Here is an 87,359-nt window from a genome sequence, read left to right as displayed (position 1 = left end):
CCGACTCACCCGTCGTCTTCAGCACATGCGAAATACCCTGCGGCTTCAGATCCCAGCCAGACACCCACAAACCCCCGAAACCCGGAACAATCCACACCACGGTCCCGCCGACTGCTCGGCCGGCGGACCACCGACGGCCGGCCACCCGGCCGGCCCCGCGGAATTCTGCACACCGGACGGTGACCGAACGCCGGGCCCGGCCTCTGAGCCGGCCGGCCGCCGCCCGGTCACCGATCCGTCGTCGATGGAAACCTCAGCCGATGTTGTCGACCGCGGCCTTCGCCCTCGCCAGCGTCGACTGCGCGGTCGCGTCGTTCTTCTCCAGCGTCGTCTTCACCAGCTGGATGATGTTCCGCACCTCCTGCGACGCACGGTTCCACCGCTGCTCCTTGCCGTGGTACTCGTCCGCCACACCATCCGCCGTGAAGTCGGCCATCGCCGCCTTCACCTGACGGTCACGCTCACCGATCACCTGCTCCAGCCGGCCGATCACCGACTGCAGCGTCCCCTGCACATCCGCCGACGCCGTCGTGTCGTACGACCGACGATCCTTGCCAGCACCCGCCATCACACACCACTCCCCGTCAAAGAACCCGAACGGCTATCGAACAACAGACATCTGGACCGCAGCAGCGGCCGGTGGGCCGGCTCAGCGGAACCGCGCGGCGTCGAAGTTCGCCGCGCTCATCTGCTGCCGCGCGTTCTCGCCCTGCTCCTGGTCACCGGAGGAGAACGCCGACTCCATGCCCGACTGGCCACCCAGGATCGCCGCCAGCGACGAATTCAGCTCCCGCGTGATCCCGTCCGCGTGCGCCTTGAACTGATCGAACGCCTGCCGACCCGCACCGTTGAACTTCCCCTCCAACGGCTGTGCGGCCTGCACCAGCTGACGGATCAACGCCCCCAGATCGTCGCTCGACCCCCGCGAATCCCTCATCAGCGTCGACAGCGTCTGCGCACCCATGTCGAACTTCACGCCGAACTCTCCTCCCCCTTCACATCATGTGGACCGTGGGCCGCACGCTTGCGCGGCCACGGCATGGCTGGAACATTGCTATCAGGACCGAAGCCACTGTGGGTGATCGGGGCCACGATGTCCACAGGTGCATCACAAATGGCCCCCACCTGCCACTCTCACCGCTCTGTGTGCCGGGCCGTCACCTCGATGCCGTCGCCGTGCTGTCACGGCAGATCAGCAGCAGGGCCCGGTCGTCGTTGACGTCCTTGGCCACGGCCTCGATGAGATGCCAGGCGGCGCCCTGGAAGCCGCCGGCGACGTACCGGTCGGCCTCGCCGGTGAGGCGGTCGATGCCCTCGGCGATGTCCCGGTCGGCCGTCTCGACCAGGCCGTCGGTGAAGAGCATCAGCACGTCGCCGGGGCGCAGCGAGCCCTTGACGGGGTCGAACTGCGCCCCGTCGTACACGCCGAGGAGAGGGCCTTCGGCGGCCTTCTCCTCCCAGCGGCCGGTGCCGGCGCTGAGCTGGAGCCCCGGCGGATGGCCCGCGGAGTACAGCTCGTAGTCGCCGGAGTCCAGGTCGAGGACGAGGTGGATGGAGGTGGCAAAGCCTTCCTGCCAGTCCTGGCGGAGCAGATAGCCGTTGGCCGCGGGCAGGAAGGCGTGCGGGGGCAGACTGCCCAGCAGTCCGCCGAAGGCGCCGGACAGCAGCAGGGCGCGTGAGCCGGCGTCCATGCCCTTGCCGGAGACGTCGGTGAGGACGACCTCCAGGGTGCGGCCGCCGTTGGTGCGGGCCGCGACGACGAAGTCGCCGGAGAAGGACTGGCCTCCTGCGGGGCGCAGCGCCATCTCGTGGTGCCAGCCGGCCGGCAGCACGGGCAGCTTGCTCTGCACGCGGATGCGTTCGCGCAGGTCGAACAGCATCGTGCCGCCGCGCCGCCAGGGCACGCCGACCCGGCTGCGGAACTGGGCGATCAGCAGTCCGATGAACCCGCAGGCGGCGACGGCCAGGACCACGCCGGGTGTCACCCGGGAGGGACCCTCGGTGTACGGGCCGAGCCGGACCGACTCCACGATCAGCGCGGCGGCGGCGGCCGCGTACAGGCCGAGGAGGCTCGCGGGACGCAGCAGCAGGCCGCCCACGACGATGGGCAGCACCAGCGTCACCGGCGAGAACCACACGGAGTCGACGAGGGTCAGGGCCGCGAGCAGCGGGATGGTCAGCAGCAGTCCGCCGAAGGCGATCCAGTCCGAGCCGTCGCCGCGGAAGTAGTCGACGGCGGCCCGGCGCAGGCTGACGCGGGCCCGGTGCCATCGCATCTTGACCCGGGCCGGGAACGTCTCGGCCGCCGTGCGCGGCCCTCGTCCTGCTGCCATCAGTTCGGGACCCTATCCAGCAAAGCCGCCGCTTGGCACAGGAGGTCCGACTTATCCCCCGTCCGAGGCTGGACTTCACATGAATCCGGACGACGACGCATCGAGCGGCGGCCGGGATATCTCATACCTCGTGCCGTATCGTCCCGTTGCGGGCGATCCGTCGTCCGCGGGGCGGTCGCGTGCGGTGACAGGTGCGGTGCCGCTCGGCGGGGGTTCACATCCGGCGCGTATGCGGCAATTCCGGGCGGCCGGTGCGGAGCCGGGTCCGGTGACGTGATCCGGCGGCGCGATGTGCTTCGGCGCGCGCCTGCCCGCGTGCGGCGTCGGCGGAGCAGCCGGCGGCGGAGCCGGGCACGGGCACGGCGGCGGGAGCGGGGTCAGTGCTGCTGGCAGGCGGGACACCAGAAGAGGTTGCGGGCGGCCAGGCCGGCCGTGCGGATCTCGGTGCCGCAGACGTGGCAGGGCTGCTGGGCCCGGCGGTAGACGTACACCTCGCCGCCGTGGTCGTCGACGCGGGGCGGGCGGCCCATCGCCTCGGGGGTGTGTTCGGGGCGGACGGTGTCGATACGGTTGGCGCGGACGCCCTCGCGCATGAGCGTCACGAGGTCGGCCCAGATCGCGTCCCATTCAGCGGGGGTGATGTCCTTGCCGGCGCGGTAGGGGTCGATGCCGTGCCGGAAGAGGACCTCGGCGCGGTAGACGTTGCCGACGCCCGCGATGACCTTCTGGTCCATCAGCAGGGCCGCGATGGAGGTGCGGCTGCGGCGGATGCGCGCCCAGGCGGCGGCCGGGTCGGCGTCGGCGCGGAGCGGGTCGGGGCCGAGACGGTCGTGTATCGCCTGCTTCTCGGTGTCGGTGATCAGAGCGCAGGTGGTGGGGCCGCGCAGGTCGACGTAGGCGGTGGGGCAGGCCAGGCGGAGGCGGACGGTGTCGGCGGGCGGCGGCGCGGGGGCGTCACCGAAGGTGACCTTGCCGAACAGGCCGAGGTGGATGTGGACCCAGTCGCTGTCCCTGAAGTGCAGGAACAGATGCTTGCCGTGGGCGTCGGTACCGGTCAGCACTGCCCCGGTGAGCAGATCGGCCGCGTCGGAGAACTTGCCCTGGGGGCTGGTGACGGTCACGGGCCGGCCGGCGAAGCGGGCCGCGTAGTCCTGGGCCAGGCGGTGGATCGTGTGCCCTTCCGGCACGGTGCGGTGTCCTTTCCTGCCGTTCCTGCCGTCCGGGGCCGGCTCCCCGTTGCCCGCCGTGCGGGGCTGGAGTTCCCCGTTGCGTGCCGTCCGGGGCCCGAGTTCCCCGTTGCCGGTGAAAGGGGCGCCCCGGCGGGCGCCCCGCTCACACTGTCGTGACCTACTGCTGCGGGTGGTGCGCCGGGATCGGCGGGAGCTCGCCCGTCGTCTCGTAGCGCGAGAGCATGTCGATGCGGCGGATGTGGCGCTCGTCACCGGAGAACGGCGTGTTGAGGAAGACCTCGACGAACGTGGTGGCCTCCTCGACCGAGTGCATGCGCGCACCGATCGCGACGACGTTGGCGTTGTTGTGCTGGCGGCCGAGGGCCGCTGTCTCCTCGCTCCAGGCGAGGGCGGCGCGGACGCCCTTGACCTTGTTGGCCGCGATCTGTTCGCCGTTGCCGGAGCCGCCGATCACGATGCCGAGGGAGTCGGGGTCGCCGGCCGTGCGCTCGGCCGCGCGCAGACAGAAGGGCGGGTAGTCGTCCTGGGCGTCGTAGATGTGCGGCCCGCAGTCGACGGGCTCGTGCCCCGCCGCCTTCAGCCACTCGACGAGGTGGTTCTTGAGTTCGAAGCCCGCATGGTCGGAGCCGAGATACACGCGCATGGTCCGAGTGTGGCACGGCCCAATCACCGAGGACATGCCGGGTGCGGCTGCCGAAGAGTGGGCCCACATATCACATGACGCAAGCGATTGTGATGGAAACAACGAACCTCAAGAGAACCTCATGTAACGATTACGTTTCGAAGGTTCACGAATCCGGTGGCCTCAGATTCACTGGACCAGCTCGTGCAGCGCGCTCGTACGGGTTACCGCTCACCCGGCGTAAAGGAAACTGTCCATGACCTCGCAGCCGACCCTGCCGAAGGCTGGAAGCGGCCAGGCGATCCCCGCCTCACCCCACAGATCCGGGCTCCAGGCCGGACTCAAGAACCGTCATCTGTCAATGATCGCGATCGGTGGTGTCATCGGCGCCGGTCTGTTCGTCGGCTCCAGCACCGGCATCGCCACCGCCGGACCCGGCATCCTGATCTCCTACGCACTCGTCGGTGCCCTCGTCGTGCTCGTGATGCGCATGCTCGGCGAGATGTCCGCGGCGAACCCGACCTCCGGCTCCTTCTCCGCGCACGCCGACCGTGCGCTGGGCAGCTGGGCGGGCTTCACCATCGGCTGGCTGTACTGGTTTTTCTGGGTCGTCGTGCTGGCCGTGGAGTCCACCGCGGGCGCGGCGATCCTGGCCGACTGGGTCCCGGCCGTCCCCCAGTGGGGCTGGGCCCTCATCGTCATGGTGGTGCTGACCGCCACCAACCTGGTCTCCGTCGGCTCCTACGGTGAGTTCGAGTTCTGGTTCGCCGGGATCAAGGTCGTCGCGATCGCCGCGTTCATCGTCATCGGTCTGCTGGCCGTCCTGGGCATCCTGCCCGGCGTCCACGCCGAGCAGGCGTCCTTCTCCAACCTGACCAGCCACGGCGGCTTCCTGCCGCACGGCCCCGGATCCATCCTCACCGGTGTGCTGCTCGTCGTGTTCTCCTTCATGGGCAGCGAGATCGCCACCCTGGCCGCGGGCGAGTCCGAGGACCCGCAGCGCGCGGTCACCAAGTCGACCAACAGCATCATCTGGCGGATCGCCGTCTTCTACCTCGGCTCGATCTTCGTCGTGGTCTCCCTGATCCCCTGGGACGACAAGACGATCGCCGACAAGGGCTCGTACGTCGCGGCGCTGGACTCCCTGGGCATCCCCCACGCCGGCCAGATCATGGACCTCATCGTGCTGGTCTCGGTGCTGTCCTGTCTCAACTCCGGCCTGTACACCGCCTCCCGCATGGCCTTCTCGCTCGGTGAGCGCGGGGACGCCCCGCGGGCGTTCGCCCGCACCACCGCACGGGGTGTGCCGAGGACCGCGATCCTCGTCTCGGTCGCCTTCGGCTTCCTCGCTGTGTTCTTCAACTACGAGTTCCCGGACACCGTCTTCCTCTTCCTCGTCAACTCCTCCGGCGCCGTCGCCCTGTTCGTGTGGCTGGTGATCTGCTTGTCGCAGCTGCGGATGCGGCGCATCATCCAGCGCGAGGCCCCGGAGAAGCTGATCGTGAAGATGTGGCTGTACCCCTATCTGACGTGGGCGGCCGCCGCTCTGATCCTGGGCGTCTTCGGATACATGCTGACCGACACCGAGCACGACGGCCGCGAAACCGTGCTGCTGTCGCTGCTGGTCGCGGCGATCGTGCTGGTGATCGCCGTGGTCAAGCAGAGACTGACCGGCCGCCGTCCTCCGGTGGCCGCGGCAGCCGACCGGGAGCAGGTTGCGGCCGGCGACTGACCCGGTCCCGCCCTGACGCAGAACGAAGGAGGGAGCCCCGCGGGGCTCCCTCCTCGTGCGTGTGCGGGGCCTTCTCGTGCGTGTGCGGTGACCGCGTCCGGTCGTGCCCCGCCGCACCGCGCGCAGACGGCATCCGCCGGCATGCATACGGAAGGCTCACCGGGTTCTCAGCGGTACCCGGCGAGCCTTCCGTGCGGCGACCGGGGCGTCAGCGCTTGCCGGCCAGCTTCCAGGCGGTGGGCAGCAGCCCCATCGCCAGGACGGCCTTGAGGGCGTCGCCGATCAGGTACGGGACGAGGCCGGCCGCGATCGCGGCGGAGGCGGACATGCCGGCGGACACGGCCAGATAGGGCACGCCGACGGCGTAGATGACCGCCTCGCCGAGGACCATCGCGCCGGCCATGCGCAGCGGGGAGCGGTCGGCGCCGCGCCGGGCCAGGGCACCCACGACGGCGGAGGCGAGCAGCATACCGAGGACGTAACCGAAGGTGACCAGGCCCGGCCCCGAGGCGCCGCCCGCGAACCACGGCACACCGGCCAGACCGGCGAGCGCGTACAGCGCCAGCGACAGCATGCCGCGGCGGGCACCGAGCGTGGTGCCGACGAGCAGGGCGGCGAACGTCTGCCCGGTCACCGGCACCGGGGAGTGGGGCACCGGCACCGCGATCTGGGCCGCCAGGCCGGTGAGCACGGCGCCGCCGGCCACGAGGGCGGCATCGCGCACACGGGACGCGGGCAGAAGATCGGCGAGGACGGCGCCGGAACGGGCGCCGGCAGCAGCGGTGCTCATGGGGACTCCCCGGGGGTGAAGTGGACATGTGGGAACACCGTGACGCTATACCGGCACATCACCGCCCCTCACCGTCAGCGCTCGACAAAGGGCCGGACACACCCTGGTGGGCTCCGCACAAAGCCCGCGGCCTACACCCGGCACGGCGTGAGAACGGTCACCGAAGCCGTGTGGACGCCGCCACAGACCGGGGGCCGGGCATCCACTGCGGCGGGGGCCGGACGTCCGCTGCGGCCGGTGCCTGCAGTGGCCGGTGCCTGCGGCGGCCGGGAAACACTGCCCGTTCGGCACCTGTGACTGCCCTCGGGTCCCTGGCGCCCGTGCCGCCCGTCGCGTCACGCTGAGCAGCGCGCACCGCGGGGTCCGCTCCCGCCGAACGACACCGTGCCCGGACCGCCGGGCCGCCCGACGAGTGACGAGGTACGGAGACACTGTGCACGACCGGGAGAGGGTCAAGCCGACGACGGCGGCAAGCAGGAGCGTCCCGGCCCATACTCCCTCGGTCACCGCGCCGGCCCCTCAACAGCGGTCCGCGCCGGCACAGGCCCTCCTCGCGCTGCAGCGCACGGCGGGCAACAGCGCCGTCGTCCAGACGCTCCGTCAGGCCGGGAACGATCAGGAGCAGCATCGGCACGGCCCCGGCTGCGGCCACCAGGCCCCCGGGCAGCCGCACATCCAGCGGTCCGCCGTGCACGAGGTGCTGCGCGGCAGCGGCAGGCCGCTCGGCGGGGACGTCCGCGCCGACATGGAGGCCCGGCTCGGCGCCGACTTCTCCGACGTCCGCATCCACGACGACGCCGCCGCCAAGGCCTCGGCCGCCGAGCTGGGTGCGCGCGCCTACACCTCGGGCAACCACATCGTGATCGGTGAGGGCGGCGCCGACCGCCACACCCTCGCGCACGAGCTGACCCATGTGATCCAGCAGCGTCAGGGTCCGGTGGCGGGCACCGACAACGGCGCCGGCCTGAAGGTCTCCGACCCGTCGGACCGCTTCGAGCGGGAGGCCGAGGCGAACGCGACGCTCGCCCTGTCCCGGCCCGCGCCGGCGACGGCCGGCCACGATCACGAAGACGGCCGGTGAACGGACCGCGCCGCCACCGGGGCACAGGTGCAGGGTCCGGAAGCGCAGGACGAGCCGTGGCTCACCGTCTCCAGGGGCGTGGTCACGCCTCCCCGTACTTCCAGGCCACCGAGGCGTCCGAGCAACCGACGTGGAACCAGGACACGTTCATGTGCGAGGGCGGCTCGCACACTCCCTGACGGACGCTTCTCCGGCCCGCGTCGATCCGCTCGGCCGCTCGCGTCACACGCCTTTCATGAACGGCGTCACACGAAGTTCATGTTCTCACAAAATTCCGCTTGTTGACATCGGCTGTCCGCAGCCGGGAGCATGATTGCCATGAGCCCGTTCACGAGCTGTCGCACTCTGTGTCGCTGACCCGTTGACGCGCCCCGGAGCACTTTTCCTCCGGCTGTCCGGTGCGTCCTGGCGCGCATTTCGTTTCCCGGCCTCCTTTCCCGGGTTACCTTTTCCGGTCTCCTTTCCCGGGTTTCCGCTCTCCGGCCGATTTTCCTTCCGGCCGTGCTTCTTCCGGGTGAGCGCCCGTCGCCTGTGCACGCCTCGGCGGCGGGTTCTTTCCGGTCCGCACGGCCGCGTTCGCCGACGCGTTGTTTTCTTCCCTTCCCGAGACTTCCGCGGAGTTCCCCCATGTCCTCAGCGTCTCCACCCGGCCTCGACCGGCGGGTGTTCCTGACCGCCCTGCTCGGCACCGCCGCCGCGACGGCCGGGCTGAGCGGCTGCGCCGGCTCCCGTGCCTCCGCCTCGTCCGCCGACCTGTCCGCGCCGCTGGCGGACAAGGTCCCGCCCGGAACCAGTCTGAACATCGCCAGCTATCAGGACGTGCAGCAGCTGCAATTCCGTCTGGCCGGATTTTCCAAGCTGCCGTTCACCGTCTCGCACTGGCTGAACATAGGCGCGGGCCCCGATGTCATCAACGCCTTCCGTGCCACGTCCCTGGATGTGGCGGACAATGCCGGGATCCCCCCGATCCAGGCGCACTACCAGGGCTTCGACGCGAAGATCGTGGCGATCGACATCACCCGTAAACCGAATTACCTATTCGCCACCAGGCCCGGCAGCGACATCCACACGGTCGAGGATTTCAAGGGCAAACGGCTCGCCTTCTCGCAGGGGCAGGCCCAGGGCGTTGTCCTGCTGCGCGCTCTGAAAAAGGCGGGCCTGGCCTACCGGGAGGTGAAGCTCATTCCGCTGACCAGCAATCAGTTCCTCACCGCGCTGCAGTCCGGCCAGGTGGACGTCGCCCCGCTCGCCAACGAGCAGGCGCCGGCGTATCTGCGGCAGTACGGATCCAAGGGCGCCCGCATCATCCGTACCGACGTCGTGGATCTGCTCAAGCTGCTGTGGGCGCCGGTCTCCGTGCTCGCCGACCGGGCCAAGGCCGCCGCGATCGCCGCGTACATCCCCTACTGGGCCAAGGGTCTGGTGTGGCAGTGGGAGCACCCGGACGTGTGGAACCGGGAGTTCTACGTCACAAAGCAGAACCTGACCCTCGCCCAGGCCGAGGCGGTCACCGCGCTCGCCAACAAGCCGCTGTTCCCGCCCAGCTGGGACGAGGCGATCCGGTGGGAGCAGGAGACCGCGGACCTGCTCGCCGAGGGCGGGTTCGTGAAGCGGTTCACGGTCGACTCGCTGTTCGACCGGCGTTTCGAGCCCCTGGCCGCCGACGCCGTGCCGGCGCAGTACCGGAGGTGACGGCCGTGACCACCACCGCACCCTCGACCTCCGCGTCCCGTACAGCGGACGGCACCGCGGCGAGCACCGGCACCGGGGCCCGCCCGGGCCGGAAACGGAGCCGCCGCACACTCACGCCCGGCCGCCGTGTGCCCGCGGGCCGGCTGATCGGACCCGCCGTCGTCCTGGCGCTGTGGGCGGCCGGTTCCGCCGCCGGGCAGCTCGACCCGGGCGCGATCCCGGCGCCCTGGACGGTGGCGCGGACGGCCGTACGGCTGTGGACCGAGGGCACCCTGCCCTCCGACATCGCGACCTCGCTGCGGCGCGCCGCCCTCGGCTTCGCCATCGGTCTGACCGCCGGGGTGGTGCTGGCGCTGGCCTCCGGGCTCAGCCGGATCGGCGAGGCCCTGATCGACGGGACGGTGCAGCTCAACCGGGCCGTCCCGACCCTCGGTCTGATCCCGCTGTTCATCCTGTGGCTGGGCATCGGCGAGACCTTCAAGATCGCGATCATCGCGATCGTCGTCTACATCCCGGTCTATCTGAACACCCATGCCGCGCTGTCCGGCATCGACACCCGGTTCGTCGAACTGGCCGAGGTGCAGGGCCTGTCCCGGCCGCAGTTCATCCGCCAGGTGGTGATCCCCGGCGCGCTGCCCGGCTTCTTCGTCGGACTGCGGCTCGCCGTGACCGGGTCCTGGCTGGGCCTGGTGGTGCTGGAGCAGATCAACGCCACCAGCGGCCTCGGTTACCTGATGTTCCAGGCCCAGAACTACGGCCAGACCGACATCATCCTGGTCGGTTTGCTGATCTACGGCGTGTTCGGCCTGGTCTCCGACAGCGTGGTCCGCCTGATCGAACGGAGGGTGCTGTCGTGGCGCCGCACACTGAGCGTCTGACCCGGCCCGCCGTCCGGCTGCGCGGCCTGACCCGCTCCTTCGCGGGCCGCACGGTCCTCGACGGCATCGACCTGGACCTGCCGGCCGGCCAGTTCACGGCCCTGCTCGGGCACAGCGGTTCCGGCAAGAGCACCTTGCTGCGGGCCGTCGCCGGACTCGACCACGGTGTCGAGGGCAGCGGCGAGATCAGCGCCCCTGAGCGGGTGTCCGTGGTCTTCCAGGACTCCCGGCTGCTGCCCTGGCGGCGGGTGCTGCCCAACGTTCTGCTGGGCACGGACGGCAAGGACGCCGCCGAGCGCGGCCGGGCCGCCCTGGCCGAGGTGGGCCTGGCGGGCCGGGAACGGGCCTGGCCGAGCGAGCTGTCCGGCGGCGAGGCCCAGCGTGCCGCGCTGGCCCGCTCGCTGGTGCGCGAGCCGGAACTGCTGCTGGCCGACGAGCCGTTCGGCGCGCTGGACGCGCTGACCAAGATCCGTATGCATGGCCTGCTGCGCGACCTGTGGCAGCGGCACCGGCCGTCGGTGCTGCTGGTCACCCACGACGTGGACGAGGCCCTGGTGCTCGCCGACCGGATCCTCGTCCTGGACTCCGGCCGTATCGGCCTGGACCTCGCCCTGGACCGTCCCCATCCGCGCTCGCCGCGCGATCCGGTGCTGGGCGCCTGCCGGGAACGGCTGCTGGCCGCCCTCGGCGTCACCGAGGAAGCCGCCTGACCCGCCGCCGCACACCGCGCCCGGCGCCCCGATCCGGTCCGGGCCGGTCCGCTCCGGTCCGCCTTATCGGCCCCCGCGATCCCGCCCCTGCTTCCGGTCCCTGCGATCCCCGTCCCGTCCCCGATCCCCGTCCCGTCTCCGATTCCCGTCCCGTCCGATCCGGTTCCCGTCCCGAAAACTCGTATGAAAGGACCCGTCCATGTCCCTGAAGATCACCAAGGTCACCGCCCGCATCGGCGCCCGGGTGTCCGGCGTCGACCTCACCCGTCCCCTCAGCGATGAGCAGGTCGCCGAGATCCGCGAGGCCCTGAACGTCCACAAGGCGCTGGTGTTCGACGCCACCGGCCTGGACGACGCCGGCCAGGAGGCGTTCCTGAGCCGGTTCGGGGAGCTGACCACCGCCCACCCGACCGTCCCGGCGGTCGAGGGCGCCCCGAACGTGCTGCCCGTGGACAGCGAGCGGGGCCGCTCCAACCACTGGCACACCGACGTCACCTTCGTGGTGAACCCGCCGCAGGTCACCAGCCTGCGCAGCATCACGATCCCGCCGTACGGCGGCGAGACCCTGATCGCGAACGCGGCGGCCGCCTACCGGGACCTGCCCGAGCCGCTGCGCCGCCTCGCGGACACCTTGTGGGCGGAGCACACCAACGACTACGACTACGCCGTGCCGGACGAGGCGATCGACGAGGCGGAGGCCGCCCGCCGGGCCCAGTTCACCTCCATCCGCTACCGCACCGCCCATCCGGTGGTCCGCGTCCACCCCCTCACCGGGGAGCGCGGGCTGTTCATCGGCGGGTTCGCGCAGCGGATCGTCGGGCTGTCGGCCGGCGAGTCCCGCAAGATCCTGGAGCTGCTCCAGGCGTATGTGACCCGGCCGGAGAACGTGCTGCGCCACCGCTGGTCGGAGAACGAGCTGGTGCTGTTCGACAACCGGATCACCCAGCACTACGCCATCGACAACTACGACGACCTGCCCCGCCGACTGCACCGGGTGACCGTCGCCGGCGAGGTGCCGGTGGGTGCGGACGGCAAGCAGAGCTGGGCGATCGAGGGCGATGCCTCCCACTACACGGCTGTCGCCCCGGTTCCCGTCGGCGCGTAAGCTGCTGTTCACCCTGTGTGCGGCTGATGTCCGGATCGTGGGCAGCCGTCTCATCCGGCCGGGCCGGCTGTCCACACTGGGACCTTTGCCCCTGTTCCCGTCCTGGACACGCCGCCCCATGCCACGCAGTACCACCGCCGTCGAGACGCCCGCGCAGCGGGCGGACGACGCCTCCCTGTCGCACGGTCTCAAGCAGCGCCACCTGTCGATGATCGCCCTCGGGGGCGTCATCGGGGCCGGTCTGTTCGTCGGTTCCGGCGCCGGCATCGCCGCCGCCGGGCCGTCGATCATCGTCGCCTACTCCCTGTCCGGCATCCTCGTGATGCTGGTGATGCGGATGCTGGGCGAGCTGTCCGCCGCCTACCCGTCCTCCGGCTCGTTCTCCACGCACGCCGAGCGGGCGCTCGGCCCGTGGGCCGGGTTCACGGTGGGCTGGGCCTTCTGGGTGCTGCTGTGCACGGCGGTGGGCCTGGAGGGCATCGGCGCCGCGACCATCGTCACCGGCTGGCTGCCGGGCACCCCGCAGTGGGTGTGGGTGGCGCTGTTCATGGTGCTCTTCTGCGGCACGAACCTCGCCGCTGTGAAGAACTTCGGCGAGTTCGAGTTCTGGTTCGCCACCCTGAAGGTGGCCGCGATCGTCCTGTTCCTGGTGCTGGGCGTGCTGGCGATCGCGGGCGTGCTGCCGGGCACCGACTCGCCGGGCGCCTCGCATCTGAGCGACTTCCTGCCGCACGGCGGGCACGGCCTGATCGTGGGTCTGCTCGCCTCCGTGTTCGCCTACGGCGGCCTGGAGACGGTGACGATCGCGGCGGCCGAGTCGGAGGACCCGGTGCGCGGCGTGGCGGGCGCGGTGCGCACCGCGATGTGGCGCATCGCCCTGTTCTACATCGGCTCCATGGCCGTCGTGGTCACCCTGGTGCCGTGGGACGACCCGGAGGTCGTCGACAAGGGCCCGTACGTGGCCACGCTGGACCACCTCGGCATCCCCGCCGCCGGGCAGCTGATGAACGTGGTGGTGCTGGTGGCGCTGCTGAGCGCGATGAACGCCAACATCTACGGCTCCTCGCGCATCGCCTACTCGCTGGTGCGGCGCGGCCAGGGCCCCAAGGCGCTGGCGCGAGTCACCGGCGGGGTGCCGCGCGCCGCGGTGCTGACCTCCTCGGCCTTCGGTTTCATCTGTGTGCTGCTGAGCTACTGGCGGCCCGACGACGTCTTCCCGTGGCTGCTGAACATGATCGGCGCGGTGGTGCTGGTCGTGTGGATCTTCATCGCCCTCTCGCAGCTCATGCTGCGCACCCGGCTGGAGCGTGAGGAGCCGCAGAAGCTGGTCGTGCGGATGTGGCTGTTCCCGTGGCTGACCTGTCTGGCCATGGCCGGCATGGTGGCGATCTTCCTGCTGATGGCCCAGGAGCCCGACACCCGGGTGCAGCTGTACTCGACGGGCGCGATGACGCTGGTCCTGGCGGCGGCCGGCTACGTCTGGCAGCGGAGCCGGGCCCGCACCCGCACCTGACCTGCCCGCTCCCGCACCGCAAGGCCCCCACGACGACTCCTTGAATCCAAGGACCGTGGGGGCCTTCGTCTTGCCCTCCCCCGGCAGGATGCTGATAACTTGTAGTTGCAACCTCATTGCAATAAGACCGAGGGGACTCCATGCCCGTCTACACGCTGCCGGACCTGCCCTACGACTACGCGGCGCTCGCCCCGGTGATCAGCCCCGAGATCATCGAGCTGCACCACGACAAGCACCACGCGGCGTACGTGAAGGGCGCCAACGACACGCTGGAACAGCTGGCCGAGGCGCGGGAGAAGGAGCAGTGGGGCTCGGTCAACGGCCTGGAGAAGAACCTGGCCTTCCACCTCTCCGGTCACATCCTGCACAGCATCTACTGGCACAACATGACCGGCCCGAAGGAGGGCGGCGGTGAGCCGCTGGAGGCCGACGGCGTGGGCGAGCTGGCGGAGGCGATCAAGGAGTCCTTCGGGTCCTTCGCCCGTTTCAAGGCGCAGCTGTCCAAGGCGGCGGCCACCACACAGGGCTCGGGCTGGGGCGTGCTGGCGTACGAGCCGCTGAGCGGCCGGCTGATCGTCGAGCAGGTCTACGACCACCAGGGCAACGTCGGCCAGGCATCCACCCCGATCCTGGTCTTCGACGCCTGGGAGCACGCCTTCTACCTGCAGTACCGCAACCAGAAGGCCGACTTCGTCGAGGCCATGTGGCAGGTGGTGAACTGGCAGGACGTGGCCCGGCGGTACGCCGCCGCGAAGTCCCGCACGGACGTGCTGCTGCTCGCGCCCTGAGGGCGCGCCCGGGACCGCCCTGCCTCGTGATCGTCTTCTCACCTCTTCGCGGCGGCGGGCGGAAGAGCCCCCGTGGGGATGCGTCCCACGGGGGCTCTCCTCGTCGGCCGGGGCGGGCACGGCCCACCGCGCGGGACCTCTCCCGCGGGCACGGCGGCCCGTGGCAAGACGCGCGGCCGCCACCGTGCTCCCCGCCGGTGCGGGGGTCAATCCTCGAAGACGGGGCCCTGGGTGCGGGTCCGCTTGATCTCGTAGAAGCCGGGGATCGAGGCGACCGCGATGGTGCCGTCCCACAGCTTGGCGGCCTGTTCGCCCTTCGGGGCGGGGGTGACGACCGGGCCGAAGAAGGCGATCTGCTCGCCGTCGGGGCCGGGCAGCGCGATCACCGGGGTGCCCACCTCCTGGCCGACCTTGTCGATGCCCTCCTTGTGGGAGGCGCGCAGCTCGGCCTCGAACTCGAAGCCGTCCTGGTCGGCGTACTCCACCAGCTCGGTGGGCAGGCCGACCTCCTCCAGGGCGGCGATCATGGCCTCGCGCGTCGGGCCCTCGCCCCGGTTGTGGAAGCGGGTGCCGAGCGCGGTGTAGAGCGGGCCGAGGACGTCCTGGCCGTGCTTCTGCCAGGCCGCGGTCACCACCCGGACCGGGCCCCAGGCCTTGGTGGTCATCATCTCCCGGTACTCCTCGGGCAGCTGGTCCAGCTTGTCCTCGTTGAGCACCGCCAGGCTCATGATGTGCCAGCGCACCTCGATGTCCCGCAGCTTCTCCACCTCCAGCACCCACCGGGAGGTCATCCATGCCCAGGGGCACAGCGGGTCGAACCAGAAGTCGACGGGGGTCTTGCCGGAGGCGGTCGTGGCGGAGGCGGTCTCGGACATGGCTCTCCTCGGAATGCGGTCTTTGATGACCGCAACACCGAGGACGGACGTGGTCATTCCCTGCTGCCGTCCCCTCAGGAGCACATGGCAGGATCGATGCCGTCCGCATCCTGATCACTCGACGAGGGAGTTGCGCCTGTGCCCGGTGAGAATCTGTCCCGCGAGGAGGCCCGGGAGCGGGCCGCGCTGCTGTCCGTCGACGGGTACGAGGTGTCCCTCGACGTGCGGTCGGCCGTCGGCGAGCCGCAAGGCGAGGAGCCGCGCACCTTCCGCTCCGTCACCACGATCCGCTTCCGCTGCAACGAGCCGGGTGCCTCCAGCTTCGCGGACCTGATCGCGCCGAGCGTCACGGCCGTCTCCCTGAACGGCAAGGACCTCGACCCCAGCGAGGTCTTCGACGGCTCCCGGATCCTGCTGGAGGACCTGGCCGCCGACAACGAGCTGATCGTGGACGCCCAGTGCGCCTACTCGCGCACCGGCGAGGGCCTGCACCGCTTCGTCGACCCGGAGGACGGCGAGGTCTACCTGTACACCCAGTACGAGCCGGCCGACGCCCGCCGGGTCTTCGCGACCTTCGAGCAGCCCGACCTGAAGGCGCCCTTCCGCTTCGAGGTGACGGCGCCGGAGGGCTGGACGGTGTGGAGCAACGGCGCCGGCGAACGGCACGACGGGGTATGGCGGTTCGCGGAGACCAAGCCCATCTCGACGTACATCACGTGCGTGGTCGCCGGCCCGTACCACTACGTGACCGACACCTACGAGCGGCAGCTGGCGGACGGCTCACGGCTGCGGATCCCGCTCGGCGCGATGTGCCGCAAGAGCCTGGCCAAGCACTTCGACGCCGACGACGTCTTCCTGGTCACCAAGCAGGGCCTGGACTTCTTCCATGACCACTTCGACTACCCGTACCCGTTCGGCAAGTACGACCAGGCGTTCGTGCCCGAGTACAACCTCGGCGCGATGGAGAACCCGGGCCTGGTGACCTTCCGGGAGGAGTACATCTTCCGCGGCAAGGTGACGCAGGCCTCCTACGAGGCGCGGGCCAACGTCGTCCTGCACGAGATGGCGCACATGTGGTTCGGCGACCTGGTCACCATGGAGTGGTGGGACGACCTGTGGCTCAAGGAGTCCTTCGCGGACTTCATGGGCGCGTTCGCGCTGGTCGGCGCCACCCGCTTCACCGACGGCTGGATCACCTTCGCCAACCGGCGCAAGGCCTGGGCGTACCGGGCCGACCAGTGGCCCTCCACCCACCCGATCACCGCGGACATCCGCGATCTGCAGGACGCCAAGCTCAACTTCGACGGCATCACCTACGCCAAGGGCGCCAGCGTGCTCAAGCAGCTGGTGGCCTACGTCGGCCAGGACGCCTTCCTGGAGGGCGCCCGCCGCTACTTCAAGCGGCACGCCTACGGCAACACCCGCCTGGGCGACCTGCTGGCGGTCCTGGAGGAGACCAGCGGCCGGGACATGGCCGCGTGGGCGCGGTCCTGGCTGCAGACGGCCGGCCTCAACGCGCTGACCCCGCAGGTGGTGCTGGACGCCGACGGGCGGATCCAGGAGCTGGCCGTGCTGCAGGAGGCGGCCGAGTCGCACCCCGAGCTGCGTCCGCACCGGGTGGCGGTGGGCCTGTACCGGCGCTCCGCAGCCGGGGCGCTGGAGCGGTACGCGCGCACCGAGGTGGACGTTGCCGGCGCCCGGACCGTGGTGGCGGAGCTGGCCGGGCAGGACGCACCGGACCTGGTCCTGGTCAACGACGACGACCTGACCTACTGCAAGATCCGTTTCGACGCCACCTCGCTGGCCACGCTCCGCACGGACCTGGGTGCCCTGACCGACCCGCTGGCCCGTGCCCTGTGCTGGTCGGCGCTGTGGAACCTGACGCGGGACGCGCTGCTGCCGGCGCGGGACTTCCTCGACCTGGTGCTGCGCTTCGCGGGCCGGGAGACCGAGATCGGCGTACTGCAGATGCTGCACGCGTGGGCCGAGTCCGCGCTGGTGCACTATGTGGCGCCCGAGCGGCGGGAGACGGCCGGGCAGGCGCTGGCCGAGGGTGCGCTGGCCGAGCTGAGGAACGCCGAGCCGGGCAGCGAGCACCAGCTGGCCTGGGCACGCTTCTTCGCCTCCGTGGCCTCGGCGCCGGCCGACCTCGAGCTGCTGAAGGGCCTGCTGGACGGCACGGAGCAGATCGACGGGCTGGACGTCGACCAGGAGCTGCGCTGGGCGTTCCTGGAGCCGCTGGCCGCGCACGGCGTGGCGGACGAGACGGTGCTCGCCCAGGAGCTGGCCCGGGACGACACCGCCTCCGGCAAGCGCCACCAGGTGCGCTGCCTGGCCGCGCGGCCCTCCGCCGAGGTCAAGGCGCAGGCCTGGCACGACGTGGTGGAGTCCGACGCGCTGTCCAACGCACTGGTGGAGGCCACGATCGCGGGCTTCGCCCGGCCCTCGCAGCGCGAGCTGCTGGCGCCGTACGCCGAGAAGTACTTCGCGGTGATCGAACGGGTGTGGTCCGAGCGGTCCATCCAGATCGCCATGGACATCGTCCAGGGCCTGTTCCCGGCGCTGCAGGCCTCGCCCGGGACGCTCGCGGCGACCGACGCCTGGCTCGGCGCGCACGAGAGCGCCCCGCCGGCGCTGCGCCGGCTGGTCCTGGAGGCCCGCGACGACCTGGCGCGGGCGCTGCGCGGCCAGGAGTGCGACGCACGCACGTGAGCCGTCCGGGGTGACCGCCGGTGCCCGCACCCGATCCGGTCGTCCGGCCGCGGACCCGGTGTCGCGCAACCGTGACACGCAGGCCGTAACCCCTGGTCCGTCCCGCGCGGACCAGGGGTTTTCGCGGTCGCACGGGTGTCCGGACGGACGGCGTTGTCCGGATCGTGCAACCCTCCTGTCACAGCGGTGACGGCGCGGCGCGGGCCCGGGCAACGTGGCGGGCATGAACCAGGACACCCCGCTCTCCTCCCGCCGGCCGGCCCGCCCGGCCGAGGCGGCGCCCCGCCGGGTGATGACCACCGCCCCGCTGCGCGCCCTGGGTGTGCCCGCCGCCGAGACGGCCGAGCGCTGCCGCCCCGGCGGGCCCTGGCACCGGCTGCTGCCCGGGGTCCCTCTCCTGCGCCCCGGCCCGCCGGCCGGCCCCGACCGGCTGTGGGCGGCGCTGCTGTACGCCACGCGCGGCGCCTGGCCGGATCCAGGGCCCGGGGTGCCGGCCAAGACCGCCGCCCGGGAGCCGCGCCGCCCGGCCCGCTGCACGGCGATGATCACCGGGCCGGCCGCGCTCGCACTGCACGGCTTCGCCGCCGTGCCGCCGCTGCCGGCGCTGGAGACGATCGACGTGCTGGTGGGGCGGCTGCGCCCGCCGCGTTCGGCGCGTTGGGCCCGGATCCTGCGCACGGCCGGCCTGCCGGAGCCGGTGACGGTCATGGGCGTGCCGGTGGCGCCGGTGCCGCGTGCCGTGGCCGACGCGGTCGGGCGGCTGACGGAGGCGGCCGCGGTGCGGCGGCTGCTGACCGAGGCGGTGCGCGGCGGGCACTGCGAGCCGGCCGCGCTGGTGCGGGAGCTGTCCGCGGCCCGGCTGCTGGACCGGCCGCACATGATGGGCGCGGTGGAGGCGCTGCTGGCCGAGGGCCGGGCGTCGGCCGAGGACCGGCTGTACCGGATGGTCCGCGTGCACGGGCTGCCGGAGCCGGTGTGGAACGTGGAGCTGCGGCTGCCGGGCGGCCCGTCACTGGGCGGTGCGGACGCCTACTGGCCCGAGCAGGCGGTCGCGGTGGAGCTGGATGCGCGGGCCGGCCGCCCGGGCGAGGCCGGCGCCGCCGGGGCGCGGCGCGCGCGCCGGCGCGAGCACCTGGAGCGCCTGGGCGTCACGGTCGTCCACCTGTCGCCGCGGGCGCTGCGGGACGCCCCGGAGCAGCAGGCGGCGGTGGTCCGCACGGCCCTGAGGGCGGCCGCCGGCCGCGAGCCCGCGGCGCGTCCGGTGGTGCTGCCGCGGTGAGGGCCCGTCCGGCCCTCAGGAGCGGTGCGGCACGCCGCCGGAGTCGGGCGGCGCACCCGGCGGGGTGAGCATCCGGCCCGCCGCCGGACGTTCCCGCCACAGCCGCAGCGCGACGTCGACCAGGGGGACCCGTTGCAGGCGGGGCACGGCCGGCAGCGGATGCCAGGCGGCCCGGTCGGTGGAGCCGCCCGTCTCGTGGCGCAGCTCGCCTCCGGTGACCTGTGCCTCGTAGACGATGCGGAGGCTGTGGTGGTCGGCCGGGCTGCGCAGCCGGCGCTGCCGGGTGTGCCGGCGGGAGTCGACGCCGAGCAGGGCGACCGGTTCGGCGGTGTAGCCGGTCTCCTCCTCGACCTCGCGGACCACGGTGTCGTGGGGGTCCTCGCCGTGCTCCATGCCGCCGCCGGGAAGGGTCCAGTACCGGGTGCCGTCGGGGGCGACCCAGCGGGCCAGCAGTATCGATCCGTCCTGCACGCACACGGCGTACGCCGCCACCCGCAGCTCCTGTCGCATGGCAGGACGCTACGGCATCCCGGCCCCGTGAGGCAGGGGGTCGGCCGGGAACCTGTGCCCGCGTGCACCGGCGGACGCGCCGCCCGCGCAGAGGCGTACGTCACACCGTCGTGTGCGCCGGTGCGCGGCGGGCAGGCGCCCGGGCCGTACAGCTTGCGGCGCGACGCCGTCACCGGGTTGAGCATCTGCGCCGCGCAAGGGCGTGCGCCGCAGGACCGCGGGCCCGGGACCGTGTCTCGCACACCGGGCCCGAAGGGCAAAGAATTGGACAGACCGGCCGGGCCGCACCGCATGATGGCTGATGGGCCGCATGATGGGCGGGTCCTGGTCATGCAACGACAGACACGCAAGGGAGTCACCGTGAGGGTCGGAATCGTCGGAGCCACCGGTCAGGTCGGCACGGTCATGCGCAGGATCCTCACGGAGCGCGAGTTCCCCGTCACCGAGCTGCGGCTGTTCGCCTCGGCCCGGTCGGCGGGCCGGGTCCTGGACGGCGTGACCGTGGAGGACGCCGCCCAGGCCGACTACACGGGCCTGGACATCGTGCTGTTCTCGGCGGGCGGCGCCACCTCGAAGGCGCTGGCCGAGAAGGTCGCCTCGCAGGGTGCCGTGGTGATCGACAATTCCTCCGCCTGGCGCCGCGACCCGGACGTGCCGCTGGTGGTGGCCGAGGTGAACCCGCACGCCCTCGCCAACCGCCCCAAGGGCATCATCGCCAACCCGAACTGCACCACGATGGCCGCGATGCCGGTCCTCAAGCCGCTGCACGAGGAGGCCGGGCTTCAGGCGCTGGTCGTCGCCACCTACCAGGCGGTGTCCGGCTCCGGCCTGGCAGGCGTGACCGAGCTGCACGGACAGACGCAGAAGGTCGTCGCGGAGGCCGACAAGCTGACCCACGACGGCGCGGCGGTGGACTTCCCCGACCCGGGTGTCTACAAGCGTCCGATCGCCTTCAACGTGCTGCCCTTCGCCGGCAACCTCGTCGACGACGGTCTGAACGAGACCGACGAGGAGCAGAAGCTGCGGCACGAGTCCCGCAAGATCCTGGAGATCCCGGACCTGAAGGTGTCCGGCACCTGCGTGCGCGTGCCCGTCTTCAGCGGTCACTCCGTGCAGCTCAACGCCCGTTTCGCACGGCCGATCAGCGTGGAGCGCGCCACCGAGCTGCTGGCCGAGGCCCCCGGCGTGGTCCTGTCGGACATCCCCACCCCGCTGCAGGCCGCCGGCCAGGACCCCTGCTACGTGGGCCGCATCCGCCGCGACGAGACGGTGGACAACGGCCTGGCGCTGTTCGTCTCCGCGGACAACCTCCGCAAGGGCGCGGCCCTGAACGCGGTCCAGCTGGCGGAGCTGGTGGCGGCGGAGCTGAACGCGTAAGCCCCCGCGTCCCGGAGGTCTGCCAGGCCCGTACGCCCTTCGAGCGGGCGGTCGCCGCACACCGGTGACCGCCCGCTCGTGGTGTCCGCGACGTGGAAGGATGACCGCATCCGTACACAGGAGGAGATGAACGCGTGCCTGGCACAAACCTGACGCGCGAGGAGGCGCGGCAGCGGGCGAAGCTGCTCACCGTCGACTCGTACGAGATCGAACTCGACCTCTCCGGGGCGCAGGAGGGAGGCACCTACCGGTCCGTGACCACGGTGCGCTTCGACGTGGCGGAGAACGGTGCCGAGTCCTTCGCCGACCTGGTCGCGCCGGCCGTCCACGAGGTGGTCCTCAACGGCGACACGCTGGATCCCGCCGAGGTCTTCCAGGACTCCCGGATCGCGCTGCCCGGCCTGCTCGAGGGCCGCAACGTGCTGCGGGTCGTCGCCGACTGCGCGTACACCAACACCGGTGAGGGCCTGCACCGCTTCGTCGATCCCGTCGACGACCAGGCGTACCTGTACACGCAGTTCGAGGTCCCGGACGCGCGGCGGGTCTTCGCCTGCTTCGAGCAGCCGGATCTGAAGGCCACCTTCCAGTTCACCGTGAAGGCGCCCGAGGGCTGGACCGTGGTGTCCAACTCGCCCTCCCCTCAGCCGAAGGACAACGTCTGGGTCTTCGAGCCGACGCCGCGCATCTCGACGTACATCACCGCGCTGATCGCCGGGCCGTACCACAGCGTGCACAGCGTGTACGAGAAGGACGGGCAGTCCGTGCCGCTCGGCATCTACTGCCGGCCGTCGCTGGCCGAGCACCTCGACGCCGATGCGATCTTCGAGGTGACCCGGCAGGGCTTCGACTGGTTCCAGGAGAAGTTCGACTACGCCTACCCGTTCACGAAGTACGACCAGCTGTTCGTGCCCGAGTTCAACGCGGGAGCGATGGAGAACGCGGGCGCGGTCACCATCCGCGACCAGTACGTCTTCCGGTCCAAGGTGACCGACGCGGCGTACGAGGCGCGGGCGGAGACGATCCTGCACGAGCTGGCCCACATGTGGTTCGGCGACCTGGTCACCATGGAGTGGTGGAACGACCTGTGGCTGAACGAGTCGTTCGCCACCTACACCTCCATCGCCTGCCAGGCGCACGCCCCCGGCTCGCGCTGGCCGCACGCGTGGACCACGTTCGCCAACTCCATGAAGACCTGGGCGTACCGGCAGGACCAGCTGCCGTCCACGCACCCGATCATGGCGGAGATCCGCGACCTGGACGACGTGCTCGTCAACTTCGACGGCATCACCTACGCCAAGGGCGCCAGCGTGCTCAAGCAGCTGGTGGCCTACGTCGGAATGGACGAGTTCTTCCGCGGCGTGCAGACGTACTTCAAGCGCCACGCCTACGGCAACACCCGCCTGAGCGACCTGCTGGGCGCCCTGGAGGAGACCTCCGGCCGCGACCTGAAGAACTGGTCGAAGAAGTGGCTGGAGACGGCCGGGATCAACGTCCTGCGCCCGCGGATCGAGACCGACGGCGAGGGCGTCATCACCTCCTTCGCCGTCCGCCAGGAGGCACCCGCCCTCCCGGCGGGCGCCAAGGGCGAGCCGGTGCTGCGCCCGCACCGCATCGCGATCGGCCTGTACGACCTGGACGGCGGCTCCGGCAAGCTGGTGCGCACCGACCGCATCGAGCTGGACGTCGACGGCGAGCTGACCCCCGTGCCGCAGCTGGCCGGCCGGCGCCGGCCCGCGGTGATCCTGCTCAACGACGACGACCTGTCCTACGCCAAGGTCCGCCTGGACGAGGAGTCGCTGCGGTTCGTCACCGAGCACCTGGGCGACTTCGCCTCCTCTCTGCCGCGCGCGCTGTGCTGGGCCTCGGCCTGGGACATGACCCGGGACGCCGAGCTGGCCGCCCGCGACTATCTGTCGCTGGTGCTGTCCGGCATCGGCAAGGAGTCCGACATCGGCGTGGTGCAGTCGCTGCAGCGGCAGGTGAAGCTGGCCCTCGACCAGTACGCCGACCCGGCCGCCCGGGACGCGCTGCTCGCCCGCTGGACCGACGCCACGCTGGCGCACCTGCGTGCCGCTCAGCCGGGCAGCGACCACCAGCTGGCCTGGGCGCGCGCCTTCGCGGCGACCGCCCGCACGCCGGAGCAGCTGGACCTGCTGGTGGCCCTGCTTCAGGGCACGGAGAGGATCGAGGGCCTGGTCGTCGACACCGAGCTGCGCTGGGCGTTCGTGCAGCGGCTCGCGGCCACCGGCCGGTTCGACGAGGCGGAGATCGCGGCCGAGTACGAGCGGGACAGGACCGCGGCCGGCGAGCGGCACGCGGCCACCGCCCGCGCCGCCCGTCCCACCGAGGAGGCGAAGGCCGAGGCCTGGGCGTCGGTCATCGACTCCGACAAGCTGCCCAACGCCGTCCAGGAGGCGGTCATCGCGGGCTTCGTCCAGACCGACCAGCGGGAGCTGCTGGCGCCGTACACCGACCGGTACTTCGAGGTGGTCAAGGGCATCTGGGAATCCCGCTCCCACGAGATGGCCCAGCAGATCGCGGTCGGGCTGTACCCGGCGGTGCAGGTCTCCGAGGAGACGCTGCGCACAACCGACGCGTGGCTTCAGTCCGCGGAGCCGAACGCGGCGCTGCGCCGGCTGGTCTCGGAGTCGCGGGCCGGTGTCGAGCGTGCGCTGAAGGCCCAGGCGGCGGACGCGGCGGCAGCCGGCCGCTGACCCGCGGTGCGGCCGTGCCGGCCCTCGCGTCGGCGCAGCCGCCCGGCGGCGGCACCGCCGCGGGCACGGGGGGAGAGCGCCGCGGCCCGGTCACCGGCCGGGCCGTGCCCGCCCCACCGCACGGGACGCGGCACCCGGCGAGCCGGGGCACCCGCGCATGCAACACGCCGAGGGCGCCGGCCCCGTCTCCCGTACGGCACACGCGTGTGCATCCGTACGGCGGCGGGGCCGGCACCCTCGGCGGACGTGTCGGTGGCGCGCCCTGTGTGTGCCGACGCCGGTCAGGCCTTGGCCTCGGCCTTGGTCTTCACGTTCCGGCTGGTGTCCTGCTTCTTGATGTCCGGCTTGGTCAGCAGCATGACCAGGCCCGCGATCACCACGAACAGCAGGATCGGCAGGCCGACGAAGTAGCCCAGCGTCTCGATGACGCTCAGGCCCGGGCCGGGGTCGTCACCGTCGTCGCGGTTCAGCGCGAGCGCGGGAGACGACATGAGCAGCATCATCAGCGTCGTACCGGCGGCCAGAGCGCCGGCGCGCAGGGCGTTCTTCTTGTCCACGGTGCAAACGTAGCGAACGCCTGAACGCCTTGCGCGTCCGGGGTGCTGTATGCGCCGAGGGGCGCGCGCCGGAGCGTGCCGTGGGCGAGCAGGCTCCGGCGCGCGTCCGCCGCGTGCTCAGGCCGTCTCCGCCCGTTTGAGCCCGCCCTGCTCGGCCCCGCCGCCGTCCCGCACCCCGGAGCGCAGCACGTCGGCCAGCGCGCGCACGCGGGGCGAGGCGGCGAGGTCCTCCAGGGTCACGGGACGGCCTTGGGCATCGGCCATGGGAAGCCGCCAGTTCGGGTACTGGTCCCAGGTGCCGGGCAGGTTCTGCGGTCGGCGGTCCCCGACGGCGTCCGGCAGCCAGAGGCCCACCATGCGGGCGGGGGTACGCGCCAGGAAGCGGTGCACCGCCTGGATCGCCTCCTCCTCCGGCACGGCGCACTGCTCCGTGCCGGGCCCATGCAGCAGGCCCAGCGCTGCGAGCAGGGCCAGCCACTCGGCGGTGTCCGCGGCGGCCTCGGCGCGTTCCTGCTCCAGCGGCCGGGTGAGCAGCCCGAGGCGGTGGCGCAGGGTGACGTGCTCGCCGGTGAGGCGGGCCGCGGTGGGCGGCAGGTCGTGGTTGGTGGCGGTGGCCAGGCAGCCGGCGCGCCAGCGTTCCGGGGGCAGGGGACGGCCGTCGCCGTCCCAGTCCCGCTCGAACCACAGCACCGAGGTGCCGAGCACCCCGCGCTCGCGCAGCGCCTCGCGCACCCCCGGCTCGACCGTGCCCAGGTCCTCGCCGATCACCACGGCCCCGGCGCGGGAGGCCTCCAGCACCAGCAGCGCGAGCATGGCGTCGGCGTCGTAGCGGACGTAGGTGCCCTCGGTGGGCGGGCGGCCCCGCGGGATCCACCACAGCCGGAAGAGTCCCATGACGTGGTCGATGCGCAGTGCGCCGGCGGAACGGAGCAGGGCGCGCAGCAGCCGGCGGAAGGGGGCGTAGCCGGAGGCGGCCAGACGGTCGGGGCGCCAGGGCGGCAGGTCCCAGTCCTGGCCGCGGGCGTTGAACGCGTCCGGCGGGGCGCCCACCGACATCCCGGCCGCGTAGTACTCCTGCTGCGCCCAGGCGTCGGCGCCCTGCGGGTGCACGCCGACCGCGAGGTCGTGCACGATCCCGATGTCCATGCCGGCCTCGCCCGCCGCGCGCCGGGCCTCGGCCAGCTGGAGGTCGGTGAGCCAGGCCAGCCGGCGGTGGAAGCCGACCCGGTCCCTCAGCTCGTGGCGGGCGCGGGCGGTCTCGGCCGAGCGGGGGTCGCGCAGCCCGGCCGGCCAGGTGCGCCAGTCGGAGCCGTGCACCTCCGCAAGCGCGCACCAGGTGGCGTGGTCCTCCAGCTCCTGGCCCTGCTCGGCGAGGAACGCCTCGTACGCGGCACGCCGTCCCGGTTCGAGCCGCACCTGGTGGACCATCTCCAGCGCCTGCCGCTTCAGCCGCCACACCGCGTCCCGGTCGATGAGCGCGCCCCGCTCCAGCACCGCCGCGCGCAGGGCGGCGGCCTCGGCGAGCAGCGACCGCATCCGCTCGTGGCCGGCCACCGAGGCGTACCCGGGGACGTTCTCCACCCGCAGGTGCACGGGGTCGGGGAAGCGGCGCGAGGAGGGCCGGTAGGGCGAGGGGTCCGTGGGAGAGCCGGGCACGGCCGCGTGCAGCGGGTTGACCTGCACGAACCCGGCTCCGAGCGTGCGTCCGGCCCAGCCGGCCAGCTCGGCGAGGTCACCGAGGTCGCCCATGCCCCAGGAGCGCCGGGAGAGCAGGGAGTACAGCTGGACCAGCAGGCCGTGGCTGCGGCCCGTGGGCACCGGCAGCCGGGGCGGGGCGACGATCAGGTGGGCGCGGCCGGCGCGTCCGCCGGGGGCGGTGGCGGTCAGCCGGTGCACGCCCGGCGGCAGATCGTCCGCGATGGTGCGTTCCTCGCCCTGCTCGGTGTCGACGCGGAGCCGGGTGCCGGGCGGCAGCGCGGTCAGGGCGGCGGGCGGGTCCTCGCCCAGGAAGCGGACGACGGTGGGCGGCAGCAGCCGTTCGGCGCGTTGCCGTTCCCCGGCGGCGAGCGCGGCACGGGCGGCCTCCTCGCTGCTCGCGTCGACGCCGAGGGCGGCCAGGGCGGCGACGACCGCGTCGGCGGAGACGGTGGCCGTGCGGCCCGGGGCGGGACTGTAGGACGTGGCGACGCCGTGCAGGGCGGCGAGCCGGGCCAGCGTGCGTCCGGGGGTCGCGCCGGGCGGTTCGACCGGCTGCGGCGCCATCTACGGCTCCGCGCGCCCGGTGGCCGTGGCGGACCGCTCGGCGTCGCACTGGGCCGGCAGCGGACCGCACCCGTCGGCCCGTGTGGCGGCCTCGCTGGTCAGAGGCGCGGTCTCGGCGAGCGGCGGCTCGCTGGTGAGCGGTGCGGCGTCGGGCAGCGGGGGTTCGCTGGTCAGCGGCGCCTCCGCGCAGGCGCTCTCCGACCCGCACAGGGGGGACTCGGGGCCGGCGAACGCCTCGGGTGCGGACAGGGCCGAGAGCAGAAGCTGAGCCGATGCGGCCACGGGGGCCTCCTTGTCGAGTACGGCTACGGGATACCGCAGCCCTACCCCGTCGACGCGACGGCAGACGTCCCTGAGCGGCCGACGTGCCTCACGTCACCTCGTTGGACGGCACGGATGCGGGACGGCGGGGGCGTCGGCGCCCGGCCACCGGGTGGCACAGGGCCTTGGTGCCCGCGGGCCGCGTGACCACCCGGTGACCGGCCCACCAGCCCGGGAGGCGGCGTCTTGCGCCGACAGCCCGCCCACCGGCTCGGCCAGGCGCGGGTGCGCGGGGTCCCGGGCCGCCTCCCGCCGCAGCTCGGCCACGCGGGCACGCGCCATGTGCTCCCGGTCGGCGTACCGTCCGGCGAGCATCTGGCCGCCGCCCGCCCTGCCGCCGCGTGAGGGCGGGCGGGTGCGATCCCCGGGGGCGCGGGCACCCGGGGTACGCCCCCCGGGACGCAGAAAGGCCCGGACTCAGGCCGGCAGGCCGTCGATCCGGGCCAGGACGTCGTCCGCGCCGTACGGCTGCAGGTAGGGCAGCCAGCGTGGGTCCCGGTGCCCGGTGCCGATGATGCGCCAGGCCAGGCCGGTGGGCGGGGCCGGCTTGTGGCGCAGGCGCCAGCCCAGCTCCACGAGGTGGCGGTCGGCCTTGACGTGGTTGCAGCGCCGGCATGAGGCGACCACGTTGTCCCAGGCGTGCTTGCCACCGCGTGAGCGCGGGATGACGTGATCGACGCTGGTGGCGACGCCGCCGCAGTACATGCAGCGGCCTCCGTCGCGGGCGAACAGGGCCCGCCGGGTCAGGGGAACGGGTCCCCGGTAGGGGACGCGGACGAAGCGCTTGAGCCGGACCACGCTGGGTGCGGGGACGGTGAGGGTTGCGCTGTGCAGATGGGCGCCGGACTCCTCGAGGCAGACTGCCTTGTTCTCGAGCACGAGGACGAGCGCGCGGCGGAGCGGTACGACGCCGAGAGGCTCGTACGACGCGTTGAGGACCAGGACATGCGGCACGGATGCCTCCTTGTACGCCGGCGGCGCGTGGCTCGCGCCGGGACGACCTGGAGTCAGTGTCCCCTCATGGCTGGTGACCGCGCCACCATGTCCCGGTAACGGGCTGGGAGTGTTTTCCACCACATGCTCTTTCTCCCCCCGCAGTGCGCTCCGCTCACACAGGCTGCTCAGATACGGGCCGGCACCCGGTCCGTGCCGGACATCCGCGGACGTTCACGGCGTTCCGCGCCACGTGCCCCGTTAGTGTGGTGGCTCTGCCCGTCCGGTGACCTCTTCGTGATCCGACCGATACTGACCCGCTCGCGCCGGAGGGTGGACGCACCTGGAGGTACCTGTCGTGTCCGTGCCCGTCGTCCTGCTGGCCGCCGGCCCGTCCCCGTCGCCGACCGACGCGCAGTCGCCGGACGTGCCGGTCCCCTCGTTCCAGGACGCCCAGCAGAGCGCGAACAACGCGGCGAACTGGGTGGAGCAGAACTGGTCCACCTGGCTGGCGACCGGCCTGCGGGTGGTCCTCATCGTGGTCGTCGCGCTGGTGCTGCGCATGGTGGTCCGGCGGGCGATCACCAAGCTGATAGACCGCATGAACCGCAGGAGCGCGCAGCAGCCGGGCGGCAGCGGGCTGGGCGGGCTGCTGGTCAACGCCGAGCGGCGGCGGCAGCGCTCGGCGGCGATCGGTTCGGTGCTGCGTTCGGTGACCGGCTTCCTGATCATGGGCACGGCGGCGCTGATGGTGCTGTCGGCGTTCCAGATCAATCTGGCTCCGCTGCTGGCCAGCGCCGGTGTGGCGGGCGTGGCGGTCGGTTTCGGCGCCCGCAATCTGGTCACGGACTTCCTCTCCGGTGTTTTCATGATCCTGGAGGACCAGTACGGCGTCGGCGACACCATCGACGCGGGTGTGGCCACCGGTGAGGTGATCGAGGTCGGTCTGCGGGTGACCAAGCTGCGCGGCGCGGACGGGGAGATCTGGTACGTCCGCAACGGCGAGGTCAAGCGGATCGGCAACCTCTCCCAGGGGTGGTCGACGGCGAACGTCGACGTGACCCTCAAGGCGAGCGAGGACCTGGACGAGGTCAAGTCCGTCCTGACCGAGGTCGCGGGGACGATGGGCAAGGAGGAGCCCTGGGCCGAGCTGCTGTGGGGCCCGGTCGAGGTGCTGGGCCTGGACAGCGTGGAGATCGACTCGATGGTGGTGCGGGTGTCCGCGAAGACCATGCCGGGCAAGTCCGCAGCCGTGGAGCGCGAGCTGCGCTGGCGGATCAAGCGGGCCCTGGACGCGGCCGACATCCGCATCGTCGGCGGTGCGACGGCCCCCGCCGGGGACGCCCCGGCCGCGGAACCGGCGGCGGTCGCGGCTCCGCCGGCGCACGAGGACCCGTCCCCCGCCGAGACCCGCCCGGCGGCCACGATCCCGCAGCAGCAGCCCGGGAAGTAGGGCGGGCAGCGCGCAGGTCCGGCCCGGGGCGGGTGACGGCCGCCGGGCCTGCGGCATGCGGCCTTGACGCTCGTGTCGCGCCGGGCCTAGCGTCCGGACAGGAAAGTTTGCTGACAATGCGGGCTTTCAGGGGGCGAGGCGCATGGCAGGACCGACCGGCACCCCGGACTCCCCGGGCGCTTCGGCCACTCCGGTCACCCCGGGCACCCCGAGCGTCCTGCGCGCCATGAACGACCGGGCCGCCCTGGAGCTGCTGCTGGAGCACGGGCCGCTGTCCCGGACCCGGCTCGGCACGCTGACCGGTCTGTCCAAGCCCACCGCCGCCCAGCTGCTGGCCCGGCTGGAGGCCGCCGGGCTCGTCGTCGCCACCGGCACCAGCACGGGGCGCCCGGGCCCGAGCGCACGGCTGTACGCGGTGAATCCCGCCGCCGCCTACGCGTCGGGCCTCGACGTCACCCCGCAGCGCATCCGGGCCGCGGTCGCCGACCTCACCGGCCGCACCGTCGGCGCGTACGAGCTGCCAACCCCGGGCCGCCGCCCGGCCCGGCCCGTCGTGCACCTGGTCACCGAAGCGCTCGACGGCGCGCTCAAGGCCGCCGGCCTGGCCCGCGACGACGTCCGCCGCCTGGTCGTCGGCACCCCGGGCGCCTTCGACCCGCGCACCGGCCGGCTGCGCTACGCCGCCCACCTGCCCGGCTGGCACTCCCCCACGCTCCTTGAGGAGCTGGCCGCCGCCCTGCCGATGCCTGTGGAGCACGAGAACGACGTCAACCTGGTCGCCGTCGCCGAGCAGCGCCTCGGCGCGGCCCGCGGCCACCGGGACTTCGTGCTGCTGTGGAACCAGGAGGGGCTGGGCGCCGCCCTGGTGTTCGGCGGCCGGCTGCACCGCGGCTGGACCGGCGGCGCGGGCGAGGTCGGGTTCCTGCCGGTGCCCGGCGCCCCGCTGGTGCGCCAGGTCACCCAGGCCAACAGCGGCGGCTTCCAGGAGCTGGCCGGTTCCCAGGCGCTGCCGGCGCTGGCCCGGCGGCTGGGCGTCGAGGACGTGCCGACGGGCCAGTACGCCGAGGTGGCCGCCGCGCTCGTGGCCCGCGCCGCCGATCACGCCGGCGGACCCCACCGTGCCTTCCTGGCGGCGTACGCCACCCGGCTGGCCACCGGTCTGGCCTCCCTCGTGTCCGTCCTCGACCCCGAGCTGGTGGTGCTCGCCGGCGCCTGTCTCACCGCGGGCGGCGAGGTGCTGCGCGGCCTGGTGCAGGACGAGCTGGAGGAGCTGGCGGCCTCCCGGCCGCAGCTGGTGGTCGGCGAGGTGCTGGAGTCGCCCGTGCTGCGCGGGGCGCTGGAGAGCGCGCTCGCGGCCACCCGGGACGAGGTCTTCGACACCTCCCGCTGACGGGTCCCCTGGGCGGCCCGAAGCGCGCCCGGCACGCGCCCGGCACGCGCGGCGCGGGGGATCACGCAGGGGAGCCGAGGGGTAGAGCGCCTACCGGGGTCCGCGGGAGAAGGAGAGCCGAGGGACGCCGAGGGACAAGGGGATCGAGGGACGCAGATGAAACTCACCGTGGTCGGCGGCGGCTCGACCTACACGCCGGAACTCGTCGACGGCTTCGCCCGCCTGAGGGACACCCTGCCCGTGGAGGAACTGGTGCTCGTCGACCCGGCGGCCGACCGTCTGGAAGTGGTCGGCGGCCTGGCCCGGCGCATCTTCGCCCGGCAGGGCCACCCCGGCCGGATCGTCACCACGTCCGACGTGGACGCGGCGGTGGACGGTGCCGACGCGGTGCTGCTGCAGCTGCGCGTGGGCGGCCAGGCGGCCCGGCAGCAGGACGAGACCTGGCCGCTGCGGTGCGGCTGCGTCGGCCAGGAGACCACCGGCGCCGGCGGACTGGCCAAGGCGCTGCGCACCGTCCCGGTGGTCCTGGACATCGCCGAACGCGTGCGCCGGATCAGCCCGAAGGCGTGGATCATCGACTTCACCAACCCGGTCGGCATCGTCACCCGCGCACTGCTGCAGGCCGGGCATCGTGCGGTCGGGCTGTGCAACGTGGCGATCGGCCTGCAGCGGAAGTTCGCCGCGCTGCTGGGCACCGCCCCCGCCGAGGTCCACCTGGACCATGTGGGCCTGAACCACCTCACCTGGGAGACCGGCGTACGGCTCGGCGGACCGGACGGCCCGGACGTCCTGCCCCGGCTGCTGGCCGAGCACGGCGACGCCATCGCCGCCGATCTGCGCCTGCCCCGGTCGCTGCTGGACCGTCTCGGCACCGTCCCCTCCTACTACCTGCGCTACTACTACGCCCACGACCAGGTGGTGGAGGAGCTGCGCACCAAGCCGTCCCGGGCCGAAGAGGTGGCCGCCATGGAACGGCAGCTGCTGCGCCTGTACGCCGATCCGGCGCTCGCCGGGAAGCCCGCGCTGCTGGCCAAGCGGGGCGGCGCCTACTACTCGGAGGCGGCCGTGGACCTCGCCGCCGCGCTGCTCGGCGGGGGCGGCAGCCCCCATCAGGTCGTCAACACCCTCAACCGGGGCACGCTGCCGTTCCTGCCCGACGACGCGGTGATCGAGGTGCCGGCGAAGGTCGGTCCCGAGGGCGCCGCGCCCCTGCCGGTGGCCCCGCTGGACCCGCTGTACGCGGGCCTGGTGGCGAACGTGACCGCGTACGAGGACCTGGCCCTGCGAGCGGCCCTGCACGGCGGCCGGGAGCGGGTCCTGCGCGCCCTGCTCGCCCACCCGCTGATCGGCCAGTACGCCACCGCCGAGACCCTGACCGACGAGCTGATCGCACACAACCGGGAGCACCTCACGTGGGCCTGACCGCGAGCGTTCTCGCCATCGACGCGGGCAACAGCAAGACCGACGTCGCGGTCGTGGCGGCCGACGGCCGCGTCCTGGCCACGGCCCGCGGCGGCGGCTTCCGGCCCCCGGCCGTGGGGGTGGCGACGGCGGTCGGCACCCTGGCCGAGACGGTCGCCCGTGCCTTCGACGCCGCCGCAGTCACCTCCGTCACCCATGTCTCGGCGTGCCTGGCCAACGCCGACCTGCCGGCGGAGGAGGAACAGCTGGCGGCCGCCCTCGGGGAGCGCGCCTGGGGCACGACGGCCGACGTCCGCAACGACACCTTCGCGATCCTGCGCGCCGGCGTGTCCGAGCCGTGCGGGGTCGCGGTGGTGTGCGGGGCGGGCATCAACTGCGTCGGCATGCGCCCGGACGGTGCCACCGCCCGCTTCCCCGCGCTCGGACGGCTCTCCGGGGACTTCGGCGGCGGCTGGGCGCTGGCCGAGGAGGCCCTGTGGTACGCCGCCCGCGCGGAGGACGGCCGCGGCGAGCCGACCGCGCTGGCGCACGCCCTGCCCGGCCACTTCGGCCTGGACTCCATGTACGCCCTGATCGAGGCCCTGCACCTCGGTCGCCTGGAGCAGCACCGCCGTCACGAGCTGGCACCGGTGCTGTTCGCCACCGCGGCCGAGGGCGACCCGGTCGCCCGCTCGATCGTGGACCGCTTGGCGGAGGAGGTCGTCACCATGGCGACGGTCGCCCTGACCCGGCTCGGCCTGCTCGACGAGGAAACCCCGGTGCTGCTCGGCGGCAGCGTCCTGGCGGCCTGTCACCCTCAGCTGGACCACGGCATCCGGGCCCGGCTGGCCGCCCGCGCCCCCAAGGCCGTGCCCCGGGTCGTGACGGCCCGTCCGGTCCTCGGCGCGGCCCTGCTGGGACTGGACCGGGTGGGAGCGCCGACGGCGGCGTACGAACGGGTGCGGAGGCACTTCGAGGCGTGACGGCCGGCCCGGGGTGCGGCGTGGAGCCGTATCCCTGCGGGAAGCAACAACTCACCGGTCACGGAGGAGACACATGCGTCGTTCATACGCCGATTTCGCAGCCGGTGCCGCCGCTCTCGCGGTGCTGGGACGCTCCTGCCGTTCCTGGCCCTGCAGGTCAGGTCCGCCGCATACGGCCAGTACGTCCGTCCCCTCACCACGGCGGCGGGGCTGATGTGGTGCTCCGCCGTGATGCTGTGGACGGTGTGCCTGCTGGGCTGTCCGTGCACTCGGTTCAGGGCGCAGAGGGCGGCGCCGTCACGGCTGAAGGTCCCGGTACATGATCCTCTCGAACGGCCATGACGTCACCAGCCAGTTCCTCACCGCGCTGTACAGCGGGCCGTCGAGGTCCTGGCGGTCGGCGCGCACCCAGGAGCGGACGCCCATGACGCCCGGGTCGCTGCGCAGCGGGTAGATGTACACGCAGCCGACCACCCGGTCGTCGTCGAGCACGGTGTAGGTGAAGCCGAAGCGCCGGGCGAAGTCGTCGGCGTGGAGGCGCAGATCGCGCAGGTTTTCCTCGAGGCTCATGCCGTCGACGGGCGGCCAGGCGCGGTCCTGGAAGCCCGGGGTGGCGCGGATGTGCGCGATGCTGGACGTCCACGCCTCGTGATCGGACTCGTTGTGCTGCTCTCCCAGCGGTTCCAGACGGAAGCCGTCGCCCCTGAGGCCCTGGGGGACGACGAAGTCGTCCGGTACGGATGTCTGTTGATTCATACGAGGGATTGTCGGCGCGTGCCGCGCGGTGCGCAGGGGAATTGCCGCACGGGGAACCGAACGGCATCCCCCGGCGTATTCCTGGGCGAAGGGTGGTGCGAGGGCGCGAAGTTCGCCGGCCAACGGCTGCCGTGCGGCGCGGCGCACCGGCGTTCCGGCCGGGGCGGACGGACGTCCCGGGCGGCGGTGGCACGGGCGGCGACGGACGACCACGGGGGGGAGGTCGGCAGTGACACAACCGCCGGCAGGCGGTACGGCGCCGGGGAGCCCGGCCGTGCCAGCCGTCCCGTCGCAGCCGCATCCGTCCCCCGCGCGGCCCGCCGCGCGCCGTACCGCGTGTGGAATCCGCCCGCGCCGACAACCGGCAGGGCTTGTTGGTCGGCGGTGCCTGTCTGCGGACCGCCGACGACCTGATGCGCAAGCAGATGCTGCCGGCCGCTCAGGAGCTGTACCAGCGGGAGAACCAGCGTCTGCGGGCCGACTGCGGTCACGCCGGCTCCCGGCCGTGGGTGGCGATCGCGCTGGGGGTCGTCGCGCCGGCCGCGCTGGGCTGGGCGCAGTACCGCACCTACCCGCGCACGAACCGGGTGCTCAACCGGGGACTGGTCGCCGCCGCCACCGTCGCGGTGCTGCCGCGCGGGACGGCCGGGGTGCGCTGACCGGTCTGCCGGCCGGGGCGGCGGCGCTCGCGGTGCTGGGCGCGGCGGCGGTGCTGGGCATAGGCCGCAGGCTGCCGGAGTACCGGTGACGCAGGACGGCAGCACGAGGGAAGCAGGACGGCAGCGCGAGGGAAGAAGGCGTGAGGATGCGGACGACGCGGCTGCGGACCCGGCTGAGGGGCTGGGGCGGCGTCGGCGCGATGGCGGTGCTCTGCGCGCTGGCGCTGGCCTTCGTGCTGCTGCTGCCGAAGCTGGAGCAGCACGGTCCGGGCGGCCCCTCCCTCGGGCGCGCTCCCACGGCCGAGGCCGCCCAGGCCAGGGCCGGCGCCTGCACGGACGCCACCGCGCAGCACCTGAGCCTGCCCCCGTCCGACGTCACGGGGCCGGCGGTCGAGGCCATCCGGTGCGGCTGCAGCTCGGCGAGGCGGACGCGGTGGTGACCGACGGTGCGCTCGCCGCGAGCCAGGCCGCGCAGGACCCCACGGTGGACCTGAAGGGCACCGCCTTCACCGAGGAGTACTGCGGGGTGGCGATGAGGCGGGGCGCGGACGATCTGGTGCGCCGGATGAACCGGATACTGGACGACTACCGCAAGGACGGGGGCTGGAAGGCGTCGTACGACAGGTGGTTGCTTCCCGCGCTGGGTAAGGACACACCGTCGGCGACCCCGCCGGAACCGGTGTACAGGTGACCGGAGCCGTCCGGGGCGGCGGGCGGATCCCGCCGGCGGCCGGCGTACGACCGTAGGGAACATCACGAGCAGCGAGAGGTGATCGATGGGCGGCACGGACCCCGCCGAGCCGGTGCTGGACCGGGACGAGGTGGACCGTGCGCTGGCGCGGCTGGCCGCGGAGCACGAGGCGATCGAGACCTCCCTGTTGGCCCTGCAGGACCACGCGGGCCGCAGACTCCTGGAGGGCGCCGAGCTGACCGGCGTCACCAAGGAGCGCTGGGCGCGCGCGGAGGCGTCGATCGCTCTGCTGTGGACGTACTTCGACGCCTACACCGACGCGTTGCGCCGCGCACAGCAGATCCGTGCCCGCCGCCGCTGGTCCAGCCACGAGGACCTGGTGGCGCTGACGGAGCTGCTGCGCGGCGCGTGCGTGACGGTGCCCGGGTCGGCGGAGGCCGCCGCGGGCGGGCCGGACGCGGGCCGGCTCAGCCGCCGTTTCACCCTGGCCGCGCTGGTGGAGCGGATCAACGAGCTGTACGCCGCCGGGCTGGACGTGGTGATCGCCGCCGACACGGTCTGGTCGGCGCTGCCCGCCCGGATCGACCTGCTCTCCGCCGAGCTGCAGCGCACCCGCCGGCTGGCGCACTCCGTCGGCGTCCGGCCCGGCGAGCACCCGGCGGGCGACGACCTGGAGCGCATCACCCGCACCCTGACGAAGCTGCGCGAGCAGGTGATCTCCGACCCGCTGGCGTTCTGGGTCCCGGCCTCGGGCAGTTCCGCCCCGGGCGGCGGCCGGCCGGACACCACGGTGTACGACCGGCAGGCGCGGGCGCTGGAGGACGTGCGCCGGGAGGTGGAGGCGGTGCTCGGGGTGCGGCGGGACGCCGAGCAGCGGCTGCTGAAGCTCCGGGACGTGCTCTCGCGCGCGGACCGCACGCTGGCCGAGGCGCGCACCGCGCGCGGCGAGGTGCTGGCGAAGATCGCCGCCACGGAGGTGCCGGTGGTCAGCGGTCCGCCGACCGCGCTGCACGAGCAGCTGGCGACGGCCGCCGAGTACCGGCGGCGGGCCCAGTGGCACCGTCTGTCGCCGCTGCTGGACGCGCTGGAGCAGAAAGCCGAGGACGAACTGCAGCGGGCCCGCGAGTCGTTGACGGCGGTGACCGCGCCGCTGGCGGTCCGGGCCGAGCTGCGCGGCCGTCTGGACGCCTACCGGGCGAAGGTGGCCCGGCACGGCCTGGCGGAGGACCCGCTGCTGGTGGAGCGGTACGACATCGCGCGCCGCATGCTGTGGAGCGCGCCGTGCGATCTGCGGGTGGCCGAGCAGGCGGTGCTGCGCTACCAGCAGGCGGCGGCCGAACTGCTCGGCGCCGCACGGGTGCCCGGGCAGGGCGCGCCGCGGGACGACGGGGGAACACCATGAGCCGGGCGGGGTCGGGCTGTCAGCGGCCCGACCCGCGCTCGATGGTGCTGCGGAACCCGGAGGTGCCCGAACGCAAGCGGTTCTGCTCGCGCTCGCCGCTGCACGGCGGCGCGTGCGGCGGCGGTCCGGACCCGGCTGCGGCACCGTCGTCCCGAGCCGTCCGACACGCCGTTCCTGGACGACCTGACGGCCGCGGCCGCGCAGGTGGAGGCCCTGGAGGCGTACGGGCTCGACCCGGCGCGGCGCGAGCTGCCGGCGACGGAAGTCCTCGGCCGCGCGCTGGACTGGGTACTCTCCGGGGGCCGGGTCTCCGGCCCGGCCTCGCGGCGGGTGCTGCTCGGCAGCGGCCTGGACGAGCGGGGACTGCGCTTCGGCCTGGAGCGTTCGTACCGCACGCCGGCCCGGCTGGCGTCCGGCGGCGAGGAGAGGACCCGACCTGGTGGAACGTGCCAACCGTTACCGCCCCCGACCATGGGTGTAGTTGATGTCGCAGATGCACCGGCAGGCCGCGCTGTCGAACTGCCCGAGCTGCGCGGAGCCGCTCGGACCGGGTGACCGTTTCTGCGGCGCCTGCGGTCACGACCTGTCCGCGGCCGGCGCCGTGCCGGCCGGCCCGCACACGCTCACCAGGGACACCGGTCCCGGGGACGCCGGCGCGGTGCCGGGCCCGGCCGGGGCCGTCCCTCCCGCCGCGGACGGCGCGCCCGCTCCCTGGCCGCAGGCCCCACGGCCGGACGCCCCGCACGAGGCGCCGCGCACCCACCTGCCCGCACACCTGCCGGGAGCGGAACCGGGCGGCACCGGGCCGGGGGCGTACCCGCCCATGCCCGCGCACCCGCCCGTGCCGGCCCAGCCTCCCGCACCTGCGCAGCCGCCCGCCGCTCCGCCGGCGCCCCCGGCGGCACAGACGGGCCCGGACGGCGTCCCCCGGGCTCCCCAGCCGCCCGCCGCTCCGGCCGAGCACGGCTCACCGGTGCGGTACGACCGGGCGGCCGAGCCCGAGGAGTACCCGCTGCAGGCCCCCGACCCGCGTGCGGCGGTGGCCGCCCCGCCCGCAGCTCAGTCCGAGGCCCGGTGCGTGGCCTGCCGTGCCGGACAGGTGGACGACGACGGCTACTGCACCCGGTGCGGGCACGCCCAGCCGCAAGAACGCGACCACATGGAGCAGGAGTCGGGTCCCGTCGCCGCGGTCAGCGACCGGGGGCTGCGCCATCACCGCAACGAGGACGCCTTCGCCGTCGGCCGTACCGCGCTGCCCGACGGGTCACCGGCGGCCGTGGCCGTGGTCTGCGACGGCGTCTCCTCCGCGACCCGCCCCGACGAGGCCTCCGTGGCCGCGTCCCGCACGGCCGGCGACTTCCTGCTGGACGCCCTGCCCCGCGGCACGCACCCGCGGCAGGCCATGCACGAGGCGATCGTCGCCGCCGCCGAGGCGGTCGACGCCCTGGCGCAGGTGCCCGGCGGCGCCCGCGAGCACTCCGTGCACCTCAACGCGCCCGCCTGCACCCTCGTGGCCGCGGTGGTCACCTCCGGTCTGCTGGTCGTCGGCTGGGTCGGCGACAGCCGCGCCTACTGGGTGCCGGCCGACCGCGGCGCGCCGCCGGCCCGGCTGACCGAGGACGACTCCTGGGCGGCGCAGATGGTGGCCGCGGGCCTGATGAGCGAGGCGGAGGCCTACGCCGACGAGCGCGCCCACGCCATCACCGGCTGGCTCGGCGCGGACGCCTACGACCTCCAGCCCCACACGGCCGCGTTCGAACCGGACCAGCCGGGCGTGGTCGTGGTGTGCACGGACGGGCTGTGGAACTACGCCGAGACGGCCGAGGAGATGGCCGAGGTGCTGCCGGCGGACGCCGCGCTGCGGCCGCTGCACAGCGCCCGGGTGCTGGTCGGCCACGCCCTGGACGGCGGGGGCCACGACAACGTCACAGTGGCCGTCGTGCCGTTCCCCGCCGCGCCGCACGGGACAGGATCCGCCTGAGGACGCGCGCCGGTGCACGGTCGGCACGGGTCCCGGCACCCCGGCACGGCCTCGTCACGGGGAGACTCCGGCGGATTCGGAGGGGACCGGTCCGCCCGGGTCGGCGGCCCCGCTCAGGCGGGCCGAAGGGGGCTCTGGACAGCATGGCCACGTTCCCGAAGTCCCGCGTGCCGCGGTTCTCGGTGAGGTCTAGCAGAACGCGTACCTGCCCGAGGGCGGCCGGGACGCCGACGCGATCGTCACCGTCACCGCCACCGGGGGCGCCGCGGCCGCCGCGGTGGACACCCTGCGCGACGGCGTGCACTTCGCGGTGGTCGCCGGCACCCATCAGGCCGTCGAGGTCCACCCGGGCGGCGGCACCGCCACCGGCACCTGGCTGCGTCTGGCCGGCCACTGCCCTCGGCCGGCGCCGCCATCCGGCACGGCATCCTGCTCAGCGACGGCCGCAACGAGCACGAGGCGGCCGAGGACCTCGCGGCGGCGCTGCGGGACTGCACCGGGCCCTTCACCTGTGACGCCCGCGGGGTGGGCACCGACTGGGACGTGAGAGAACTCACAGCGATCGCCTCGGCGCTGCTCGGCACCACCGGCATCGTCGCCGATGCGGCGGGCCTGGCCGCCGACTTCACACGGATGATGGAGACGGCGATGGGCAAGGGGGTCGCGGACGTCGCCCTGCGGGTGGGGACCCCGGCCGGCGCGACGGTCACCTTCCTCAGGCAAGTCCCGCCCGCCGTCGGGGACCTGACGGACCGCCGGGCGCAGGCCGGACCGCGCACCGGGGACTGTCCGACGGGGTCCCGGGGCGACGAGTCCCGCGACCACCACCTGCGCGTGCGGGTGCCCGCGCACGCGTGGGGCGGGAGATGCTCGCCGCCCGCGTCACGCCGGTGGTGCTGCACAGGGTCTCGAACTTCGCGAAGCGGGTGATAGCGACGGGGCAACGGCCAGGCTGGGCCGGGCCGTTCAGCTGGCCGCCGCCTCCGGAAACGCGGATACTGCGAAACTGCTTGCGAAGGTGGTGGACGTGGTGGATGCCGCGACCGGTACTGTGCGACTGAAAGCGAAGGTCACGGAGGCCGACGAGATGATTCTCGAGACACGGTCCACCAAGACCGTTCGTGTAAAGAAGTAGTGCCTCACCACAGCACACGACGACAGCGAAGACAGTGAGCCTGGCCCCTCGGGGTTGGAGACGTCCGGTCGAACCGGCCGGGAAGGAGAGGGGGAAGCGCCGACATGCCGACCTGCCCGAACGGACACCAGTCGGGTTCCGACGACTGGTGCGAGGTGTGCGGTCACCGCATGGCCGGTGCCGTACCGCCGCCTCCCCCGCCGCCCCCGGCGGGCGGCTACGGCTTCCCGCCGGCGCCGGGCCAGGGCGCCCCGGGCGCCCCCGGTGGTCCCGGCCCCGCGGGCTTCGGCGGCACCTCCGGCGGCCCCGGCGCCCAGCCGGAGCTGTGCCCGCAGTGCCGTACGCCCCGCCAGGGCGGTGCGCCGTTCTGCGAGGAGTGCCGGTGGAACTTCCTGACCAACACGGCCACCACCTACACCCCGGCCGCGCCGCCTGCGCCGGCGCCCGGCCCGGGAGCGGGACCGGCCGGTCCCGGAGCGGGCCCGTCCGGCCCGGGTGGCCCGGCGCCGCACTTCCCGCAGCCGCCCGGCCCGCCCTCGGGGCCGTCCTTCGGCCGTGACAGCTTCGACTACCACAGCTCCCGGCCGTCCCAGGTGAACCGGCCGGCCGAGCCGATCCCCCCGAACCCGCCGTTCGCCTCCCCCGAGCCCTCCGGACGTCCGGGCGGCCCCGACGGCCCCGGCCCGGCGGGCCCCGGAGGCGGCCAGGGCAATCCAGGCGGCGGGCCGTCCTTCCCGCCCGCGGGTGCGGCGGCCGCGCCGCCGTTCCCGCAGGCGACGAGCCGGCCGCCGTCCGGCGGTCCGTCCTTCGGCGGGGGCGACGACTGGGTGATCTCCCCGCCGTCCCCCGGGGGCACGGCCGGCGGTCCGGCGGGCGGTCCGGGCGGTCCCGCCTCCGGCGGCGGCTACGGCTATCCGCAGCCCGGCGGCACGCAGGCCCCGCCCGCACCGCCGTTCCCGCAGCAGACGCCGCAGGCCCCGCAGCCGCCCCAGCCGCCCCAGCAGGCGACGTGGACGGCGACGATCGCGCCGGACCGCGAGTACTTCATGGCGATGATGCAGCGCTCGGGTCCGGAGGCCGCGGGCCTGAGCCTGCCCGCGTACTCCCCGGAGCAGCAGCGCACGCTCACCGGCAACCAGGTCACCATCGGCCGCCGCCGGCACTCCACCGGCGACACCCCCGACATCGACCTGTCGGTGCCGCCGGAGGACCCGGGCGTCTCCCACCAGCACGCCGTGCTGGTCAAGCAGCCGGACGGCAGCTGGGCGGTCATCGACCAGAACTCGACCAACGGCACCACGGTGAACGGCTCCGAGGAGCCGATCCAGCCGTTCGTGCCGGTGCCCCTGCGGGACGGCGACCGGGTGCACGTCGGCGCCTGGACGACCATCACCATCCGGCGCGGCTGAGCCCTTCCGTCACGTCCGCCGGGGCCGGCCCGGGCGCGTCCCGGCGGACGGCCCCGGCGGTTCAGTCCGGCAGGGGCCAGGTGTGCGGACCGTCCGGGTCGTCCAGCCACGTCCAGGCGTGCGGGCCGCGCACCGTGATGCCGTACCGCTCGCGCTCCGGGCGGCCCGTGCGCTCCCACAGGTCCCAGGCCGCCCGCCCGTCCAGGCGGCCGCCGCTCACCGCCAGCAGGAAGCGGAACAGGTCGTCCTCGCACACCCGGGCCGGCACCCCGTCCAGCCGTGGCGCCGGCGGCTCCGGCCGGCCCTCACCGCGCAGCGGCACGAAGTAGGCGGGGGTCTGCAGGAAGCGCCCCTCGGCGTGTGCGGCGTCCCGCACGGTCAGCACCACCAGGCCGGTGGCGATGGGCGTGAGGATGCGCCCGCCGGGGGTGCACTGGGCGAGCCAGGCGCGCGGGATCGAGGGCAGCGCGCAGGTGGCGATGATCCGGTCGAAGGGGGCGCGCTCTGGAACCCCGCGTGCGCCGTCGCCCGTCACGACCGCCGGGTGGTGTCCGGCGGCGGCCAGGTGCCGGCGCGCCGACTCGGTGATCTCCGGGTCCAGGTCGACGGTGGTGACCAGACCGTCGTCGCCCAGGCGGTGGGCGATCAGCGCCGCGTTGTACCCGGTGCCCGCGCCGATCTCCAGCACCCGGTTGCCGTCCTCGATCCGCAGCGCGGCGAGCATCCGCGCCATCAGCGAGGGCTGGCTGCTGGAGGAGACCAGCTCGCCGTCGCGCAGCCGGCTGGCCAGCGGGACGTCGGCGTACGCGCCGCGCAGCCACTCCTCGCGCGCCCCGGGGTCGGGGTGCTCGCCCCAGCGGCGTTCGTAGCCGCGTGCCGTGGCGACGTAGTAGTAGGGCACGAACAGGTGGCGGGGCACCGCCGTGAACGCCTCCCGCCACACCGGGTCGTCCTTCCAGGCGCCGCTCGCGTCGATCGTGCGGACCAGTGCCGCCTGTGCCCGCTCGGCGAGCGCGGCGAGGTCCGGCTCGTCCGTGGCTGCCGCATCGCCCCGCACGGCCGTGCCGCTCCTGTCGTCCGTGTCCCCGACCGCGTGCGCGCCCATGGCTCCACTGTGCTGCACGACACGGCCACAAGGCGAGCACCGCGGGCGCGCGCCGGGCCGTATCCGGTTCACGGCCGGGTTCCGTCCTCCGGGTGTCTGCGACCATGGAGCACGTGAATGAGATTCGGCGCGGCACGCTTCAGGAGCAGACCTTCTACGAGCAGGTCGGCGGTGAGGAGACCTTCCGCCGGCTCGTCCACCGTTTCTACGAGGGGGTCGCACAGGACCCCGAGCTGCGGGCGATGTACCCGGAGGAGGACCTGGGCCCGGCGGAGGAACGGCTGCGGCTGTTCCTGATGCAGTACTGGGGCGGCCCGACGACGTACAGCGAACGGCGCGGCCACCCGCGGCTGCGGATGCGGCACGCGCCTTTCCGGGTGGACCGGGCGGCGCACGACGCCTGGCTGCGGCACATGCGGGTGGCCGTGGACGAGCTGGGCCTGTCGGAGGAGCACGAGCGGACGCTGTGGAACTACCTGACCTACGCGGCCGCCTCGATGATCAACACGCCTGACTGAGCAGGTCCGGCCGGCCGGGCCGGATCCCGCGCCCGCCCCGTCCGTCGCGCCCCGCACGGCAGGGCGTCCTCGCGGGATTCCGGCGGCGGCACGCCTCACCTCGTGCTCGTGGACCGTCCCCGTGACGGTCCACGAGGTGGCCGTCCCCGTTGCGGTCGCCCGCCCCCGACATCCGGTCACGATTCGATCAATCTCGGTCATCGGTGGCTTACTCCGGCCGTGTCCGTTCTGACAGGATGCGCGGGCGGATCATGACGACGTCCGGGGCGGGGGGAGCCGGGTGACAGGATTCACGGGCTGGGTGCTGCTGCGCGCCCGCGCGCACCGGCTGCTCCTGGCCGCCGCCTGGCTCACGATCCTGCTGACCACCACCGTTCTGGCCACGCTCACCGCCTATGCGTCGGCGACCGGCGACGCGGCGCTGCGCCACTGGCTGCGTGACGAACGCAACGCGGCCGGCACCACCCTGGCCGTGGAGGCCGACCTGCCGCCCACCGGCCGTGCGCAGGCCGACGCCGCCGTCCGCCGGCAGGCCCGCACGGCGTTCGACGGGCTGCCGGTGACCGTGCGCACCCTGACCCGGTCCGGCCCCTACGCCCTGCCCCGCTCGCTGCAGCCCGCGGCGCAGCGCTCCGGCGACCCGGATCTGACGTACTTCGCCGCGCTGGACCTGTCCCAGGTGCGGCTGGTGTCCGGGCGCCTGCCGCACGACGGGGCGGCACCGGTGGAGGCCGCGCTGCCGCAGGCCGCCGCGCAGCGCCTGGGGCTGCGGCCGGGCGACCGGCTCACCCTCGCCGACCGGCTCGGCGGCGGCGCCGTCCAGGTGCGCATCACCGGGGTGTACCGGCCCGCCGACCCGGCGGCGCCCTACTGGCAGCTGGACGACCTGGGCGGACGCGGGGTGCGCACGGTGGACTTCACCACCTACGGCCCGCTGCTGGCCCGCCCCAGGGTTCTGGCCGGCGAGCAGGTGACCGCCGGGCAGAGCGCCTGGCAGGCCTCGGCGGACTTCTCGGCGATGACCACCGGGCGGATCGGCGCGGTGCGGGACACGGTCCGCGACGCCGCGGACGGTCTGCGCCGCTCCGCCGCGCTGGGCGGCTCGCCGACCGTGACGACCGCACTGCCCGACGTCCTCTCCCGCCTGGAGCGCTCCCTGCTCGTCTCCCGTTCGACCCTGCTGATCGCGGCGCTCCAGCTGGCGCTGCTCGCCGGCTGCGCACTGCTGCTGGTGGCCCGGCTGCTGAGCGGGGAACGCGCCGGGGAGACCCGGCTGCTGCGGGCCCGGGGCGCCTCACGGGGCCGGATCGCGGCGCTGGCCGCCACGGAGGCGCTGTCGCTGGCCCTGCCCGCGGTGGTGTGCGCGGCGCTGCTGGCCGGGCCTCTGACCCGGCTGCTGGCCCGGCAGGGTCCCCTGGCCCGGATCGGACTGCGCCCGCAGGTCCCCGCGGCCGGGACAGGGGCGGTGTGGCTGACGGCGGCGGCCGTGGCCCTGGGCTGCGCGCTCGCGGTGACCCTGCCCGCGCTGACGGGCGGGGTCCGGTCCGGCCGGCGCTCCCCGGCACTCGCCGCGCCGCTGCGGGCCGGTGCGGACCTCGGGCTGCTGGCGGTGGCCGCGGTGGCGTACTGGCAGCTGAGCCGGCAGTCCTCCGGTGCGCTCGGCACCGGCGCGGGCGGGCTCGGCGTCGACCCGCTGCTGGTCACCGCGCCCGCGCTGGCCCTGCTGGCCGGCACGGTGCTGACCCTGCGGCTGCTGCCGCCGCTGGCCCGGCTGGCCGAACGCAGGGCGGCCGGCGGACGCGGGCTGCCGGCCGCGCTGGCGGGCTGGCAGCTCAGCCGCCGCCCCGCCCGCGGCGCCGGTCCGACGTTGCTGCTGGTCCTCGCCGTCGCACTGGGCATGCTCGCCATCGGCCAGGGCGCCTCCTGGCAGCGGTCGCAGGACGACCAGGCCGACGTCCGGGCCGGTGCGCCGGTGCGGCTGCTGACGGCCGGGGACAGCGGTCCGGGCCGTGACGCGGCGTACACGTCGATCCCGCACGTGCGCTCGGCCGCCCCCGCCGTACGCACCTCGCTCCCGCTGTCCGGCGACCGCACCGCGACCGTGCTCGCGCTGGACACCGCGCGGGCCGCCGGCACCGTGCTGATGCGCCGCGACCTGGCGTCCGAACCGGCCGGCACCCTGCTGCACCGGCTGGCGCCCCGCGGCACCACGGCGGGCGTACGGGTCCCCGAGGGCACCGGCCGGCTGCGGATCACGGCGGCGGTCCGCAGCTCGGACACGGCGCACCGGACACCCGCGGTGGACCTCACCGTCACGCTGGAGGACCGCTACGGCATGCCGTACCGGATGCCGCTGGGCTCGCTGCCCGCCGACGGCCGCGCCAGCACGTTCCAGCTGTCGCTGCCCGCCGGTGCGGGCGCGACGACACTGACCGGGATCGGCCTGAGCGTCCCGCTGCCCGTCGGCCGGGCCGAGCAGCACCGCCTGACCGTCCCCGCGATCGAGGCCGTCGCCGCGGACGGCACCACCCGCCGGCTGGCCTTCCCGGCGTCCTGGACCGCGGCCTTCTCCGGCGGCGACGCCGCCGCCCTGCCCGACGGCCGCAACGCGCCCACCGCACCGCGGGTGACCTCCTCCCGTCCGCTGACCGTCGTCTACGGCACCGGCTACATCCCGCGTGAGGACCGGGGCACGACCGACGCGGTGCTGGTGCGGGTGCAGGCCGCCCAGCCGGCGCAGAAGGAGGTCACGGCCGTGGCGACCGACCGATTCCTCGCGGCCACGGGCGCGCGCCCGGGCCAGCACGTGGAGGTGGCCGTCGCCGGGCACAACGTCCCGGTGCGGCTCGTCGCCGCCGTGCGCGCGCTGCCCACCGTGACCGGCGCGGCCGAGCAAGGCGCGGCCGAGGACGCCGCGCACGACGGCGGGGGCGTGCTGCTGGACCTGCGGGCGGTGAACCGGCTGCTGCAGGCACGCTACGGCGACGACGCCGGCCCGCCCACCGAATGGTGGCTGGACACCGAGGCCGCTGACGCCGGCGGTGTGGCCGCCGCGCTGCGGGCGCTGCCGGACGTGGAGCCCGCGCAGGTCGTGGTGCGCGAGGAGATCGCCGCCGAGCTGCGCGACGACCCCTTCGGTGCGGTGCCCGCGGCCGCGTTCACCGCGGCGGCCGTGATCGCGGCAGCGCTGGCCGCGGTCGGCTTCGCCATGAGCGCGGCGGGCGCGCTGCGGGAGCGGGACGCCGAGTTCGCCGTGCTGCGTGTTATGGGCACCCCGCGCCGTCTCCTGGCGCGGATGCTCGCCGCCGAGCAAGGCGTGTTGCTGGCGATGGCGCTGGTGGTCGGGGTGGCGCTGGGCACCGTGCTGACCCGGGCGGTGGTGCCGCTGATCGTGCTGACCGGGCAGGCCACGAAACCCGTGCCCGCGGTGCTGGTGGAGCTGCCGGTGGCCCAGGTGGCGCTGCTGCTGGCGGCCGTGGCCGTCACGCCGCTCGTGGTGACCGCGGTGCTGAGCCTGCGCCGGGCCGACCCGGCCGTGTCCCTGCGAGAGCGCGGAGGCGAATGACGTGCACCCCGTCGCCCCCTCCTGGGTCCGTGTGCGGCTGCGCACCGCGCCGGGCGCCGCGGCCGCCCTGGCCCTGCTGGTGCTGGTGACCGCCTGCCTTGCGGCCGCCGTCCCCCGCACCTGGGACCGCTACCAGGACGCCGGTCTGCTGCGGGCGGTCGAGCAGGCGACGCCCGCCCGCACCACCGTGACCGTGACCACGCCCCAGCCCGGTCTCGAACTGTCCGCCGCGGCCCGCGCCCAGGCCCTGCGGCCGCCGGACCTGCGCCGCCAGTACACCGGGGTGCTGCGGGCCGTGGGACGGCCCCTGGTCACCGACCTGGACCAGTCGTCCTACGGGGTCATGACCACGGACGCGAGCACCGTCCCCGATGCGTGGATCCCCCGGCCCAGCGGCCTGCCCGCACAGGTGCACCTGGTCGCGCAGAGCGCGCTCGGCGAGCACGCCACGGTGCGCACCGGCCGGCTGCCGCGCGCCGACGCCCCGGTCACAGCGGCAACCGTCCGCGTGGAGGCCGCCGTCACCGAGGAGACGGCCAGGAACCTGCACATGAAGGTCGGCTCCGTCGTCCATGTGCCCGCCGTCTCCCGCGCACCGCTGGAGGTCCGGATCACCGGGATCGTCGCACCGCGCACCCCGGACGGCGCCTACTGGTCGGCACAGCCGCTGCTGCGCACCCCGGTGCTGGCGCGCGCGCCGGGCGGGGGCGGCGACCCGTTGTACTACTGGCTGGCCGCCCTGCTGCTGCCGCCAAAGGCGGCACCCGCCCTGCTCGCCACCTCCGGGCACCCGGTCCGCTACTGGCAGCTGGCCCCCGCCACCGACGTCCTGCGCGCCCGGGACCTGGACAGGCTGACCTCGGCGGTCGCCGCCCTGGAGAACGGACCGGGCCTCGGACAGGTCCGCGCCGCCACCGACCGGACGGCCCAGGTCAGCACCGAACTCGACGACGTCCTGGCCGGCTTCGGCCGCCTGGACGACGACATCGGCCCGCTGGTCGCGGTCGCCGTCACCGGCGGGGCGGTCGTCGCCGGGATCGTGCTGCTGATGGCGGCGGGCCTGGCCGCCGAACGGCGCCGTGCCGAACTGACCCTGCTGCGGGCCCGCGGCGCCTCCCTGCGCGGCCTGGCCGGCCGGCTGCTCGCCGAGACCGCGGTCGTCGCCGTGCCCGCCGGGGCGCTCGGGCTCGGCGCGGCCCTGCTCGCGGTGCCCGGGGGCCGCACCGGGCGCGCCGCCGCCGCCGCGGCAGCGGTCACCGCCGTGGCCTGCGCGGCACTGCCCGTGCGCGCCGCGGTCGCCCACCGCACGGTCCGCCTGCACGCATCGCGCGAGGACACGGCGTCCGTCCGCCCCTCCCGGCGTCGTACGGTCGCCGAACTGACCGTGCTGGTGATCGCGGCCGGCGCGGTGGCGGCCCTGCGGCAGCGCGGTGCGGCGGGCGCCGGGGATCAGTTGCCGGCGACGGCACCGGTGCTGGTCGGGGTGATCGCGGCCCTGGTGCTGGCCCGCCTGTATCCGCTGCTGCTGCGCCGGCTGGCCCGCCCGGCCCGCCGGCTGCGCGGCGCGGTGGGCCATCTGTCGCTGGCCCGCGCCGGCCGTACGTCCGCCTCGCCGGTGCTGCCGCTGCTGGTGCTGCTGACCGCGCTGACCACGGCCGCCTTCGGCGGCTCCGTCCTGGCGGGCGTGGACCGGGCCCGCGACCACGCGGCGCTGCTCGCCGTGGGCGCCGACGGCCGGATCGACGGCGAGGACGCCCTGCCGGCCGGGGCCGCCGAGCGGGTGCGCCGCACGCCCGGCGTGCGCGGGGTGACCGAGGTGCGCGTCGACGACCAGGCCCAGGCCGGCCACAACCTGACCCGGATCACCCTGGCGGGCGTCTCCCCCGCGGCCTACGCGGCACTGGCGCGCGACGCCGGCCTGGGCACCTTCCCGGAGCAGCGGCTGCACCGGTCCGCCGGGGCCGACGGGGCGCCGCTGCCCGCGCTGGCCTCACCGTCGGTCGCCCGGACGTACGGCACCGGTCCCTTCCCCGTCCGGCTCAGCAGCAGCACCACCATCACCGTGCGCATCGCCGTCGTCCGGGACCGCACCCCGGCGGTGCCCGGCACCGACTTCCTGGTCGTGGACCGCGCCGGGCTCGGCGCGGCGGCCCCGACGACCACCCTGCTGCTGACCGGGGACCGTCTCGACGCGTCCGCCCTGCGCCGCGCCGCGGGCGACGGCACCACCGTGCGTCTGCGCGCCAGCGAGCGCGCCACGTACGTCGACTCACCGCTGCAGTCGGGCGCCGAGCGCCTCTACCTCGCCGCCGTCGCCGCGAGCACCGGCTACGCGGTGCTCGCGCTGCTCCTCGCCCTGCTGCGGGCCGCCCCCGAGCGTGCCGCGCTGCTGGCCCGCCTGCGCACCATGGGCCTCACCCGCGCCCAGGGCCGCCGCCTGCTGGTGCTGGAATCCTTGCCGCAGGCCCTGCTCGCCGCGGCGGGCGGCGCCCTGACCGGCTGGGCCGCCGTCCGCCTGCTGTCGTCCGGCTTCGACCTGACGGCCGTCGCCCTGCCGTCGACCGCCGCGGCCACCACCGTCACCCCGCTGCGCACCGACCCGTTGTCGCTGCTGCTTCCGGCGGCGGCCGTCCTGCTGCTGACGGTCGCGGTGGCCGCCGGGCAGGCCTGGTGGACCTGCCGTAAGGGCGCGGTCCGCGAACTGCGGGCGGGGGACGCACGATGAGGGGACTGTGCCGGAGAGACACGCGGGGGCCGGGTGCGGCAGGCACGTGCGGGGGACGTACGAAGAGGAAGCCGGGTGCGGCAGGCACGTACGCAGGCCGCCCGACGCCCGGTTCCGGTGCGCGTGTGCCGGCGAGGCCCGTCCCGGCGACCGCCCCGAGCCGCCGGGTCACCGCCCCGCCCCGGCCGCCGACGACACCGGACGGCCGGGGGACGCCGGACGGCCGGGGGACGCCGGACGGCCTGGAGACGCCGGACGGCCTGGAGATGCCGGACTGCCAAAGGAAGTTGGACGGCCGGAGGACAGCGAACCGTCAGGGGACGCCGGACCGCCGCAGCACACGTGACCGCCACAGCCGACGCCGCCGCCGTGCAGGAGCCAGCCGATGACGACGAGACCGACCAGCACGCACCGTCCCACGCTCGCCGACCTGGAGCGGCGGGTCGCCGAGGACCGCTCCCGCCCGGCCTACGGCCACGACGCCCTGATCACCTGCGACCGGCTGGTGCGGATCTTCTCCACCGACGGCGTGGAGGTGCAGGCGCTGCAGGGCCTCGACCTGCTGGTCCGGGAGGGCGAGCTGATGGCGCTCGTCGGCGCCTCCGGCAGCGGCAAGTCCACGTTGATGAACATCCTCGCGGGGCTGGACACGCCGACCGCGGGTGCGGCCCGGGTGGCCCAGTACGACCTGCTCGCCATGTCGGCGAAGGACCGGCTGCGCTACCGCCGCGAGGTCGTCGGCTTCGTCTGGCAGCAGACCTCCCGCAATCTGCTGCCCTACCTGACGGCCGCGCAGAACGTGGCCCTGCCGATGCAGCTGTCCGGCGGCCGCGGCCCGCGCGGGCGCCGGGCCCGGGCCGAACGGGTGACGGACCTGCTGGAGATGATGCAGGTCGCCGACTGCCGGGACCGCCGTCCGCGGCAGATGTCCGGTGGTCAGCAGCAGCGGGTGGCGATCGCGGTGGCCCTCGCCAACGACCCGGCGGTGCTGCTCGCCGACGAACCCACCGGCGAGCTCGACTCGCACACCGCCGAGGAGATCTTCGCCGCCTTCCGCACCGCCAACGAGCGTCTGGGCACGACCGTCGTCATCGTGACCCACGACCAGGCGGTGGCGAACGAGGTGCGCCGCACCGTCGCGATCCGCGACGGACGGACGTCGACGGAGGTGCTGCGCCGCAGCGAGGTGGACGCTGCGACCGGCGACGAGCGGGTGGTGAGCCGGGAGTACGCCATGCTGGACCGCGCCGGCCGCATGCAGCTGCCCGCCGAGTACGTGCGGGCCCTGGGCCTGCGGGACCGGGTGGCGCTGGAACTGGAGCCGGACCACGTCGCGGTGTGGCCCGACGACAGCGAACCGCACGACGGCCGACGGGACTGAGGCCGGGCGGCGCAGGGCAGCGGCCGCCGGTCTGTCCGCGGCCCACGCCCGTGCCGGGTCGGGGAGTTCAGCGGACGCTGAGGCTCAGCGCCCCCAGCCCGGCCTGCCCCTGCCCGGCATGCCGGACGGCGATCGAACCGTAGGGTGCCCGCAGCCGCAGCCATGTGCCGGACGAGAACAGGGCCAGGTCGTCCTGGCCGCCGGCCGCTGCCGGGCGCAGGAAGCCCAGCGACTGTGCCGCGTGCACGGCCCGCACCGGCAACCGGGTCCGCCCGACCGTCCGGGACCAGATCTCCCGTCCGATGCGGTCGAGTTCGGCGCGGGTGCGTGCCTCGGGCGGCAACTGCCCGGTGCGGGAACGGAACTCGGTGACCGCGGCGGACACCAGGGCCCGCAGGCTGTCCGCGCCGGGCAGCCCGGGCTCCGGCCGCCAGCCGCCGCGCGGCGGCAGCACTCCGGCCCACGGGGGTCCGGTCACCGCGGCCGGGACGGTGGCCGTGGCCGCCTGCTCGTCGACCAGCTCCAGCAGTTCGCCCGCGGAGACGGTCGCGTCGAGCGTGACGTCCAGTCCGTGCTCGTACGGCTTGGCCAGACGCACCGCGCGCACGGCCAGCACCTCGAAGGAGGCCGGCCGTCCGAACACCGCCAGCGCGGTGCCCGCGGCCTGCAGGCGCACGGCGGCCGCCCGGTCGTAGTGGAGCAGCCGGGAGAGGAAGGCCGCCAGATCGGCGGCCTCGGTGCCGTCGGCGAGGTGGAGGACCGTCATGCGGCGACGGCCTCCTTCTCGCCGTCCGGGTCCGTGCCGGTGCCGTCGTCGTCCGCGCCGTCCATGTACTGCTGCAGGAACGCGCGTTCCTCCGGGGTGATCCGGCGCGGCCGCTGGGCCTCGAAGTCGAACGGCACGATCACCGTGGAGGCACGGACGTAGACCAGGTCGCCGTCCTTCACCTCGTAGGCGAGGGTGAAGGAGGCGGCCCGGATCTCGGTGACCCACAGCTCGATCTCCACCGGCTCGTGCCGGTGGACGAGCTGCCGTTTGTAGTCGATCTCGTGACGCGCCACGACCGACCCCTGCCGGAAGGTCTTGTCCGGGCGGAACAGGAAGTCGACCCGGGCCTCCTCCAGGTAGCGGAGGAAGACCACGTTGTTGACATGCCCGTAGGCATCCATGTCCGCCCAGCGCAGAGGGCAGCGGTAGGTGTGGCGCATCGGCAGGATCAGCCCCGGGTCAGCTTTTTGTAGGTGGCACGGTGCGGGCGGGCGGCGTCCGGTCCGAGCCGCTCGATCTTGTTCTTCTCGTACGACTCGAAGTTGCCCTCGAACCAGAACCACTTGGAGTCGCCCTCGTAGGCGAGGATGTGCGTGGCCACACGGTCGAGGAACCACCGGTCGTGGGAGACGACCACGGCGCAGCCCGGGAACTCCAGCAGGGCGTTCTCCAGGCTGGACAGCGTCTCGACGTCGAGGTCGTTGGTGGGCTCGTCCAGCAGGAGCAGGTTGCCGCCCTGCTTGAGGGTGAGCGCCAGGTTGAGGCGGTTGCGCTCACCACCGGAGAGCACCCCGGCCGGCTTCTGCTGGTCCGGGCCCTTGAAGCCGAACGCGGACACGTAGGCCCGGCTCGGCATCTCGACCTGGCCGACGTTGATGTAGTCGAGCCCGTCGGAGACGACCTCCCACAGCGTCTTGTCCGGGTCGATGTTGGCGCGGTTCTGGTCGACGTAGGAGATCTTGACGGTCTCGCCGACCTTGATCTCGCCGCTGTCCGGGGTCTCCAGGCCCTGGATCATCTTGAACAGCGTGGTCTTGCCGGCGCCGTTGGGGCCGATGACACCGACGATGCCGTTGCGCGGCAGCGTGAACGACAGGCCGTCGACGAGGACCTTCTCGCCGAACGCCTTGTGCAGGTCCTTGACCTCGACCACGATGTTGCCCAGGCGCGGCCCCGGCGGGATCTGGATCTCCTCGAAGTCCAGCTTCCGCATCTTCTCGGCCTCGGCGGCCATCTCCTCGTAGCGGGCCAGACGCGCCTTGGACTTGGCCTGCCGGCCCTTGGCGTTGGAGCGGACCCACTCCAGCTCTTCCTTCAGGCGCTTCTGCCGCTTGGCGTCCTTCTGCCCCTCGACCTTCAGACGGGCCGCCTTGGTCTCCAGGTAGGTGGAGTAGTTGCCCTGGTACGGGTAGGCGCGGCCGCGGTCCAGCTCCAGGATCCACTCGGCGACGTTGTCGAGGAAGTAGCGGTCGTGGGTGATCGCCACGACGGTGCCCTCGTACTTGGCCAGGTGCTGCTCCAGCCAGTTCACCGACTCGGCGTCGAGGTGGTTGGTGGGCTCGTCGAGCAGCAGCAGGTCGGGCTGCTCCAGCAGCAGCTTGCACAGCGCCACGCGGCGGCGCTCACCACCGGAGAGGTTGGTGACGGGCCAGTCGCCGGGAGGGCATCCCAGGGCGTCCATGGCCTGCTCCAGCTGGGCGTCGAGGTCCCACGCGTTGGCGTGGTCCAGCTCCTCCTGGAGCTTGCCCATCTCCTCCAGCAGCGCGTCGGAGTAGTCGGTGGCCATCTGCTCGGCGATCTCGTTGAACCGGTCGAGCTTGCCCTTGATCTCGGCGACGCCCTCCTGGACGTTCTCCAGGACCGTCTTGTCCTCGTTCAGCGGCGGCTCCTGCAGCAGGATGCCGACGCTGTAACCGGGCGACAGGAACGCGTCACCGTTGGACGGCTGCTCCAGCCCCGCCATGATCTTCAGCACGGTCGACTTACCGGCACCGTTCGGGCCGACGACGCCGATCTTGGCACCCGGCAGGAAGTTCAGGGTGACGTCGTCGAGGATCACCTTGTCGCCGTGCGCCTTGCGCGCCTTGCGCATGGTGTAAATGAACTCAGCCAAGAGAAACCGTCCGGCAGCTTGAATCTGGCAGTGGGCAGATACAGCCCATCTTGCCGTACCGCCACCCCTGGGCGGAAACCAGTTCAGGTGGGGGCCTGTGAGCTGGGGTGTTGTCATCGGAGGCGGTAGGCAGCCGGCCACCTCCGTCACCTGGGCGGCCGGGGCCGGACGGACCCGCTGATCCGGGCGGGGACGCGGGTCCGTCCGCGGTGACGCCCTCGGCGGGCGGGGTCAGTCCTGCGGCGCCTTCTTCTTGCGGACGATGCTCAGCGCCGTGGCACCGAGGACCAGGAGGCTCAGGCCGGTGACGGCGATCATCGGGGTGCTGTCGTCACCGCCGGTCTCCGCGAGGTCGCCGGCCTCCGCGAGGTCGCCGGCCTCCGCGAGGTTCCCGCCCGTGGCCGGGGAGGGTTCGGCAACGGTCTGCGTGGTCAGGCCGGCCGTGTCGCTCTGTGTCTTGCAGTCGAGGACGCCCGTGAAGCGCTGGGCGAGGCCGCCGGGGCCGGTGATCGTGAAGTCGTAGGACTGGTCCTCCTGCAAAGGGATGAGGACCGTCCTGGCCGCGTGCGCCGGGATGCTGTGCCCGGTGCCCATCAGGGCGAAGGTGAAGGGTGCGTCGCCCTTGTTCACCGCGTGCACGACCAGGCCGCCCTCGGCGCAGTCCTTCTCGGCGGCCAGAGCCGGCACCGGACCTCGGCCGGCCCAGGTGGCGGTCGCGGTGGCCGAGACGGTGGACTCGCTGGAGCCGGCCAGTATCTGGGTCTGGCTGCGGCTGTCGGAGGTGAAGGCCCGGCCGACCGGCACCGTGGTGGACGCCTGGACGGTCAGCTCGGCGCTGCCCGCGCTGCCGTCCGCGGAGGGTGTGGTGCCGTCCGCGGCAGGCGTGGCGTCGTCGGCGGCGTCCTCTGGGACCTCGAAGTAGAGCCGGGTGCCGTCCTTGGCGGAGGTGACCGGCTTGCCGTGCGCGTCGACGATGCGCACCCCGGCGGCGTCCGCCGGGGGTGTCACCGTGACGCTGCTCGCACCGGTGTGCACCGTCACCGGCCCCAGCCGTTCACCGGGCCGGCCGGAGACGGCGGGCGGGTCGAGAGTGAGTGAGGCCTTCGGTTCGGCCATGTCCCGGGCGTGCCGCTGCAGGTAGTCGGCGAGCTTCTCGGCCTGCGGGTCGACGGCGTCGACGTCCGCGTCGTCGGAGAAGCGCCAGATGGCCACCTGGGTGCCGGCCGCCGCGTCCTGCTCGGTGAGGTTCTTGACCCCTGCCTTGGCGGCGAGCGCGGCCAGGTCGTTGACCTGGGGGTAGGAGTGCTGCAGGATCCAGCGGATCCGGCCGACGTTCTTGTTGGTGCCCAGCGACGTGCCGCTCCAGGGCGTCTCGTGGTACTGGGCGTCCCGCTGGGTGGGGTTGTGCAGGTCGACGCAGTAGGTCTGCAGCATGCCGCCGCCGTCGACGGACATCTCGAACAGGCCCGCGGAGACCTCGTGGTCACCGGTTGCGTCGTGGACGACCGCGGTGCCGTACGTCTTCATGCCGGCGATGGTGGCGGTCGCACCGCCCGGAGTACGGGGTGCCTCGTCGGCCGCGGCGGGACCCGCGGCGGTCAGCACACCGGCGGCGACCAGTCCGGACCCCAGCGTCGCGGCGGCCACGCGAACCGCCCCTCGCCTGCGCTCGGGCGGCGCGGCATACGAAGCACACATATATCCCCTTCGAGCAGGACCATTGGCGTGAGAGATGCGGTCCCACCAGCAGTTTCTCCGGGCTGCCGGAGTCATGTCCGGCATCCTAGGGAGCCCGCACACCCGCCCTTCGCTGTGTGATCGTCAGATCGTTGATCCGAATCGGAATCGTTATCGCCCGGCGCCCCTGCGGGCCGTCCGCGAACAGGTCTTATCGGCGAATCCACCAGGAATCCCGCCGGTGCGCTCGCCGATGTACCGCTCCGGGCGGCCCGTCGCCGGCAGACAGCTCGTCATGTCACCGCGAGCGGCACGCAGTCGGGCCCGCGTTGCTCCTGCGCGGCCCCGGGTGGCAGCGGTGTCTCCCACGCGGGCTCGGGCTGTGCCGGAACGGCGGCGGCCGCCTGCCCGGCGGATGTGCCGCGGGCGTCCGGCGGCGTGGCCGGGGTGTGCGGGAGCACCGTCACCGGTTCCGGCCGTCCGGTGCGGCGGAAGGCGGCCGTGCCCCGCGTCAGGTCGTGGCCGATCGCCACGGCGTCGATGTCCGCCCAGGTGCGGGGCGTGCCGTCACGGACCTCCGTGCGCACCTTCAGCCGGCCCTGCACGAGGACGGGGTCGCCCACGGTGAGCGAGGCGGCGACGTTCATGGCCAGCTGGCGGTTGGCCCACACGGTGAAGAAGTTGGTGTGCCCGTCCGTCCAGGCGTTCTTCTCCCGGTCCCAGTAGCGGGAGGTGGCGGCGAGCCGGAACCTCGCGGAAGGCCCGGAGGACGGCTCCCGGTACACCACCTGCGTCGCCACGTTGCCGACCACGCAGACCATCGTCTCGTTCATCGTCCGACACCCCTCCCTCGCTCCCCCGGCCGCGGCGGCCGGGCGGACGCATGTACGGCCCGTTCCGTACAGCGGTGGCTGGTGCGGTGACCGCATCCGCCGCGCGGACGTACCGAGCTCGTCCACCACGTCGGTCACGCCGTCGCATCCGCTGCGGTCACCGCGGAACCAGGCTGCCTCTGCCGCGCCGAGTCCGCTGGGGCCTGTGGACCACCGCATGCCTGTGGACAACTCCGCCACCCGGTCGGGTGAAGCCGGGGAGGGGCAGGGAGGCGCCGCACCGAAATGAGGGGTCAAGAGAAAACGGTCGAGGCGACCGGCCGGGGTACGGGTGCGCGGCACCCGCAGTCACCGTCACCGCACCCCCACGCCTCTCACCCGCGCGTACTGCTCCCGCACCTCCCGGTAGCGCAGCAGCTCCGCGGCGATCGGGTCCAGCACCCGGGCCCGGCCGCAGCCCGCCGCCGCCTCGCGCAATCGGCGTTCCGCCTCCTGCCCGTACCGCCGCGCCGGTCCCCGGGCCGCGATGCTACTGCTCCACTCCACGACCGGGCCGCCCGCGATCCCGGCGAGCATCAGCAGCACCGGCACCACCAGATTCGGTGCCAGCACGCCGGCGATCTGACCGACCAGCCACAGCCCGCCGATGACTTGCAGGATCGTCATGGCCGCCTGGGCGAGCACCGCCGCCGGCCACCAGCCCGGCCGGGGCGGCCGGCCCGGCGGCAGTCCGGCCCGGGCCGCGAGCGCGTCCAGCTCCTCCGGCAGTCCCTGCGCCCCGCGTGCCGCGGCCTCCCGCACCGCCTGGGCCCACGGCTGCGGCAGCCCGGCCGAGGCCCGGTCGGCCACCGTCCGCACCGCATGCTCGACGCGCTGACGCGCGGTGGCCTCCTCGTCCGGCTGGGTGCGCACCGGCAACCGTCCGGTCGGGGGTTCGCGGCGGTCCTGGTACCAGTGCCACAGCCGCAGCCACGGGGTGCCGCAGGCCCGGCCCGCGTTGCGCAGCCAGGCGCGTTCGGCCGCCTCGCCCGCGGCGACGGCGCCCACCGCGTCCGCGAGCCGGTCCGCGAACTCCTCGCGGGCCTCCTCGCTCAACCCGACGCGCCGCTGCGCCGTGTACAGCGGGCGCAGCCGGGTCGCCGCCACGTCCACGTCGGCCGCGATCCGACGGGCCGCGGCCCCGCGCTCGGACACGAACCGCCCCAGTGCCTCACGCAGCTCGGGCAGGCCCTCCCCGGTCAGCGCGGACAGCGCGAGCACGGTCGCGCCGGGCTCGCCGTGCTCCCCCAGGGCGATCCCGTCCTCGTCGAGCAGCCGGCGCAGATCGTCCAGCACCTGGTCGGCGGCCTCCCCGGGCAGCCGGTCGACCTGGTTGAGCACGACGAACATGACCTCCGCGTGGCCTGCCATGGGCCGCAGATACCGCTCGTGGAGGATCGCGTCGGCGTACTTCTCCGGGTCGACCACCCAGATGACCGCGTCGACCAGCTTGAGGATGCGGTCCACCTGCTCGCGGTGCTCCACGGCGGCCGAGTCGTGATCGGGCAGGTCGACCAGGACCAGGCCGCGCAGCTGCGGGTCGGCGTCGGGGCCGTGGACGGGGCGCCTGCGCAGCCGTCCGGGGATGCCGAGCCGGTCGATCAGGCCGGCCGCACCGTCGCTCCAGCTGCACGCGATCGGCGCGGCGGTGGTGGGCCTGCGGACCCCGGTCTCCGAAATGGGCACACCGGCGAGGGCGTTGAACAGTTGCGACTTGCCGCTGCCGGTGGCGCCCGCGATGGCGACGACGGTGTGCTGCCCGGACAGCCGGCGGCGCGCCGCGGCCTCGTCCAGGACCCGGCCCGCCTCGGCGAGCGTGCCGCTGTCGACGCGGGTACGGGACAGTCCGACCAGTTCGCGCAGCGCGTCCAGCCGCGACCGCAGCGGTCCGTCGTAGGCGAGGGGCGGCACCGGCAGGGGCCGGGGCGGCCGGGGTGCCACCGGGACGAGGTCGGCGGCGCTGGTCCCGCCGGGGGTGACGCGCCGGGCGATCAGCCCGTCGTCCCAGATTCCGGCGGACGCGGGACGTCCGTCGCCTCCGGACACGGAACGGCCGTCGCCCGCGGATTCCGTACGGCCGTCGGCCGCGGACCCCGTACGGCCGCCGTCGGCCCGGGTGCCGGCGTCGTTCCGCCCGGCGACCGGTGCACCGGCGCCGGCCCGTCCCTCGCGACGGGTGTCCTCGGGACGGGTGTCCGTGCGGGCCTCGGTGCGCCCGCCGTCGGCCGGCCGGCCGTCCGCACGGCTGTGCGGCGGCCGGGGCTCGGCACGGCTTGCGCTCCGGGCCTGGGCGCCGCTGCCGTACGGTGCGTGCGCCGGGCGTCCGCCGTCCGGCACACGGGTGTGGCGCGCATCGTCGGGCAGGCGTGCGTGACGTCCGGCGACACCGTCGGGCATACGGCCTTGGGACCTGCGGTCCTCGGGGATGCGGTCGTCGAGGACGCGCTCTTCCGGCCTGCGCATACGGCGTCCGTCGCCGGGCATGCGGGTGCCGCGGTCCCGGTGCTCGGGCCGGCTGCGGCGGTCGGCGGGCTCCCCGAGCGTGCGGGTGCGGCCCGGCTCGCCGTACCCCTCGTACCCGGTGCCCCGCGGGTTCCCGCCGCGGCCGGTGAGCGGGGGCCCGGCGGGTGCGGTCGTCCTGGGACGGCCCACGGCCCCGGTGCCCGCCACCCGCTGGGCGCCGCCCCCGGAACCGGCGGGGCCTGCGGTGTCCCGGGTTCTGTGCCCGTCCGTGGCGGCCGTGTCCTCCGTCCGGGCCGTCTGAGCGGCGTGTTCCGTTCGGTCCTGGTCAGTGACGGCTCTCACCGGTCACCTCTCCTTCAGCAGTACGGACAGCGCGGCGATGAGTTCGGCCTGGGGTTCCGGGCTCACCTCCAGGGCGTCGAGCGGGGCCAGCCGGCGCTCCCGCTCGGTGTGCATGACACGGTCCAGGCAGTCGGCGAGCAGCCGTCCGGCACGGTCGCGCAGCCGCAGTGCACCGTGCGCGCCGATGCGTTCGGCCAGTCCCTCACCGGCGGACCGGCCCCGGCGGCCGCCGAGCAACCCGGTGGCGGCCAGTGCGGCGACGGCCTCGGCGTCGGGTGCGACGCTCCGATCGAGCTCGCGCACCTCGTCCTCGGCGTACTCCTCCAGTTCGCGCCGCCAGCGGCGTACGGCGAGCCCGATGCGGTCCTCGGCGCTGTCGGCGCCGCCGTGCTCGCCGGCCAGTTCGGGGGCTCGCGCGGCCGGCTCACGCCGCCAGGCGGCGTCGATGCGTTCGTCGGCGGCGGTCACGGCGCACAGCAGCAGCGCGCTCAAGCTCTCCACCAGCGCATCGAGCAGTTCGCCGGCGGTGCAGTCCAGCGGATAGGCGCGCCAGCGTTTCAGGGCGTCCCCGGCGAGCACGGCCCCGGACTGCAGGCGGCTGCGCAGACGGGCGTGTTCCGAGTCGTAGGCGGCGTCGACGGCGGAGGTGAGCCGCAGCGCGGCCGCGTGCTGCGAGGCGGTGGCCGCGGCCAGTTCCGGGAGGCGGGACTTCAGCGAGTCCAGCAGCCCGTGGGCGGTACGGGCCATCGCGTGCCGGCGGGCGTCGGGATCCTGGGCATGGTGCACGAGCCAGGAGCGCAGCGGCGCCACGGCGGTGGCGGGCAGCAGGCCCCCGCCCCAGGCGGACTCCGGCAGTTCCGGCACGGTGAACCGGGGCACCTCCCCCAGGCCGGCCTTGGTCAGCAGCGCCCCGTACTGCCGGGAGACCTCGGAGACGACCTGGTGGGGCACCCGGTCGAGCACGGTGACGAGCGTGGCGTGGTACTCCTTGGCGGTGCGCAGCAGATGCCAGGGGATCGCGTCGGCGTAGCGTGCGGCCGAGGTGACCATCACCCAGATGTCGGCGGCACAGATCAGCTCGGCGGCGAGGGTGCGGTTCTCGGCGACGAGGGAGTCGATGTCGGGCGCGTCGAGGAGGGCGAGCCCGGGCGGCAGGGTCTCCACGGTCTCGATGCGCAGTGCGCGCGGGGGGATCTCCTCGGGCGGCAGCAGGTCGTCGCCGACGAGGCCGGCCTCGGTGTCCTGCCGGGGCACCCACACGCGGGTGAGGCCGGGCAGCACGCGCGGGTCGCTGAACCAGTGGTGGTCCTCCGGGTGACACACCAGGACCGGCGTCCGGGTCGTCGGCCGCAGCACACCCGCCTCGCTGACGCGTCGTCCCACCAGGGAGTTGACGAGCGTGGACTTCCCCGCGCCGGTCGATCCCCCCACCACGGCCAGCAAGGGCGCCTCGGGCTGCCTGAGCCGGGGCACCAGATAGTCGTCGAGCTGGGCGAGCAGTTCGTCGCGGTTGGCCCGCGCGCGCGGTGCCCCGTCCAGAGGCAGCGGAAAGCGTGCGGCGGCGACGCGGTCGCGCAGGGCGGAGAGTGCTTCGAGCAGCTGAGGCCGTACGTCCAGAGTCACCACATGCGAAGAATGCCCAATTTTATGAGATTTCTGAAGCATATGAGCACGTCTGCGCGCCGACAGAAGAAAAAGGGCAGACGGGACGACTGGGGCGCAGGCGCCGTCCAGGCATAACGAGTGCACAACACCGGCAGCTCAGAGCGCCCAAAGCGATGCAGGATTCACAGCCGCCTGCGATTATCAGACTGCTTCACTGAACCTCCACATCAAGCCACGGAGGAGAAGCATGAGGGACATGGATGCGGGAGCCCTATCCTTGTCCCCGGCAATGTCACGGATCACCCCGAAGATCCCGTGACCGAGGCACCACACCAGGCCCCCGTAGCTCAGCGGATAGAGCAGGCGCCTTCTAAGCGCTTGGCCGCAGGTTCGAGTCCTGCCGGGGGCGCAAACACCCTTTGACCAGCGGAAACGCTGGTCATCTTTCTCCAGCGCTCTCAGACGGCGCGATCAGGTCCCACACGCAGGTCCCACACGCGCGAGGCCGTGCCGTCCAGATGACGGAGTCGCTCACGATGTCCGCGTGATGCGCGTCGACCGCGGCTGCCGATGCCTGCCCGAGGCGGACGTCGACATCCCCTTCACCCCCGCCAGGGCGGCGTTGATCCGGTCCCGGCTGATGCCGCAGACCGCGCACGAGGTGATGGTCACCGCCCGTCGCCACGGCGGCACCGACGCCGCGGCCGCCGGCATCGTCGACCGGGCGGTCGCCGAGGACGCCGTGCGCTCTACGGACCGTCGAGATCGCCGAGGCGCAGGTGAACAAGGCCGGCGACACCCTCGGCACCATCACGTTGCGCGTGTACGCCCCGGTCCTGGCCGCCCTGCGCGACACACACCACCGCCCCGCTCGGCCGACCGCCGCTCACGCACCGTTCCCCGCGGAGCTGCCGCTCGGTCACGCCCGAGGCCACCGTCCGCCGTCCCGAAGTCACCGTGGCGCCGAACCTTCGCCGAACAGGGTGAACCGGTCACGAACCGGGTGATCCACGCACACGCACCGTGACCGTGATCATTCGGGCGCGTTGAACGGGGCGTGCGGTCGCACGTCCCGCTGCCGCACCCACCGAGTCAGTGAGGAGAATGTCATGTCCCGCTTCACGAAGACGGCAGCCGTCGCCCTGGGCGCGGGCGCTGTGGTGCTCAGCGGCGCCGGCCTGGCGGCCGCGGACGCCGGAGCCACCGGGGGCTCCGACCGCTCGCCGGGCGTCGTGTCGGGCAACACGATCCAGGTCCCGGTACACCTCCCGGTCAACGCGTGCGGCAACACCGTCAACGTGATCGCTCTGCTCAACCCGGCGTTCGGCAACACCTGCGCCAACCTCGACGACCACAACGGCGGGTCCGGCTACGGCAACTGACTTCACCCGCTCGGTCCGCGGAGCCGCGAGGACGTCCGGAGAAGGTCACGAGTGTGAGAAGAGCCCCGGTGGTCCGCGACGACCGCCGGGGCTCTTTCCTGGTCGGAATCTGCTGTCGCAGGGACCGTCGTCACGCGTACCGGTAGATGCGGCTGACGTCCTCGAGTTCGTCCGGGGTGACGTCCCACGGCGGCAGCTTCTGGTGCCGGGCGACGACGCGCCCGTGCTGTGCGTCGCCCCGGCCGGGCGGCTGCGCCGGCAGGTAGCGGCCTGTGCGGTGGCGGCGCTGCCAGCGGGTCCACTGCAGGTCGAGGAAGGCATGGTGAAGCCAGAAGACCGGGTCGTTGACGGAGGCGGCGCCGAGCATGGTGCCGCCCACCCAGCGGTGCACCCGGTTGTGGTTGCGCCACGAGGTGCTTCCCCGGCCCGGACCCCAGCCCTCCAGCTTGTTGCGGAATCCCTTGGTGACCGTGGAGTCCCAGGGAGCGACGTCGTACACGGGGTCCTTGAGCGCCCACTCCAGTTCCGCGGCGGTGGGCAGCGCGATCGGGTCGTGGGCACGTCCCAGGTCCCGTGTGAGGAACGTCCCGTCCGTCACCCCCACCCGCAGGGTCCAGTGGCCGTGCGCGTAGGCGAACGGACCGGTCGTCACCCGGCGGTCGCCTAGGCGCCCGTTGCCGCCCAGGAGGTCGTCCCGCCAGGGCACGGACCTCGTCGTACGGTCGCGGGTCCAGTCCCAGTAGGGGATGGTCACCGAGGAGTCCACCCGGCGCAGGGCACTCTCCAGGTCGAGCAGGAACCGGCGGTGCCAGGGCAGGAACGACGGCGCCATGTGTGCCGTCCGCAGGCCGCGTTCACCGTCGGAGGTGAAGTAGTGGATGTGCATGCGCACGAACTCGTCGTACTCGCCGCGCCGTTTGAGCTCCAGCAGGGCGTCGACGAACCGCCGCTTCTCCTCCCGCGTCAGCTGGGCGGCGTTCTTACGCACGTACGCCACCGGGTGCTCCCTGCGGGTGCGGGTACGGGTGCTGTCGTACGCCGTCGACCGGACCGGGGGCCACGTCGCGCAACTGCCGGCCGGGTCCCATGACGTCCACGGCGCCACGGGCGGCCTCCCGGGGCGTCGGGTACGACTGGTAGTGGTCGACCATGCTCAGCCAGGTGCCGTCGGCGCGGCGCATCAGGTGCAGCGGGCGGCCGTCCACCGTCACCCGCCACTCGCCGGCGCCCGCGGGGCCCGGTGCCGGTGCCGGCGTCCCGGTGCCGGTGTCCGGTGCGCCGTGCGGGATCCACACCCCGCGGATGAGCCGCCCGCGGTACCTCTCCTCGAAGAGGGTCCCGCTCCGGTCGTCCGGCGGACCGGGGGCGGGACGCGAGGCACCGGCGGCGACCAGCGGCGCCGCCGCGAGGGCGACACCGCAGGCGGCCAGCGCGGCGGTCATCTCGCGCCGTGTCGGACGGCGGGAAGGGCGGGGAGCGGGGGAAGGCGCCGACGGCGTCCCGCGGTCCGTCCCCGCTCCTGCCGGGGCTGTCCGCCCACGGGCTCTGCCGTCCCCGCCCATGCCTGCGACCATGATGTGCTCCTCGCTCCGGTTCAGGTGTCCGGCTCCCTTCGGGGACCCGGCTCCGCTGCGGGTGTCCGGCTCCGGTTCGGGTGCCGGTGGCCGTGTCACCGAAGCCGTAACCGCCGGGGACGTCGCAAGGTCACCGTGTGATGAGCCGGAAGGAGCAACGGCCGGGTCCGGTCACCGGAGGGCGGCGGGCGGGGCCGGACGCCCTCAGCTCTGCACCGGCAGGCCGCCGAGCAGCGGGGCGGTCTCGTCGTTGACGCTCTTGGTGGTGCCGTTCACCCTGTTGAGCAGCGAGCCCTTCTTCTCGCTGTCCAGCGCGTGCGTCTGGTGACGCACCGGCAACACGTCGATGGGGCCCTTGGTGAGCGTGTTCACCGCGCCGTTGACGCTGGTCGGCGTCACCTCGGCGGGGCCGTAGGCGAACGCGGGCGCGGCGGCACCGGCGGCGACCAGGGATCCGGCGAGGACTGCGGCGGCCTTCAGGGTCTTCATCGTGTTTCCTTTCTCCGTCGCCCCTCGGCGGTCTGCGTCGCCGGAGGGGGTCGCCGTGCCTAACGAGCCGCGGGCGGGCCGGAAACCCCGAGGGCCGGAGATGGCCGAGTCGTCATATGAGATTTCCGTGGATCTCCGGCCGCCTGTGGAAAAGCCGTCGCACCGGCTGGGCGTCCAGTGCGGCGGCTGTGGGGTGCGACCCGTACAAGTCGTGATGAGGTGTCAGGAGGCTCGTGGGGCGGTGGTGACGTGGCGGCGCCGGCTGGAAGTGTTTCGCGTCACCACCCGGGTGTCGTCCGCCGGGCATCACCGCCCGGGCGTCACGTCCCCGGAAGCAGCGCCGGCCGCTCTCCCCGACCGGATCGGCGCAACGGAGGAACGGGCTGCGGGGAGAGCGGCCGGACGACGTGGGCGTCGGCGTCAGTCGTCGATGGCGCAGGTGTTGCCGAACGCCGGGTTCAGCAGGCCGACGATGTTCACGGTGTTGCCGCAGAGGTTGACCGGCACATTGACCGGGACCTGGATGGTGTTCCCCGAGATCACACCCGGCGAACGGCTGCTGTCGCCCTTGGCGGTGCTGTCGGCGGCGGCGACACCGGCACCCGCGGCGACAGCTGTGACGGCGGCCGAGGTGAGGACCAGGCCCTTGGCGATACGCGACATGGAGAAGTACTCCTTGGGTCGATGCAACACACCCGGGCGGAAATGCCCGGCGCTCCGGTCAACGCGTGTGCTCCGTTGGGGTTCTGCCGCCGATGGAGTGATTGCTGTTGCGGATGTCCCGCCCGGGTCGCGGGACGCCCCGTCAGCTGCGATCGTCGGCGCCGGATTGGCGGGGGCGACCGCCTGCGGGACATGCGGAAGCCGCCGCTCCCGTCCCTCGGGTGAGGGACGGGAGCGGCGGCCGGCGTCGGTCGGGACCGGCGTGGGTCCGCCGGACAGGCCCTAGCGGTGCGCGCCCGCGGTCCGGCCGCGGCGGTACAGGATCGTGCCGCCGGCGATCAGGGCCGCGCTGGCCGCAGAGGTCGCCAGCAGCACCGCGGTGTCGTCGCTACCCGTCTGGGCCAGCTGCGGAGGCTCCTGCGGAGTTTCCTCCCGAGGAGTCTCGCTCGGCTCGGACGGCGGAGTGGTCTTCGGCGGGTGCGTCGTCGGGGTCGAGGTCGGCGTCGGCTTGGGCTTGTCCGCGACGTTGGCGCACTTGTTGCCGAACGCCGGGTTCAGCGCCCCCGCCACGTCCACGGTGTTGCCGCAGACGTTCACCGGAACCTCGACCGGCGCCTGGATGGTGTTGCCTGACAGGACACCGGCCGAATTGGTGGCCTCGCCGTCCGCCTGCGATTCGGCGAAGGCCTGGCTGCCGTACAGGGACAGGACACTCGTCGCGGCGGCCGCCGCGAACACGCCCCTGCTCAGGGTCTGTCGCAATCTACTTGTCTTCCTGCTCGAAGCTGCACGAAGCCGCTTGAAGGGTGTGGAACGTGCCTGAGCCGGTCCCGGACGGTACCTATGACCGTCCGGAACGGCCCCTGCCCCAGCCGGGACGGCTGGGGAGCCGGTGAGGTCAGTCGTCGTTGACGCACGCGTTGCCGAACGTGGGGTTCAGCGCTGCGATGAGAACGTCGACCGTGTTGCCGCACACGTTGATCGGAGCGTTCACCGGCACCTGAATGACGTTGCCGGAAATGACGCCCGGGGAACGCTCGGTGGAACCCGTGGCGTCGGCGTCGGCGAAAGCGGGAGCCGCCATACCGAGGGCCAGGACGGCACCGCTCACAGCAGCAACGCTCTTCTTCATGGATGTTCCCTTCTTGGGGTGGATCCCGTGGATCCCCGATGGTGGTCAAAGACCGGGGAGTGCGACCTGTCCGGCCGCGACATGAACGAGAAATAGACCGGCCGGAATTCAGGGGAACGCAAATCGCCCGGCGATTCACTCGAATGTCCCCCGCCGCGTGGATACCGCCCCGACTGCCCGGGCGGATCAGGCGCTTCGGCCGGACCGGGGCCGCAGGACCGGCGTGGCCCGGCGGCCGGGCAGGTCATCAGCGCTCCTCGGCCACGGACGACAGCACCGGCACGTCGTCCAGGGAATGCGCCGGTGCGCCGTACCGCTCGGCCCGGGTGGAGGTGTCCGCGCACTGCTGATGCGGCATGCAGGGCAGGACCGGCTCGTCCCGGACGCCGACGAGCCGCAGCACGTCGGCACCGCTCCGGCCGAGACCGCCGCGCGGCGCGTCGAGCGTGCCGTGCACCGACGACTGCCGCGGGCTTCGGTCCCCTCCCGTCGCCGCGTCGCAGGACGCGACGACGCACGCGTTGTCGAGGGCCGGACCGCCGCCGTTGCTGCCGGCGAGCGCCACGGGAGCGGCCATCGTCGGCATTCCGGCGACGGGCGCGGCGGCCCATGCCGTTGTGAGCACTGCGCGTTCCCTTCCTCGTGCTGACACAGGTCCTGCGGACTCGCACAGGTCCTACGGATTCATCAACACGACGCGGAATGTTTGGTTGCGCGGGTTCACCCGGTTGGCCCGCAGCGGCGGACGAATACCGTTCCGTCATGGAGTCCGGAAAACACATGAACTGCCTGGATCGCCGGCGTGGAGACGAAGGGGGGATTTCCGGTCCTGATCAGGCAGTTGTGCAGCGGCCGTGCTCTGCGGGGATTCCTGGAAGAGCTACGGGAACGCGATCACGTACGGGAGCATGAGCCGCAGGCCGAGCGGGACGGTGTGCCGGCCCGTGTGCTGGAGCATGTTCCGCGGCCGCCGCGCTTCCCGCGTCCATCGGTGAACGGCCGAACGGCCACGGAACGCGCCGCATCGGTGGCGGTGGGCGGGGGCAGGAGCTCCGGCAGTCCCTGGCTCCTGCCCGCTGCCGGAGGACCGCCGGCTTCTACGACACCACGTCCTTGCGGGCGAAGCCGCGGAAGGCCAGGGCGAAGAAGACGAGGGCGTAGGTGACGGAGACGGCCGTCCCCTGGATCATGCCGGACCATTCCGGGCGCGGCTGGACCGCGTCCACCCAGGCGAACTGCCAGTGCGCGGGCAGGAAGTCGCGCCAGTGTCCGAGGGCGGTGACCGCGTCCAGGACGTTGCCGACGATGGTCAGTCCGACCGCGCCACCCACCGCGCCCAGCGGCGCGTCGGTCTTCGTCGACAGCCAGAACGCCAGTCCCGCGGTGACCAGTTGGGAGGCGAACAGGTAGGCCACGGCCACTGCCAGCCGCGCGCCGGCCGCGCCCGCGTCGAGCGTGCCGCCGGTGGGCACGTGCAGCGGGCCCCAGCCGTAGGCGGCCGTGCCGACGGCGAGCGCGACGAGCGGCAGCAGCACCATCGCGGCCAGGCTCAGGCCCAGGGAGACGACCAGCTTGGACCACAGCAGCCGGGCGCGGGGCACAGGCGCGGCGAGCAGGTAGCGCAGCGAGGACCAGCCGGCCTCCGCGGCGACCGTGTCGCCGAAGAACAGCGCGACCGGGATCACCAGAAGGAAGCCCGCCGACACGAACAGGCTCACCGCGGCGAAGTTGGGACCGGAGGCGGTGGCGGTGTCCATGAGCGTCACCCGGCTGCCGCGCCCGCCGGGCTCGCCGCCGATCGCGAAGGCGGCCACCAGCACGAACGGCAGCACGGCGAGCAGGCCGTACATGACCGCGGTGCGGCGGCGCCTGAGCTGCCGCACCAGCTCGACCCGCAGCGGCAGTGTGCGGCCCGGACGGTAGCCCGGGGCCGCGTCGACGGGCTCGGTGCCCTGGGTGAGCGTGCTCACGCGGTTCCTCCGATGAGGGTGAGAAAGGCGTCCTCCAGGCGGCGGTTCGGCCCGAGGGACGTCACCGGCACCTCCAGCCGGACCAGCTCCACGACCAGCCCCTCGGCGGTGCCGCCGGCCTCCAGGCGGACCAGCAGGCCGTCCTCGGTGCGGACCGCGGAGGCCACCAGCGGCAGCGCGGCGATCTTGTCCAGCACCGGCTGCTCCACGGGCGTGGCGGTGCCCACGAGCAGGGTGTCGCCGTTGCCGGTGATCTCGTCGGCCGGACCGGCCTGGACCAGCCGCCCGCGGTCCATGACGACCAGGTGGGTGCAGGTCTGTTCGACCTCGGCCAGCAGATGGCTGGAGACGATCACCGTGCGTCCGCCGGCCGCGTACCGGATCATCACCTCGCGCATCTCGCGGATCTGCGGCGGGTCGAGGCCGTTGGTGGGCTCGTCGAGGATCAGCAGGTCGGGCAGGCCCAGCATGGCCTGGGCGATGGCCAGGCGCTGGCGCATGCCCTGCGAGTAGGTGCGCACCGGGCGTTCGAGGGCCTCGCCGAGACCGGCGATCCGCAGGGCCTCGTCCAGGTGGGCGTCCTCGGCGGCGCGTCCGGTGGCCTGCCAGTACAGGCGGAGGTTGTCCCGGCCGGACAGGTGGGGCAGGAACCCGGCGCCCTCGACGAAGGCGCCGACCCGGGACAGCACGGGTGCGCCGGGCCGCACGGCGTGCCCGAAGACGCGGATCTCGCCGCCGTCCGGCCGGATCAGGCCCATGAGCATGCGCAGTGTGGTGGTCTTGCCGGCGCCGTTGGGTCCGAGCAGGCCGAGGACCTGGCCGCGTTCCACCCGGAAGGACAGGTCGCGGACGGCGTACCGGTCGGCCGAGCGGGCGTAGCGCTTGGTCAGGCCGGTGATCTGCAGGGGGACGTCGGCGAGTGCGGGATCGGGCGCCGGGGCGGCGCCGGCGCGGCGGCGGGCCGTCAGGACCAGGACGAGCGCGAGCACGGCACCGGCGGCGGGCAGCCACCACACCCACGCGGGCAGCGGAGCCGCCGCCGTGGTCACCGAGGGGGCCGTGGGTACCGTCAGGTCGCTCTTCAGGGAGACGGTGTAGGTGGCCGGGGCGGCCGGGGAGGCGTAGCCGAGGTCGGTGGAGGCGAGGACCAGGCGCAGGCGGTGGCCCTTGAGCACCTCGTGGTCGATCGCGGGGAGGGTGAGGGTGACGTCCTTGCCGGTCTTCGCGCCCGTCACCCGCACGGGTGTCACCAGCTGGCCCGGCAGCACCGGCCGGCCGCCGCCCGGTGCGACGTCGTAGAGCTTGGCGAAGAGCACCGCGTCGTCGCCGGTGGCGGCGATGTGGACGGTCACCGTGGGCGATCCGGTGATCCGCAGATCGCTGCGCAGGGGTGCGGAGTCGAAGCGGGCGTACTGGCCGGGGAAGTCCAGTGCCGTGCCGACGCCGAGGGCGGACAGCCGGGCGAGCGAGCCGCCCGCGCTGCCGAGGCCGGGCAGGGCGGAGACGGCGGGCGGGGTGGCTCCGGCCGGGTTGGCGACGTGCTGGGCCGGGCCGGTCAGCGGGATCGGGCGCGGGCCGCTCGCCAGTCCCGGGTAGGCGGGCGCGGTCGCGCCCCGCAGCACGGCCGCGCCGTCGGTGGAGTCGACGCCCGAGGTGCGGGTGACGCGGAAGGCGGGGCCGGTGCCGGCGCCGGTGTCGCCCTTGAGGTACCGGTCGAACCAGGTCGTCGTCCGGGCCCGGACACGGTCGGTCTCCAGGTCCCCGCCGTCGTGTCCGCCGGCGATCCAGTCGACGTCGACCGGGGCGCCGTTGGCCTTGATGGCCCGGGCGGCGGCATCGGCCTGTGCGAGCGGGAACAGCGAGTCCTCCTGGCCCTGCACCAGCAGCGTGGGCACCCGGATCCGGCCGGCCACGGCCGACGGGGAGCGCTCCTGCAGCAGCCGGCGGGCCTGTGCGTCGGGCTGCCCGGACCGGGCGACGCGCTGGTACATGCGGCACAGCTCGGGTTCGAACGCCGCGCAGCCGCCGCCGGAGTTGACGAAGACGCCCGCCCAGAGCTTCTTGAAGACGCCGTCGGGGAACAGGGCGTCGGCGAGGTTCCAGTAGGTGATCTGCGGGACGATGGCGTCCACCCGGCGGTCGTGGCCCGCGGCGAGCAGGGTGATCGCGCCGCCGTAGGAGGCGCCGGCCACGCCCACGCGCGGGTCGCCGGGCCGGTCCAGCTCGACCTGCGGCTGCCGGGCCAGCCAGTCGATCAGCTTCTTCACGTCGGCGACCTCGCCGGACGGGTCGTTCAGCCCGATCTTTCCCGTGGACCGGCCGAAGCCGCGCGCGGACCAGGTCAGCACGGCGTATCCGTCGCGCGCCAGGTCCTCGGCCTGCGGCCGCATGTCGTCCTTGCTGCCGCCGAAGCCGTGGGCCAGGAGCACGGCGGGGTGGCGGCCGGGGCCGGGCGGGGTGAAGTACGAGGTGTCCAGGCGGACTCCGGCGGCCGTGCTCAGCGTCCGGTCGGTGCGGTGCACCTCGGGCGGTTCGTCGAGCGAGGCGGCCGTCCACGTCCCCGCACCGGCGAGCAGCAGGGCGGCGGCCCCGGCGGCCAGCAGCCGCCGGGGAGCGCGCACCAGCCCGCGCAGACCGGGCCAACGAAGATCCATGGGTCAACGGTACGGTCCGCCGCAGACATCGGCGGCCGCCTGTGGACAACTACGCCGCGTCGTCCACAGGCAGGCACGGTTCCGGCACGGTCACCACGGGCGGGTGTCCGGAAAGCGTGCGCGGCCGTCCGGGATCCGGACGGCCGCGACGGCGAGCGGTGAACCGGTCAGTGGTTGCGCGGGAACCCGAGGTCGACGCCGGCCGGGGTCTCGGACGGGTCGGGCCAGCGGGAGGTGATCACCTTGCCGCGGGTGTAGAAGTGGGTGCCGTCGTTGCCGTAGATGTGGTGGTCGCCGAAGAGGGAGTCCTTCCAGCCGCCGAAGGAGTGGTAGCCCACCGGCACCGGGATCGGCACGTTGACACCGACCATGCCGGCCTCGACCTCCAGCTGGAAGCGGCGGGCCGCGCCGCCGTCCCGGGTGAAGATCGCGGTGCCGTTGCCGAACGGGGAGGCGTTGATCAGGGCCACGCCCTCCTCGTAGGTCTCCGCCCGCAGCACGCACAGCACCGGGCCGAAGATCTCGTCCCGGTAGGCCTTGGCGGTGGTCGGCACCCGGTCCAGCAGCGACAGCCCGATCCAGTGACCCCTCTCGTAGCCCTCCACGGTGAAGCCGGTGCCGTCGAGGACCACCTCGCAGCCCTCGTCCGCGGCGCCCTTGACGTAGGACGCCACCTTGTCGCGGTGTTCCTTGGTGATGAGCGGACCCATCTCGGAGGACGGGTCGTCGCCCGGGCCGATCTTGACCTTCTCCGCACGCTCACGGATCTTGGCCACCAGCTCGTCGCCGATCGAGCCGACCGCGACGACGGCGGAGATGGCCATGCAGCGCTCGCCCGCCGAGCCGTAGGCGGCGGAGACGGCGGCGTCGGCGGCCGCGTCCAGGTCGGCGTCCGGCAGGACCAGCATGTGGTTCTTGGCACCGCCGAGGGCCTGCACCCGCTTGCCGTTCGCCGAGGCGGTGGTGTGGATGTAGCGGGCGATCGGGGTGGAACCCACGAAGGACACCGCCGCGACGTCCGGATGCTCCAGCAGGCGGTCGACGGCCACCTTGTCGCCCTGGACCACGTTGAACACGCCGTCTGGCAGCCCGGCCTCGGCCAGCAGCTCGGCGAGCTTCAGGGAGGCCGACGGGTCCTTCTCGCTGGGCTTGAGCACGAAGGTGTTGCCGCAGGCGATGGCGATGGGGAACATCCACATCGGCACCATCGCCGGGAAGTTGAACGGCGTGATGCCGGCGATGACACCGAGCGGCTGCCGGATCGCGGCGACGTCGACCCGGGTGGCGACCTGCGTGGACAGCTCGCCCTTGAGCTGCACCGGGATGCCGCAGGCCAGGTCGACGATCTCCAGGCCGCGCGCGACCTCGCCGAGCGCGTCGGAGTGCACCTTGCCGTGCTCGGCGGTGATCAGCTCGGCGAGCTCCTCGCGGTGGGCGTCCAGCAGCGCGCGGAACCTGAAGAGGATGCCGGTCCGCTGGGCGAGCGAGGAGTGCCGCCAGGTCGTGAACGCCTCCTTGGCGGCGGCCACCGCCGCGTCCACCTCGTCCACGGTGGCGAAGGCGACCTTGGTGGTGACCTCGCCGGTGGCCGGATTCGTGACCGGCCCGTAGGTCCCCGAGGCGCCTTCGACGGTCTTCCCGCCGATCCAGTGGTTGACGATCTTCGTCATGCCGGGTCACTCCTTCGCAGATGGCGGCCTCGGGCCGGCAGGTGCCGTTCACAACGCTCGTGGGCCTCGGCCGGCGACCGTCCGGTCCCGGTCTCGGCCACCCTTACATCCCAGCAGTCCGCGGCCCCGGAACGCGCCCGACACTGTGTCTGCGGTTTCGGCCGCCGCGTAGACACATGGGCACGGCGCGCCGCGAAGGCGGCTCCCGCGGCCGTCCGCGGACACACGGCTGCTCGCAGGCGGACGGCCGCGCGCGGGCGGACGGTCCGAGAAAGCGCGGGGCCGGCGGGCACCTCCGGCGCGGGGCCGTGACGGGCGGGGAGTCTGCGCTCGCCTTCGCTCCTGCCAGGGCGAAGCGGCCTGCCGCGCCGGAGGCGTTCAGGGGCCGGGCGCCTTGGGACGGCCGGGTACCCGCACCCGGATTCCGTCCACCACCCGGTGTCCAAAGGTCGTCGTCCGCCGTGCCGTCGTGTACCCGCACGGTACAACCGCCGGGTGCCGGGGCGCCGCGCCGAGCGCCGTCGCGCGCGGGAAGCGTGCGTCCGTCCGTGCGCACCGCAGCACGCCGACGCGTCGTGCGACCGCGCGGCGGCCGGGTCGTCGGGCATCGGCTTCCCCTCGCATCGGCTCCCCGGTGTCACCTGCCGGGTTCGACTCCCACGGTTCTAATGCCCGATCAGAACGCCTGTCAATGGATTGTCCGGACATACGGACGAGTAAAGAAGGGGTGCGGGCGGACAACCGGAGACGGAGAGCAGCGCGGCCTCGGCCGTGCGAGGCCGCCGGCATGCGGGGCCCCGGTCGGCCGGGGTGCCGTGCGACGTGGGCAGCCGCACGGGTCGGCGGGCGCGGCCGCGGAACCGGGTGAGGCGTCCGCGCCCGGGTGACGGCGCCGGCGGCACCGGTTCAGCGCCAGGGTTCGACGACCGTGACCCCCGCGCCCGCGGCCGAGCCCATCGCCGCGAGCGCCTCCGGTGCGGCGTCCAGCCCGATGACCGAGGTCACCAGCAGATCGGGCCGCAGGACGCCCTCCGCGACCAGGCGCAGCATCTCCGGGTAGGCGTGCGTGGCCATGCCGTGGCTGCCGAGGATCTCCAGTTCCAGCGCGATCGCACGGGCCATGGGGACCGGGGTGGTGCCGTCGGCCGAGGGCAGCAGGCCGACCTGCACATGGCGGCCGCGGCGGCGCAGGCCGTTCACGGAGGCGGCGCAGGTGACGGGCGAGCCGAGCGCGTCCAGGGAGACGTGGGCACCGCCACCGGTGATCTCGCGGACCGCCTCCGCCGCATCCGGCACCCCGGAGGCGTCCACGCAGGCGGCGGCACCGACGTCGCGGGCCAGCTCCAGGGCTCGCGGCGAGACGTCGACGGCGACCACCCGCGCCCCGGACGCGGCCGCGATCATCACCGCGGACAGGCCCACTCCCCCGCAGCCGTGCACCGCCACCCACTGCCCGGCGGCAACCCGCCCCTGCTGGACCACCGCACGGTAGGCGGTGGCGAACCGGCAGCCGAGCGCGGCGGCCGTGGCGAAGGAGAGCTGCTCGGGCACGGCGACGAGATTGATGTCGGCGTGGTCGAGCGCGACGTACTGGGCGAAGGAACCCCAGTGGGTGAAGCCGGGCTGGGTCTGCCGTTCGCACACCTGCTGGTCGCCGGCCGCGCAGGCGGCGCAGGACCCGCAGGCGCAGACGAACGGCACGGTCACGCGGTCGCCGGGTCGCCAGCGGGTCACCCCGGCACCGGTGGCCTCCACCACCCCGGCCAGCTCGTGGCCGGGTACATGAGGCAGTGTGATGTCCGCATCGTGGCCCTGCCAGCCGTGCCAGTCGCTGCGGCACAGCCCGCTGGCCTCGACCCGCACCACCACTCCGTGCTCCGCGGGCACGGGGTCAGGCACGTCGCGCACCTGTGCGGGCTCCCCGTACCGCTCGAACACCACCGCGCGCATCCGCCGCCTCGCTTTCACCGGTCACCGTTGGCGGACGCCACGCTAACCGCTGGACGCGGTGCGCCGTCCGGCGGCGTCCCCGAGGGGCGCGTGCGCCCGCGGCCGGCCGCGGCCCAGAGCGCACCGGGACATGCCGGGAGCAGGTGCGCGCGCCACTTTTGGAGACCTATACCCCCTAGGGGTATAGTCGGGCGGTGTGCGGGTCCCCGGGCCGTGTCCGGACGGTCGCGCAGGCCCAGGCCCCGCCGGTCCCACACGTGACCCCGAGGAGAGCGACATGACCACCGTGACCACCGTCTACAAGGTGAGCGGGATGAGCTGCGGCCACTGCGAGGGCGCCGTCTCCACCGAGATCTCCGCGCTGCCCGGCGTCAGCTCCGTCAAGGCGGTGGCCTCGACCGGCGAGGTCACCGTCGTCTCGGCGGCGCCGCTCGAGGAGGAGGCGGTGCGCGCCGCCGTGGACGAGGCGGGCTTCGAGCTCGTCGGCCGCGCCTGACCCCCCGCGCGACGCGCCCGCGCCGATCCGTGCGCGCGTCGCATCATCCGTCGGCACCGGACCGTGGTGAGCAGCCGATACTGGTTGTGGACGGTCCGGTCCGTTCGTCTGGAGTAGCGGACATGACCAGCAGCACCAGCAGCACCCCCACCGCGGCACCCCCGGACGCCGGGACCCGTGAGGTCGAGCTGCGCATCGGCGGGATGACCTGCGCGTCGTGCGCGGCCCGCGTGGAGAAGAAGCTCAACCGGATGGACGGCGTCACCGCCACGGTGAACTTCGCGACGGAGAAAGCCAAGGTCAGCTACCCCCCAGGGGTAGAGGTCTCCGATCTGATCGACACCGTGGTGCGGACCGGCTACACCGCCGAGGAGCCCCCGCCGCCCGAGCCCGAGCCCCAGCCCGGGCAGACGCCGGCCGGAGCCTCTGCGGCACCGTCCGCGGCGGAGGCGGAGCAGGCCGCGGCGCGGCAGCGCCTGGTCGTCTCCGCGCTGCTGGCCGCCCCGGTGGTGCTGCTGTCCATGGTCCCGGCCCTGCAGTTCGACAACTGGCAGTGGCTCGCCCTGACCCTGGCCGCGCCGGTCGTGGTCTGGGGCGGCCTGCCCTTCCACCGGGCGGCGTTCACCAACGCCCGGCACGGCGCGGCCACCATGGACACGCTGGTGTCGATCGGCACGCTGGCCGCGTTCGGCTGGTCGCTGTGGGCGCTGTTCCTCGGCGACGCGGGCCGGCCCGGCATGCACGACGAGTTCCGGATCACCGTCTCCCGGATGGACGCGGCCTCCACGATCTATCTGGAGGTCGCCGCCGGCGTGGTGGCGTTCATCCTGCTGGGCCGCTATCTGGAGGCCCGCTCCAAGCGGCGCGCGGGTGCCGCGCTGCGGGCGCTGCTGGAGCTGGGCGCCAAGGACGTCGCCGTGCTGCGCGGGGGCCGGGAGGTGCGGATCCCGGTGTCGGCGCTGGCCGTCGGGGACCGGTTCGTCGTCCGCCCCGGCGAGAAGATCGCCACCGACGGCACGGTCGTCGAGGGCGCGTCGGCCGTCGACGCCTCCATGCTGACCGGCGAGTCGGTGCCGGTGGACGTGGGCGTGGGCGACGCGGTCACCGGCGCCACGGTCAACGCGGGCGGCCGGCTGGTGGTCGAGGCCACCCGGGTCGGCGCCGACACCCAGCTGGCGCGGATGGCGAAGCTGGTCGAGGACGCACAGAACGGCAAGGCGCAGGTGCAGCGGCTCGCCGACCGGATCTCCGCCATCTTCGTGCCGGTGGTGCTGCTCATCGCCCTGGGCACCCTGGTGACCTGGCTGTTCGTCAGCGGTGATGTGACCGCCTCGTTCACCGCGGCCGTCGCAGTGCTGATCATCGCCTGCCCGTGCGCACTGGGGCTGGCCACGCCGACCGCGCTGATGGCCGGCACCGGCCGGGGTGCCCAGCTCGGCATCCTCATCAAGGGTCCCGAGGTGCTGGAGTCCACCCGGCGCGTGGACACGATCGTCCTGGACAAGACCGGAACGGTCACCACCGGCCGCATGACCCTGCAGGAGGTCCACGCCGCCGAGGGCACCGAGGAGAAGGAGCTGCTGCGGCTGGCCGGCGCCCTGGAGCACGCCTCCGAGCACCCCGTGGCCCGCGCGATCGCCGCCGGCGCCGAGCAGACGGTCGGCCCGCTGCCCGCGGTGGAGCACTTCGAGAACGTCCCCGGACGGGGCGTGCGCGGGCGCGTGGAGGGGCGCGAGGTGGCCGTGGGGCGCCTGTTCGACGAGCTGCCCGAGGACGTGGCACGCGCCCGCCGGGAGGCCGAGGCGGCCGGGCGGACGGCCGTCGTGGTCGGCTGGGACGGGGCCGCGCGGGGCGTTGTCGCCGTGGCGGACGCGGTGAAGGACACCAGTGCCGAAGCCGTACGGCAGCTGCGGGAGCTGGGCCTGCGGCCGGTCCTGCTGACCGGGGACAACCGGGCGGTGGCCGAGTCGGTGGCGCGCACCGTCGGCATCGACCCCGCCGACGTCGTCGCCGAGGTGCTGCCCGAGGACAAGGTGGAGGCCGTCCGGCGGCTGCGGGCCGAGGGCCGGACGGTGGCCATGGTCGGTGACGGCGTCAACGACGCCGCGGCGCTCGCCACCGCCGACCTGGGCCTGGCGATGGGCACGGGCACGGACGCCGCGATCGAGGCCGGCGATCTGACGCTGGTGCGCGGGGATCTGCGGGTGGCCGCGGACGCCATCCGGCTCTCCCGGCGGACCCTGGGCACGATCAAGGGCAACCTGGTGTGGGCCTTCGGCTACAACGTGGCCGCGCTGCCGCTGGCCGCCGCCGGACTGCTCAACCCGATGATCGCGGGCGCCGCGATGGCGTTCTCCTCGGTGTTCGTGGTCAGCAACAGCCTGCGGCTGCGCCGGTTCAGCTGAGCGCACGCGGCCGGGGCCGGCCGGGGCGGGTCCGCCATGGAACGACGCGCCCTTAGGGAACCGAGGGCGCGCGTTCTCAAGAATCGATCCTGACCTCACATGACCTCTTCACAAACCCCGCGCATCTTTCCTACGCTTGGGCCTCGATCACCTATGGTGCGTTTGTTGCGCATGACAGGCATGCGCAAGAGACGCAGATCACAGTGGAATGAACGTAACCATCGAAGGGGTTCGAAGGTCTAAGTTGGCGATGTCAGGAAGCGTCTTGGGGGGCGCGTACTGACAGTCGGGGATGTCTTGGGGGACTTTCCCGAAGCTGCGGTGCCGGGGCACGTACGCAGGGAAGCTTTGAGCGGCCCTCCCGGGCGTGCGCTGTCCCGGCAGATCGCACCGCACGTGCACGGCATGCAGTACAGCGATTCAGGCGCTGGTCCACACAGACGCCCGGCCCGGATCCCGTGGGGGGAATCCGCACCGGGACATGGGAAGGCGCCCTGGCCGTCGGCCCGTGGGGGGACCGGCGCGCCCGGGGCGCCTTCCGCTCTGCCCGGCTGCTGTCCGCGCGCGGCTCGACGACGGACGGCACCGGCCGCGAAACGCCGGGGCCCCGCGTCCGCCGGTACGGCGGACGCGGGGCCCCATGACGATGCCGGAACTCAGCGCTCCTCGACCGGGACGAAGTCGCGCTCGACCACGCCGGTGTAGATCTGGCGGGGACGGCCGATCCGGGAACCCGGCTCCTTGATCATCTCGGTCCACTGGGCGATCCAGCCCGGCAGACGGCCCAGGGCGAACAGGACCGTGAACATCTCGGTCGGGAAGCCCATGGCCCGGTAGATCAGACCGGTGTAGAAGTCGACGTTCGGGTACAGCTTGCGCTCGACGAAGTAGTCGTCGGACAGCGCGTGCTCCTCCAGCTTGAGGGCGATGTCGAGGAGCTCGTCCTCCTTGCCCAGCGCCGAGAGCACGTCGTGCGCGGCAGCCTTGATGATCTTGGCGCGCGGGTCGAAGTTCTTGTAGACCCGGTGGCCGAAGCCCATCAGGCGGACGCCGTCCTCCTTGTTCTTCACCTTGCGGATGAAGGAGTCGACGTCGCCGCCGGAGTCGCGGATGCCCTCCAGCATCTCCAGCACCGACTGGTTGGCGCCGCCGTGCAGCGGACCCCACAGCGCGTTGATGCCGGCGGAGATGGACGCGAACATGTTGGCCTGCGAGGAGCCGACCAGGCGGACCGTGGAGGTCGAGCAGTTCTGCTCGTGGTCGGCGTGCAGGATCAGCAGCTTGTCCAGCGCGGACACGACCACCGGGTCCAGCTCGTACTCCTGGGCCGGGACCGAGAAGGTCATGCGCAGGAAGTTCTCGACGTAGCCGAGGTCGTTGCGCGGGTAGACGAACGGGTGACCGACCGACTTCTTGTAGGCGTAGGCCGCGATCGTCGGGAGCTTGGCGAGCAGGCGGATGGTCGAGAGGTCGCGCTGCTGCTCGTCGAACGGGTTGTGGCTGTCCTGGTAGAAGGTGGACAGCGCCGAGACGACCGACGACAGCATGGCCATCGGGTGGGCGTCGCGCGGGAAGCCCTTGTAGAAGTTCTTGACGTCCTCGTGCAGCAGGGTGTGCCGCGTGATCTCGTCCTTGAAGGCGGACAGCTGGTCGACGGTCGGCAGCTCACCGTTGATCAGCAGGTAGGCCACCTCCAGGAAGGTGGAGCGCTCGGCCAGCTGCTCGATCGGGTAGCCGCGGTACCGGAGGATGCCCTGCTCGCCGTCGAGGTAGGTGATGGCGGATTTGTACGCGGCCGTGTTGCCGTAACCGCTGTCCAGGGTCACCAGACCGGTCTGGGCGCGGAGCTTCCCGATGTCGAAGCCCTTGTCGCCGACGGTGCTGTCGACCACCGGGTAGGTGTACTCGCTGCCGTCGTACCGCAGTACTACAGAGTTGTCGCTCACGTCTTCCCTCACCGACGTAGTGCCTCATCTTCGAGGTGCCCTGACTGTCTCTACCATCCCCCATTTGGCTCAGGAGAGTGCACTCGGGGTCGACCATTGGGAAATCGACGGCACTGAGTGCCGCCAACCTGCTCATCCTGCCCCTTTCCCCCGGCCACGGGAAGGGCTCTGTGACCTTCGCGACTCGAATGATCGATCATTGTGACGCGCAGCCGGGCCCAGGCGGGCGATCCTGGAGGATTTACGCCATCTGAGGGCTCTTACGGGGCACTTTTCACGCTTAGCCCGCTTCGGTCAGCGATCTTCAGGCGCCTCGCCCCATCTTCAGCCGCCCGCGAGCCGGAAGTCCAGCGCGGTGCACCGCCGTCCCGCCGACACCGTGCGCACCGCCTGGCCGATCGCCTTGCGCGAGCCGACCAGCACGACCAGCTTCCTGGCCCGGGTCACCGCCGTGTAGAGCAGATTGCGTTGGAGCATCATCCAGGCGCCGGTGGTCACCGGGACGACCACGGCCGGGTATTCGCTGCCCTGCGAGCGGTGGATGGTGACCGCGTAGGCGTGCGCCAGCTCGTCCAGCTCGTCGAACTCGTACGGCACCTCCTCGTCCTCGTCCGTCAGCACGGTCAGCCGCTGCTCGACCGGATCGAGCGAGGTGACCACCCCGACGGTGCCGTTGAAGACGCCGTTCTTCCCTTTCTCGTAATTGTTGCGGATCTGGGTGACCTTGTCGCCGACGCGGAACACCCGGCCGCCGAACCGCTTCTCCGGCAGGTCCGGGCGGCCCGGTGTGATCGCCTGCTGCAGCAGCCCGTTGAGGACGCCCGCGCCGGCCGGTCCCCGGTGCATCGGCGCCAGCACCTGCACGTCCCGCCGCGGATCGAGCCCGAACCGCGCCGGGATCCGGCGTGCCGCCACGTCCACGGTGAGCCGGCCCGCCGCCTCGGTGTCGTCCTCGACGAAGAGGAAGAAGTCCTTCATGCCCTCGGTGACGGGGTGCCGGCCGGCGTTGATCCGGTGCGCGTTGGTCACCACACCGGACTGCTGGGCCTGCCGGAACACCCGCGTGAGCCGGACCGCGGGGATCGGGCTCCCCTCGGCCAGCAGGTCCCTGAGCACCTCCCCGGCGCCCACGCTCGGCAACTGGTCCACGTCCCCCACGAACAGCAGATGGGCGCCCGGCGGCACCGCCTTGACCAGCTTGTTGGCCAGCAGCAGGTCCAGCATGGACGCCTCGTCCACGACCACCAGGTCGGCGTCCAGCGGCCGTTCCCGGTCAAAGGCGGCGTCCCCGCCGGGCTTGAGCTCCAGCAGCCGGTGCACGGTGGAGGCCTCCGCGCCGGTCAGCTCGGACAATCGCTTGGCGGCCCGCCCCGTCGGCGCGGCCAGCACGACCTTCGCCTTCTTCGCCCGCGCCAGCTCCACGATCGAACGGACCGTGAAGGACTTGCCGCAGCCGGGCCCGCCGGTCAGCACGGCCACCTTCTCCGTCAGCGCCAGCTTCACGGCCGCCTCCTGCTCGGGCGCGAGGTCGGCTCCCGTGCGGTGCCTGAGCCAGCCGAGCGCCTTGTTCCAGGCGACGGAACGGAACGACGGCATCCGGTCCTCCTCCGTGCGCAGCAGCCGCAGGAGCTGGGAGGAGAGGGAGAGCTCGGCCCGGTGGAAGGGCACGAGATAGATGGCGGTGACAGGCTCGGACGCCTCCCCCTCCGGCCCGGGCACCTTCTCCCGTACGACACCGGGGTCCCCGCCGTCCTCCGGCGCCTCGGCCAGCTCGGCCAGGCAGTCGATGACCAGCCCGGTGTCCACCTGGAGCAGCTTGACGGCGTCCGCGATCAGCCGTTCCTCCGGCAGGTAGCAGTGGCCCTGGTCGGCGGACTGCGACAGCGCGTACTGCAGCCCGGCCTTGACCCGCTCCGGGCTGTCGTGCGGAATCCCGACGGATCGGGCGATCTTGTCGGCGGTGAGGAACCCGATGCCCCAGACGTCCGCGGCCAGCCGGTACGGCTGGTTTTTCACCACGGAGATCGAGGCGTCCCCGTACTTCTTGTAGATCCGCACCGCGATGGAGGTGGACACGTCCACGGTCTGCAGGAACAGCATCACCTCCTTGATCGCCTTCTGCTCCTCCCAGGCCTCGGCGATCCTCTTGGTCCGCTTGGGGCCCAGCCCCGGCACCTCGATGAGCCGCTGCGGCTCCTCCTCGATGATCCTGAGCGTGTCCAGCCCGAAGTGCTGAGTGATCCGGTCGGCGAAGACCGGCCCGATCCCCTTGACCAGCCCCGACCCGAGATACCGGCGGATGCCCTGCACGGTGGCCGGCAGCACCGTGGTGTAGTTCTCGACCTGGAACTGCTTGCCGTACTGCGGATGCGACCCCCAGCGGCCCTCCATCCGCAACGACTCCCCCACCTGTGCCCCGAGCAGCGCCCCGACGACGGTGAGCAGGTCACCGGCGCCCCTGCCGGTGTCGACCCGGGCGACGGTGTAGCCGTTCTCCTCGTTGGCGTACGTGATCCGCTCCAGCACGCCTTCGAGCACGGCAAGACGCCGCTCGCCGGTCCCGGCGCCGGGCGCGGTGCGGGAGGCGCGGGCCGGGGCGGAGGATGCGGATCGTCCTGCCCGATGTGCATCCGTGGTCATGAGGCGACGGTACCTGTGGGCGGTGACATCGGTGGGGGCGGTGGGGAAGCCGGGGGGGTCACGGGGGTGTCCGGAGGGACCTGGGTGGCGGACTCCGGGCGCCCGGTCCCGCGTCGGCTGCCGCTGCACCTCCGTCGACGCCCCGTCATGCCGGCGCCTGCTGATCACAGCCGACCGGTCAGGTCGGGGCCACGCCCGTCGATCTGCGGGCAGCCGTCATGAGCGCCGATCGAAGTCCCGGCGGTGCGTAGGTCCCCCAGGTCCCAGAACCAGGAGACGCACTCACTCGGTGCGCGCATGAGCATGGACATCAGGTGTTTCCTAGCAGCTGGTTCGCCGGCCGGCAGGAGCTGAACGACGGCTCCTGCTTCAGCAGCTCTCCGGCGATGAGGAACGACGAGGCTACCGCCGACGTCTGTTCACACGAAGTAGTCCTCCGCATCCGGCAGCATCTCGCCCTCGATAAACCGACGGAAGGCGTCGAAGTCGCTGTCCCCCGCGTAGTACCCGCCGGTGTGATGGAGCAGGAAGAAGCGTCCTGTCTCATCCACCAGAATGAGACTGAACTCCGCGGACTCGCAGCCGACGGAGAAGAGTTCGACACCTAGAGCTTCTGCGAGCTCCTTGATGTCAGCCGCATCGTCCCTGTATCCGAACGTCGGCTTCATGATCCAGGCGCCATCCGGGAGCAGGGAACCTCGTCGGCGCCCATCCCTTACGCGTACCAGATGACATTGTCTTCCCAGCCGTTCTTTTCAACGATTGATTTGATGTCGTCAATCGCTGCCTGGTTCGCGTTTCTGACGTCCAGGACAACAGTTCTTCCCTTGTCTACGCTGCAGTAGAAAAAACCGGCCTCGCTCGTCTACCAATATGACACCGAAATCGGAATACTCATAGCCCACAGGAAACAGCTCGGCGCCCAAACCTTCGGCCAGTTCCTTGATATCCAGGGCATGGTTCCTGTAGCCGACAGTCGGCTCCATGCCCCAGGCACCCTCTGACTGCGCGGACCTTTTCAGCCGTAATCCACCATAGCTACGGATCACCCGTACCGCAGGATCTGTCGCAGCCAAGACGACACCCTGCTCTCGCGCATTTCGGAGCCTGATGTCGATGAGGTGTTCCGCCTCCGCGTCGATGCCTCGTCCTTCGTACCAGCCGTCTTGGCGAGCCAGTCGCTGTTGCGTAGGCCCGGCCGTCACGTTCCGCTCCGCTCACAGTTCCTTGAGCGCGCGCTCACCCGGATTCGCGGCTTTGAGGTGGCACGCGGCAGCCTCGGACCAGCTCCGATCGACACGCCCCGCGGCGTTGATCATCAACGCCAGTTGGAGGCCGAGGTCATAGCGCGGAGGCTCCTCAGTCAGTCGAACCACACCGCGGGCCACGGTCGCCTTGATGACGTCCAAGCAGGCAGTCACCAAGTCCTGGCGGAGCAGGGAGCTGATATGCCTGTCGAACGGGACACGGTCCGCAACGTTCAGCAACGACTCAGCGGCCTTCAACCGTTGAGTGGCCGTGCCACGTTCCTCCACCATGTCGGAGCTGTCTCCCACGGCGTCGGCCAGAACACCGAAGGTGTCGTCCTGGCCGTACAGCCTGTCGTACGTAGCACCTCGCCACGGCACCGACTCGGGAGAGCCGGCGGCCCAGACAACCATCTCGTACCCGACCGGATCCCCCCAGCGCGTGAGCGCGACGCAGGCCAGGAATCGTCCTGCAGGATCCTCGCTCGGATCGCGCAGCACTTCTCGCAACGCCTCGGTCCGTGAGCGGTAGCCTCCGTCCAGCCCGTCATTGATGACATCATCGGGGTCGGCGGCCAGGCCGTCGAAGTCCACGAAGAGCAGTGCGGCGACGCGTTCTGCGGGTTGCCACCCGCCGGTCGACGTCAACGCATCCCGGCGGAGCGCACGTCCGCCGTCTTCAGGGCCTCGACGAAGGTGACGAAAGCTCCGGTGGGGAAGGTGAGGGCGGCTCTGGACGGGGCCTTCGAGTCGCGTATGGCTATGTGAGGGTGCACGCGTGCGATCTCGACGCGGTCGTTTCCCTCGCCGCCACCGAAATAGGACGACTTCTTCCACTGCGCGTGGATGGCCATGGTGCTGCTCCTCACAGGTCTTCGGACAACTGGTAGATGAGATCTCGTGACCGTTCCGGGGACAGCGACTCTGCTCTCACCCTGTTGAAAAGCTTCCGGAAGTGCTCCAGCTGTGCTTCCGAGTCCACGAAGGCCGTGCCATGCGGCGCGTCCCGGACCACGGTGTCCAGACGGGAGACGGCTCCCCCGAGATACACCATCGTGCAACCGGCGCCCGCGAAGTCGTCCAGCGCGAAGGGAACGGCACGCACGGTCACGTGCTCCGCCTCCGACATCTCCAAGATCCGCCGCAGTTGAGCGCGCATGGCACTCCGCCCGGCGACGCTGATGCGAAGTGCCGCCTCGTGCATCACGGTCTCGTACGGCATCGGATCAGGGTCCTCGATGACGACCGTCCGCCTCATCCTGTGCGCCACCCTCAACTCCACCTCGGACGGGGGAAACTCCGGGTTCATGTAGGAGAAGAGAGCGCGAGCGTATTCCTCCGTCTGGAAAGGCCCAGCACGTGGATCACGGCCACGTCGTGTCGAAACGTCGCATGGTGATCGAGCTCGGCCAGGTCCTGGTAAGCAGAAGGCAGGACGCCTCGGTGCGGTGCAGTCCCAGGCGGCCGAGTCACTCTCCGGAGGGTCTTCTCAGTTCTGTCCGCTCCTTGATGTCCGGGTGCCGCCGAGCTTGGCGATCGCCTTTTCGATGAAGGCAGCGGCCTCCCGCTCCGAGATCTCTACGTGGTCGACCTCGTTGTGCCCCAGCTCGTAGCGGCGCAGGTACTCCGTCGGCTCCCAGCGGAGGTTGCGGGTGAAGGCCTCGTCGTAGGTGGTCTTCTCCCGGCCGACGAGGCGCCGGCGCACGATCCCGCGGGGGTTGCTGCGGGGGTGACCCTCGCTGATCTTGGCGTAGTACGTGATACGTCCCGTGGCGTCCTGGTCGAGGGCGTCCAGGGTGCTGGGGGCGAGGGTGAGGAACGGCTCGGTGTCGCGGTTGGACGCGAAGGTGCCGTACGGGATCATCACCCCGTACAGGTCGATGAACTCCTCGATCGAATAGCCGCCTCCGCGCTCGAACATGAGCAGCAGCGGCTCGTAGGGGTCGGGCAGGTCCGCGGCGGCAGCCTTGTCCTCGTCGGAGAGGGCCGCCCAGCGCACCGCGCCGCGGCACACCCGCGCCGTCGACGGTGTCGGCACCTTGGTGGCCACGAAATCCTCCAGGTCCGCCTCCACCTCCGGATCGAGCAGGAAAGAGAGCGCGATGCGTTCCGTGACGTCGAAGAAGGGCCAGTCTTCCTCGGCGCCGTACGCCTGCGCCCACAGGGCGGCCCGCCGCAGGTACTCCCGCATCAGCAACGCCCGCGACCGGGTGTGCGCGTTGGCCACGTCCCAATCGCCGTACCAGTCGACCGCGCACAGACGGTCGAGAACCGCACGCGACAGTTCGGCAGTCATTACAGATCCATCCCCTTCTGACGCAGCTGCTGCTGGATAGCCTTTACCAGGTCGTCGATGTTGGACAAATCGTCCGCCAGCTCGACCTTCGGCGGCTCCATCTCCAGCGAGCGCCAGTGCCGGAAGCTGCCGTTCTTGTCACTCGGCGCCAGGTCATGGGCGCCGGCGTCCCGGACGTCCCGCGGGAACTGCGGCCGGTAGTACCTGCCGTCGGACGGGTCCAGCTCCCACAGGTGCTCGTGTGCCCGGATGTAGGGCAGGCCGGACTTCATCAGGCGGCTCTCGACGTACTCGTGCGCCATGAGGTGCTTGAACTGCTGCACGCCCTCCTCGCTCAGCTTGCCCTCACGTGCGGCGTACCACAGCTCGCCGATGTCCCGGCGGGGCGTGAACAGGCCCCTCTTGAACGTGTCGGGGCCGATGGCCACTTCGTGCTGCGCGCGGAAGAGGTGGCTCTTGACCTGGCGGAGCACCGCCTCGTCCACGCCGGTGTGACGGGAGATCGCAGGCAGCTCGACCTTGTTGTCGGTCGCCCGGATGTTCTCGTACATCTCGGCTGCGACCACGGAATCCGGGTCGTTGATCGGATCCGGCTTCTCGACCCAGCCGGCGCCGCTCCAGCCACCGTGCGGCCCATCGGTGTACGGCGAGTCGCCGGGCGCGCCGTCCTGGTCCCCGGTGTGCTCCGTGTCGTCGCCGTGGCCAGCGGTTCCGGAGCCTTCGGCCTCGTGCGCCGGGTCGTGGGTGCCGTGGTCGCCGGGGGCGGTGTGGTCCGCGGGTGCTTCATGGCCGGTGTGGGGCGGGGACGCGGCATCGCCACCGTGGGAGCCGGCGTGGCCCGCCGTGGTGTCGGCGTTCCTGCCGGCCCAGGTCGCCATGTCGTCCACGCCGTGCGTACCGAGGCGGATATTCCCCGCGCCGTGCGGCACCGGAACCCGGCCGAACAGTTCGGCCTGTTCGGCCTTGATCGACGCGAGTTCCTCCGGGGTGACGCCGGGCAGGCGCTCCTTCTCGTACAGGACGTGGCCGTCCATCTTGGCGGCGAAGCTGTCCGCCGTGTGGAACTGCAGCTCGAAGACCTGACCGCTGACCGGATCGCGCCAGGTGGAGTTGATCCCCTTGTAGCCGGCGGAGTCCCAGGTGTTCTTGAACGTGACGTTCTCGAACCCCTTGGCCTGCAGGTCGTCGATCGTCTGCCGGACGCCGTGGGTGTAGTTGTCGGCGGGAACTTCGAGGGTGTAGCGGATGGAGTCCTTGATGTCGCCCAGGACGGCACCATGGTCCATGCCGATGTCCTCGAGCATGTCCGTGGCGAGTTTCCGCTTGAGCGAGTCCTCGCCCTTGAGCCGGTACTCGAGTCCGATCAGCTTCCCATCGTCGACGCGGCCGGCGATGTCCTGCATCGATGCGGTGATGTGCGGCTCGGCCTCCCGCGAGCGACGCATGAACTCGTCCGCGGCGGCGTTCGCCTCCGGGTCCAGACGCAGCCCGTTCTCTCCCGCCCAGGAGCCGTCGGGCAGGTTGCCGCGGGGCTCGTCCGGCAGCGCGGCACCGGTGTCGCCGAGGTCGCCACCGTGCGGAGGCAGGGCGTCCGCTCCAACCCCGGAGTCGCCCCCCGGCGCGTGCTCGTGTCCGCCGGAGTCACCCAGGGGGTGGTCGCCGCCGCTGGAGGCGTGGTCGCCGTGACTGACGGCCGGCTCCTGCTGGTGGGTGTGCGAGGTGGTGGAGTCACCGGTGTGACCACCGGAGCGGGTACCGCCGTGATCACCGGCGTGCGCGGGGTGAGGTCCGGGAGCGGCATCGTCGGCCCGCCCGCCGGGCACGTGATCGCCTGCGTGGTCACCGGGGACATGGTCGCCTGGCACTCCCTCGCCGGCGCCGTGGACGGCGGGGGCGTCGGCGCCCGCGTGCACCGTGGTCGCGTTTCCGCCCTCGGGGATGGTGTGGGCGGCGCTCGCCTCGTCGGTCGAACGGCTGATGTCGCCCAGATCGTGGCCAGTGCTGCCGAGGCGGACGTGTTCGCCGGCCTGTTCGACGGTATGGGTGCCCGCGGTGGCCATCGCCGGTTCCTTGACCGGTGACGAGGTGTGCGGTGCGTCCGAGCCTGTCGTCGGCCGGTCCGCGAAGTCCGTGGGCGCCTGGTCTGCGTGCTGGACGACGTTGCCCTGGTGGTCGAGCAGGTTGCCGTGCGGGTCCATGTACCGGGCCGGGGAGGCGTCGACGCTGGGCAGCTTGGTGGTGCCTTCGGGCAGCACGGGGACGTCGTGCGGCAGCTCGATCCTGCCGTCGGGCAGCTTCGTCGCGCCCTGCGGGATCGGGGAGCCCTCGGGCAGATGCACCGTGCCGTCCGGCAGCTTCAGCGATCCCTCCGGCAGGGTGATGGCGTTCTCCGGCAGCTGGGGGATGTCGATGGTGCCGACGCCCTTGAGGCCCTTGGCGATGTCGCCGATCTTCGACAACCCCGCACCCGCGCCCT

At 73.0% G+C, this 87,359-nt stretch carries 71 protein-coding genes, 1 tRNA gene and 6 pseudogenes; 35 read left to right on the top strand and 43 right to left on the bottom strand.

The genetic code is table 11. The features are described from left to right. Positions 1-253 precede the first annotated feature (253 nt). The 5 genes from IE286_RS21110 to IE286_RS21090 all read right to left on the bottom strand — a co-directional run bounded on the left by IE286_RS21110 (position 254) and on the right by IE286_RS21090 (position 4,166). Positions 254-568 (bottom strand): pore-forming ESAT-6 family protein, encoded by a 315-nt coding sequence (locus IE286_RS21110; RefSeq protein WP_189798334.1) that lies wholly within the window; start codon positions 566-568, stop codon positions 254-256. An 81-nt stretch (positions 569-649) separates the two neighbouring features. After that, positions 650-976 carry a hypothetical protein gene (locus IE286_RS21105; protein WP_189798333.1) on the bottom strand — a complete coding sequence of 109 codons (327 nt, stop codon included), beginning with the start codon at positions 974-976 and terminating at the stop codon, positions 650-652. Positions 977-1,157: 181 nt separating this feature from the next. Then, positions 1,158-2,333 carry a PP2C family protein-serine/threonine phosphatase gene (locus tag IE286_RS21100; RefSeq protein ID WP_189798332.1) on the bottom strand — a complete coding sequence of 392 codons (1,176 nt, stop codon included), beginning with the start codon at positions 2,331-2,333 and terminating at the stop codon, positions 1,158-1,160. 377 nt (positions 2,334-2,710) lie between these two features. Continuing rightward, on the bottom strand, positions 2,711-3,520 hold the full coding sequence (locus tag IE286_RS21095) for an Fpg/Nei family DNA glycosylase (protein WP_189798331.1): 810 nt from the start codon (positions 3,518-3,520) through the stop codon (positions 2,711-2,713). Between the two features lie 160 nt (positions 3,521-3,680). Beyond that, positions 3,681-4,166, bottom strand: a complete 486-nt coding sequence (locus IE286_RS21090; protein ID WP_189798330.1) for a ribose-5-phosphate isomerase — start codon at positions 4,164-4,166, stop codon at positions 3,681-3,683. Positions 4,167-4,401: 235 nt separating this feature from the next. Here IE286_RS21090 and IE286_RS21085 point away from each other — a divergent pair, with 235 nt between their 5' ends. Further along, entirely contained in the window at positions 4,402-5,877 is a 1,476-nt protein-coding gene (locus tag IE286_RS21085) for an amino acid permease (protein WP_189798329.1), read from the top strand. A 208-nt stretch (positions 5,878-6,085) separates the two neighbouring features. Here the strand turns inward: IE286_RS21085 and IE286_RS21080 are convergent, their stop codons facing one another. Next, a complete protein-coding gene (locus tag IE286_RS21080) occupies positions 6,086-6,667 on the bottom strand; it encodes a biotin transporter BioY (RefSeq protein ID WP_189798328.1) in 582 nt (193 codons plus the stop codon). A 433-nt stretch (positions 6,668-7,100) separates the two neighbouring features. On the opposite strand from IE286_RS21080, the pseudogene IE286_RS21075 reads away from it, so the two are divergent. The 8 genes and pseudogenes from IE286_RS21075 to IE286_RS21045 form a co-directional block, all read left to right on the top strand. Then, positions 7,101-7,721: pseudogene (locus IE286_RS21075) on the top strand (eCIS core domain-containing protein); the annotation flags it as partial. 83 nt (positions 7,722-7,804) lie between these two features. After that, positions 7,805-7,927 (top strand): hypothetical protein, encoded by a 123-nt coding sequence (locus IE286_RS27680; RefSeq protein WP_267970005.1) that lies wholly within the window; start codon positions 7,805-7,807, stop codon positions 7,925-7,927. A gap of 448 nt (positions 7,928-8,375) precedes the next feature. After that, complete coding sequence (locus tag IE286_RS21070) at positions 8,376-9,440, top strand: ABC transporter substrate-binding protein (RefSeq protein ID WP_189798326.1); 1,065 nt, start codon at positions 8,376-8,378, stop codon at positions 9,438-9,440. Next, positions 9,437-10,318, top strand: coding sequence for an ABC transporter permease (locus IE286_RS21065; RefSeq protein ID WP_189798325.1), 882 nt, complete (start codon positions 9,437-9,439; stop codon positions 10,316-10,318). The genes IE286_RS21070 and IE286_RS21065 overlap by 4 nt, the downstream gene beginning before the upstream one ends. Continuing rightward, positions 10,294-11,028: an ABC transporter ATP-binding protein gene (locus tag IE286_RS21060; protein ID WP_189798324.1), complete on the top strand. Its 735-nt coding sequence runs from the start codon at positions 10,294-10,296 to the stop codon at positions 11,026-11,028. Before IE286_RS21065 ends, IE286_RS21060 begins: the two co-directional genes overlap by 25 nt. Before the next feature lie 199 nt (positions 11,029-11,227). Then, a complete protein-coding gene (locus tag IE286_RS21055; RefSeq protein WP_189798323.1) occupies positions 11,228-12,133 on the top strand; it encodes a TauD/TfdA dioxygenase family protein in 906 nt (301 codons plus the stop codon). Positions 12,134-12,251: 118 nt separating this feature from the next. Continuing rightward, the gene (locus tag IE286_RS21050) at positions 12,252-13,646 is read left to right on the top strand and encodes an amino acid permease (protein ID WP_189798322.1); all 1,395 of its coding nucleotides are present in this window, start codon (positions 12,252-12,254) and stop codon (positions 13,644-13,646) included. A 140-nt stretch (positions 13,647-13,786) separates the two neighbouring features. Continuing rightward, positions 13,787-14,434, top strand: a complete 648-nt coding sequence (locus tag IE286_RS21045) for a superoxide dismutase (RefSeq protein WP_189798321.1) — start codon at positions 13,787-13,789, stop codon at positions 14,432-14,434. A 206-nt stretch (positions 14,435-14,640) separates the two neighbouring features. Here IE286_RS21045 and IE286_RS21040 read toward each other — a convergent pair whose 3' ends face one another. Beyond that, entirely contained in the window at positions 14,641-15,309 is a 669-nt protein-coding gene (locus IE286_RS21040; protein WP_189798320.1) for a mycothiol-dependent nitroreductase Rv2466c family protein, read from the bottom strand. 138 nt (positions 15,310-15,447) lie between these two features. Between IE286_RS21040 and pepN (IE286_RS21035) the strand changes: the two genes are divergently transcribed. Further along, positions 15,448-18,021 carry an aminopeptidase N gene (gene pepN / locus IE286_RS21035; RefSeq protein WP_189798319.1) on the top strand — a complete coding sequence of 858 codons (2,574 nt, stop codon included), beginning with the start codon at positions 15,448-15,450 and terminating at the stop codon, positions 18,019-18,021. Positions 18,022-18,244: 223 nt separating this feature from the next. Then, positions 18,245-19,300: a hypothetical protein gene (locus IE286_RS21030; RefSeq protein ID WP_189798318.1), complete on the top strand. Its 1,056-nt coding sequence runs from the start codon at positions 18,245-18,247 to the stop codon at positions 19,298-19,300. Between the two features lie 15 nt (positions 19,301-19,315). Here the strand turns inward: IE286_RS21030 and IE286_RS21025 are convergent, their stop codons facing one another. Next, complete coding sequence (locus IE286_RS21025) at positions 19,316-19,810, bottom strand: NUDIX hydrolase (protein ID WP_189798317.1); 495 nt, start codon at positions 19,808-19,810, stop codon at positions 19,316-19,318. Positions 19,811-20,170: 360 nt separating this feature from the next. Here IE286_RS21025 and IE286_RS21020 point away from each other — a divergent pair, with 360 nt between their 5' ends. Further along, positions 20,171-21,187: an aspartate-semialdehyde dehydrogenase gene (locus tag IE286_RS21020; protein ID WP_189798316.1), complete on the top strand. Its 1,017-nt coding sequence runs from the start codon at positions 20,171-20,173 to the stop codon at positions 21,185-21,187. 134 nt (positions 21,188-21,321) lie between these two features. Further along, on the top strand, positions 21,322-23,901 hold the full coding sequence (pepN, locus tag IE286_RS21015) for an aminopeptidase N (protein WP_189798315.1): 2,580 nt from the start codon (positions 21,322-21,324) through the stop codon (positions 23,899-23,901). A gap of 281 nt (positions 23,902-24,182) precedes the next feature. Here the strand turns inward: pepN (IE286_RS21015) and IE286_RS21010 are convergent, their stop codons facing one another. The 4 genes from IE286_RS21010 to IE286_RS20995 form a co-directional block, all read right to left on the bottom strand. Further along, positions 24,183-24,458 (bottom strand): hypothetical protein, encoded by a 276-nt coding sequence (locus tag IE286_RS21010; RefSeq protein ID WP_189798314.1) that lies wholly within the window; start codon positions 24,456-24,458, stop codon positions 24,183-24,185. Positions 24,459-24,575: 117 nt separating this feature from the next. Beyond that, positions 24,576-26,720 carry a 4-alpha-glucanotransferase gene (gene malQ, locus IE286_RS21005; RefSeq protein WP_189798313.1) on the bottom strand — a complete coding sequence of 715 codons (2,145 nt, stop codon included), beginning with the start codon at positions 26,718-26,720 and terminating at the stop codon, positions 24,576-24,578. After that, entirely contained in the window at positions 26,721-27,002 is a 282-nt protein-coding gene (locus IE286_RS27325) for a hypothetical protein (protein WP_372462570.1), read from the bottom strand. A 93-nt stretch (positions 27,003-27,095) separates the two neighbouring features. Continuing rightward, positions 27,096-27,299, bottom strand: coding sequence for a hypothetical protein (locus IE286_RS20995; protein ID WP_229863248.1), 204 nt, complete (start codon positions 27,297-27,299; stop codon positions 27,096-27,098). Between IE286_RS20995 and IE286_RS27320 the strand changes: the two genes are divergently transcribed. Then, entirely contained in the window at positions 27,228-27,386 is a 159-nt protein-coding gene (locus IE286_RS27320; RefSeq protein WP_229863253.1) for a hypothetical protein, read from the top strand. The genes IE286_RS20995 and IE286_RS27320 overlap by 72 nt on opposite strands. A 72-nt stretch (positions 27,387-27,458) precedes the next feature. On the opposite strand, the gene IE286_RS20990 is transcribed toward IE286_RS27320, so the two are convergent. Continuing rightward, entirely contained in the window at positions 27,459-27,995 is a 537-nt protein-coding gene (locus IE286_RS20990; RefSeq protein WP_125499359.1) for an HNH endonuclease, read from the bottom strand. Between the two features lie 337 nt (positions 27,996-28,332). On the opposite strand from IE286_RS20990, the gene IE286_RS20985 reads away from it, so the two are divergent. The 4 genes from IE286_RS20985 to IE286_RS20970 all read left to right on the top strand — a co-directional run bounded on the left by IE286_RS20985 (position 28,333) and on the right by IE286_RS20970 (position 33,201). Further along, complete coding sequence (locus tag IE286_RS20985; RefSeq protein WP_189798312.1) at positions 28,333-29,427, top strand: mechanosensitive ion channel family protein; 1,095 nt, start codon at positions 28,333-28,335, stop codon at positions 29,425-29,427. Positions 29,428-29,569: 142 nt separating this feature from the next. Beyond that, positions 29,570-30,817, top strand: coding sequence for an ROK family transcriptional regulator (locus tag IE286_RS20980; RefSeq protein WP_189798311.1), 1,248 nt, complete (start codon positions 29,570-29,572; stop codon positions 30,815-30,817). Between the two features lie 156 nt (positions 30,818-30,973). Then, a complete protein-coding gene (locus IE286_RS20975; RefSeq protein WP_189798310.1) occupies positions 30,974-32,239 on the top strand; it encodes a 6-phospho-beta-glucosidase in 1,266 nt (421 codons plus the stop codon). Then, complete coding sequence (locus IE286_RS20970; RefSeq protein ID WP_189798309.1) at positions 32,230-33,201, top strand: N-acetylglucosamine kinase; 972 nt, start codon at positions 32,230-32,232, stop codon at positions 33,199-33,201. The genes IE286_RS20975 and IE286_RS20970 overlap by 10 nt, the downstream gene beginning before the upstream one ends. Before the next feature lie 297 nt (positions 33,202-33,498). On the opposite strand, the gene IE286_RS20965 is transcribed toward IE286_RS20970, so the two are convergent. Beyond that, positions 33,499-33,957 carry a GNAT family N-acetyltransferase gene (locus tag IE286_RS20965; RefSeq protein ID WP_189798308.1) on the bottom strand — a complete coding sequence of 153 codons (459 nt, stop codon included), beginning with the start codon at positions 33,955-33,957 and terminating at the stop codon, positions 33,499-33,501. Positions 33,958-34,295: 338 nt separating this feature from the next. Here IE286_RS20965 and IE286_RS20960 point away from each other — a divergent pair, with 338 nt between their 5' ends. The 8 genes and pseudogenes from IE286_RS20960 (at position 34,296) to IE286_RS20930 (ending at position 41,234) form a co-directional block, all read left to right on the top strand. After that, positions 34,296-34,616: a GlnX family signal transduction membrane protein gene (locus IE286_RS20960; protein WP_189798307.1), complete on the top strand. Its 321-nt coding sequence runs from the start codon at positions 34,296-34,298 to the stop codon at positions 34,614-34,616. A gap of 146 nt (positions 34,617-34,762) precedes the next feature. Further along, positions 34,763-35,056: a hypothetical protein gene (locus IE286_RS27795; protein WP_308115077.1), complete on the top strand. Its 294-nt coding sequence runs from the start codon at positions 34,763-34,765 to the stop codon at positions 35,054-35,056. Further along, positions 35,020-35,307 (top strand): annotated as a pseudogene (locus IE286_RS27790) (sugar-binding protein); the annotation flags it as partial. The gene IE286_RS27795 and the pseudogene IE286_RS27790, both read left to right, overlap by 37 nt. 85 nt (positions 35,308-35,392) lie before the next feature. Further along, complete coding sequence (locus IE286_RS20950; RefSeq protein ID WP_189798306.1) at positions 35,393-36,709, top strand: coiled-coil domain-containing protein; 1,317 nt, start codon at positions 35,393-35,395, stop codon at positions 36,707-36,709. A 102-nt stretch (positions 36,710-36,811) separates the two neighbouring features. After that, positions 36,812-37,190 (top strand): annotated as a pseudogene (locus IE286_RS20945) (tetratricopeptide repeat protein); the annotation flags it as partial. A 3-nt stretch (positions 37,191-37,193) separates the two neighbouring features. Next, a complete protein-coding gene (locus tag IE286_RS20940; RefSeq protein ID WP_189798305.1) occupies positions 37,194-38,690 on the top strand; it encodes a PP2C family protein-serine/threonine phosphatase in 1,497 nt (498 codons plus the stop codon). A gap of 143 nt (positions 38,691-38,833) precedes the next feature. Next, positions 38,834-39,825: pseudogene (locus IE286_RS20935) on the top strand (vWA domain-containing protein). Positions 39,826-39,929: 104 nt separating this feature from the next. Next, positions 39,930-41,234 carry an FHA domain-containing protein gene (locus IE286_RS20930; RefSeq protein WP_189798304.1) on the top strand — a complete coding sequence of 435 codons (1,305 nt, stop codon included), beginning with the start codon at positions 39,930-39,932 and terminating at the stop codon, positions 41,232-41,234. Positions 41,235-41,295: 61 nt separating this feature from the next. Here the strand turns inward: IE286_RS20930 and IE286_RS20925 are convergent, their stop codons facing one another. Further along, positions 41,296-42,339, bottom strand: a complete 1,044-nt coding sequence (locus IE286_RS20925; protein ID WP_189798303.1) for a methyltransferase domain-containing protein — start codon at positions 42,337-42,339, stop codon at positions 41,296-41,298. A gap of 104 nt (positions 42,340-42,443) precedes the next feature. Here IE286_RS20925 and IE286_RS20920 point away from each other — a divergent pair, with 104 nt between their 5' ends. From IE286_RS20920 to IE286_RS20905, 4 genes are all read left to right on the top strand, one after another. Further along, a complete protein-coding gene (locus IE286_RS20920; RefSeq protein ID WP_125498856.1) occupies positions 42,444-42,857 on the top strand; it encodes a globin in 414 nt (137 codons plus the stop codon). Positions 42,858-43,137: 280 nt separating this feature from the next. Continuing rightward, positions 43,138-46,422, top strand: coding sequence for an ABC transporter permease (locus IE286_RS20915; protein ID WP_229863244.1), 3,285 nt, complete (start codon positions 43,138-43,140; stop codon positions 46,420-46,422). Position 46,423: 1 nt separating this feature from the next. Then, complete coding sequence (locus tag IE286_RS20910) at positions 46,424-49,147, top strand: FtsX-like permease family protein (RefSeq protein WP_189798302.1); 2,724 nt, start codon at positions 46,424-46,426, stop codon at positions 49,145-49,147. A gap of 385 nt (positions 49,148-49,532) precedes the next feature. After that, positions 49,533-50,528 carry an ATP-binding cassette domain-containing protein gene (locus tag IE286_RS20905; protein ID WP_189798301.1) on the top strand — a complete coding sequence of 332 codons (996 nt, stop codon included), beginning with the start codon at positions 49,533-49,535 and terminating at the stop codon, positions 50,526-50,528. 67 nt (positions 50,529-50,595) lie between these two features. Here the strand turns inward: IE286_RS20905 and IE286_RS20900 are convergent, their stop codons facing one another. The 7 genes from IE286_RS20900 to IE286_RS20870 form a co-directional block, all read right to left on the bottom strand. Next, positions 50,596-51,294, bottom strand: a complete 699-nt coding sequence (locus tag IE286_RS20900; RefSeq protein WP_189798300.1) for a DUF8185 domain-containing protein — start codon at positions 51,292-51,294, stop codon at positions 50,596-50,598. Continuing rightward, positions 51,291-51,737 (bottom strand): acyl-CoA thioesterase, encoded by a 447-nt coding sequence (locus tag IE286_RS20895; RefSeq protein WP_189798299.1) that lies wholly within the window; start codon positions 51,735-51,737, stop codon positions 51,291-51,293. Before IE286_RS20895 ends, IE286_RS20900 begins: the two co-directional genes overlap by 4 nt. An 8-nt stretch (positions 51,738-51,745) precedes the next feature. Further along, on the bottom strand, positions 51,746-53,410 hold the full coding sequence (ettA, locus tag IE286_RS20890) for an energy-dependent translational throttle protein EttA (protein WP_189798298.1): 1,665 nt from the start codon (positions 53,408-53,410) through the stop codon (positions 51,746-51,748). A 231-nt stretch (positions 53,411-53,641) separates the two neighbouring features. Continuing rightward, positions 53,642-55,108 (bottom strand): Cys-Gln thioester bond-forming surface protein, encoded by a 1,467-nt coding sequence (locus IE286_RS20885; protein WP_189798297.1) that lies wholly within the window; start codon positions 55,106-55,108, stop codon positions 53,642-53,644. 272 nt (positions 55,109-55,380) lie between these two features. Beyond that, positions 55,381-55,920 (bottom strand): single-stranded DNA-binding protein, encoded by a 540-nt coding sequence (locus tag IE286_RS20880; RefSeq protein ID WP_189798296.1) that lies wholly within the window; start codon positions 55,918-55,920, stop codon positions 55,381-55,383. 354 nt (positions 55,921-56,274) lie between these two features. After that, positions 56,275-58,764: a GTPase gene (locus IE286_RS20875; RefSeq protein WP_189798295.1), complete on the bottom strand. Its 2,490-nt coding sequence runs from the start codon at positions 58,762-58,764 to the stop codon at positions 56,275-56,277. A 3-nt stretch (positions 58,765-58,767) separates the two neighbouring features. Beyond that, complete coding sequence (locus IE286_RS20870) at positions 58,768-60,390, bottom strand: dynamin family protein (RefSeq protein ID WP_189798294.1); 1,623 nt, start codon at positions 60,388-60,390, stop codon at positions 58,768-58,770. 315 nt (positions 60,391-60,705) lie between these two features. Between IE286_RS20870 and IE286_RS20865 the strand changes: the two genes are divergently transcribed. The 3 genes and pseudogenes from IE286_RS20865 to IE286_RS20860 all read left to right on the top strand — a co-directional run bounded on the left by IE286_RS20865 (position 60,706) and on the right by IE286_RS20860 (position 61,751). Beyond that, positions 60,706-60,778, top strand: a tRNA-Arg gene (locus IE286_RS20865). Positions 60,779-60,895: 117 nt separating this feature from the next. After that, a pseudogene (locus IE286_RS27315) lies at positions 60,896-61,226 on the top strand (enoyl-CoA hydratase-related protein); the annotation flags it as partial. Between the two features lie 252 nt (positions 61,227-61,478). After that, complete coding sequence (locus IE286_RS20860) at positions 61,479-61,751, top strand: chaplin (protein ID WP_189798293.1); 273 nt, start codon at positions 61,479-61,481, stop codon at positions 61,749-61,751. 130 nt (positions 61,752-61,881) lie between these two features. Here IE286_RS20860 and IE286_RS20855 read toward each other — a convergent pair whose 3' ends face one another. The 11 genes from IE286_RS20855 to IE286_RS20805 form a co-directional block, all read right to left on the bottom strand. Next, positions 61,882-62,748, bottom strand: a complete 867-nt coding sequence (locus tag IE286_RS20855; protein WP_189798292.1) for a tyrosinase family protein — start codon at positions 62,746-62,748, stop codon at positions 61,882-61,884. Further along, positions 62,732-63,193, bottom strand: a complete 462-nt coding sequence (locus IE286_RS20850) for a tyrosinase family oxidase copper chaperone (RefSeq protein ID WP_189798291.1) — start codon at positions 63,191-63,193, stop codon at positions 62,732-62,734. The genes IE286_RS20855 and IE286_RS20850 overlap by 17 nt, the downstream gene beginning before the upstream one ends. 336 nt (positions 63,194-63,529) lie before the next feature. After that, positions 63,530-63,814: a hypothetical protein gene (locus IE286_RS20845; RefSeq protein ID WP_189798290.1), complete on the bottom strand. Its 285-nt coding sequence runs from the start codon at positions 63,812-63,814 to the stop codon at positions 63,530-63,532. Between the two features lie 420 nt (positions 63,815-64,234). Next, the gene (locus IE286_RS20840; RefSeq protein ID WP_189798289.1) at positions 64,235-64,477 is read right to left on the bottom strand and encodes a chaplin; all 243 of its coding nucleotides are present in this window, start codon (positions 64,475-64,477) and stop codon (positions 64,235-64,237) included. Between the two features lie 282 nt (positions 64,478-64,759). Then, a complete protein-coding gene (locus IE286_RS20835; RefSeq protein WP_229863241.1) occupies positions 64,760-65,239 on the bottom strand; it encodes a chaplin in 480 nt (159 codons plus the stop codon). A gap of 136 nt (positions 65,240-65,375) precedes the next feature. Further along, positions 65,376-65,609, bottom strand: a complete 234-nt coding sequence (locus IE286_RS20830) for a chaplin (protein ID WP_189798288.1) — start codon at positions 65,607-65,609, stop codon at positions 65,376-65,378. Between the two features lie 247 nt (positions 65,610-65,856). Then, a complete protein-coding gene (locus IE286_RS20825) occupies positions 65,857-66,234 on the bottom strand; it encodes a hypothetical protein (RefSeq protein ID WP_189798287.1) in 378 nt (125 codons plus the stop codon). A gap of 472 nt (positions 66,235-66,706) precedes the next feature. Continuing rightward, entirely contained in the window at positions 66,707-67,579 is an 873-nt protein-coding gene (locus tag IE286_RS20820; protein ID WP_189798286.1) for an ABC transporter permease, read from the bottom strand. Continuing rightward, on the bottom strand, positions 67,576-70,233 hold the full coding sequence (locus tag IE286_RS20815) for a CocE/NonD family hydrolase (RefSeq protein WP_189798285.1): 2,658 nt from the start codon (positions 70,231-70,233) through the stop codon (positions 67,576-67,578). The genes IE286_RS20820 and IE286_RS20815 overlap by 4 nt, the downstream gene beginning before the upstream one ends. 167 nt (positions 70,234-70,400) lie before the next feature. Next, entirely contained in the window at positions 70,401-71,903 is a 1,503-nt protein-coding gene (mmsA, locus tag IE286_RS20810) for a CoA-acylating methylmalonate-semialdehyde dehydrogenase (protein WP_189798284.1), read from the bottom strand. A gap of 906 nt (positions 71,904-72,809) precedes the next feature. After that, complete coding sequence (locus IE286_RS20805) at positions 72,810-73,853, bottom strand: zinc-dependent alcohol dehydrogenase family protein (RefSeq protein ID WP_189798283.1); 1,044 nt, start codon at positions 73,851-73,853, stop codon at positions 72,810-72,812. Between the two features lie 277 nt (positions 73,854-74,130). Here IE286_RS20805 and IE286_RS20800 point away from each other — a divergent pair, with 277 nt between their 5' ends. Then, positions 74,131-74,349, top strand: coding sequence for a heavy-metal-associated domain-containing protein (locus IE286_RS20800; RefSeq protein ID WP_125498833.1), 219 nt, complete (start codon positions 74,131-74,133; stop codon positions 74,347-74,349). A gap of 122 nt (positions 74,350-74,471) precedes the next feature. Continuing rightward, positions 74,472-76,754 carry a heavy metal translocating P-type ATPase gene (locus IE286_RS20795; RefSeq protein ID WP_189798282.1) on the top strand — a complete coding sequence of 761 codons (2,283 nt, stop codon included), beginning with the start codon at positions 74,472-74,474 and terminating at the stop codon, positions 76,752-76,754. A 656-nt stretch (positions 76,755-77,410) separates the two neighbouring features. On the opposite strand, the gene IE286_RS20790 is transcribed toward IE286_RS20795, so the two are convergent. The 10 genes and pseudogenes from IE286_RS20790 to IE286_RS20745 form a co-directional block, all read right to left on the bottom strand. Then, on the bottom strand, positions 77,411-78,700 hold the full coding sequence (locus IE286_RS20790) for a citrate synthase (RefSeq protein ID WP_189798281.1): 1,290 nt from the start codon (positions 78,698-78,700) through the stop codon (positions 77,411-77,413). 324 nt (positions 78,701-79,024) lie between these two features. Beyond that, entirely contained in the window at positions 79,025-81,340 is a 2,316-nt protein-coding gene (recD2, locus tag IE286_RS20785; RefSeq protein ID WP_229863240.1) for an SF1B family DNA helicase RecD2, read from the bottom strand. Between the two features lie 164 nt (positions 81,341-81,504). Next, a complete protein-coding gene (locus tag IE286_RS20780; RefSeq protein WP_189798338.1) occupies positions 81,505-81,651 on the bottom strand; it encodes a hypothetical protein in 147 nt (48 codons plus the stop codon). 108 nt (positions 81,652-81,759) lie between these two features. After that, positions 81,760-82,032, bottom strand: coding sequence for an SUKH-3 domain-containing protein (locus IE286_RS20775; RefSeq protein ID WP_373312720.1), 273 nt, complete (start codon positions 82,030-82,032; stop codon positions 81,760-81,762). An 84-nt stretch (positions 82,033-82,116) separates the two neighbouring features. Then, positions 82,117-82,545: an SUKH-3 domain-containing protein gene (locus IE286_RS28035; protein ID WP_189798279.1), complete on the bottom strand. Its 429-nt coding sequence runs from the start codon at positions 82,543-82,545 to the stop codon at positions 82,117-82,119. Positions 82,546-82,557: 12 nt separating this feature from the next. Then, positions 82,558-83,181, bottom strand: coding sequence for a hypothetical protein (locus IE286_RS20765; protein ID WP_189798278.1), 624 nt, complete (start codon positions 83,179-83,181; stop codon positions 82,558-82,560). A gap of 50 nt (positions 83,182-83,231) precedes the next feature. Further along, positions 83,232-83,441: a DUF397 domain-containing protein gene (locus IE286_RS20760; protein ID WP_189798277.1), complete on the bottom strand. Its 210-nt coding sequence runs from the start codon at positions 83,439-83,441 to the stop codon at positions 83,232-83,234. Between the two features lie 11 nt (positions 83,442-83,452). Next, positions 83,453-83,896 (bottom strand): DUF5753 domain-containing protein, encoded by a 444-nt coding sequence (locus tag IE286_RS27305; protein ID WP_308115080.1) that lies wholly within the window; start codon positions 83,894-83,896, stop codon positions 83,453-83,455. Between the two features lie 180 nt (positions 83,897-84,076). Continuing rightward, positions 84,077-84,883 (bottom strand): hypothetical protein, encoded by an 807-nt coding sequence (locus IE286_RS20750; RefSeq protein ID WP_189798275.1) that lies wholly within the window; start codon positions 84,881-84,883, stop codon positions 84,077-84,079. Next, positions 84,883-87,359, bottom strand: a pseudogene (locus IE286_RS20745) (hypothetical protein); the annotation flags it as partial. The gene IE286_RS20750 and the pseudogene IE286_RS20745, both read right to left, overlap by 1 nt.

The organism is Streptomyces thermodiastaticus (assembly GCF_014656135.1).
Taxonomy (GTDB): Bacteria; Actinomycetota; Actinomycetes; order Streptomycetales; family Streptomycetaceae; genus Streptomyces; species Streptomyces thermodiastaticus.
Note: the sequence above shows the minus strand (reverse complement) of the source record. Positions and strands in the feature narration are given on the sequence as shown.

Coding starts and splice junctions, on each gene's coding strand:
- IE286_RS20940 (WP_189798305.1), top strand. CDS start 37,194: ATGTCGCAGATGCACCGGCAGGCCGCGCTGTCGAACTGCCCGAGCTGC.
- IE286_RS21085 (WP_189798329.1), top strand. CDS start 4,402: ATGACCTCGCAGCCGACCCTGCCGAAGGCTGGAAGCGGCCAGGCGATC.
- malQ (WP_189798313.1), bottom strand. CDS start 26,720: ATGGCGCCGCAGCCGGTCGAACCGCCCGGCGCGACCCCCGGACGCACG.
- IE286_RS20840 (WP_189798289.1), bottom strand. CDS start 64,477: ATGTCGCGTATCGCCAAGGGCCTGGTCCTCACCTCGGCCGCCGTCACA.
- IE286_RS20795 (WP_189798282.1), top strand. CDS start 74,472: ATGACCAGCAGCACCAGCAGCACCCCCACCGCGGCACCCCCGGACGCC.
- recD2 (WP_229863240.1), bottom strand. CDS start 81,340: ATGACCACGGATGCACATCGGGCAGGACGATCCGCATCCTCCGCCCCG.
- IE286_RS21080 (WP_189798328.1), bottom strand. CDS start 6,667: ATGAGCACCGCTGCTGCCGGCGCCCGTTCCGGCGCCGTCCTCGCCGAT.
- IE286_RS21045 (WP_189798321.1), top strand. CDS start 13,787: ATGCCCGTCTACACGCTGCCGGACCTGCCCTACGACTACGCGGCGCTC.
- IE286_RS20830 (WP_189798288.1), bottom strand. CDS start 65,609: ATGAAGAAGAGCGTTGCTGCTGTGAGCGGTGCCGTCCTGGCCCTCGGT.
- IE286_RS21040 (WP_189798320.1), bottom strand. CDS start 15,309: ATGTCCGAGACCGCCTCCGCCACGACCGCCTCCGGCAAGACCCCCGTC.
- IE286_RS21055 (WP_189798323.1), top strand. CDS start 11,228: ATGTCCCTGAAGATCACCAAGGTCACCGCCCGCATCGGCGCCCGGGTG.
- IE286_RS20805 (WP_189798283.1), bottom strand. CDS start 73,853: ATGCGCGCGGTGGTGTTCGAGCGGTACGGGGAGCCCGCACAGGTGCGC.
- IE286_RS20880 (WP_189798296.1), bottom strand. CDS start 55,920: ATGAACGAGACGATGGTCTGCGTGGTCGGCAACGTGGCGACGCAGGTG.
- IE286_RS21025 (WP_189798317.1), bottom strand. CDS start 19,810: ATGCGACAGGAGCTGCGGGTGGCGGCGTACGCCGTGTGCGTGCAGGAC.
- IE286_RS21110 (WP_189798334.1), bottom strand. CDS start 568: ATGGCGGGTGCTGGCAAGGATCGTCGGTCGTACGACACGACGGCGTCG.
- mmsA (WP_189798284.1), bottom strand. CDS start 71,903: ATGACGAAGATCGTCAACCACTGGATCGGCGGGAAGACCGTCGAAGGC.
- IE286_RS20930 (WP_189798304.1), top strand. CDS start 39,930: ATGCCGACCTGCCCGAACGGACACCAGTCGGGTTCCGACGACTGGTGC.
- IE286_RS21070 (WP_189798326.1), top strand. CDS start 8,376: ATGTCCTCAGCGTCTCCACCCGGCCTCGACCGGCGGGTGTTCCTGACC.
- IE286_RS20905 (WP_189798301.1), top strand. CDS start 49,533: ATGACGACGAGACCGACCAGCACGCACCGTCCCACGCTCGCCGACCTG.
- IE286_RS20885 (WP_189798297.1), bottom strand. CDS start 55,108: ATGTGTGCTTCGTATGCCGCGCCGCCCGAGCGCAGGCGAGGGGCGGTT.
- IE286_RS27795 (WP_308115077.1), top strand. CDS start 34,763: ATGCGGACGACGCGGCTGCGGACCCGGCTGAGGGGCTGGGGCGGCGTC.
- IE286_RS20815 (WP_189798285.1), bottom strand. CDS start 70,233: ATGGATCTTCGTTGGCCCGGTCTGCGCGGGCTGGTGCGCGCTCCCCGG.
- IE286_RS20860 (WP_189798293.1), top strand. CDS start 61,479: ATGTCCCGCTTCACGAAGACGGCAGCCGTCGCCCTGGGCGCGGGCGCT.
- IE286_RS20780 (WP_189798338.1), bottom strand. CDS start 81,651: ATGTCCATGCTCATGCGCGCACCGAGTGAGTGCGTCTCCTGGTTCTGG.
- IE286_RS21050 (WP_189798322.1), top strand. CDS start 12,252: ATGCCACGCAGTACCACCGCCGTCGAGACGCCCGCGCAGCGGGCGGAC.
- IE286_RS20845 (WP_189798290.1), bottom strand. CDS start 63,814: ATGAAGACCCTGAAGGCCGCCGCAGTCCTCGCCGGATCCCTGGTCGCC.
- IE286_RS21100 (WP_189798332.1), bottom strand. CDS start 2,333: ATGGCAGCAGGACGAGGGCCGCGCACGGCGGCCGAGACGTTCCCGGCC.
- IE286_RS20975 (WP_189798310.1), top strand. CDS start 30,974: ATGAAACTCACCGTGGTCGGCGGCGGCTCGACCTACACGCCGGAACTC.
- IE286_RS27305 (WP_308115080.1), bottom strand. CDS start 83,896: ATGAACCCGGAGTTTCCCCCGTCCGAGGTGGAGTTGAGGGTGGCGCAC.
- IE286_RS20980 (WP_189798311.1), top strand. CDS start 29,570: ATGGCAGGACCGACCGGCACCCCGGACTCCCCGGGCGCTTCGGCCACT.
- IE286_RS20850 (WP_189798291.1), bottom strand. CDS start 63,193: ATGACCGCCGCGCTGGCCGCCTGCGGTGTCGCCCTCGCGGCGGCGCCG.
- IE286_RS20895 (WP_189798299.1), bottom strand. CDS start 51,737: ATGCGCCACACCTACCGCTGCCCTCTGCGCTGGGCGGACATGGATGCC.
- IE286_RS20750 (WP_189798275.1), bottom strand. CDS start 84,883: ATGACTGCCGAACTGTCGCGTGCGGTTCTCGACCGTCTGTGCGCGGTC.
- IE286_RS21090 (WP_189798330.1), bottom strand. CDS start 4,166: ATGCGCGTGTATCTCGGCTCCGACCATGCGGGCTTCGAACTCAAGAAC.
- IE286_RS20800 (WP_125498833.1), top strand. CDS start 74,131: ATGACCACCGTGACCACCGTCTACAAGGTGAGCGGGATGAGCTGCGGC.
- IE286_RS20925 (WP_189798303.1), bottom strand. CDS start 42,339: ATGGGCGCGCACGCGGTCGGGGACACGGACGACAGGAGCGGCACGGCC.
- IE286_RS20760 (WP_189798277.1), bottom strand. CDS start 83,441: ATGGCCATCCACGCGCAGTGGAAGAAGTCGTCCTATTTCGGTGGCGGC.
- IE286_RS20965 (WP_189798308.1), bottom strand. CDS start 33,957: ATGAATCAACAGACATCCGTACCGGACGACTTCGTCGTCCCCCAGGGC.
- IE286_RS20950 (WP_189798306.1), top strand. CDS start 35,393: ATGGGCGGCACGGACCCCGCCGAGCCGGTGCTGGACCGGGACGAGGTG.
- IE286_RS20900 (WP_189798300.1), bottom strand. CDS start 51,294: ATGACGGTCCTCCACCTCGCCGACGGCACCGAGGCCGCCGATCTGGCG.
- IE286_RS20920 (WP_125498856.1), top strand. CDS start 42,444: ATGGAGCACGTGAATGAGATTCGGCGCGGCACGCTTCAGGAGCAGACC.
- IE286_RS21030 (WP_189798318.1), top strand. CDS start 18,245: ATGAACCAGGACACCCCGCTCTCCTCCCGCCGGCCGGCCCGCCCGGCC.